This is a genomic window from Roseivirga seohaensis subsp. aquiponti, from assembly GCF_001267955.1.
GTDB lineage: Bacteria > Bacteroidota > Bacteroidia > Cytophagales > Cyclobacteriaceae > Roseivirga > Roseivirga seohaensis.
Map to the genome: position 1 here is coordinate 115,344 of NZ_JSVA01000018.1, position 115,343 is coordinate 230,686.

Consider the following 115,343-nt stretch of genomic DNA (forward strand, 5'->3'; position numbering starts at 1 on the left):
TAGAATTCCATTTCTGATTCGATCAGAGGATGGACAGCTATGCACTAAACTTTACAATTAATTTTCAGCAATACAAAAGGAAGCTTTGTATACAAAGTACCTGTTTCATTTACTCCAGGCCAATTTTGGACTAGAGGATGGAGAAATATGCCCTTTTGGAATTGCTATTAACTGAATAAAAAATATAGAAATGAATAAGATTAAATATATACTTCTAGTGTCAATTTTTACCCTTACAATGTCTTGCGGAGAAGATGATACTCCGCAAGCCGAGCGTTTAGGTGAGTTCGTTGTCGAGTTTGATAATATTGTAGGAACTAAGCAAATGTCTCTTAAGACAGCAGGTTCAACAGACTATAATTTTGAAAACAATCAAGGCCAAACCTTCAACCTATCTACATTTCGGTACTACATCAGCAAAATCAAGTTATCGGGCCCGAACGGAGAGGTTTATGAAGATGAAATGAAAGTAGATGCTAATGCAGCAAATGTAAAAGGCTACTACTTGATTCAGGAAAGTGAACCAAGTTCTTCAGAAATTTCTTTGAAAAATGTTCCTTATGGAGAATATGATAAAATCACTTTTACAGTAGGGATTGAGGAAGATGGAGTTGTAGAAGGTGCAGCAGGTGGAGTACTTGACCCCGCAGAAGGCGCATGGTTCTGGAATTGGAATTCAGGCTACGTAGGCTTCGGGATTGAAGGCGCTTCTTCTGCCTCTGGTGATGCTAACAAAGGTTTTAGTATTCACATTGGTGGCTGGAAAGACATTGCCCCTGCAGCAGGAGAGACTCAAAGATTCTTTAACAATGTTAAAACGATTACACTCAATTTAGGGGTGAATGCCAAAGTTTCTGCGACTCAAAAACCACAAGCGCATATTGTTACCGATGCGTTGAAAGTACTAGGCGATATCAATTTTCAAGATACATACGGAGTTCACTCGCCTTTGGCTGGTAAACCTTTTGCAGAGAATATAACTACAGCTTTTGCAGTAGATCATGTGCATTAATAAGGTTAAAATGATTATAGCACACCCTGTTCTATGGGTGTGCTTATTTTGCTTAACGGCCTGCTCAAGTGAGGGTGATACTCCCAGAGACTTGACTTATGAGTTTAAAAAACCAGCAAATTTTCCGGAGCCAACATATACTTTCGATAATAATACAATAACCAAAGAGGGCTTTTTGTTAGGAAGAAAGCTGTTTTTTGATCCTAAACTATCAAGAGACGGTAGTGTTTCTTGCAATAATTGTCATCAACAGTCGAAGGCGTTTGCTGATTCGGAGCAACACCCAGTAAGTGTTGGGATTGACGATTTGTTAGGGATTAGGAATGCTCCATCACTGACTAATTTGGCTTTTTTTAAAGAGTTTTTTTGGGATGGAGGCGTAACGCACTTAGACTTTGTGCCCATTAATGCCATTGAGTCTGAAGTAGAAATGGATGAAGACTTGGCGAATTTGGTACGGAAACTCAAAAATGACTCGGAATATCCTGAGTTGTTTCTTCAAGCCTTCGGAACCGAAGAAGTTACTTCACCCTATATACTCCATGCCCTATCTCAATTTACCCTGATGATGGTGTCTTCAAATTCAGCCTATGATAAGTATGTGAGAAATGAAGGTCAAATACTATCTGAAACGGAAATGGCAGGGTTGCAGCTCTTTAAACAAAAGTGTAGCAGTTGTCACTCGGGTGAATTATTCACTGATTTCACTTATAGAAACAACGGATTGGACAGTGAGTTTGATGATACCGGACGCGCTAGAATTACAGAGGGTATACAGGATGAGGGTAAATTTCGAGTGCCGAGTTTAAGGAATGTTGAATTGACTTCTCCTTATATGCATGATGGTAGGTTTAAGACCCTAGAAGCTGTTCTTGATCATTATAGTGAGGGGGTAGTGATTTCTCCCACTTTGGATGAAGAATTGAAAGGAAATACCTCATTGGGTATTTCCATGAATGAAGATGAGAAAAGCAAAATCATTGCTTTTCTAAGAACACTAACCGACCGAGAGTTTATCTCGGATTCAAAATTTCATAATAAATAAAATGAGAAGAATTTTAATAATAATGCTGTTGGGTGTCTCTACAAGAGTACTCATGGCCTGCGATATATGTGGTTGTAGTTTAGGAGGTTTATCCTATGGTATTCTGAATCAACATTATCAGGACTTCCTTGGCTTACGGTATGGCCATGCGAAGTTTAATGCTTTTATAGATCATAATAGTCAATATTTGGAGCCTGAATTTTCAGAAGATACTTACCAACGTATGGAAATATTGGGGAGAATAGGTTTGACAGAAAGGCTCAGCTTGAATCTACAATTACCCTATTTGTCAAATGATATGGACGGGAGCCATCAGAAGGTAAAGTCTTCTGGCTTAGGAGACCCTACTATGATGTTATATTTCAGTCCTAAATTGAAAATGCCGAAGGAAGAGAGTCTTTGGAGCAATGTGATCCAAATTGGACTAGGTTTAAAATTACCCTTTGGAGAGCATCAGAAGGAAGATAATGGTGTAATTATCAATCGGAATTTTCAGATGGGTTCTGGAAGCCTCGATTATATTTTCAGCACTAATTATACGCTGAACTACTCAACTTGGGCGGTTAATTTAGAGTCATCTTATAAGCTGAATGGAAAGAACAGTGATGATTATAAAATCGGAAACCAATTCAATTATAGTGTCTACTTGCTAAAATACCTGACTATTAAAGATAAGCTAGTATTGCCTTTTGCAGGTGTTTATCACGAAAGTGCAGCAAGACATAAAGAAGGTAACTATGAAGAATTTAATACAGGTGGTAGGGCTCTCTTTGCAACAATAGGAACGCAGGTTACTTTGAATAGAATTACCCTAAACTTTCAGTATCAATCTCCTTTGAATCAGAACTATAATTCGGAGTCCATTGCGCAGATTCAATCTAACGACAGATTTAGTGTTGGGCTCTTATTTAGCTTTCTTCCTAAAGTGAAGCTTGGATAGGGGACGATTAAATTAGAAAAAAGTTTAACTGTGGTATAAGCGTACAAATGTGTACGGTTATGAACGAATAACGGGCTATATTCTTTGATGCGATTTGCGTTAACGTGCTGATGTTTAGTTAGTTGTGTAAGTTGGCATAAGCGTTGTCATAAGGAGGTAGGTCAGCTGCTTTGGTCGGCAGCAATGTTAAACTCAAAAACAACAAGGTCATGAACTCAATAAACAACACAATCGACATTTTAAGGAGAAGAATTCCTTTAATGATTTGCCTTTTGATAGGTATTAGCTCAACATCAATAGCTTCTGAAATTGCTGATGAAAAATTAACAAGAGAAGAAGCTATTGAATTGATTTCTGAAGTAAAACATGATTTGAACTTAGGTAAAGATTGCGAATTAGAATTCGTAATTGACGATGAAGGTAATGTTAAGCCTTCTCCGATTAAGATCATCAAGATTTACGATAAGGACAACGAATTGCTTTTAGAAGCTCCAATTCATACGGTTGAACAAATGAGCAATAAGGAATTAAGAAGGTTAGTAAATTCAAGTGATTTTCTAATCGCGTCTTATAACACCTTTTATTATCGATTAGATTTATAATCGATAGAATCAATCGTAAAGTAAACAGGCCACTTCATTTGATGTGGCCTGTTTTTGTTTCATTTAGTGTGTTTACGACTAGCAGTACTCTTCGAAAACGTCAGCCAAATGGCCGCCAATCATATCAGCTGTTCTGCCTTCAATGTGATGTCTTTCAACAAAGTGTACCAATTCGCCATCTTTGAAAAGCGCAACAGATGGAGAAGAAGGAGGGTAAGGCATATGGAATTCTCTTACTTTAGCCGTTGCCTCGATGTCGCCACCAGCAAAAACTGTCATAAGGTGGTCCGGTTTTTTATCAGCTAGTTTTAAAGCCATTTTAACACCTGGTCTTGCTGTTCCAGCCGCGCAACCACAAACTGAATTGATTACTACCAAAGAAGTACCTTTTTGGTTTTTTAAATGATCTTCAACAGCCTCAGCAGTCTTTAGTTCCGTAAAACCCGCTTCAGTCAATTCTTGTCTGAAAGGGACGAGTAAATGTTCAGGATACATATTTCTTAATTTTATTTCGTTTCTAAATTTTAAAAAGCCTTCTGGCCAATCTTACATAAAACCAAGTTCTAGCTTGGCTGCTTCCGACATCATGTCTTGTGTAAATGGCGGGTCGAATGTCAATTCAACTTCAACATCGTTAACACCTTCAATAGCCTGAATTTTTTGTTTTACCTCTTCAGGTATTACTTCTGCTGCAGGGCAAGAAGGAGAAGTCAATGTCATCAGTACGTAAACATTATTCACTGGGAAAACATTGATTTCATAAATCAAACCCAACTCATATACGTCTACCGGTATTTCAGGGTCGTACACTGTTTTTATTGCAGCTACAACTTGGTCTCTTAAGTTATCTTCCATAATTCAACGTCAAATTATCAAATCTCAAAAAGCAAAACTCAAATTTCAATTGTGATGCCTGAGATTTGTCTTTTGTTTTTTGAATTTTATTCGGCCTTCGCAGAATAAGCTAATCCGTATATTTTCATTTGTTTCATCATAGCGCCCAAACCGTTAGATCGTTGCGTTCCGATGAATCTATTTAAACCAATTTTGTCTACAAAGTAAAGATCCGCATCAACGATCTCTTGTGGCGTTCGACCCGAAAGTATTCTAACTAGAATACTAACTAAGCCTTTTGTAATGGCAGTGTTACTGTCTGCATCAAAATAAATTTTACCTTCTTTTGCTTTAGAGTTTAGCCAAACTTTAGATTGGCAACCTTTAACAATGTTGTCTTCGGTTTTGAGTGCTTCTGCCATTTCTGGTAACTGCTGCCCCAATTCCATAATGTATTCAATGGTCATTTCCATGTCGGAATCCAACATAGAAAACTCTTCGATGATCTCGTTTTGAATATCGTTTATGGTTTCGCTCATTTCTTGAATTTGCTGATTGTGCTTTTCAAAGCTTCAATAAACGCGTCTATTTCTTCAATCGTGTTGTAAACAGAGAATGAAGCACGAACAGTTCCTTCTATGCAATAGTGGTCCATCAAAGGTTGAGTACAGTGGTGGCCTGTTCTTACGGCAACACCTTTAGCATCGAGCCACATGCCTAAATCAAAGTGGTGAATTCCTTCTACTTCGAAAGAAAGTACACTTACTTTTTCCTTGGCTGTACCAATAAGTTTCACACCTTCTATTTGGGTGATTTTATCAGTAGCATAAGCCAAAAGTTCGTTCTCGTAAGCGGCAATGTTCTCTTTACCCAATTCATTAATAAAGAGAATGGCTTCGTTGAAGGCGATCACATTCGCAATATCTGGAGTACCCGCTTCAAATTTGTAAGGAATATCGTTGTAAGTGGTTTTACCAAAACTCACTTCTTTAATCATTTCTCCACCGCCTTGGTAAGGAGGGGTTTTTTCGAGGATATCGCGCTTACCGTACAGCACGCCCAAACCTGTTGGCCCGTACATTTTGTGAGCAGAGAAAGCATAGAAATCGGCATTTAATGCTTGCACATCAACAGCGAGGTGAGAGGAGGCTTGTGCGCCATCTACCAATACTTTGGCGCCAACGGCATGCGCTTTGTCTACAATATGTTTTACTGGGTTGATGGTGCCTAATGAATTGGAAGCATGATTAAATGCGACCATCTTGGTTTTTTCAGTAATCAACTCATCAAGTGCTTCTATAATAATTTCACCAGCTTCGTTAATGGGCATTACCTTAAGTTCTGCTCCGCGCTCTTCGCAAATCATTTGCCAAGGCACAATGTTGGAGTGATGCTCTAAGGTTGAAATCAATACTTCGTCTCCTGGGTTCAAAAACTTTCTCCCCCAACTTGAAGCGACTAGATTTATGCTTTCAGAAGTACCTTTTGTGAAAATGATCTCTTCGGGCTCGTTGGCATTGATGAATTTTTGTACGGAAACACGTGTATTTTCAAATGCTTCTGTAGCACGAGCGGCCAAGGCATGCGCTCCTCTATGGATGTTCGCATTGTCATGCTCGTAATACTTCACCAAAGCATCAATTACCCTTTTTGGTTTTTGATTTGTGGCGGCATTATCGAAGTAAATCAAGGGTTTACCATTAACTTCTTGATGAAGAACGGGAAATTGAGCCCTGATTTTCTGAATGTCCAATGTGTGTTTTTCCAAAGTCTGAGCCATGGTTTATTTTTCCAACCTCTTTTCTATAATTGCAGCGAGATATTCTTTTATCGCTTCGTTTTCAACGGTTTCTAGCACATCGTTCGCGAAGGCCTTTAATAAAATAGCGCGTGCTTTATCTTTCTGAATTCCTCTTGCTTGTAGGTAGAAGAGTGCGTCCATATCCAATTGGCCAGTAGTACAGCCGTGCGAACAAGAAACATCATCGGCCCAAATTTCTAATTGAGGCTTGGTGTTTACAGTCGCCTTGTCAGAAATCAGGATGTTTTTATTCGACTGGAATGCATTGGTTTTTTGTGCGTCAGGGCGAACAAAGATTTTTCCATTGAAAACACCTTTTGAGCTACCATCCATTATGCCTTTATACAATTCGTTTGAATAGCAATTTGGCATCATATGGTCAGCAACGGTATGGTTATCTACATGCGTTTTTCCGTCTAATAAATAGAGTCCATTCATGTAGGTTTCAATGCCTTCGGCCTGAAGTTTAATGTTCAGGTTATTACGAATCATTGCGCCATTTAGCGAGAAGGTAAAGGCTTTGAAATTACTGTTTGCTCCCTGTGAAGCGTGAATGTTTGAAATGTGATAAGCTTGCTCTGTGTCGTTTTCAATTTTGAAAAAACGAAGGTGTGCACTATCGCTTACGCTGATTTCATTCACCGAAGTTGTAAAGCTTTTGTGTTCACCAACGGTATCGAATTTCTCAATAATGGTGGCTTGAGAAAACTTACCTGCCACTACAATATTTCTGATGTGGTATGAAAGTTCTGCTGTTGAGCTATCACCAATAAAGTAAAGTACAATTGGTTTTTCGATTATCGCTTTGTCCGCGATCTCAATCGTAACCCCATGCTGACTGAAAGCAGTGTTTAAGGCTACAAACGCGTCTTCTGCGAAGTTTGCTTTAGTACCAAAATTCGCCTGAGCCAACGCTGAATTGGCTTTGAAACCTTCCGCAAGTGATTCAACTTTTAAGCCTTCTACTTGAATGTTGTCAGAAAGCTCACTTGAATAAATCCCGTTTAAGAATACGATTTTATGCGCATCCAATCCTTCGATTTGAGTAGCTGAAATTTGAGCTTCAGTTAAACCAAAATCAGCATTTGTTCCATTCAGTTCAAAGTTCTTTTCAACGGCTCTGGTAAAGTTGGTGAACTTATATTCCTCGTTTTTTGGACCAGGAAAACCAGAGTTCATCAAGCTCGAGAACGCCTCTTTTCTTACGGCATGCGCTGCCGATTTACTTTGACCATTCAAGCTTTTTTCAAACGCCTCAAATTGAGTTTCAAGCGAATTTAAAATCGATTGTCCTGCAATTTTTTCCATAAAATATCTGCTTAAGCGGTTGCGTCTGCTTCTTCCTTAATCCAATCGTAACCTCTGGCTTCTAGCTCTAAGGCCAACTCTTTAGTGCCTGATTTTACAATTCTTCCATTATAAAGAACGTGTACAAAATCAGGAACGATGTAATCCAAAAGTCTTTGGTAGTGAGTTACCACAATTGTAGCGTTGTCTTTGTTTTTCAGGGTGTTAACACCATGTGCTACAATTTTGAGTGCATCAATATCAAGACCTGAATCGGTTTCATCAAGAATGGCCAGCTTTGGTTCAAGCATTGCCATTTGGAAAATCTCGTTGCGTTTCTTTTCACCGCCTGAGAAACCTTCATTTAAAGAACGGCTCAATAAAGCTTGGTCGATTTCAACCAGCTTCATTTTCTCCTTCATCAATTTTAAGAAAGAAACCGCATCGAGTGCTTTTTCTCCGTGATGCTCTCTGATTTGGTTTACAGCCGTTTTCATAAAGTTAGTGGTGCTCACTCCTGGTATCTCGATTGGGTACTGAAATGCCAAGAAAACACCTTCTCTAGCACGAACATCAGCTTCCATTTCAAGCAAATCTTTGCCTAAAAACTCTATCGATCCGCCAGTTACTTCGTAATCTTCTCTTCCTGCAAGCACAGAAGCCAAAGTACTTTTTCCAGAACCATTTGGTCCCATTATCGCGTGCACTTCGCCTGGTTTGATTTCTAGGTTGATTCCTTTCAGGATTTCCTTTTCCTCAATTCTGGCTTGTAAATTTTTTATTGATAACATCTTAACTCTTTAATGTTTAGTGTTTAGCGTTTAATGTTCAAAGTTTAATGCTCAAGGTTTGTCGAAGCATATACTGCTATAGGTTCTTCGATGATAAATTTTGTGCCTTTAAACTCTGTCTTGTTCAGGTACTTTAAAATAGAGATTAGCCAACAGACCCTTCAAGCGTTAGGGCAAGAAGTTTTTGCGCCTCTACGGCAAACTCCATTGGCAATTGCTTAAGTACTTCTTTGGCGTATCCGTTTACGATAAGCGCCACAGCAGTTTCTGCGTCAATTCCTCTTTGCTGACAATAGAAGATTTGATCTTCTCCAATTTTAGAAGTAGTCGCTTCATGCTCTACTTGTGCCGATTGATTTTCGATGTCGATATAAGGGAATGTATGCGCTCCACATTTATCGCCCATCAAAAGCGAATCGCATTGCGAGAAGTTTCGGGCGTTGGTTGCACGTTTCATTACGTGTACTTGGCCTCGGTAACTGTTTTGCGACTTGCCCGCAGAAATACCTTTTGATACGATTCTCGACTTGGTGTTCTTACCAATGTGAATCATTTTGGTGCCTGTATCGGCTTGTTGGTAATTATTGGTTACGGCTACGGAATAGAATTCACCAATTGAATAATCACCTTTCAGAATACATGAAGGGTATTTCCAAGTAACAGCCGAACCTGTTTCTACTTGCGTCCAAGAGATTTTAGAATGATCACCTTCGCAAATACCACGTTTGGTTACGAAGTTGTAAATACCACCTTTACCTTCTTTATTCCCTGGGTACCAGTTCTGAACAGTTGAGTATTTTACCTCTGCATTTTTGGCTGCTTTGATTTCTACCACGGCAGCGTGCAATTGGTTTTCGTCACGCATAGGAGCGGTACAACCTTCGAGGTAACTTACATAAGATCCTTCTTCGGCTACAATGAGTGTTCTTTCAAACTGACCTGTATTGGCGGCATTGATTCTGAAATAAGTAGAAAGCTCCATAGGGCATCTTACCCCTTTTGGAATAAAGCAGAATGAGCCATCAGAGAATACCGCTGCGTTTAGTGCTGCATAGTAATTGTCGTTGGCTGGCACTACAGAACCCATGTGCTTTTTAATCAGCTCAGGGTGTTCGCGCACTGCTTCTGAAAATGAGCAAAAGATAATACCTAATTCACCTAAAGTTTCTTTGAAAGTAGTGGCTACCGAAACTGAATCGATAACAGCATCTACAGCAACGCCAGTAAGTCTTTTTTGCTCTGTAAGCGAAATTCCAAGCCTTTCAAAAGTAGCGATCATTTCCGGATCAACTTCATCCAAGGAATTAACCTTCTTTTTCTTCTTTGGTGCTGAATAATATATGAGGTCTTGAAAGTCTACTTTTGGGTAGTGAACATTGGCCCATTCTGGTTCTTTCATTTTCTGCCATGCATGAAAAGCTTCAAGCCTCCATTCTAGCATCCATTGCGGTTCTTCCTTTTTTGCAGAAATAAACCGAATGATATCATCGTTCAAACCTTTGGGAGCTTCATCTGCTTCAAAGTCTACTGTCCATCCGAACTCGTATTCTTTGGAGGTGAACTCTTCTAATATCTGATCGTCTTTGCTCATTCCTAGTTATTTAGAATCGTTTTAAATACAAAGGTACAACTTATAGATTAAAGGATTGGTTTCCTTAATTCCTTTTTTCAATAAACTATTACTAAAAGCTATTATGAGTTTAGAAATCCCTTGAATCAACTATCCAACTGAATGCTTCTGGTTAAAGTTTCTTCAAGTATGATAAAGGTTTCTGTACGTTCAATGCCGTCTACTTTCTGAATTTTATCGTGGAGAATATCCTTCAAGTGATCGGTTCCTTTGGCATAAATTCTTACAAACATGGAGTAATTCCCAGTAGTGTAGTGAATGCTAGTAATCTCATGTATTTTTTTTAATTGTGTGGCTACTTTTTCGTACAGCGAACTTTTAGAAAGGAAGACCCCTAAAAAGGCAGAGACATTATAGCCAAGCTTAGCAAGGTTTAAATCGAGTGAAGCGCCTTTTACTACACCCATTTTTTCAAGCTTGCTCATTCTTACATGTACGGTTCCGCTAGAAACAAATGCTTGTTTGGCTACTTCCGTATAGGGCTTTTTTGCGTTATGCTGAAGAATAGAGAGGATTTTCAAATCCACATTATCGATTTCGTAATTATCGGCCATGATTTTTGGTTAAAATTATTGATTCAATAATAAATGTATTGATTAAATAATTTATCTCTAAATATTCGGTCATTACATTGCTGATATTTTAATGAATCAACTGTTTCTGTTACCTTTGAAACAGTTTCAAAAGAGAAGCTATACACTGTAGGGTGATGAAACAGGCAGCCATGCCCTCCTTTCTCGAGGGTGGAGAAAAAGAAATAAATCTGAACTACCTGACGACTAATCTCTCCGTGAAGGTTCGACTCCTTCCCCTACAGCCATTCACATTGAATACTAGTTTGGAAACGTATTCTTTTGTTTTTTCTTAGATTGAAAGGAGGCTTGTTTGTTGGCCTCCTTTCTGTTTTTATAGGTGATGTTACCTAGTTTCTGTTATGAATGTATGGAACGTAATGTAGTCTTCCTTATCGTTTTGTTTCATAATGTTTAGCCCTTGTCTTGAAACGAAAATCATTCGAGGGTTATAATCGGCTAAACTAAAAGTGTACTCTGCTTTTGGCTTGAATCCTTCATTATACACCATAATGGAGTAATCAGGGCTCTTGTGCCCTTGTTTGACCTCACTGATTGTTCTTGGTAAAGAAGCTAACCTGTAATAGACTTTTCTATAGGGGTCGAAAATAATTGCTTCGTACCTTCCGGCAGTTAAAAGAAAGTCATAATACCGGTCTGAATAATATTCGTCCATAGTGAGAGGCTTACCGTAAGGTTTCAATTCTCCAAGTTTTGGGTTTTTGAGTATTGTATAGCTTGGTTCTAAGTTTTCATTAAGGATCATCACGCGATCATCAAGTGCAAAACTTACTATAATATCTCCATTGTCATTCATTGTGTTGCTGGACTCAAAAAATTCACGTGATCCTACCATTATTCTATCTGGGAATTGGTCGTAAATCTCCAGGTTTTTTGGAATGTGTTTTTGACCTTCTTCTTTATGGGATTTGTCAAGCATTAAAATAGGAGGTTCACCATCGTTATACATAGAAATGGAGCCGATCAAAAGAATGCTACTCTTATTAATAATCATGTTGGAAAAGGTGTTTCCATCGAAAGTCGGGTATTTCGGCTCGTCTCTGCTGGTAATTACATTCCATTTATCTAGAATTTCAGCTTTCGAGTTGATGAGGAAAACCTTTGCTTGCATTGCTGAATAGATCATTATGGAATCCATGGAAATCATTTTGAAATTGCCAGGCACACCGTCCATTCCAACAAGTGCATTGGGACCCGTGTTGGACATGTTGATTGTCTTGATCGTTTTTCCTAAAGTGATCGAAAATATTTTTATGGATTGATCTGGTCTGTTGAACTTGGCTAAGTATTCTTTACCGCCTTCAGTGAAGTAGTCAATATTGTCTTCTGTTTTGTAGGCAGTTTTGGCGTCAAGATGTAATACTAAACTATCTGTAACTAACAGTGGAGCAAGTGAGGGGGGTGTTCCTTCCGATCTTGGTGATTGGCAACCCATGATAATTGTCATGATCAAGCATGAACAGAGAAGTACTCGTAGAATTTTCAGAAGGTAATAGTTTTGGTTCATATGTGTTGAACAATTTGATAGAAAGTAATAGGCTTAAAACAGTGTAGTGATAAAACAGCTTCATTGTAAGTGTAAAAACACGAATTTAATAAGGTTTAAAAGTTATGTTTTTCTGTTGAATAATTAAATATTAATACTCGGTTTATTTTACATCACATTAACTTAATTAATTTAGGTTCTAGATGTGGTTTATGTCAGAAAATGGGCATTGGTTAGTTTCTACCAAAATTGGAGTTGAGCTTTTGTGAGCAATAAATCATTTCTCTTATATTTGATGATAGCCAAATTTTAATTCATGAGTACTTTCCCCTGGATTGCGAATTACCCAAAGGGTGTTCCCGCAGAAATTGAAGATCAACGTCCTAAAAGCCTTCTAGAACTTTATCAAAACGCCTTTAATCAGTTTGGTAGCCGCGAGGCTTTCGAGAACATGGGCGGAGTGCTTACTTTTCAGGAGGTAGATCAGCTTTCTACCAACTTTGCGGCCTATTTGCAAAATGAGTTGGACATGGTAAAGGGGGATAGAATCGCTATTCAAATGCCCAATTGTTTACAATATCCGGTAGTGCTTATTGGTGCCATTAAAGCTGGTTGTATTGTGGTCAACACAAATCCGCTGTATACCCATCGTGAAATGGAGCATCAGTTTAATGATGCTGGTATAAAAACCATTGTAATCATGGCTAATTTTGCCAAAAGTTTGGAAGAGGCAATGCCAAACCTTTCTACGGTTGAAAACATTATCGTTACCGAATTGGGCGATATGCTTGGAGGTCTGAAAGGTAAGATTGTCAATTTTGTGGTGAAGCACATTAAGAAGATGGTGCCTGCGTATAAACTTCCCAATCCGATTTCTTTCAAGAGTGCTATGGCCAAAGGCGCTCGAATGAAATACACTCAGCCTGAGATAAAAGGAGACGACACAGCTTTTCTTCAATATACAGGAGGTACCACTGGCGTATCGAAAGGTGCAATTTTATCTCATGACAATGTGGTTGCCCATACTTTGATTATTACACACGTTTTTAAACCCCTTTTAAAGGATGGGCAAAAAGATGTAATGATTACGGCCATCCCGCTCTATCATATTTTCGCCCTAAATGTGAACTGCACATTTATGATGCATATTGGAGCTAAAAACGTATTGATCACGAATCCGCGTGATATGCCTGGCTTTATTAAGGAACTGAAGAAACATCCGTTTACCTTATTTACAGGTGTGAATACGCTGTTCAACGGACTGCTGAATCAACCTAATTTTAAGGAAATCGACTTTTCTCATTTCAAAGTGTCTATTGGAGGTGGAATGGCAGTTCAAGACTTTGTAGCCAAGAAATGGGAGGAAGTCACAGGGACTCCTTTGGTGCAAGGTTATGGCTTGAGTGAAACCTCTCCGGTTATTTGTGTAAATCCACTAGATGGAACCCATAAAATGGGGACAATTGGTTTGCCTGTGCCTTCTACCGAATTGGCCATTTTCGATGATGACGGAAACCGCTTAGCGCAAGGCGAAACAGGAGAAATTTGTGTTAAAGGGCCGCAGGTGATGTCGGGTTATTGGAACAAAGACAACGAAGGGGTATTCTTTGAAGGAGGTTATTTCAGAACTGGAGACATCGGTATAATGGACGAAGAAGGTTTCTTCAAAATTGTAGATCGTAAAAAGGATATGATTAACGTTTCTGGGTTCAATGTATATCCAAACGATGTTGAAAACGCCATTGCCGACCATCCAAAAGTGTTAGAAGTAGCGGTTATTGGCGTTCCAGACCCACATTCAACAGAATGTGTAAAGGCCTTTATCGTAAAATCTGATCCGTCACTTACCGAAGAAGAGTTACGCGACTATTGTCATGAAAACCTAACAGGCTACAAGCGTCCGAAACATTATGAGTTCAGAACTGAACTACCTAAAACCAATGTGGGTAAAATTTTAAGAAGAAAGTTGAAGGAGGAAGAGGAGGCGAAGGGGTAGTGGCTTATTTTCAACAAGAAGGCTAATAAATAATGCTATTGAGGAAAGAAGAATTCTATAATTGGGCCTACCCTGACCTTAATAATAACAAAACTAGAGCGGATGTTGCTGAGTTCTTGGTTGCGAAAGTCTTAGGTTTAGACCGTGTTCAAAAACGTGATTGGCAATCTTATGATATGATTACTGAAAAAGGCTTAAAAATTGAAGTGAAAGCCTCAGCATACATTCAGTCATGGAAACAATCTAAACCTTCACAAATACGGTTTGATATAGCGCCAAAGGTATTTTGGAATGAGGAGACCGGTAGTTACTCCCAAACAAAACAAAGGAATGCTGATGTTTATGTTTTTTGTCTGCTCAAAGAGATGGAGAATATTAATCCATTAAATACAAGTCAGTGGGAGTTTTATGTATGTAAGACTTATTTACTAGATCAAGTATATGGAGCTCAAAAGAGCGTAGGATTAAAGTCTTTAAGAGAAATTACAACCTCCGTTGAATATCAAGATTTGATAGGGATTGTAAGCCGTTAAGGTCTTTCAGCTTGCCAGATAAATAAAAAACCCCACTGATTTACTCAGATGGGGTTTTTAAGTGATCCCTTCAGGAATCGAACCTGAAACCTACTGCTTAGAAGGCAGTTGCTCTATCCAATTGAGCTAAGGGACCGTCATCCGCTTTTCAAAAGCGAGTGCAAATATATGAAAATCGATTTTCTTTTGGCAAGTTGAACCTTGAATTTATTTACGTTTAATGCTGTTTAATTTTTTACGATGAAATATAGAGCGCTAAAAAATACAGAATTACAAATCAGTGAAATCGCATTTGGTTGTATGTCAATGGATTTGAGTCGAAAGGATAATGATGAGTTGATCCACGCTGCCATTGATGGCGGAATAAATTATTTTGACACTGCCGACCTTTATGACCAAGGGAAGAACGAAGAAGCCCTTGGGCGAGCATTAAAAGGAAAAAGATCGGAGGTGATTGTGGCAACAAAAGTAGGTAATCAACTAAGAGCGGATGGCAGCGGTTGGGATTGGAATCCTTCCAAAGACTACATTCTGAAAGCTGTTGATCAGAGTTTGAGGAGGCTTCAAACGGATTGCATTGATTTATATCAGTTGCATGGCGGAACTATAGAAGACTCGATCAGCGAAGTGATAGAAGCTTTTGAACAATTGAAGGCCGAAGGTAAAATCAGAAATTACGGCATCTCTTCCATTCGCCCCAATGTAATTCGGGAATATGTGTCCAATTCAACTATTGTCAGCGTAATGATGCAATACAGTTTACTCGACAGAAGGCCCGAAGAGGAAATGCTGAACCTTTTGGAAAGTAATAAGGTGGGCGTGATGGCACGTGGTGGTCTAGCAAAAGGGTTATTGGCAGGTAAAGGACCGGAAGCTTTCCTTAATTATAAGTTGCGAGAAATCGAATTGCTGGTCAACGAAATGAAGAAGTTTACGGATGACAAAACCAAACTGTCGCATGTGGCTTTGCAATGGGTATTGAGTCACTCTGCTGTAACCAGTGCCGTGGTGGGAATTCGAACTAAAGAACAGCTCAAAGAAGCTTTGACTTATATTGAATCGACTGCTATTGAAAAAGCTAAGTTCGATGAATTAGGAAAGGTATTGCCGCCAGCTCAGTACCAAGCGCATCGATAAGTGTAAAATGTCCCAAATTCAGCAGGTCATTCGTTTAGTAAATGTTAGTTTTAGTTGAAATATCAAACCATTGATTCATGAACATCAGCCCCTCCAATTTCTCTTTTTTGAAAAAATTATCAGAAAACAATAACCGCGAATGGTTTACGGCCAATAAAAAGGAATACGAACAAGCGCATGAAAATGCGATTTCTGTAGCCGATGCTTTGTTGTCTGGGCTTTCGGAACATGATCAAATCACTACACCCACAGGTAAAAAGAGCTTGATGCGTATTTATAGAGATGTACGTTTTTCGAAAGATAAAAGCCCTTATAATCCACGTTGGGCTGGGAGTTTCAATCGATCCAAACCAGCCTTGAGAGGTGGTTATTACTTCCATTTACAGCCAGGCGGGAACACTGTAGTGGGCGGAGGTTTCTATCAGCCCAATGCCGATGATATCAAACTTATTCGTGATCACATTGCTATGGATGACGAACCTTTAAGGAAAGTAATATCCGATCCTAAGTTCATAAAGACCTTTGGAGGCTTGCAGGGTGAGCAATTGAAAACCGCACCAAAAGGCTTTGAGAAAGATCATCCTTCCATAGATTTATTAAGGTATAAATCCATGTACGTGTTCAAAAGCTTCTCTGATAAGGAAGTAACTTCCCCCGACTTTGTGGAAAACGCCCTGTCTGTATTTTTGGCCTTGCGTCCTTTTTTCGATGTAATGACAGAGTACCTCACGACTGATTTAAACGGAATTTCTCTTATCGAAAATCAAGCATAAACTTTAAGCGGAAAAACGGGTAGTAAGTAGCATGGCAAGAAAAGTGATTTTTGAATTTTTAGAACAGCTCAGTGCAAACAATTCTAAAGAGTGGATGGACGCCAACAGGGCTTGGTATGAAGAAGCCAAAAGCGAAGTAGTCAATCTGTTCGAGCCTATTTTAGCTTCGCTGAAGGAAATCGACCCAAGAATTGTGCAGCCTTCGGCCAGAAAAGCCATTAGTAGAATCAATAACAACCTGATGTTTCATCCCGAAAGGCCTACTTATAAAAATCACTTCGGAGTAGTGTTTGGGCATGGGAAGGGCTTGGCCGATTTCTATGTACACTTGGGTACGGACGAAACCTTAATGGCGGGCGGAATTTGGCATCCAGACAGTGAAAGGCTCAAGAAAATAAGAACTGAAATTGATTACGAAGGACACAAGCTGATGAAAACCTTAAATGCCGAACCCTTTAAAAGTTGGTTTCATTTCTATACAGAAGGAGCACTAAAAACTGCACCAAAGGGCTATTCGCAAGACCATGAGTTTATTGAGTTGCTAAGGCTGAAAAGTATTGCAGCCATGCGGCCAATTTCAAGGAAAGACATTCTTTCTGATGGTTTTCATGACATGGTAATTGAATCTTATGCGGCCATTTTACCCATGATCGACTTTTTGAACGTTGCTTTATTGGATGATTAGTTTTCGACTTTAGGGGCTTTGACATTAGCTGCGATTTGATTTTTTTCATAGCTTCACCCTCTTCAAAACAACCCTGATATGAAAAAACAACTCATCACATTTTTAATGTTGGTTTCGGTAGGGCTTTTCGCCCAAAATGCACCAAACTGGCTTCGTTATCCGGTCATCTCTCCAGATGGCACAACAATAGTTTTTACCTACAAAGGTGATCTTTATAAAGTAAGTACCAATGGAGGCGATGCCACTCAACTTACTTTTCACGAATCGCATGATTATATGCCAGTGTTCAGCAAAGATGGAAAAACCATCGCCTTTGCTTCGGACCGTTATGGCAACTTCGATGTATTCACTATGGACATCCGTGGAGGAGAAGCAAATCGCATTACCTTCCATTCAAATGATGAGCAGCCTTTCTCTTTTTCTGCCGATAACAAATCGGTTTTGTTCGGAGCGTTAAGACAAGATTTGGCCGAACACAGACAGTATCCTCATGGTTCTCAGTCTGAATTATACTCGGTTCCAGTAACTGGAGGGCGTGTAGACCAAGTTTTTACTTTTCCAGCAGAGTATGTGCAGGTAAATAAAAGCGGAAGCCAGATGGTTTACCACGATAAAAAAGGAGGCGAAAATGAATTTCGTAAGCATCAAAAATCTGCTATTGCCCGTGATATTTGGGTATATGATAAAAAAGCTGATTCACACAAAATGATTACTTCTTATGAAGGAGAAGACCGCCAGCCGATTTATAGCCAAGACGAGAAAAGCCTTTACTTTTTAAGCGAAGAAAGTGGCAATTTCAATGTGCACAAGCTTTCGCTAGACAACCCTTCTGCAAGAACTCAACTAACGAATTTCAAAACTCACCCGGTTCGTTTCCTAAGCATGGGCGGAGACATTTTAAGCTTTGCCTACGATGGCGAATTATACACCATGAAAGAAGGGCAACAACCAAAAAAGCTTTCTGTGAATATTGTTACCCAAAGCAAAGCCAATACCGATAAGTTCGTTTCTATTAATGGTGGTGTGGGAGAAATGGCAATTTCGCCTAACGGAAAAGAGATTGCGTTCACTGCCCGTGGCGAAGTGTTTGTAACTTCAGTAGACGGTTCTCTCACCAAAAGAATTACCAATACACCAGAGCAAGAAAGCTTCGTAACTTTTTCACCTGATGGAAAATCAGTGGTGTATGCCAGCGAAAGAGATGGGCGTTGGAGCATCTTCAAAACCACAAGAATTCGCGAAAATGAAGAGCCATTTTTCTTCGCTTCAACCTTATTGAAAGAAGAGCCTTTGGTGCAAAATAAGCTCGATAATTACCTTCCTAATTTTTCACCCGATGGAAAAAAACTAGCTTTTATTGAAGGAAGAAGAACTTTAAAGGTGTTGGATTTGGCTTCGAACAATACAACTACTTTGATGACCCCAGAAGATTTGTATCACATGGGTGATGGAGACCAGTCTTTCAGTTGGAGTCCCGACAGCAAATGGATTTTGTTCGATTGGGGAAAAACATTGAGCAATAGCGAAATTCTTCTATTAGCAGCCGATGGTTCTAAACGAGAAAACCTTACTGAAAGTGGTTATGGAGACAGTAATCCTAAATGGGTGAATGATGGTAAACAAATGATTTGGTTCAGTAACCGTGATGGTTTGAAGAGTTATGCCACCAGTGGTTCATCTCAACGCGATGTATACAGTATGTTTTTCGATCAAGACGCTTGGGATAAGTATAACCTAAGCAAAGAAGATTACGACTTGATGAAAGAAATCGAAAAAGCAACGAAAAAAGATGAGGCTGAAGACAAGGAAAAAGACAAAGATAAGAAAGATGAGAAAGAGAAAGAAAAGGTGAAAGACCTCACTTTCGACTGGGATGACATGAAAGACCATAAGGTGAGAATGACCATTCACTCTTCAAGTTTGGGAGATGCCGTACTTTCTAAAGATGGTGATAAACTGTATTACTTGGCGCGTTTTGAAAAAGGAATGAACCTTTGGAGTACGGATTTAAGAACCCGCGAAACAAAAATGGCAATGAAACTCGATGCAGGTTTTGGCAGCCTTACTTGGGATAAAGACAGAAAGAATCTTTACCTATTAAGTGGCGGTAGAATTTCTAAAATTGACCCAGAAAGTGGAAAGCGCGAAGGAGTGGATATAAAAGGAGAAATGAATTACGATGCCGTTGCAGAGCGTCAGTATATGTTTGACCATGTATACATTAGAACTAAGAATGTTTTTTACGAACCAACTTTCCACGGTATTGATTGGGAGCTGATGAGAAAAGAATATTCTAAATATTTGCCTTCAATAGGTAACTCATATGAATTCTCTGAATTGCTTTCAGAAATGCTCGGAGAACTAAATGTGTCGCACTCTGGCGCCAGATACAGCACAAGTATTCCAAATGCCGATGCCACTGCTTCGCTTGGTATTTTTATGGATTACAAACACAAAGGCGATGGTATTTTAATTACTGAAGTAATTAATGGAGGGCCGCTTGACAAAGCGAACCTCAATGTAACTAAAGGCATGATCATCGAAAAAATTGATGGAGAAACCATTGCTCAGAATGTAGATGTAGCCAAATACTTAAACCGTAAAGCGGATCAATTCACTTTGTTAGAAATCTATGATCCTGCAACTAAAAAGAGACAGCAAATTACCATGAAGCCTATTTCTTTAGGGGCTGAAAGAGGTTTGCTGTATGATCGTTGGGTGAAAATCAATGAGAAAGAAGTAGAAGAGAAGAGTAATGGTCAATTGGGTTATGTACACATTCCAGGTATGAGCGATGGTCCGTACCGCAGTATTTACGAAGATATGATGGGCAAATTCTCAGATCGTAAAGCAGTTGTAGTCGATACACGATTTAATGGTGGAGGAGATTTGGTGGCAGATTTAGCTATGTTCTTCACAGGCGAACCATTTATTACCTATGCTACCGAAGCTAAAGTGGTAGGCGGAGAACCAACTTCTCGTTGGACAAAACCAACGTTGGCCATGTTCAATGAAAGCATGTACTCTGACGGTCACTGCTTTGCCAGCGGCTATACAGATCTTAAAATTGGTAAAACGGTGGGTATGCCAGTGCCTGGTACCTGTAGTTTTGCTGGTTGGGAAGGTTTGCCTAATGGGGGTACATGGGGAGTTGTTCCTATAAGTGCTAAAAATAAGGCAGGCGAGTGGATGGAGAACAATCAAACAGAGCCTCAGTTTAAAGTGAAATTAATGCCAGGTGTTGTAGACAAAGGAAGAGATCAGCAGTTGGAAAAAGCCATTGAAGAATTGATGAAAGAGATCAGGTAAACTAATACTTGATCGTAAGCAAAGGCCTCTGTGAGTTAAATTGCTCATAGAGGTTTTTTTATTTCCACTCTTTCTTTAAAACCTTTAGTTGATTTAATCTATCTATTACCTCGGCAACACGACATTCTTTCCATTTTTTGGGCGCTTTTCTCTTTGATTTTGGTGTTCTTTGCGCTTCAAATTTTTTAAAGAAGAATGGTTGAGTTGAAAATAGGTGGGGTGCCAGAACATTTTAATATGCCTTGGCAACTATTGCTTGCCTCTGGAATACTTGAGAAATCTGGAATTACACCATCTTGGACCGATTATCACGGAGGTACTGGCCTTCTAGCGCAAGCTTTACACGATGGCGATTTAGATATTGGGATCTTGCTTACGGAAGGGGCTGTTCAGGGAATTGATAAAGGGAAAGCCTTCAAGATTTTCAGTTTCTATGTTGATTCTTCTTTAACCTGGGGAATTCACGTACCGGCTACTTCTGACTTTAAGAATGTTGCTGATATTGAAGGAAAACGCTACGCTATTAGTCGTTTTGGCTCAGGTTCTCATTTGATGGCAATTATTGATGCAAAAGCCCGAGGCTGGTCTACGGAGGATATGAAATTCGAAGTGATCGATAATTTGGCGGGTGCGCGTGAGTCATTCAAATATGGCGATTCAGATGTTTTCTTTTGGGAGAAATTCACGACTAAATCTTTGGTAGATAGTGGAGAGTTTAGAAGAGTAGGAGAACGAAAAACACCTTTCAGCTGCTTTGTAATCTGTGTGTCGGATAAAGCCTTTCAAGAAAAGAAAGAAGCTGTTTTAACTACTATCAACGCTTTGTTTCAACAGGTAAATCAATTTATAGCCAGTGCAGATAAAGTTAAACTGATCAGCGATTTCTATAACTTAAAGTCAGAAGATGTAGAGGCGTGGCTGAAAGATGTAAGCTGGGCACCTCGTCCGCATCTTAATCCTGCAATGCTACAAACCACCATCGATACTCTAGGAGTTCTCAATTTGGTGAGCGAACACTTGAAGGTAGAACAATTGGTAGGCTCAATTGAAGAACTGGAGAAGTAGACATTGGTAGCCAAAGGCTTGTACTGATTTAAACCATTTTCTCTTTGGAGTGGAATCTCATTTTGTTCAAAAGCTTGTTCATTACTGTAGCTTCAGCTTCGGTAATGTTGCACATTATATCATCAAGCTGGTTCTTGTTTTGGTTAATTTCGTTTAAAAGGGCTTGACCTTTTTCGTGAATAAATGCCTGAATCAACCTGCCATCATGCGTGCAAGGTCTTTTCCAAGCCAAACCTTTGTCGCATAGCCTGTCTATTAAACGCGAAGTATCAGAATTACTAATAATCATTCGTTCTCTAATCTGCTTGGTGCTTATGGGGTCGGGGTGTTGCTCGCCCAAAATGGTCAATACATTGTATTGCTGTTGAGTAATATCGTATTGTTTTAAAAACTCGGTGGTCAAATCGCTGAGCCAATAAGCAGAGTATAATAAGTTTGCACGCAACTGCTCCTTAATGCTTTTGGGGTTTTGAGCGTCTGTTTGCGTATTCATTTCTATAAAATTGTCGGTTAGCTTACTAATGAGGCCTAATGTTACAACATTGACTGATAAATCAAAATTTGATTTGAGTTAAATAGAAGAAGCATTAAAAATACATAGGCCATCTAACGCACAAGGTTGCCCCCTGATTGTTAGATGGCTATGTTCAACAATCACCAAAAACTTTATCTATAATTATTGCAGTAATTATGCTTCTACAGCTTCTTCAATTGGTTTTGCTGCGGGGAAATCAATGGCTATTTCTGTAATATTGTTCACATAGTTGGTTACAGTGTTATCAGCTACCAAAAGCACTAAATCCATAAGCGCAGCATTGTTAAAACCTTGAGCAAAGAAGTTTTCTACAGTTTCACTAGACGGACGGCCGTGCTTAAGGGTAATTTCTCTGGCTAAAGCCACAATTGCGTTTAATCGCGCATTCTCACTTTTTCCAGCCCTCAAATTCAAAGTTTCTTCTTCGCTAAAGCCGTTCATTTTTCCTATGGCGGTGTGTGCGGCTTGGCAATATGAACATCCGTTGGCTTGGGCTACAGCAAGCGCTGCTGCTTCTCTTTCTTTTGCGTTAAATGATCCTTTCGCTTGGGCACCTTGAAAAGTAAGATAAGAATCTAATGCGTTTGCAGAATAGCCTATGGTGGCATAAATGTTAGGCACCATTCCTATTTTCTGTTTTACGCCATCAAAAATGGCTTGTGCTGCTGGAGCTACTTGTTCTCTTGTTGGTACTTCAAATTTTCTCATTGTATTTTTTGTTTTAGTGTTTTTCAAATTCAAATAGCTAACTAATGTTGTAACATCAAAGTTTCAACATTAAAATAAAAATATTTGAATATTTTGAAATGGTCTATTTAACAGTCTGATAATGAGAGATTAGTGTTGGGTTTATTTTTCAATAAACTTTTAAATCTATAGGCTATACTTTAAGAAACTGGTTTTTGAGAAGGTAAAAGAAGTGGTTTTACTAGGTTAGTCCTTACTCCCCAACCAAGCATGTCCTACTTTGAAAGAGTAATACTCTGTTACTTCACCGTCTTCTGATTTACTAACTGTTTTTCGGTGATGCTTTTTTAATTGTTTTTCAAAGGCTTTTTTCTCTGTTAAGAAATCTACTTCATCGTAATAGTCTTCAGGTTTGCCTAGATCATTACTGCTCAAATGCATTTCGTCTAGGCGGCATTCCCAATTAAAGCCATCAGGAAGGTTTTTGATTTGACGATCAGCCCGTGCTGTGTATTCTTGATTGGGTTTAAAGAATGTACCGTCATAGAAATGGAGGAAATCACCAATTGCACAGACCACCTGAGAGTTGGCAAAATACGGGTCGATAAGCCATATTTTGAGGTAATAAGGTTCTCCTAGAGTGTCCAGCTGCTTTTTCCATTCAGTATAGATTTCGATCAAACCAGCAAGTATTTTTTGGCGGGTTTTGCCTTTAGGTTGAGGGTATTCGCTATTCAACAAGGAATAGTCGCAATAGGGGCTGACCCAAATTTTTGTATGATCGCGCTGACTGCTTTTTAAGGATTCAATATCGAGTTTAAGATTTTCGTTCTTCCAAGTCTCAATGTCTTTCCATATACGATGGTGCCCTCTAAGTTTCTTAATTCTCATGCTCGGTCTATTGCGAAGTATTTCCTCAAAAAAATGAGTGATAAGATAGTTATACTTTTTTGCACTCGCGCGCAAGAGGCTAAAAACTAACAGAGATTAATTCTTCACTATGCGTAGAAAGCCTAAAAGCCTTTTCTGAATGTTGGGTAAACTTGCTCTTTTTTGAGTTAAGTCGACTTAGCTATTCTGAAACTTTAAAGTGAACCTACTTTCCTCTAATTAAGTCGGGTTAGTGGCTCCGAGATTTCGGAGTGATCCTACTTTCTCCTAATTGAGTCGGGTAGCGGCTCCGAGATTTCGGAGTGAACCCACTTTTCTTAATTAAGTCGGGGTAGCGGCTCCGAGGTTTCGGAGTGAACCCGCTTTTCTTAATTAATTCGGGGTAGCGGGATTTGAACCCACGACCTCTCGCCCCCCAGACGAGCACGCTACCGGACTGCGCCATACCCCGATTAAGCTGCAATTATAATAATTTATACGATTATGAAATGTAATAAAATGGGAATTTTAGCGGGTGTAATTTCTAACCAAATATATAAGGCCGAGTGCTAAATAAAATCCACCAAACCAAAGAAAAGTACTGTCGGTTTCGCAACAGCTAAAGTAGAAATATGCTAGGGGTGTAAAGTAGCACAGGGCAGTAAGTAAGAATAATGGCACGGCTATTTTATGTGCTGGTTGTGCCTTCAGTTCAAATGTTTTTTCTTCCAAAACGCTAATAAAAAAGTAACCGCTTTCCTAAACTCAAGTGTTTGGCAAAAGGTTAGTTCCTTTTTACGAAAGGGGAATCTGCTTGTTTTTTGGTTGTAATGTACTTTGAGAATAAGTGGAAAATTGATAGCCGATAGTCGTGAAGCTTTATTCGGTTTTTTTAAACATGAGGCTAGTCTTTATGTTAGAAAAACATGCAGCTGTTTCATTGGAATTTAGGTGCAAATATTAACACGTTGTTTATGCATCATTGTTGCATTTAGCGTAGTAAGTGGCTATGTTTGCATCGATGTTGCAATTATGTCTTTTTTTTCGAAGAAAACTGGTATTGTTGGTATTCCAGTTCCTTATGCTTTCTGTAGGTTTTGGTCAAACAGGACAGGTTAAAGGACTTGTGTTGGATGAAAATGACAATCCATTAGTAGGTGCTTCTGTGGTCATAAGCCCAGATAGCCTGATCACCCAAACAGGGTCTAAAGGTCAGTTTTTCTTCTCTGGAATACCTTTTGGTGAACATGTCTTGAGGATTGCATTCGTGGGGTATAAGCATCAAGTGAATTCTATATCATTAATAGTTAATGAACCCCAAGATCTAACTATCAAACTGACACCAGACCTTAAAACGCTTGATGATGTAGTAATTCTGGGCGATAGTTACTTGACAACAAGAAAAAGGGAGTCTTCACTTGACTTAGAGATTGTGAATACCGAGTTTATTCGCCAGAATCTAGGAGGAAGCCTGATGCAATCCCTTGAGAGGCTTCCTGGCATAAGTACAATCGGCATAGGTTCGGGTCAATCAAAGCCACTTATACGTGGTCTTGGATTTAACAGGGTGGTAGTGTTGGATAAGGGCGTTAAACACGAGGGTCAACAATGGGGGGCAGACCACGGTTTAGAACTGGATCAGTTTGCAACAGGCGAGGTGGAGTTACTGAAAGGGCCGGCCTCATTTGCCTATGGTTCCGATGCTATTGGTGGAGCAATTAATGTACTACCACCAGCTCCTCCATCAGAAATCAATTCATTAGGAGGTAGCCTCAACCTTATTGGTAAATCAAACAATGGATTGATAGGCACTTCACTTAATCTGTTTGGACGTAAGCAAGAACTTTTTTTCGGAGCTCGTTACTCTTACCAACGCTATGGCGATTACCGCGTTCCCACGGACGTAGTTTATGTATATGATTATGCAGTGAATTTAGATGATAACTACTTGCGTAACTCTGCGGGTAAAGAGTCGGGGTTAAATTTGGAGGCTGGTTATGTTGTGAGAAAGTTTAAAAATACAATCTACCTGAGCCATGTCTATAACAAGAGTGGTTTTTTTGCTAATGCCCATGGGCTTGAGCCGAGGAGAGTGGATACTGAACTCCATGATAATTCAAATCGTGATATTCAAATGCCTCGTCAGCAAGTTAATCATTATAAAGTGATTAACCGAAGCGTATACGAGACAGGCAATCACAAACTTGAGGCCGACTTGGGGTATCAGCATAATTTTCGGCAAGAATTCAGCCCCTATGTCAATCATGGGTTTATGCCAGCAAACTATCCTGCCGAATCAGCTATTCCTTCTAATCTAGAGCGAGAGTTTAACAAGTCAACTTATACCTTGAATCTAAGGGATCAAATCAGCCTTCTTAATCATACGATTAACCTGGGCGTCAGCTTAGAACATCAGGATAACACTATCGATGGCTGGGGTTTTTTGGTGCCCGCATACAAGCAATTGACGAACGGGGTGTTTGTGCATGACGAAATTGATCTGAACAAACGACTTTTGGTTAGTGCTGCATTGCGATATGATTATGGCAGAATTAGTATAAATGAATATTTGGACTGGTTTGACTCGGTGGTGACGAACTCGGAAGGTGAGGAGGTGTCACAGAGAGTACAGCGAGCGAAGGACATGGTACGCGAATTTAGTAATCTGGCATGGTCTCTCGGACTCAATTATAACATGGAAAACCTACTGCTTAAGATTAATTTTGGTAAGGGATTTCGGATGCCGATCGCAAAGGAGCTGGCCGCTAACGGAGTAAACTATCATTATTTCAGTTATGAAAAAGGAAACCCTGACCTATCGCCCGAACAGTCCTACCAACTCGATTTGGGTATCAATTGGCTGAAATCCGATTGGTCTATTCAGGTAAGTCCCTTTTTGAATTATTTTCCAAACTATATATTCTTAAATCCTACACCAGATCATGATTATTATTATGGGGCTGGAAATCAGGTGTTTGAGTATTCTCAGAGCAAAGTGATTCGGTATGGGGGAGAAGTAAAGTTGAGTCTTAACCTCACAGAAGAGGTTAGTACCGAGCTTTTCGGTGAATACGTGTTTTCTCAACAATTATCGGGAGACAAAAAGGGCTTTACTTTGCCTTTTTCCCCACCGCCATCAGCATTACTAAACTTCACATGGTCTCCAATTCTGAATAAAACTTTCAAGGCTCCCTATTTCTCATTGGACTATAGAATTGTAGGGAAGCAAAACAATATTGTGCCTCCTGAGAAGAAAACATTTGGTTATCAGGTTTTTAATTTTAGGGCAGGAACGAATTTAGAGCTTTATAAGCAAGAACTACAACTCAACTTTCAAGTACAAAATGTTATGAACACGCACTATATGAATCATACTAGTTTCTATAGGCTCATCAACCTTCCTGAAATGGGAAGAAACTTCATTCTGTCTGTAAGTCTGTCTCTTTAACTACTGATATGCATGGCGCAATTCAAGTATGAAAAACACTAATCAAACATAAAACCAATAAAACTAAAATCATGAAATTTATGAAGAGTTCATCGCTTAAATTACTTAACCCAAAGAGCTTGAGGTTTCTTCTGCTATCAGGGTTCATTTTATCAGTATTTTTTTCCTGTGAAAATGACGATCCAGAACTAGTATTACCTACTGTTGATAATGTAGAAGTTGGTTTGAACAACAATGAAATTGGCGTGATGGGGCGTGATTTTCATTTGAATGTAGAAGTTCTTGCAGGCAGTAAGATTGATTTGGTACATGTTTATATAGTTCCTGTTGATGCAGAAACCTATGAGAAATTTTGGAGTTTTGGTGTGACTTGGGATGAATACAAAGGGCTAAAAAACGCAACTGTGCATAAGCATTTCGATATACCTGAGGATGCTGTAGAGGGATATTATGATTTTGTAATTAAGGTAGTAGATGAGAATGGGGCAATACTAGAGGAAAAAAGAAATATCACTATTTATAAAGCCGAAAACTTACCAGTCGATCCTCAGATTCAAGAATTTTCTGTTTCAGCACGTGGCGATAGTTTTAGGGTCTTGTATATTCATTCTCGAGGAGGGTATCGCGATCCAATAACTCAAGAGTATGGTAACTATAACGTTAATATTGATAAGGAAGAGACACTTTCTGCAGTAGCAACTATTAGTAGTTTAAAGGATGATGGAAAAATATATATATTATTAATTAATAAAAAACATAATCATAGACCAGAATCTATTAGTAGCATTGATTTTACTAAGGCTATAGTTCTAGACGTTTTCGAGCATACCAATATGGAGCAAAAAGATAGATGGACAAATTTTGATTATTTGCGTCCTAATTTCCCTAATATTTCAGTGCTTCCTATAGGTGCTTCAGTTGACAATAACTTGCCGAACCCTATTGATATTTCAGGAATTAAAGCATGGGAATCGGGTACCTATTATGTCGGCTTTATTTACGAAAACACCACTCATAACATGAATTTGTTTCATTATATAGAGGTTGCAATAGAAGGATTTTAGCATACTAGTTAAAAGCAGATTAGGCCTTACTAGAAAGTTTGTTAAGTAGTAATTGACTGGTAAACAGGAGTTTATTATAGGGATGATTTACGAAAACACGACTTATTATATGAACCTTTTCTATAGAAGAAGCTATTTTTACTGTAGTTATCGATGATTGATAAGATTACAGTTAATAAAAAACTCTAATTGTCTTAACCAAGATGTTCACATATTCACTATGTAGCGTCTTGGTTTTTAAAAACACCAAACATAAAAATGAAAAAGCACCTTATAGCAATACTTGGGATTCTCTTTATTTCAGCTTGTTCGGATGATGACTCACCGACAATTGACACTGAATATCCTGAGATTATTTTGTTTCAGGACTCTTTTCCCAATCAATGTAGCGTTCTGTCAATAGGACAAACTCATACCTTTAAATTAACTTTTAAAGATAATAGGGAATTGGGAGGCTATAGTCTTGATATACACCATAACTTTGATCACCATAGCCATAGTACAGAGGTAGCATCATGTAATCTTGAGAATAAGAAAACACCAGTAAATGCATTACTTTTTATCAAGACGTACTCGATTCCAGACGGTCTACAAACGTATGAAGCTACTGGAGAAATTACAATACCCTCGGATGTGGATTCAGGCGATTATCATTTCTTAATCCGCCTTACCGATAAAGAAGGCTGGCAGACACTAAAGGGAATAAGCATTAAAGTGGGTTAAGCCAATACTTGGCGGCAAAGTTAGTACGCCTACTTGATCTGCGTATACATTTCGGGTTTTTGCTCTTTCTCAAGCCGAAAAAAAATATCACTCTTCATTTTAAAAAGCAAACCCCGAAGCTAGAGGCCTCGGGGTTTAGTTTAGCTGTTCTGAGCAGGAAAACTAGTTTCCTCCTTTTTCTTTGGCTTTATCAAAAGCACTTTGGGTGTTCTTTCTTGGGAAGGAATTATTTTCCGTGTTTACATCGGCTAACTCCTTGTTCGGATCAAACATAATACTGGCCACTTCTTTGTCTTTAGCAAAAATATGAGACACTTGGCTTTCGCTAAGTCTCCAGATTTCTGCAGGAATTTTCTCGATTTCTTTAGTGCCGTCTTTGTATGTCCACTCAATTACCAATGGAGTAATTAATCCTCCTGTGTTTTTAAAGGTTACTTGGTATAAGTTTTTTCCTGCTAATCGTTTTCTGATGGCATCGTTCGGAATCTCGCTTCGGTATTCGCCTCTCACGCGGCTGTCGGTCAGTTCAATTTCTTGAGGTTTAGCATAGAAAGGGTTGTCGGCATTTTGCTCGTTGCCCAATGTTCCAGCTTGCGCATTCACTGTTTTTTCAATCTGTTGGTTTTCACCTTTGATTTTGAACCATTTTACATCGCTTACATCTACTTCTACATTGTCTGTAGTGTAGAACCAGCCTTTCCAGAACCAGTCCAAGTCTACCCCAGAGGCATCTTCCATAGTACGGAAAAAGTCAGCGGGTTTTGGATGCTTGAAGGCCCATCGTTCGGAATATTCTTTGAAAGCGGCATCGAATAACTCTGGTCCCATTACAGTTTCTCTTAACACTACCAAGGCAGCAGAAGGCTTTGAATATGCCTCTGGCCCCAATTGAAGCGACTGCTCAGGGTTGGTCATAATAGGGCGCATGAAATCCTTACTACCTTTCATATAAGGTACAATAGCAGCCGGAGAATTAGAGGTGTATGGTAAGTAATCATAGTATTCATGCATAGTTCTATATTCCAAGAAAGAGTTTAATCCTTCATCCATCCAAGCCCATTGTCTTTCGTCTGAATTTACAATCATAGGGAAGAAGTTGTGTCCTACCTCGTGAACAATTACAGAAACCATATTTGTAGTGATGAAGTCATCATAGGTTCCATCAGGTCGTGGACGACCAAAGTTGAAGCAAATCATAGGATACTCCATACCAATGCTAGCTGCATGTACCGAAATGGCTTTTGGGTAGGGGTATTCAATGGACATGTCGGAATATGAAATCAAGGTATTTACAACTGCTTTAGTCGATTCTTTTTCCCAAAGCGGGTTTCCTTCTTTAGGGTAGTAAGACATCGCCAAAGGCGTATTATTTTTCAGTTTAACAGCTTGGGCATCCCAGATGAATTTTCTAGAGCTGGCAAAAGCAAAATCTCTTACATTTTCTGCTTTGAAGGTCCAAGTAGATTGGGTAGAAGCTCTTTTCTTTTCCTTGGCTTCCGCTTCTTTTTGCGTGGTAATGATTACAGGTTTGTCAAAACTCTTTTTGGCTTGTTCAAAACGCTGTAATTCTGTTTTTGTCAATACATCAGAGGGGTTTTGTAAAGTACCCGTAGCTGCTACAATGTGGTCGGAAGGAACTGTGATAGATACCTCGAAATCGCCAAAAGTAAGCGCAAATTCTCCCGAACCTAAAAATTGCTTGTGTTGCCATCCATTAACATCGTCATACACTGCCATTCTTGGGTAGAACTGAGCAATGGTGTATAAATAGTTGTCGTCTTCCACAAAATGTTCGTAGCCAGACCGGCCACCAAGCTGAGCTCTATCATTTATGTTATACCACCAAGCAGTCTTAAAACTAAATGATTCGCCAGTTTTTAATGGCGTAGGTAAGGTGATTTTCATCATGGTGTCATTGATTAAATATGTCAATGGCTTACCATTGGTATCGGTTACTTTTTCTAGTTTGAAACCGCCATCAAAACCCGCGTCAATCATAGAGGCAGCTCTACTAGTGCCCAAGCTAGACGTATTGTCTCTTAGCTGCCCAAAGCCGTTGGTGAGCGCTCCGGTATTGTCAGCTTTTCTCACATTTTGGTCTAGCTGAACCCAAATGTATTTTAAAGTCGAAGGTGAATTGTTCGTGTAGGTTACCGTTTCAGAACCAGAGATTTTCTGGTTTTTGTCGTCTAATGTTACAGCGATTTTATAATCGGCTTTTTGCTGCCAATAGGCTGGCCCAGGTTCTCCCGACCCAGTGCGGTATTCGTTAGGTGTAGGGAGGGTTGTGCCTAGCTGTTCGAATTTTGCTCCCCAATTTTGTTGGGCAAAGCTCATGAGCGGAAAGAGGCACATCAATAATAAGATTTTCTTTCTCATGGGTTAAAGGTTTTATGCATCGAAAATTAACGATTTGTGATTCAATTGTAACAATTTATTAATAATGATTTTCAATTTCTGCTAAGTAAAAAATGAAGTTTTACAGCATGAAAACTAAACTAACAAGCTTAAAATTAACTGCAATTGCTTTGTTCCTGACCATCAATGGTTTTGCCCAAGATGCCAGCCGAACTAAAGTATTAACCACTATTGCTATCGGTTCGTGCAGTCGCCAAGAGGCGCCACAGTATTTATGGCCCGAAGTGCTAAAAAATAACCCCGACCTATGGATTTGGTTAGGCGATAATATCTATGGTGATACCCAAGATATGGCACTCTTGAAAGAAAAGTATGAAGTACAAAAATCAAATGCTGACTATCAGAAGATGCTGAAGCAGATGGATATTATTGGCATTTGGGACGACCATGATTATGGGGTGAACGATGGCGGTAAAGAGTTTGTGAAACGGAAAGAAAGCCGCGACCTAATGTTTGAATTTTTAGATGTAGAGCGTAATAACCCAGCTTGGAAAAGGGAAGGTGGCTACCAATCGTACGAATATGGAGTAGAAGGTAAAAAAGTAAAAATTATGCTTTTAGATGCGCGTTATTTCAGAGATGAATTGAACCGTGTTGACAGAAAGTATGTACCAAACTTAGAAGGAGATATTTTAGGTGAAGACCAATGGAAATGGCTTGAAAATGAACTGACCAATAGCGATGCCGATATTCATATTTTGGCAGGAGGAATACAATTATTACCAGAGGAGCACCCTTACGAAAAGTGGAATAATTTCCCGAAGGCAAAGCAAAGGCTATTGAAGCTTATCGGTACTGTTCAGCCAAAAAATACTTTCTATCTAAGCGGAGATCGCCATATTTCGGAAATTTCAAAAACAGTGATTCCTGGCTATGGTGCATTTTATGATTTCACCTCAAGTGGTTTAACCCATAGTTCGGAAGGAAATACAACTGAACCCAACGGATTTAGAGTGAGTAAACTGGTAGATAAAAAGAGCTTTGGGCTCATTAAAATCGACTGGTCAAAAACTAAACCTCAAGTGACTTTTGAAATGCGAGGCTTAGAAAATGTTTTAATCGATACTCATAAAGTAGATTGGGGAAAATAAATTTGAAGCGCCCTGTTTTTTTATTATAAGCAGGGCGTTTTACTACCTTGTCCGTTTCAGAATCTCATTTTTAATTTCCTTTGCGTAATTTGATTCAAATTCTATTTATGAAAACTTCTGTATTACTTCTTTTTTGTGTTGTCTTAGGTTGTGCTAAAGTTCAAGAACCTCTCGATATTCAAGGGCACAGGGGCGCTAGAGGCTTAATGCCTGAAAATTCTATTCCAGCATTTATGCGGGCTTTAGACGAAGGGGTAACTACTTTAGAACTGGATGTGGTGATTACCAAAGACAAACAAGTAGTGGTTTCGCACGACCCATATATGCTTTCTTCAATTTGCGATAAACCCAATGGAGAACCCGTTACTAAGGAAGAAGAACCAAAGCTGAATATTTATGAGATGGATTACGCAGAAGTAGTGGGCTATGATTGCGGATCGAGAGGAAATGCTCGTTTTCCAGAACAAGTGAAAACTGAAACCGCAAAACCTTTATTGGCCGATGTAATTTCAATGGTAGAAGATCACTTAAGGGAAAATAAGAAACCCAAAGTGAGCTATAATATTGAAATCAAGAGCCTAGAAAGTGAATATAATGTCAGTCAACCAGAAGTAGATGAGTTTTCTGAGTTAGTTTTAAGTGTAATTAGAGAAAGGCTTACCAACGATCGCTTTACCATTCAATCATTCGATTTTAATGTGCTCAAGCATTTACATAAGTCGAACCCAGAGGTTCGTTTGGTGGCTTTGGTAGAAAACGCAAAAGGAGTGGAGGTCAATCTGGAAGCACTAGGGTTTATTCCAGAAGTTTACAGCCCATATTATATTCTCTTGAAGAAAGAAGACATTGATTTGATTCATGAAAAGGGAATGAAAGTAATTCCTTGGACCGTGAATGACCGAAAAGATATGGAGCAATTGGTGGCAGATGGCGTAGACGGAATTATTACCGATTACCCTGATAGAGCGAAAGGGCTGGACAATAAAGGAACCTAATTTTTAACACAGAGATTTGCCTTCGATCACATTCTTATCAAAAGCCTGCGCATAACATTTTGATGTTGGGTATATCTAATTATTTTTGGGCTGCCCAATTTCGTACATGCAACTATTTGAAGTTACCGACAGCCATTCCGAAAAAGAATTCATTCAATTGCCTGTAAGGCTTTATAGAAATGAAAAAAACTGGATTAGACCTCTTGATAAGGACATCAAGGCCGTTTTCGACCCCAGTAAAAACAAAAACTATAGAAATGGTGAAGCCATTCGCTGGATTTTAAAGAATGATAAAGGAGAAGTCATTGGCAGGCTGGCAGCGTTCATTATCAAAAAGGTAGCCGAAGCACAAGAGCAGCCTACAGGTGGAATTGGCTTTTTTGAATGCATCGATGATCAAGCTGCGGCATTTATGCTTTTTGATGCAGGCAAAAAATGGCTTGAAGAACGAGGAATGGAAGCCATGGATGGGCCAATCAATTTTGGCGACCGTAACAATTGGTGGGGTCTTTTAGTCGATGGGTTTTCAGAGCCTAACTATCAAATGCCGTATAATTTCCTCTACTACAAAGATCTTTTCGAGGCTTACGGTTTTAAAGAATACTTCAAACAGTTTACCTACAAACGACCGGTGGGCAGCCAAGTAGAACTTGACGATCGTTTTTACGCAAAGGCTCAAAGTAGCCTAGATAACCCCGACTACGAATTCAGACATATTAGAAAGGATGAATTCAAAATTGCTCACAAGTACTTCTTAAAGGTTTATAATGAAGCTTGGACAGGTCACAATGGAGTAAAACCCATGACCGAGGCGCAAGCACACAATATCTTTAAGCAGCTAAAACCAATTACTGATGTTAAAATTGTATGGTTTGCTTTTTATAAAGGAGAACCTGTCGCTTTTTTCATTTCCATTCCAGAATTGAACCAGCTTTATAAACACCTAAATGGCCAATGGAATTTATGGTCGAAAATTAAGTTCATGTATATGCTCAAAACAGGTGTATGCAAAAAGGCTTTGGGGATTGTATTTGGAGTAGTACCAACCCATCAGCGGAAAGGCGTTGAAGGAGGTTTGGTGGTTTCATTTGTAAAAACCTTAGCTTGGAAAAAAGGGTTTCAGTACGAAAATATAGAAATGAACTGGATTGGTGATTTCAATCCAAAAATGATGCGCGTGGCAGAACAAATCGGTGCCGAAATTGCAAAAACGCACATTACCTACCGAAAATTATTTGACGAAACGAAGGAGTTTAAAAGAGCTTCCTTTATATAATAATAGTATATGAAAAAGAAGTACGATGTATATGGCATTGGAAATGCCTTGGTTGACCTTGAGTTCAAGATTGATGAACAATTCTTAACCGAACATAAGGTTGAAAAAGGCTTAATGACCTTAGTAGACGAAGAAACTCAGTTCAGATTGATTAACTCAATGATGCAAACCGATACAGTACGTAAATCGGGAGGGTCTGCGGCTAATTCTATGATTGCCATCAGTCAGTTTGGAGGAAAATCGTTCTATTCATGCAAAGTGGCCAACGATGAATTTGGTGATTTCTACATGAAAGATATGCGTGAGGCAGGCGTAGATACCAACCTCGACAAGCAAGAAAGAGAAGATGGAGTTACAGGAAAATGTTTGGTAATGATTACGCCAGATGCCGACAGAACCATGAATACTTTCTTGGGGGCTACATCGAATTTTTCGGTAAAAGAACTGGACGAAAATGCCATTAAAGATTCACAATATATTTACCTTGAAGGTTATCTGACCACTTCTCCAAATGGAGTAGAGGCCATGATGAAGGCCAAGAAAATAGCCGAAGATTACCGTGTAAAAACCTCGATTACACTTTCAGACCCTTCTATCGCCAAATTTTTCAAAGCCCAGTTTACTGAAGTAATTGGTGCTTCGGTAGATTTGATTTTCTGCAACGAAGAAGAAGCCAAAACTTACACTGGCAAAGACAACCTAGAAGAAGCCCGTCAGGCCATGAAGAAAGACGCCAGAAGGTTTGTGATTACTCAAGGGAAAAACGGAGCCATGATTTTCGATGGCGATACTTTTATCGATATAGAAGCATATGATGTAAAAGCCATCGATACCAATGGAGCAGGAGATATGTACGCTGGGGCTTTTCTGTACGGTATTACCAACGGAATGTCGTATGCTGAAGCCGGAAAATTAGCCAGTTTGGCCAGTTCAAGAATAGTGAGCCAATATGGCCCAAGATTAAAAACTCCAGAGGTACATGAAGTTTTAAGGCGCTTAAAATAACCCACCCTTTTTACTCCCCATCCAGCGGAATATCTTTCCGCTGGCCATTCGCATTAGAAGAACAGAAATATTTTGGCTTAATTTGAAGTCAAAACAAACCCTATATACTTATGCTTAGAAAAATCAGTCTGATTCTGGTGTTTTGTGCAGTGGCTACTTATGTGTCTCAAGCCCAAAATATCGAATTTGAAGAGTATGACATGGACAATGGACTTCATGTAATTCTTCATCAAGATAATTCCACCCCTATCGTTACTGTATCAGTACTTTATCATGTAGGCTCTAAAAATGAGCCCAAAGGAAGAACTGGCTTTGCTCACTTCTTTGAACACTTAATGTTTGAAGGTTCGCCTAACCTTAAAAGAGGAGAATACTTTAAAATTATTGAAGCGGCCGGAGGAAGTTTAAACGCAAATACATCGAACGATAGAACGTATTATTTCGAAACCTTACCCTCAAACCAGTTAGAGCTTGGCTTGTATATGGAGTCTGAAAGAATGCTTCATGCAAAGATTGATTCTGCTGGAATTGCTACACAAAAGGAAGTTGTTAAAGAGGAAAAACGACTTAGAGTAGACAATCAACCTTACGGCTCTGTGATTTCTGTAATGCTTAAAAATGCTTATCGAGGCACAAACTATGAATGGGCGCCAATTGGCTCATTTGAAGATATCGATGCCGCCACCGATCAAGATTTTGTAGACTTCTATGAAACGTTTTATGTGCCGAATAACGCTACACTTTCAATTGCTGGCGATATTGATATAGCTGAGGCAAAGAAGTTGATAGAAAAATACTTTGGAGAAATTAAGAAGGGAACGAGAAAAATTCCTAGACCTAAAATTACAGCTCCAAAATTAGAAGGCACAGTAGAGGAGACCGTGTTCGATAATATTCAAGTACCCGCTTTGGTGCAGGGCTACCGAATGCCAGCACAAGGAACAGAAGATTATTATGCGCTTCAAATGCTTACCACATTACTTTCTGGCGGGCAGAGTTCAAGATTCCAGAAAGAAATTGTAGATAATAAAGGTATGGCTTTGGCTGTTCAGTCTATTCCCTTAGGTCTTGAAAGTGGAGGCTTGTTTATCAATTTTGCCATTCCAAACCAAGGAGTTGCCATTGAAGATTTGGAAGCCGAAGTTGATGCCATGATCGAGCAGACTAAGAGCGAACTGATTCCAGAAAGAGAGTTTCAAAAAGTGAAAAATCAAGTGGAAAACAATTTTATTTCTGGATACGGTTCTGTACAGTCAATTGCAGAGAGTTTGGCCAATTACCATGTGTATTTCGGAAATACTGATTTAATCAATACAGAAATAGAGCGCTATAAAAAGGTGACTAGAGAAGATTTACAGCGTGTAGCTAAAAAATATCTTGTACCAGAAAATAAAGTAGTGTTAACCTACCGACCAAAATCTGAACAAGAAAAACCCGAGGAATCAAAAATCAAAAAAGAAGGAGGGAATAGAGAATGAAGAAGCTATTAATTATGGCACTTGCGTTGATCTCTGTCAACACATTCGCCCAAGTAGATAGGTCGAAAAGACCAGAACCTGCAGCCGCAAGAGAAATTAAGATTGGAGACTACGAGAGCTTTACATTGAAAAATGGACTTAAGGTAATTGTGGTGGAGAACGACAAGCTCCCTACCGTTGCTTGGACGCTTTCGCTAAACACAGGACCAATTACCGAGGGAGATAAATCTGGCTTAGCAGGAATGTTTGGTCAAGTGATGAGAGCGGGAACAACCTCTAAAAGTAAAGAGGTGTTAGATGAAGAAATTGACTTTATGGGAGCTAGCGTAAATGCTGGAGCCACTTCTATGTCGGCTTTTTCACTTTCTAAATACAAAGAAGATGTATTGAAATTAATGACGGATATTCTTTACAATCCAGCTTTTCCTGAAGATGAGTTAGAGAAAGTAAAGAAACAAACCATAACGGGTTTGGCTTCTGCTAAAGATGATCCAAATTCAATTTCTAGTATCATTAGTTCAATTGTGAACTACGGCAAAGAGCACACATATGGTGAAATGACTACAGAGGAAACTGTAGCCAACATTACTATTGAAGATGTTCGAAATCACTACAAAAAGTATTTCAAACCTAATATTGCTTATTTGGTGGTTGTGGGTGATATATCAAAGAAGGATGCTCAGAAGCTTGCGAAGAAGTATTTCTCTGACTGGAAAGAAGGTGACTTCACTCCTGAGAATTTTGTACAACCCGCTTCAGTAACAAAAACCAACGTTAATATTGTAAATAAAGCTTCTGCGGTGCAATCGGTGATTAACATTACTTATCCAATTGACAATAAGCCTGGGACTACCGATGTAACGAAGTTGAGCGTGCTTAACCAGATACTAGGCGGAAGTGCATCTGCACGTTTGTTTACAAATTTAAGAGAAGACAAAGGCTATACCTATGGTGCTTACTCGAGTATTGGTTCTAGCAGATATAGTGCTACTTTCTCTGCCAATGCAAGCGTTAGAAATGAAGTGACTGACAGCGCTTTGGTTGAATTCTTTAATGAAATGAACCGTATTCGTACTGAATTGGTGACCCAAGAAGAATTGGATTTAGCTAAAAACTCCTTGAGAGGTTCATTTGCAAGGTCTTTAGAAAGTAGAAGTACTGTTGCTCAATTTGCTTTGAATACTCAGCTGAATAACCTTCCCGAAGATTACTATGCAACTTACCTGAAACGTTTGGATGCTATCACGGCCAAGGATATTCAAGAAGTAGCAATGAAATATATTCGCCCTGATAAAGCCAATGTTATTGTGGTAGGAAAAGCAGAAGAAATTGCTCCAAAATTGAAGCAGTTTGGCCCAATTACCTATTACGATGTTGACGGTAATGTAGTCGACCCTGAAGCTCAGAAGGCCGCAGTTGGATCGGTAGATGCGAAGGCTATCATTGATAAGTATGTAGAAGCCATTGGAGGAGCTGAAAAACTTGAGTCCGTTAAAGATGTAAAGGCTGTAATTACTACCTCTGTTCAGGGGCAAACTTTAACAATTACCACAATGCAGAAAGGTAATACAATGAGCAAGCAATCTACCGGAATTAGTGGAATGACCCTTCAGGAATCTATTGTAAATAATGGAGAAGTAAAGGTTACCGTTCAAGGACAAACTCAAGAAATACCTGCTGGTCCGCAATTAGACGGAATGAAGGAAGGTGCAATTATGTTCCCTGAATTATTTTATTTCAAGGCGGGCTACAATTTAGAAATGACTGGGCTAGAAACCGTAAACGGTAAAGAAACCTATGTGATGACAATCAAATCACCTTCTGGCGCAACTAGCAAAAAGTATTTTAGCAAAGAAACAGGTTTAGTGGTGAAAGAAGAATCTATTGCTGGAACTCAAGAAATAATGGAATATCAGGAAGTTGGAGGTATTAAATTTCCTAAAAAAATTAAACTGGCCATTCCAGGTCTTGGAACAATTGAAGCCGATATGAAAGTAGAAGTGAATACAGGAATCCAAGACTCCGAATTCGCGATTAAGTAATTTCATATATACCAATTAGAATTCAACAAGAAGCCATCTGTCGTCTGACGGATGGCTTTTTTCGTTATTTTGCATCAATGTCAAAGCCCGAAATCAACAATACACTCGATCACCTTTTTCGGCAAGAGTATACAAAAATGGTGTCGCTTTTCACTAATCGATATTCATCGGCTTTGATTGATCAGATTGAAGATGCTGTTCAGGAATCACTACTAAAAGCAGCCAAATTATGGAATTCTCAGCCTGTGCCAGAAAACCCTTCAGCATGGCTGTATCGGGTAGCAAACAATCAGTTGATCGACCAACTCAGAAGGCAGAATAAGTCTGTGGCTTACGGGGCGCATAATGAAAGTGAGGAGGAAGCTACTTCTGAGTTTGAGCTCGAAGAAGGAGAATTGGTTGATGGTCAGTTGAGAATGATTTTCGCCTGCTGTCACCCTTCCATTAAACTTCAAGAACAATTGATGCTGAGTTTAAAGCTACTTTGCGGGCTCAGTGTGAAGGAAATTGCCAGAGCACTTTTAAAGAAGGAGGATGCAGCCAAGAAGGCCATTACTAGAGCCAAACAGAAATTTAAGGCAGAAGTAGGAGAACTTTCAGTTCCAGAAGGAGATGCCATAAATGAAAGACTTGAAGTAGTCCTTCAAGTAATTTATCTTTTGTTTAATGAAGGCTATAAAGCTACAGAGGGTGATGAGTTGATTCGTTATGAGCTATGTGAAGAGGCCATTCGATTGGCTTTTATCCTTACCAATGCCAAAGATTGCCATACCAGCGAACTGAATGCCTTGATTGCCATGATGCTTTTTAAAGCAGCGCGGTTTCCGGCTAGAATAGGGAAAGATGGATCCTTGTTGACATTAGAACATCAAGACCGAACTCTGTACCGAGACGATTATATTCAATGGGGCTGGAAGTTTATGCAAGAATCCAGCAAAGCAGAAAATACTTCTGTTTATCAATTAGAAGCAGCAATTGCAAGCTATTATACCGTTGCGGCCAGTTATGAAAAGACCAACTGGAAAGTGATTTTTAAACTGTATGATGGGTTAGTAAAACTGAAACCTTCGCCCGTAGTGAAAATGAGCAGGGTGTTTGTGATGAGTAAAGTGCTTGGTGCTCAAAAGGCCTTAGACGCCATGACTGATATTGAAAGTGAATTTTCAGAAGTTCAATCTTTCCAAGCCTTAAAAGCTGAACTGTATGCCGAAGTTGGAAATTTTGAGAAGGCTATTTTTCATCTAAAAAAGGCTATAAACCAAGCACAGAATAATACGGAAAAGAAATTTTTAGAGGCAAAGTTGCTCAATTGGGCGGCCATTCAATCTGTTTAGCATATTCATTCTTAATTTTTTATTCAGCGTTGCTCCGTGGGGGATTAAACAAGTATAATTGCGTAAACGTAATTCTGAATGTTTGTTTACCTTAGCGTAAAACTACTCTGGTATCAATTTTGGGAGGGTGGTATTGATTGAAATCTAAGCTTATGCGTTTCCTATTCCTGTCTGTTATTCTTTTGTGTTTGTTTTCATTTGAACCTATAAATGCTCAAAATGTGAGTTACATTGAAGAAATTCAAGCGTATCGAAAAGAGCAAAACGCAGAGTTTCTAAACCCAAGTAAATCGCCTTTGACAGCCCAAGAACGAAAGGAATTCAAGGGGCATGATTTTTTTTCTATTGATGAAGATTATAGGGTACAAGCTAGATTTGAACCTACTCCAGATTCAAAGCCATTTCCGCTAAATACTAGCAAAGGAACAACGCAGTTGTATAAGCGCATCGGAATTCTTCATTTCGAGTTAAAAGGTAAACCTTATACTTTAGAGGCTTACCTCCAAATTCAGAGGTTCACCATTCCAGGGCAAAAAACCTATGTATTTCTTCCTTTGATAGATGCAACTACTGGTGAAAGCACTTATGATGCTGGGCGTTATTTACACTATGAAGGTATTCCTGAAGGAACAGATTGGGTTATCGACTTTAATAAACTCTATAATCCATATTGCGCTTATAGCGATAAATACGAATGTCCGATGGTGCCCGAACCAAATCATTTACCCATTGCTGTGGAGGCTGGGGTAAAGGGGTATTAGTTCTCTACTGACTCGAACTCAGGGCAATCTAGCCTAATTTCTGTATCAATAAGTTCTTTTTGGAGGAATGTGCAAAAATGGTTGCTTTCTGTTTTGCTATAAAACTTACAACCAAAGCATGTTCTCTGAACACTCAAAACACCATTTTTATTAAGTTGAAATATCAGTTTAGTTAGCGTAGCGTAAAGCGTGTTGAGGTTCTGTTCTTCTTGATGACTTAGAATTCTTTCTAACGGTTGAGAATAACTGTCCAAGGCTTGAATAAGTGCCTGCCCATCTGCCGAAAGAAGCAAGGTATAGCTTCGGCTATCAACAGATGACGGTTCTTTTTCAATATAGCCCTTACTGCTTAGGGCTTTGACGGCATCGCTGATGGTCGGTTTTGTTAGGTTGAACTCTTTGGCTAAATGGCTTACGTTGCTAAGCTCTGATTTGTGATGTGCAACAAAAAGTAGCACCTGAATTTGAATAGGGCTTAGCCCATACAGTTTGGCCTTGTCCCATAGTAAAGTCTTAAAAGCTTCTGAAATTCTTTCAAGGGCAATAACAATGTTATGGTTCAACTCTTTACTCATAGAAAGACTGGCATGGCAATTTATGTAACACCAACAAAGTTAGTCATCCTAATTAGTTGAGAAAGCTACTCATCACAATTTTCCATTTCTAAAATTGAAAAGCCTACAGTTTCTATTTCATGCTTTAAGGCATCTGTTGGGTACTCTATATGGCAAAAAGTACACTCCTTAGAAGTTAATTTTTCTGTGTCAAAAGACTTGGTGTCTAAATAAGCTTGTCCAAATTGAAATACTTTTTCAGCGTCTTGTAGAGTACTGTCAACAAGGATATCAAAGTGCATGGTCATTCCATCTGCACGTTTCACATAGGTGTCCCAAACTGCTATTTTCATTTGTATGTGTTTTATGATGAGTTAAATAAAGCTAGGAGTATTTTTAAATAAGGACTCCTAACTTTAAAGATCAAATTTTAGCCTTTAACATCGGCCATAGATGCTCCAAAATTGAGATGTAGAACATTGCCATTTGGAGTAAGTAAAGCTGGAACTGATTTAACTCCAGCTTTCTCAGCTTCGTCTATTCTGTTTTTGGCTTCACCTAAATGAACGATCTCTACTTGCGATTTCCCAATGAGATCGACAATGTCTTGCTCTGCGCTAATACATACAGGGCAGCCAGCGTGATAGAAAATTGATTTTGACATGGTTTGATAAAATTTTGTGAATGACAATATTGTCGGCTCAAATATAGTAAGGAATCCTAACTAATTAAATCATTCTCATTATTTTTATACACCAAGGCTTTGAAGCTACAGGCTTATAGTTTGTTTTTAAAGGCAGAAATTTTCTCTTCTAATTCAGTTTTTAATACTTCGTTCGAGATCTTCCCCTCAGAGAAATTTTGATTGAAAGAAGGGAGTGAAAAGGTTTCGATGATTTCGGCACCGCAGCGAGGTAAGAGGATTTTTCCCGAGCTCATGGCATTTCCAGCACCGTATCCGCCTGGGGAAGTGCTCATCAATAACATAGGTTTGTCTCCAAAAATATTAATGTCTATTCTGCTGCACCAATCAATGGTGTTTTTGAATACTGCTGTATAGTTTCTGTTGTGTTCTGCCAAAGAGCAAATAATAGCATCGGCTTGTTCCATTGCCGCTCTGAACTTATAAGTTGTGTCAGGATATCCTTTTTCTTTTTCTCGGTCTACCGAAAACATAGGCATTTCAAAATCATTAAGATCCAATAACATGATTTCAAAATCTTCGAAATACGTAAGTGCAAATTCTACTAATTGCTTATTGATGGATGTACTGCTATTACTGCCTGCAAACGCGACTATTTTCTTCATACTGTTTAAAGCTGTATTTAATGTGAGTTGTTTTGAAGCCTTAATTTTCTAGGGCTTTTTCTATTCTTCTGTCGGGAATAAACCAAGCAGCAGCAAGTAGAATGTAAATGGCGCAGCTTACTATAGGTTGAAAAAACGCAATAGCAACGGCAGTTGTATAAATGAGCATTGATAACTTGGTTTTGCGATCTTTTTGATACGCTTTACCCACTTTAGATTCGGTGCCCTCATTTTTTACCACTTTTTGCCCTAATATATACCAGGCTACACTAGCCATCAATAAAACAACGCCATAAAGCGCTACTGGTATTTCCGCAAAGTGATTTTGCCCCATCCAGCCTGTAGCGAAAGGGAGTAGAGATAGCCAAAACAACAGGTGGAGGTTTGCCCAGAGTACTTTTCCACTTACCCTTTCAACGGCTTGCCATAAATGATGGTGATTGTTCCAATAAATACCGATATAGACAAAACTGAGCACGTAAGTTAAGAATGTAGGCAATACGTGGTTTAAACTTTCTAAATCAGCGCCTTCTGGTACTTCCATTTCCAATACAAAAATGGTGATGATAATGGCCATTACGCCATCGCTAAAGGCTTCAAGTCGGTTGGTGGTCATATGCTTATAGTTTTCTGCTTTATATTGAGCAGAACAATATACACGCTTACTTTAACTTGTCCAGCATTTCGTTGGCAATGGGATCCGAATAAATGCCATAACTGTTCACTAAAATTCCTTTACGTTGATGGTCTTCCGATGAAATGGCATAAAGCACAGCTTGATCTGAGGGGTCTTCATCGACATCAAACCTAAAAGATTTATCAACTTGAAATTGATCATGGAGAATTTCATAATCGTCTTCCCCGCAAATCAGACAGTTGTATTTAAGGTTGAAATCTTCGGTATAGCCTTGTTTACGCAAAGCATTTATTCCTTCTGTTAATGTTTCGTAGGCTTCCATGTTTTAATCGTTTAATAAAGGTTTGCTTTACAATGATTAAAGTTACCACTCTATGAGCTTAAGCGCAATGGGGTTTATAGAGAATAAGATATTATTCTTTTTCCATTTGCGAACTGATAAAAGGAATTCTTGGAGAAAGGAAATAGCCTGTTAAACTGGCAAATAGAATGGGGATGAAATAACCAAAACCAGTGAGGGTAGCCAAAAGAATGGTGGTACTCATTGGTGTACGGGTAACACATGCGTTAATGGCAGCCATACAACTAATAATCGTCAAAGTAAGACTAAGGCCTGGAAACAACTGGTGTATAATGAGGCCCAATGTGGCTCCTACAAAGAATAAAGGAATAATGAATCCGCCTCTCCAACCTGAAGTCACAGTAACTGCTATAGCTATTATTTTAAACACTAAAATGGCTACTAATAATTTGAGTGAAAGGTTTTCCGTCAAGAGTAGATTGATTTCGTGATGCCCAAAATACCGGGTCAGAGGTAAATAGAAGGAGATAACCCCAAGTAAAAGTCCTCCGATTAAAGTTTTGATGTATATCGGTAATCTTCTTTTTTCAAAAAGTGATTTAAAGAATTTTGTGCAATAGATAAAGCCCCAACCCACCGCTGTAGCCACTATTGCAAAGAGTACTGCATAGGCGAAATCAAAAACACCTGAGTACTCATAAGCCGATAAATTCCAAGTGCTACCAAGTCCTAATTGAATTACCAAAGCAAAAACTACATAACTAAAGCAACTGGCCACCAAAGCTGGAATAATAGCCTTATAGTATTCAACCGCATGTTTGTGGTGGAGAATCTCTAATGAAAACAAACTTCCACCCAATGGCGCCCCAAATAGGGCTGTAAAACTCGAGGCCATTCCGGCAATACTGAGTGACCTAAGTTCTTCTCCCTTTAAACGAAACACCTTGCCAAGCCAACTGCCAGTAGAACCTGTTACTTGCACTAATGGTGCTTCTGGGCCAAGGCTTCCGCCAGAAGCGACACACAAAAGTGATGATAATATCATGGAGGGGTTATTCTTGGGGTCTAGCTTTCCTTTATTAAACCGAATATTGTTAACGATCAAATGAATTTCTCCAGGGTCGCCAATAAAATGAATGACTAAACCAGCTAATAAACCACAGGTGGCCATTACGGGAATTACCAACCAACCTTCAAAAAGTGAGATTTCATGGGTGAGGAACTCCAGCGTAATCCAGTATAATCCAGCAATCAAACCTCCTATAAGGCCAAGAAAAGCCCAGAGTAAGAAAGTACGGCTAAATACAAAAGGATTAAACCGAATAGGTTGATCCAGTATATTTAGATAAGTAACAAGCTTTCGTTTTCTCTTTAGTTTCACTTTTACCGCTCTATAAAGATGATGCTCGCAAATTAATTGGTTTAGTTTTCAATGAGGTCATTTGATTTTAGTTTTTCCCGTGATGTGTCAAAAATCTTAATTTTCAATAATTATTGAAAGTTAAATAAATTGTATTACATTTGAGCATGCATTACGATGAAGGAAAAGAGAAATTTATTCAAGCTTGGGGTACTCTGGGATCTGCTTGGGGAATAAACAAAGCCATGGGGCAAATTCATGCTTTATTATTAATTTCTGAAGAAGCGCTTTCTACAGAAGAGGTTATGGAACAACTTCAAATTTCTAGAGGGAATGCCAATATGAATATCAGGGCCTTGATGGATTGGGGGATTGTGTCTAAAGCATATAAGCCAGGAGAACGTAAAGAGTATTTCACTACAGGTAAGGATGTGCTAGAGCTAGCACGCCAAGTGTCTAGAGAGCGTAGAAGACGCGAGATTGAGCCAGTGATGCGTGTGTTGGAAGAAATGCAGCAAGTAGAAGGAGATACCTCTGAGGTTGCCCATTTCAAAACTGTGACCAAAGACTTGGAAGGTTTTACCAAGCAAATGGATGGCGCGCTAGATAAGTTTATACGCTCAGATAAGAACTGGTTCTTTCAGGTTTTGATGAGGTTAATGAAATGAGGAACTCAGAACTTGTAGTTATTATACTTGATATAATGTTCTTGTTTATGGTAGGACTCTTGATTGATGGTTATTTTTTGAAGACAGGCGAAAGTGGTCTTAACAATTCCATTCTTGGGCTAATGTTTTTGACAGGCTTTAGCATTATGATGGTTGCCTACTCTGTTTATCTTTCCTTAAAATGGGAGCTTAAACCTGAGTGGTTTAAAAGGAATATGAAGATCTATTGGGTTACTACTTTAACCTATCTTATAGCTTTCTTTGTACCAATTTGGCTATCTGATGTTGTTTACATCATTGTAATAGGCATTATAATAGGTATGATTCAATTGGTTAATATCAATTGGTATACCTTCAAACGATAAAAAAATTTAACCAATATCTTTCATAAATTATTGAAACTATGAAAAATATAAAATTCTATAACATTTGGAAAGATCGAAGTTTTCGTGTTTCCATAATCTTAAGCTTTGTTTTTTTAACGGTTGGCTTTGCCTTTCTTCACTTTGGTTGGGCAGTTTATGGTTGGGCTATTTTTGTGTTTTTTCCTATTGTATTAGGAGCAGCAATTGGGGTTCTTCCTAATAGAAAAACATCCATACCTGGCTTTATAATCACCTTCATTGTATTTCTGTTTAGTCTAATCTTCTTTGGTCTAGAAGGAGTTCTGTGTGTAGTAATGTGTTTACCAATTTTAGCACCTTTCTTTTTTCTTGGAGCTATTATTAGCCATTTGATAAAACGGTTTAAGGAAATTAAAGGTGAGGTCAATTTACGAGTTACTGTTATTCCGCTAGTTCTTTTCCTCTTGGCTGTTCCAATTGAAAACTCACTAAGCGATAACAAAAGGGAAGTGATAGAAGTAAGTACCGAGATCATTTTGCCCTATACGCCCAATCAGGTTTTCGATGCCATTAAGTCTGTCGATACACTTATTGCTGAAAAACCATTTTTAATGAAGCTCGATTTACCAGTGCCTCATAAATGTATTCTGGAAAAGGAAGAAGTGGGAGCCTTGCGCATTTGCTATTTCGAAGGAGGTAGAATTATAGAAAGAGTTACGGAATTCAAAAGGGGAGAAGTCTTAAGAATGGATGTGATTGATTATGAACTTACTGGGAGAAACTGGTTGGGTTTCGAAGAGGCCATTTATCTTTTTGAGCAAATAGGGCTTGACAGCTGCAAGATGACCAGAATTACAACTTACACATCGGAACTCTACCCAAGGGTTTACTGGGAGCCTTTGGAGAGAATAGGAATTCAGCAAGAACATGAGTTCGTGTTTTCTAATCTCGAAAGAGACTTGAGTAATCTTCAAAATACAATGAACAGTGATTTCTAATATTAAACAGAGCATTATGAAAAGGATCGTAATTACTGGAGGAACAGGTTTTTTGGGAATTAGCCTAGCCAAATTTTTAAAAGAGAAAGGATTTCAGCCAATTTTAGTAGCCCGCCATAAACCTGATTTAGACTTTGACTTTGTGCAATGGGATGGTGTTACTCTCGGTGATTGGTGTGAAGTTTTAGAAGGTGCAAGTGCCATTGTAAACTTAGCAGGCAGGTCTGTTGATTGCATTAAAACACCCGACCATTGTGACGAAATATTACGCTCACGTGTAGACTCTACAAAAGTGATTGGTGAGGCATTAAAATCGGTCAAGAATCCTCCAAAGGTTTGGGTTCAAATGTCTACTGCTCACATCTATGGAGATTCTGTTTCTCAAGTTTGCGATGAAAACTCTTCAACAGGTTATGGTTTGGCACCATTTGTTGGGAAGGCTTGGGAGAAAACGTTTTTAACTGCTTTACCTAATAACACAAGAGGTGTCAGGTTACGGACAAGCTTTGTGATTGGGCGAAACGGAGGTGCTTTAACCAGCTTGAAAAGTATCGTCAACCTTGGTTTAGGGGGCAAAGTTGGAAACGGAAAACAAGGGATGAGCTGGATTCACGAGTTTGATTTGAACAACCTGATATACGAGGTAATTACAAATGACAAATACAATGGTTTTTACATTGCAAGCGCTCCAAACCCAGTATCAAATCAGAAGTTCATGAAAGAGTTGAGAAAGAAAATGAATCCCTTCATTGGACTTTCATTGCCTCCATTCATGATAAAATTTGGAGCCAAATACATTTTTAAAACTGACCCTGAGTTGGCGATTTATGGTAGGTATGTGAAGTCGAGGAGATTGAAAGATGAAGGATTTGCTTTTAAATACCCTGACTTGAGTCAGGCACTTGAAAACTTATTTAGCAGCGAAGAAAATTAAGGCTATGGGACAGTATAAAGTATATTTTTCAATCTCAATCATTATAGGTGTTTTGGCAATTTATAATGCGTCATTGTTTTTATTTTACTCTGATTACGAGGGTTTACTGTACCTAATGCTATTACAATTGCCTTTGGGTCTTATGCAGTTGACATCAGCTTTACACTATGTTACAAGTCTTAAAACCTATCCGAATTGGTTTCAAAACTTTATAAGCACCTATTGGTGGCATATCTTCGCTTATTTCGTTGGGTTATATATATTGTTTAGGTTTTTTGAATATGAAAATTTAGTAATACAAATCTGGCTTTTTGCAGTGCCTTGGCCTATCGTTATATTTCAGTTTTGCTACGTTTACAGATTATTTCGATACGAATCGAAAAATGATTTTCAGTAATAAAAAAAGCGTCCCCCAATCCTAAAATCGAAGAACGCCTGATGTGATTATTGTAAAACGGATTATTGTATGTTACAACTGCCGTTAAAATCTGAGGCGTCAAAAATAGTTTTGGCGCTACCTTTTAAATTGCCTTGTACTACCTCGATGGTGAGCTGGTTACTTCCAGAACGTTTGGGAGAACAGTATTCTAATAAATAGTAACTGTTTGCTTTACCGTTTATTAAATCACCTATCTCTTTGAATTTATCTAGTAACTCGCCAATGTTTACGGCAGAAACAAAGCTTGTTTTTCCTATCTCTTTTAAAACAGGCTCGTCAATTTCGCCACCAAGTCCAATGGTGTAGAACGAAATAGAAGGGTCTGCTTTTCTCACAGCTTCTAAGGCTTGGCCTTTGGTAGATCGGTTGGCTTGGTCGGTTCCGTCAGTAAAAATCACTACCGAATTCGACCCAAATTTATCTAACTCTTGCGACTGACCGAGTCGTTGTGTTGCAATACCTACACTTTGAATCACAGCACCATACAGGTTGGTAGAATTGTCGGAACTCATTGAGGCGTTAATATTGTCAATGGCATTTTTCAAAGTGGTTGTATTAGAAGTGATGGGCTGTAGCTGCTTAATGTTCTGAGAACCATCAAACCACCATATCTCTACTTTTACGGCTCCTGCAGAAACTTCACCTTCAGAAGGTACTACTTCATCAATAAAGCTTTTTGCTGCCGACTTAAGGGGAGCCAAATTCTGACTACTTAATATACTTCCACTCAAATCGAGCAAGAGCATAATGTTGTAGTCTAAAACTTTTTCGTTCGGTTGTATTTTTCGAACTGCCTCAAATTCTGAAATCAAACTTCCATTTTCATAAATATTAAAGTCGGATTCTTTTAAACCTGCCTTTCCTTTTCCTGCGCCATCTTGTACTTTGAAAAATACAGATACATTGGAAGGTAAGTTGGTAAACTGATTTTCAATAGTTACTTGAAGTTGTGGAGTGGTGTCGTTGTCTCCGCTACAACTTTGTATAAGCATAAATATAAGTGCAGTCATTAAAACTGCCGTAAAACGTATTTGAGTCATGTTGTCTCTAGGTTGGTACTTCACACTCAACCATGAAACTTATGTCAATATTGTGTGGTTAACAGCATAATTGATTTAATTTTGAACTTTAATAAAACCACGCAATATGAGAGTTACAACTACGTTCAAGGATGATTATGAATTTCAGTCGGTTAACGAAGAGGGCAATGTTTTAGATATTGACATGTATTCTGCCGACAAGAAAAAACACATGTCGCCTACCCAATTGTTGTTATCAGGTTTAGCAGCTTGCGCTTCGGTTGACTTGGTTCAAATGTTGAAAAAACGTAAGAAAACAGTAAATGGCCTTACTGTAGTTGCCGATGGTACCCGTAGAGATGAGCACCCGAGAGCATTCACTCATATTACCCTCACTTTTACAGTTGATTCTCCTGACGTGACTGAGGAAGAGTTTGAAAAAATGGGTCATTTAGCCGCAACAAAATATTGCTCTGTTGCCGGTACCTTAAACTCAGAAGTAGATCACAAGTTTATAGTGAACAGAGCCTAATTATTCCTGTGAGAGTTGTAAAGGAAATACCCAATAGCAAATGTAAAATCACCGTTTTTTCATGGAATGGAAAATTCCTCATTAAATTGGAAAACGGTGGTTTTGAACAAACCTTTAAGGTAAGCGAGCTTGATGTACTCGAGCAAGAACTTGATGAAATACTAAACGAAACTTTTATTTCAGAAGCCATCGAGCGATTTGATGATATGGCAAAATCGCTTCGTAAAGCCATTCCGTAAAGCGGAACTGTTATTTTTTTGGATGGTATTGTGTAAGTAGTTCTGTATTTTTGTTATTCTTGTTCTTGAACATTTGCTTTTGCTAAACATTACATGATTTATCTTCTACTCTTTTTAGCCATAATTTTAGCACTTGTTCTAGCCTATCTTTTATTTCGAACCAAAAAGAAGACGGCTCTATTGGTTCAAGAATTAAATGAATTAAAAGAGAAGTATGATGAGAATCAATTTCAGCTCGACTTTTTCTTAGACCACACTTCTGACTTTCTTTTTAAATTCGACACCGATGGAATAGTTACCTATTCATCCATGAACGTGGTGAGAGTAATGGGGCGAAATCCTAATATAAGACTCGCCCATTATAGCACTAGTTATACCGATAACCCCATAAATGCTAAAGCGCGTGAGAGGATTGATGGATTTCTTGCGGGAAAATACGATTCTGTACCCCCTTATTTTGTAGAGGTTAACGATTCTAAGGGCGACCCTCATATGTTGGAGGTGTTTCATAAGCCTATATATAATGATCAAGGAGAATTGGTTTCTGTAACAGGAATTGCCAAAAACATTACTGGTATTTACAATGCAGAATTAGAAATCAAGAAGTTTGAAAAAGAACAGATGTTGATTTTGGATGCGATTCCTGACACCATGTTCACTTTTGATAAACGAGGTTTCTTCTTGAATTATCATGCTAAAAATGAGATGGGAGTAATCCTTTCAGCTGAAAAGAGAATAGGAGATAATATAGTCGATATTTTTCCTGAAAGTATAATTTCATTGATGACTGCGGGCTTAAAGAAAGCACTTGAAACCGATCAAATGCAAACGGTTGAGTTCAAACTATTGGTAAATAAGAAAGATCATTTTTGTGAGGGCAGGTTTATTAAACTTACCGAAGATAGGATTCTTTTGATGATGCGTGATATCACCGCACAAAAGCAACTGGAAGAAGGTTTGAAATTGGCCAAAGAAGCTGCTGAAAACGCGAATCAGGCTAAGAGTACATTTCTGGCAACCATGAGTCATGAAATAAGAACACCAATGAATGGTGTAATTGGTATGACAAACCTTTTGAATGAAACCTTGCTCAATCCTGAACAGAGAGATTATGTGGAAACTATAAAGGTAAGTGGTGAAACATTGCTTCGAATTCTAAACGATATTCTTGATTATTCTAGAATTGAATCGGGGAAAGTTACTTTAGAAGATTCAGTTTTTGGATTGAAAAGGGTTGTGGAGGAATCTTTAAACCTTGTGGCTTATGAGGCCAAAGGTAAGAAAGTAGGTTTGAATCTAATTATAGATGAAAATGTGCCAGAGTTTTTCTTTGCTGATAGAAATAGACTAGGGCAAATACTTGTTAATTTACTCTCAAACGCAGTAAAGTTTACAGAAAGAGGCTTTGTCTCGGTTAGAATATCTTTGATTGAAATAAAGGGAGACACAGCCAATATAGAGTTCAAAATTCAAGATACCGGCATAGGTGTTGCAAAAGAGGAAATCAAAAACCTCTTTAAAGAATTTACCCAAGTAGAGTCTTCTAATTCCAGACGATTTGGAGGCAGCGGTTTAGGTTTAGCTATCGTTAAGAATTTACTAAAATTATATAACGGAAAGGTTTCTGTTCAAAGTGAGCTTGGCGTTGGTTCCTTATTCAGTTTTAACGTGCATTTAAAACTAGCTGTAGAAGAATTGGTAGAAGGAGAAATAAATAAAACAGCCAGGTCGAGTCGTTATGAACTTAGTAAGCTAGCAGGGGTTCTTTCTGGTAAATACCCGCTCAAGATCCTTTTAGCCGAAGATAATAAGATCAATAGCAAACTCATATGCCTCATATTAGAGCGTATGGGGTATATACCAACCTTAGCAAAAACAGGATTAGAAGCCCTGTCAAAAATGCAAGAAGAGACCTATGATGTGATTTTAATGGATGTTCAAATGCCAGTGATGGATGGGTTAGACGCCACAAAACAAATTAAAGCACTCAACTTAGACACACCTCCCTATATCATCGGTATTTCAGCCAGTGCTTTCGATGAAGATGTTCAAAAAGCCCTTGAAAGCGGCATGGATGATTATCTGATAAAGCCTGTCAAGTTTGATGCTCTGCGCGAAAAACTTATCGAAGTAGGGCAGAGGCGTTTTCCTTTTGTGTCTTGAGTTTCGTTCATAGCTTTACAGCATGAATTATTTTGTTACAGCCATAAGTACTGATAGTGGTAAAACCTTGGTTTCCTCAATTTTAGTAGAGGCCTTGAAAGCCGATTATTGGAAGCCTGTGCAAGCAGGAAAACCATTAGATACAGAAACGGTTAAAGAATTGGTCAGCAATGAGATCACAAGGTTTCATCCTGAAACCCATATATTTAAGCTGCCAGCTTCGCCACATGCTGCTGCAAAATTCGAACATCTGGCCATACAACTAGACGACTTTGTGCTTCCTGAAACTACCAATGATATTGTAATTGAAGGAGCAGGAGGTGTTTTAGTACCTATTAATCAAGAGCATTATGTGATCGATATTGCCCGAGAATTATCTGCTCCAGTAATTCTAGTGGTCAACCTTTATTTGGGCTGTATTAACCATACTTTACTTACGGTAGATTATTTAAAGCGAAATAAAATCCCGGTGTTAGGAATAGTTTTTAACGGAGAGTCAAACTTTGAAAGCGAAAATATTATTGAAGAAAAATCTGGTTATAAGGTGCTGCTAAGACTTCCAAAACTCAGCTTGATCAATAAAGAAATAATAAAATACTGGGCTGACGAACTAATGCTGAATTGGTATGAGTGATTGGATTAAAAGAGATGCTGAAGCGATTTGGCATCCGTTTACGCCATTAAGGGGAATGGAAAGCCCATTTATGGTAGAAAGCGCAGAAGGAGTACACTTATATACGAGTGATGGTGCAAAAATCATTGACGCAATATCCTCTTGGTGGGTCAATTTACATGGGCATAGTCATCCTCATATTTCCAAAGCCATTGCTGCCCAAGCTTCAAAATTAGAACATGTAATTTTTGCAGGTTTTACCCACGAACCTGCCATTCGATTAGCGGAGCGTTTATTAGAAATACTTCCCAAAAATCAATCGAAAGTATTTTATTCCGATAACGGAAGTACCGCTACAGAAGTAGCTATAAAAATGGCTTTTCAGTATTTCTATAATCAAGGGATTAGCAAAAGGAAAATTATAGCCATTGATGGTGCATATCATGGCGACACCTTTGGTGCTATGTCGGTAGGAGAAAGAGGGCCGTTTACCGAACCGTTCGATCCGTATTTGTTCGATGTTAGCTTTGTTGATTTTCCAGAAGAAGGAAAAGAAGAAAAGGTTTATCAGCAATTCAAAACCTTGGTTGAAAAAGGCGATGTGGCTGCCTTTATTTTTGAGCCTATTATTCAAGGTGCATCGGGTATGCGCATGTACAGCAAAGCCTTACTCGATAAGATGATTGCTTTGGCGCATCATCATGAAGTAATTTGTATTGCCGATGAAGTAATGACAGGTTTTGGAAGAACAGGGAAATTATTTGCATCCGATTGGCTCACTAATAAACCAGATATATTCTGTTTATCGAAAGGCCTAACGGGCGGGGCAATGGCCATGGGGGTTACCACTTGCACAGAGAAAATTCAAGCAGCCTATCGTTCAAATGACTTAATGAAAACCTTCTTTCACGGTCATTCATTTACGGCCAACCCAATGACCTGCGCAGCGGCAAATGCATCATTGGATTTACTACTTAACCAAGAAAGTGAAGAGAATAGAAAGCGATTAAATAATCGTCATCTTTCATTTTTGAAAGTAATAGAAAAACATTCTATGGTACGAAATGCCCGAGTTTTGGGAACAATTCTGGCCTTTGAAATGAACACAGAAAAGGATACCTCTTATTTTAATGAGGCGCGCCATTATCTTTATCCCTACTTCATTAGCAAAGGAGTTTTGCTTCGCCCCTTGGGAAATGTGCTCTATTTGATTCCTCCTTATGTAATTAAAGATGAAGACTTAGATTACGTTTATCAAACTATTTTAGAATTCTTAAATCATCCACCTAAACCAGAGAGTACAAAAGGTTAGAAAACAGCTAAAACAACTTAGAAAGAAGGCTTTTAAGTAAAACGGACTTCTACTTTTAGTTGGGTGCAGAACTGAAATTTTCTATTGTGCCAAAAAGCTAGGTTTTGATACCGAGTATTGATTTTATTTTTAACTTTATGCGATTAAAGTACCCATAGTAATAAACCCAGTTTTTATGAAGTTTATCGTTTCTTCAGCAGAATTGCTAAAGCGCCTTTCCAATATCAATGGAGTAATCACTACTAATCCAGTGGTGCCAATCCTTGAAAACTTTTTATTCGAAATTAAAGATGGGCTCTTGACCATCACAGCTTCTGATCTTCAAACCTCTATGATTACAGAGATTGATGTAGAAGCAAAAGAAAATGGAAGCATTGCGGTTCCTGCTCGTATCTTAATGGATACCTTAAAGAACTTACCAGAGCAACCTGTAACGTTTACTATCGACAATGAAACTTACAGTGTTGAAATCAACTCTGATAATGGTAGGTATAAATTGGCTGGTGAAAACGCTACAGACTTTCCTAAAGTACCAGAGGTAACTAACGCTTACCAAGTAGACATGTCTACAGAGGTGTTGAGTAGTGCAATCAATAATACAATCTTTGCTACCAGCAACGATGAATTACGACCAGCAATGACCGGGGTTTATGTAAAGCTGGCAGAAACTAATACTACTTTTGTAGCGACAGACGGTCACCGTTTGGTACGATACAGAAGGGTAGATGTGGCTTCTGATACTGGAATGTCGATCATCATTCCTCGTAAAGCCTTGAACTTGTTGAAGTCTACTTTGCCTTCAGAAAATTCGAATGTAGTGGTGGAATACAATGCATCTAATGCCTACTTCCACTTCAATGCAATAAAAATGATTTGTCGTTTGATCGATGAACGTTTCCCTGATTACGAAAACGTAATTCCTTCAGACAACCCAATCGAAATGAAAATCAACAAAAGTGAGCTTTTAGGTTCGTTGAAAAGGATTTCGATTTATGCCAACAAAACTACACACCAAATTAGATTGAAAATTACAGGTAGCGAACTTACCGTTTCTGCTGAAGATTTAGATTTCTCTAATGAAGCAAAAGAAACTTTGGCTTGCGAGCATGAGGGAGAAGATATCGAGATTGGGTTCAATGCTAAATTCTTAGTAGAAATGTTGAGTAACCTGCATTCTAAAGAAGTTACGCTTCAAATGTCAGCGCCTAACCGGGCCGGACTTTTAATACCTGGTGATAAGGATGAAAGTGAAGATATTCTAATGCTGGTAATGCCAGTAATGTTGAATAACTACTAATTTAACATTGAGCAAAAAACAATGAAAGGAGCTTTAAGCTCCTTTTTTAATTTCAATTCTAAATTTTGGTAACTTCGTCAATTAAAACTGAAAAGTGCTATCTAAAAAAACCCAATACGCGTTCCATGCTTTAACCTACTTGGCCGAAAATCAAGATAAAGGACCTGTGCTTATTTCTGAAATTTCAGAAGAAAGGAAAATCTCATTGAAATTCTTAGAGAACATTCTTTTGGAGTTGAAAAAATCTGGAATTCTAGGCAGTAAGAAAGGAAAGGGTGGAGGTTACTACCTTATTAAACCACCAGAAGAAATAGGTTTGGCAAAGATAATCCGTATGCTCGATGGCCCCATTGCACTGCTCCCATGTGTAAGCTTAAACTATTATGAAAAGTGTGAAAACTGCCAAGAAGAAATTTGCGGCCTTAATGTGGTGATGAGCGAGGTACGGGATAATACGCTTAAAGTGTTGGAAAACAAGTCTTTAAAAGACGTTCTGCGAGAGTACTAAAAAAATTTTACTTAACAGTCTATTAAAATGGTAGGGAATACATACTTTTGTATCCTCAATGTTTCAATAAAAAGGAACCACTATGTTTTTAGACTCAGTCGTAAAAGGAAGAATCGAGAAAGAGGAGCAGCGTGATAGCAATCTTAAAAGCATTTTAAAAACTATCAGCTGGCGAATCGTTGGCACGGTGGATACCATCATGATTTCTTATTTCATTACAGGAGAGGCTGGTCTGGCTCTTTCAATCGGTTCGGTTGAAGTGTTTAGCAAAATAGTGCTCTACTACTTCCATGAACGAGTTTGGTCTTCTGTTAAACTCAAAAAGTAGCGAGATGAAAGAAAAGGTAGAAGAATATAATAGTCGATTTTCCGGTCTTTCAATAGGAGAGGTAATTGACTCGCTCACACAAGAATTCCCCGCTCAGGTTAAGTTTTCAAGTGCTTTTGGGCAAGAAGATCAAGTCATTGCCGACATCATATTTCGTAAGCAGTTGGCGGTAGAAGTTTTTACTTTGGATACGGGGCGATTGTTTCCTGAGACCTATGACTTAATGGAAAAGACAAGGGTGCGCTATAAGCAGGAAATAACAACCTACTTCCCAAAGTCAGAAGATGTTGAGTCACTAGTGAGTGAGAAAGGTTTTTTCAGCTTTTACGAATCGGTTGAGAATAGAAAAGAATGCTGCTACATAAGAAAGGTAGCACCCTTAAAGCGGGCATTGAGAAACACCAAAGTTTGGATTACGGGCTTGAGAGCTGCTCAATCAGATAATCGTCAAAATTTAGAATTGTTTGAGTGGGATGAAGGCAATCAGGTGATAAAATATAACCCCATTTTAAATTGGAGTTATGAAGCCATATTAACCTATTTGGATGAGTATAAAGTACCCTATAACACGCTGCACAATAAAGGTTTTATAAGCATTGGTTGCCAGCCTTGCACTCGGGCAATAAGCACTGATGAACCTGCAAGAGCTGGCCGATGGTGGTGGGAGAATTCGCAAAAAGAGTGTGGTTTACATGCAGTTACAATCAAGAAATAAATACTGATATGAATGTTTTTGACGGGCAATTTCCACGTGAGTTGGAAGATGAGTCCATTTACATAATGAGAGAAGTGGCAGCTCAGTTTGAGCGTCCTGTTTTATTGTTTTCTGGAGGAAAGGATTCTATCACCTTAGTGCGATTGGCTCAAAAGGCGTTTTATCCTGCTAAAATTCCTTTTCCATTATTGCATGTAGATACTGGTCATAATTTTCCGGAAACCATTGCTTTTCGTGATGCGCTGGTGGAGGAGCTTGGGCTCGAGTTGCATGTGCGTTATGTGCAAGATTCTATAGATAAGCAATTGGCGGTAGAAGAATCGGGTAAATATGCCAGCAGAAACTCCCTTCAAACGGTGACTTTGTTAGCTGCTATTGAGGAGTTTAAGTTCGATGCCTGCATTGGTGGGGCAAGGCGTGACGAAGAAAAGGCTAGGGCCAAGGAGCGAGTGTTCTCTGTGAGGGATGATTTCGGTCAATGGGACGCTAAAAAGCAACGACCTGAACTTTTCGATATGCTCAATGGTAGAATAAATGTAGGCGAAAACGTTCGAGTATTTCCTATCTCTAATTGGACAGAGATTGATGTATGGAATTATATCAGAGAAGAAGAACTTGAAATCCCCTCCATTTATTATGCGCATCAGCGCGAAGTTTTTCAGCGAGATGGTATGATTTGGCCAAACTCTACTTTTATCAATAAAGATGAAAGCGAAATAATTGAAACCCGCACAGTACGCTTTAGAACTGTTGGCGATATGACCTGTACGGCCGCAGTAGAATCTGACGCAGATCGAATTGAAAGGGTGATAGAAGAAATTTTAAGCGCCACTATTTCCGAACGAGGCGCTAGAATTGATGATAAACGTTCGGAAGCAGCCATGGAAAAGAGAAAGCAGTATGGATATTTCTAACAAACAAGTTTTACGCATAGCTACAGCAGGAAGCGTAGATGATGGCAAAAGCACACTGATTGGAAGGTTGCTTTTCGATACTAAATCCATTACCTCAGATAAACTGCTGGCCATTGAAGAAAGTAGCCGTAGAAAAGGGCTTGATTATACTGACCTTTCCTTGCTGACAGATGGTTTGGTGGCAGAAAGAGAACAGGGAATTACCATTGATGTAGCCCATATTTATTTCGCTACAAAAACCAGAAAGTATATCATTGCTGATACTCCCGGACATATTGAATATACCCGAAACATGGTGACAGGAGCAAGTAACGCTGATGTTTCTTTGATTTTGATAGATGCAAGAAATGGTTTAGTGGAACAGACCAGAAGGCACCTTTACATTGCTCATCTTTTGCGAGTGCCTAAAGTAGTGGTCTGTGTTAATAAAATGGATTTGGTTGATTACGACCAAGCACTTTTTGAAAGTATAGTGAATGAAGTGAAAGCCTTGGTAGATAAAGCATCATTAACTGGTTTCGATATTTCGTTCCTTCCTATCAGTTCACTTTACGGTGAAAACATAATTACAGATAGTGAGCACATGTCTTGGTATTTAGGCGATTCATTGATTGAGACACTAGAATCAGTTGAGGTAAAATCTCATCAAACAGATTTACCAACTAGATTTCCTATTCAGTATGTAATTAGACCCAAAACTAATGAACATCACGATTATAGAGGCTACGCTGGTAAAGTAGCGAGTGGTACGTTAAAAGTAGGAGATAAGGTAACGGTTTTGCCATCTGGGGCAGTGTCAGAAATTAAATCTATTCAAAAGTATAAAACAGAACTGAAAGAGGCCGTAGCTGGTGAATCAGTAAGTATTCTATTGAAAGACGATGTAGGAGCGAGCCGTGGCGACATGTTGGTGAAGGAAGGCGGCTTAAATTTTGGGAATGAAGTAGTTTCTGAGATTTGCTGGATGGATAATACCCCATTGGTTGTAGGTAAAACCTATAAGATACAACATGGAGTAAGTGAATCAAGAGTAAAGATTTTGGGGCTAAATCATAAGGTAAAGACAGAGAGTTTGTTGGTGGAAACAAATATTTCTGATTTTCAATTAAATGATATTGGAGAAGTAGTTCTTAGATCTTCTAAACCTATTTTAGCTGATTCATATAAAGAGAATCGTAATAATGGGGCCTTTATTTTAATTGATGAATTTACCAATAATACGGTAGGAGTAGGGTTTGTGGCTTAATTAGTTAGGGTTTCTTTGATTGAACCAAAATAATGCATGAGCCAGAACTGAAATAATTAGTATTAGTTTTTTCAGAGTAAAGGAAACTTTGGTTTTGGTGGCCCTAGGTCTTTGTCAAACTCGCAATTTTGGAGAGTTTACTGCTGAAAAACACCTAAAATTAGTAGTAAACTCTGTATGTAATTCTAAACTTAAACATAAGATAAAAGCTAGTTACTTTAGCTTTTCTTTAATATTGAGGTCTACAATATCAATAGCAATATTGTTTGCTTCTTCTAAGAGTCGGTTCAGTTCGATTTCGTTTTCGATCAGGTTAAGAATTAAATTTTTAAACTCTATACTTTTAATTCGTTCATAGTTCACCACTTTCTGTAAACCAAAGTCAACATCCTTAATAAGAAAGTCATTGTAGTATTTCTCCTTCATACTTGTATGGTATTGGGCAACTTCTTTTAAGGCTACATATTTATTTTTTAGGGTGAGTAAACTGTTTTTAAGGTCAGAATTAGAAGTGGTGTAATTGGTGTTGATATAATAATTGAGACCCTCAAATTGGAGGTTGGGTTTATATGTTTTGTTAATTGCGAAAAGGTATTTGGAAATTTCTTGATTTTCTAAATCATCCTCGGCATAAAGGTATCCGCCCGAATAAAGAATTTGAGCCAACTGATTTTCATTTTCAATTAACTCTAGTCGCTCATCTATTAACTTATCAAATTCAGTAATATTCAGTTCTAACTCTGTACGTACCTTTTCAATAGCAGCTTTCTCAAGCTTTAAGTCTTTTGAATCTTCATAGAGTACATTTAGTTGGTAGGCTACAGTAATTCCAAAAATTACAATAAAAATTTCAATGGTATAGGTAATTACATCAGCTTTTTTGATTTTCGCAAGCCTGCGAGAAGTCCCAAATTTCATTCTGTTACGTAGTTTGACATTGAATATAAAGCAATTGACAAAGAAAGTGGTCTTAGAACACTTAAGAAATCATACTTTCTAAAATTACCCCAACATAATAAGCGAGAATAGCTGCTGAACCGCCTAAGAAAAGCGTTTCTAACACACCTCGTATTCGGCTGGTAGAAGTAACATAGCTTTTTGCGTAGCCAATGGCACCAAATGCTACAAAGGTGAGAATGGAAGAATAAAGGAATAAATCGGCATCGAGGCCCCTTGTGTAGTCAATTACATACACAATGAGCGGAATAAAGCCCATCAGTAAAAATGAAATAAAAGTGACCAAGCCCATCTGAAAAGGCGATTTGGTCTCTTCCATCATCTCAAGCTCCTCTTTCATCATTACATCTACCCAGCGGTCTTTATCTTCGGTGATTTTGTCAACCACTTGTTCTAAAAGTTCGCCTTCAAAGCCTTTTGCTTGATAGATTTCCCTGATTTCTTCGCGTTCTTTTTCTGGCAGGTGATCCACCTCCCAGTATTCAATGGCTTTATGTTTATCGTAATTCTGTTTTTCAGATTTGGTGGAAAGATAGCTGCCAACAGACATGGCAAAACCATCGGCAAAGAGGTTTGCAAAACCTAAAATGATTACAACAGCGCTATCAAGGTTAGCACCGGCAGCACCTGCCACAACAGCAAAGGTGGTTACGCTTCCGTCAATTCCTCCATAAATGAATTCACCAATGTATTCTTGGAATTTTGAGAAGAAGGATGTTTTTCCGTGTAAATGGGCTTCGTGATGTTTCTTGCTCATGCTGCTTGAGTTATAGGTTTTAACCTGAATATTTACTCAATATAGCACGATTGCTTTTTTTAAACCCTATTGTCTTTGAATCTTAGCGCCTAAAGCATTTAACCTTTCATCAATATGTTGGTAGCCTCTGTCAATTTGCTCAACATTATCAATTACACTGGTGCCTTCGGCAGAAAGCGCTGCAATAAGCAAGGCCTGTCCCGCACGAATATCAGGAGAAGTCATTCGAATCCCTTTGAGTTTTTGCTGGCGGTTTAAGCCAATAACAGTGGCCCTGTGTGGGTCGCAAAGAATAATTTGTGCTCCCATATCAATCAGCTTATCGACAAAGAACAAGCGGCTTTCAAACATTTTCTGGTGTACCAAAACTGTTCCTTTGGCTTGAGTAGCCATCACCAAAATAATGCTCAAAAGGTCGGGAGTTAATCCTGGCCAAATGGCATCGGCAATGGTCATGATAGAGCCATCAATAAAGGTTTCAATTTCATAATGGTCTTGCCCCGGAATAAAAATATCGTCACCTCTAAACTCCATTTGAACCCCCATTTTTCTGAAGGTGTCTGGAATTAAACCAAGCTGATCAATTCGGCAATCTTTAATAGTGATTTCCGATTGTGTCATGGCAGCCATACCAATAAAACTACCTATTTCAATCATGTCAGGCAGCATCGTATGCTCTGTTCCTCCAAGCGAATCAACGCCTTCAATATGTAACAGATTAGAGCCTACACCTGTGATTTTAGCACCCATTCTATTCAGCATGGCACAAAGCTGCTGCAAGTAAGGCTCGCAGGCCGCATTGTAAATGGTGGTTTTTCCATTGGCCATTGCGGCTGCCATTAGGATGTTGGCCGTACCTGTAACCGAAGCTTCCTCTAAAAGCATGTAAGCGCCTTTTAGTTGCGAAGCATCAATGTGGTACATACCCGTTTCGGCTTCGTAAAGAAAGCGTGCGCCTAATTTTTGAAAACCAATAAAGTGGGTATCGAGTCTTCTGCGACCAATTTTATCTCCTCCTGGTTTCGAAATTTTTGCCTTACCAAAACGCGCTAATAGAGGTCCTAAAATCATTACCGAACCACGTAGCGATGATGCTTTGGTCCGGAACTCTTCAGTTTCTAAATAATCGATGTTTACATTTTTTGCACAAAAGCGGTAACTCTCTCCCCCTAAGAATTGCACTTCTACACCCATGGCGCCAAGCAATTCGATTAGTTTGTTTACATCACGAATATCAGGGACTTTGTGAAGTGTAACGGGTTCTGGAGTGATTAAAACAGCACACAAGATTTGTAATGCTTCGTTTTTAGCACCTTGTGGAGTGATTTCTCCACTCAATTTGGTACCGCCTTCAATTACAAAAGATGCCATTAATTATGCACGTCTACGTTTTGTGTAATTCTTTTTTCTGTTTTGGTTAGACGAACCAGAGGATGGTCTTCTTTCTCTAACACTGGTATTGAATAAACCTTCTTCTTTGATTTTTTCAATATTTACTTTCAATTGCCCCTTCGACATTCTGTGAATGTGTTGAGCAATTACTTCGTCTTCAATATTGTCTTTGTTCCAGTTAGAAAAGAAGCTTTTCATTAAGCGGCCAATGTGAATTATCGCATTTTCACGAGATTCTTCATCTTCCATTTCCACTGCCAACTTCACCATTGTTTCTAAGTTTCTACCATAATGCCGGAACTTGATTTCATCGGTTTTGTATTCCATACGCTGAGGCTTTTTTCCAATTGATTCTTTCTCTGGCATTGGAAAAGGAGATTCAACGTCTAAATCAAAGCGTGACATGATGTATAAATCATCCCATACTTTTTGATCGTATTCGGCATTTTCGCGAAGCAAATTAGGGTTAATCTGACGCATAAGGTCAGTGAGCGTTTGCGCATATTGATTGCGCTTTTCTTTGTCTTCTACGGTTTTGATATATTCAACCAGTTTCTGTACGTTTCTGCCGTACTCCTTCTGGATTACATCTTCTCTTTGGGTATTATATTCTAAACTCATGTTTTCAGTTTTCACTACGAAATTAACAATTATTCTGGAAGAAGAAGGTCTATTTAATGCTAGATATGAATCGGTTTGAGTGCCGTTTTATAAACTTGATCCTTCTTTCGGACTAATATATTTTCAACGCGTATGGCGTTGGCTTGTTATGGCTGTAAGTTAATTCTTTTTTATTCTACAATCCTAAGCTTCGCGAAGCTCAATAACAGGGTTTTTTCACCGAAGTTCTCAAATATCACCCTAGCTTTTTTATTCGAACCTTCGATATCCATTTTATGTACTTTTCCGAAACCGAATTTAGGATGCTCCACTTTCATTCCTTCTTTCAGGTTTGAAATATCACTTGGGGTAAAATTATCTGAAGGTTTATGGTACGATAAAGGTTTTTTAGGCGCGGTATTTCTATTTGCAATTAAGTTTCGGGCGTAGTTTGAACCTACCTGTGGTGCGTTTCTATTAGGGGTAGGGCTAAAACTTGAAGGTTTTTGTTCGCGACTTCCGTATTTGGTGTTAACCTTGATGTAACTCGGGTCTACTTCCTCAATAAATCGGCTGGGCTCGCAATTGAGCAGACGGCCATAACGATAGCGTGATAGCGCATAGGAGAAATAGAGGTTTTCCTTTGCTCGAGTAATGGCCACGTAGAATAGACGCCTCTCTTCTTCCAAATCGGCTCTGCTACTCATCATCATTTGGGAAGGGAACAGGTCTTCTTCCATGCCCACAATGAACACATTCTTAAACTCAAGCCCCTTGGCAGAGTGTATGGTCATTAGAGTTACTACATCGGTCTCTTGATTTTCCTTGTCATTGTCGGTTAACAAGGCGATGTCTTGCATGAAGTTATTCAGCGATTTATCCTCAACTTCTGGCGTATCGACAAACTCTTTGATGGCATTCAGTAATTCCTGAACGTTTTCATAGCGGTTCAAGCCCTCTATGGTTTTGTCTTCATAAAGTTCTTTTAACAGGCCAGAATTTTTGGCAATATGACTGGCCGTTTCAAAGGCATCTTTGGTTTCAACATAAATCATAAAACTCTTGATGAGCGTTACAAAGTCGTTGATGGCGTTGGCGGCTCGACCGGGTAGAAAGGAATTTATATTGGTGAGTACTTCCCAAAGTGGAATATCATGCTCGAAAGCCGCTACAACAATCTTTTCTACAGAAGTTGGCCCAATACCTCGTTTCGGTAAATTGATAATTCTTCGGAAAGATTGTTCATCGTTTGGGTTGATGGCAAACCTTAAATAGCCCATCAAGTCCTTAATTTCCTTTCTTTGATAGAACGAGAGCCCACCATAAATGCGATAGGCAATTCCTGATTTCCTCAGTGCTTCTTCAATGGAGCGCGATTGGCTATTGGTTCGGTACAGAATAGCGAAATCCTCGTTTTTGTAATTGCGATTGGCCTTTTGCTCGAAAATCTCTGAGGCTACAAACCGTCCTTCCTCATTGTCTGAAACCGATTTAATTAATTCAATTTGATTGCCATCGTTGTTAGCCGTCCAGACGGTCTTTTTCAATTGGCTTTTATTTCTTCCAATTACTGAATTTGCCGCGTTTACAATGTTTTGAGTAGAACGGTAATTTTGTTCTAGTTTAATAACCTTGAGGTCTGGAAAATCTTTCTCGAAATTCAGAATATTTTCGATGTCCGCTCCGCGAAAAGCATAGATACTTTGTGCATCGTCTCCCACCACAGCAATATTTCTATTTACTGCAGAAAGCTTTTTTGTAATCAAATATTGAGAAACGTTCGTGTCTTGAAACTCATCTACCAGTACATATTGAAACCTATGTTGGTATTTGTTCAATACGTCTAAATGATCTCTGAACAATACGTTGGTATTGAACAGCAGGTCGTCAAAGTCCATAGCATCTGCTTTTTTACAGCGCAAACTATAGGCTTTGTACAGTCGACCCATTTCTGGTTTCATGGCCGAATCATCATCGGCTTTATAGATGGGGTTTGTGGTGTATTCCTGCCAAGAGATTAACCTGTTTTTGGCACTAGAAATTCTACTGAGTACCGTGTTGGGCTTATAAACTTTATCGTCTAACCCGTATTCTTTAACAATATTTTTAATGAGCGATTTAGAATCGTCTGTATCGTAAATGGTGAAATTACTTGGGTAGCCTAACTTACCAGCTTCTGCCCTAAGAATTCTGGCAAACACCGAGTGAAAAGTGCCCATCCATAGATTTCTGGCATTAGAACCCACAACGCTCTCAATCCTTTCACGCATTTCTTTTGCGGCCTTATTGGTAAAAGTGAGGGAAAGGATATTGAAAGGATCAACTCCTTTATCCTGCATTAGGTAAGCGATACGGTAAGTAAGTACCCTAGTTTTTCCGGAACCCGCACCAGCAATAATCATGGTAGGGCCTTCCGTATTCACTACTCCTTCGTATTGGGGTTCATTAAGGGAAGAGAGGTAATCCATTCTGCACAGTTTTCAACCTGCAATTTAAGCTTTGATTCTAGTTTTTCGACACTAAACCGTAGAAGTATTCCTCGTAATTCAGAATTGTATTCTCCATACTGAAAGTCTCGAAGGCGGTGGTTAACCCATTTTCGATAAACTTATCTCTGGTGGGTTGATCGGAGAGAAGCTGCTTTATTTTAGAGGATAGTTCAGTAATGTTTCCGTTTTCGAAGAGAAAACCGTTGTAATCGTTTTGAACTACATCGGCTATACCTCCAAAGTTGGTGGCGATTACGGGGCATTTCATGGCCATGGCTTCAATCAACACCAAACCGAAGCCGTCCATGGTGGAAGCAAGAATGTTAATATCGAACAAACGGTAGAGGTTGAGTACTTCTTTTCCAGAAACATCGCCCAAGCAAATCACTTCATTCTTTAGGCCAAACTGCTCGATATAAGGCTGTAGCTGACTTTGTTCTATTCCTGCAAAAACGAGTTTAATACTTGGGTCGTTGAGTTGGGTAACGGCTTCAATAATTTGAGGCTGCTCTTTAAAGCGAGAAACACAACCGATTACTTTTTCTGTTGCTTTGATCTTAAGCTGTTGTCTGAATTTCTCTACGGTTTCCTCATTCCATTGCGTTAGTCGCTCTGCGGGAATGCCGTTATGAATTACTTTTAAATGATTTTTGGGATAGCCCTTTTCTGCGAAAATGGTTTTCAAGCCTTCGCTAATCACCACAATTCCAGCAGTGTTTTTTACGTAAAACCATTTCTGTAACCAACCGCCAGCGCTCAATGGGTTTTGTCTTCGGGTATGAACAATTTCTACCTTAAGCTTATACCTGAGTTTGGCAAAAATGGCCGTGTAGCGGTCGTAACTCGATTGGGCGTTAATCACTTGAATGCGATGTTTTTTCACTGTATCCCGAATCTGCCGCCAGTTTTCAATGTCGAACTTTCCTTGGAAAGTCATTGGGATTCGCTGCACTTTACTGCCTTCCAGCAAATCCCAAATGAGCATGTCTTGCCTGCAGCCCACAAAAACCTCGTGCCCCTTTTCGGCCAGCCCTTTTGCTAAATAGGCAATGGAATTGGTAGAACCTGCCAAACCACCTTGGTAGGTAATAAAAAGAAGCCTGAGTTTGTCTTTCGGCATGTTTTAAATAAGTGCTTTGCGGATTAACCTTTCCAGTTGGCCGGATCTTGTCTCCACTTTTCTAAAGAAGCCAAGTCATCTTGGTTTACATAACCAAGTTCTTTCGCCTTTTCAAGCATTACAGAATAGTTACTCAAGCAGTGAAGCTTGATGCCCGCTTTTGCAAAATTTTCGTCTGCTAAAGGGAAACCATAAGTGAAAATGGCCACCATTCCAAGTACTTCATAGCCAGCAGCTTTTAGTGCTTCTGCCGCTTTTAAAGAACTTCCTCCGGTAGAAACAAGATCTTCTACAATCACTACCTTTTGACCCGGTGCGACTTTACCTTCAATAAGGTTTTCCATGCCATGTCCTTTTGGGGAAGAACGAACATAAATGAAGGGAAGGTCCAGTTCGTCTGCAAGTAAAGCGCCTTGAGGAATACCAGCAGTAGCTACACCTGCAATAGATTGCGCTTCTGGGTAGAGTGATTTACATGCTTCGGCCAGTGCCTTTTTAATGTAAGTTCTTGTGGCAGGAAAAGAAAGCGACATGCGGTTATCGCAGTAAATTGGAGATTTCCATCCTGAGCTCCAGGTAAACGGTTGAGACTTATTAAGTTGAATTGCTTTTATTTCTAATAAGTCGGAAGCAACTCTTAGTGCTGTATCTTTAGGGGTGCCTGATTTTTCCATGGCACGAATTTAAGGGATTTTTTTTCTGAAATTTATAAACCCAACAGAGGTATTGTTCTTAAAAAATATTTCATATTAGCAAAAATTAGTGCTCACAATAGATGAGAATATACATCAAAGATAAGCCCCTTCGAATCAAACGCCCGGAGGAAGTTAAGGATCATTCTAAATTCGACCTTGTAATCAATGTGGATGATATTATTCTGAATGAGAAAGCATTTAGGGGTAATATGTTGATCACCAATGCTTCTCAGGGAATGATAAAATCGTTACTTTTTATTTTGCACCATAGCAAATTAAAGGGCTTTAAGTCTGTAACCCTTATTACTCCAGAATACGAAGAAACCGTCAATTTAATCAAAGCGAAGTTTAAGATCATTAAAGCGGCTGGTGGGGTAGTAGAGAAGGACAATAAAGTGCTAATGATTCACCGCCTCGGCATGTGGGATTTCCCAAAAGGTAAAATCGAAGGGAAGGAAAGCGTTCAAGAGGGCGCGAAGAGAGAAGTAGAGGAAGAGTGTAATGTTAAGGTGCAAGTGAAGGAGCAGATATGTGTTACTTGGCATACTTATGTGCGTGGTGGAAAGGATATTCTAAAGAAAACCAGTTGGTTTTTGATGGGTAACCTTGACGACTCTAAAATGAAACCTCAAGCAGACGAAGATATTGATGAAGTGAAATGGATGAACTCTAACGAGGTAAACGTGGCACTTTACCACACCTATCGTTCAATCCAACACGTTTATAAAAAGTATAAGAAAAAGAGAAAGAAGAAAGCTGTTTAAAGCTCGTAAGGCAGAAACTCTTGAACATCGCCTCCATAACGATGCACTTCTCTGATAATGGTAGAACTGACCGATGATAGCTCGGGTGAAGTAATTAAAAATACCGTTTCGAGTTCATCGTTTAGATGCCTATTTACCTGAGAAATACTATTTTCGTACTCAAAATCTGTTGTATTCCGTAACCCTCTTATTAGGTATTTAGCGCCCATTTTATTTGCAAGGGTGGCTGTAAGCTCATTATACACAACTACTTTTACCCTTGGAACATTGACAAACGTGGTTTCAATTTTTTTCACCATAAAATCAATATCGAAATATCGATTTTGCTTGGCGGTATTATAGCCAATCGCAATGACCACTTCATCAAACAGCCCTAAAGACCTCATTACAATATCATGATGTCCTTTTGTGAAAGGATCGAATGAACCTGGGAAAATAGCGATGCGCTTCATAGCAGCGGGTATTGGTTATGAATTGGTGCCTGAGAAGCTTCCGAAAATTTCTATGTGTTCGTAAAGCTCAATTTCATCAAACTGATGACTCATTTTAAATTGAGTAGATCTTTTACCCAAGCTAAGGTTTTTAAAGTATTTTTTCAGCAGCGGTTCTAAGCTTTTTATTCTGTCTTTAACACCCCATAGCGTTATTGGGGTGTCCTGGCCTTCTTGACTAAATTGCTGAATTGACATCAAAATTAATTTAGGCAGCTGCTTTAGGTCACCAATTTTGAATTGGTTATAAATCATCAACTTTTGCCCATTAAAACCAGCTAACATTAAAGTATCAGAATTACAATTGAGGTATAGGGCTGGTTTGGCAACTTTAAGCAATTGGTTCTCAATGCTGTTTAAAAAGGTAGAGCCTTCATGGAAAACATGGATACTGGCCTTTTTATATTTAGAGAAGAACCAATCTTGGATAGCAGCAGGGTAACCAAAAACATAAGTGGCTGCCAGTGATTTGTGTTGCTGTATTGCGTAATTGTCTAAATCAGGATTGCTATCAGTATTCAGACGTATGTAATTGTATGCTGAATCTTCATCGAATAAGAAACTCGGAACCAAACAGAACTGATTATTCCTGATATGAATATGTATGGTAGGCCAAAAACCAGCAGGTACTAACTCATGCTGATCGTGTAGCTTATCGAGAAAATCAAGCGGGGAAGATGAAATAAGGTGATTTTCGAAAAGCAGAAGCTTCTGCTTTTGCTCATCAAATACTGTGATTTGACAGTCGTGCTCACCAATAAAAAACGAAAGACGACATTGATCAATGTGATCAATGTCCATTCTTTCGTCTTTAATTTTTATGAGTTCTTGGTTTTTAAAAGTACTCACTATAATGATTTACTACCAGTTACCTGAAGTGGTGATTTCAGTTCTAGAACCGAAACGTAAAGGTCTTCTGTTTTTAATTTCGTTATCCTCTGTTCTCGTTCTGTCGAAAGGATAAGTGTCAACTACCTCAATGTAATCTACATTAACACCTGAACGAACGGAATCTTTGGCGTAAAGCGAAAAGAACTTGTCTGGTGCATGTGGTAACCTTGGTAGGTTCATTGGGTTGAAGTTTGGCATTTTAAACAATGAATCTTTCACGGTTCTAAAACCTAATGTGTCATAAGTAAAGGTAGAAATTTCTTCACCGTAGGCTTTTGTTTCAATTGTCTCCGTTCTTTGAATCAACCAGATTTTTCCACTATCTACATAAGAAATTAATTTCTCCCAAGTATCGGCATAGTCACCGTAAGTCACTTGATAAGCAACTTGAGCATCACGAATGAGTTCAAGTTTGGCTTTCACCGAATTTTCTACTCTTTCAATCTCTTTTGCTTTCTGAATGGTTGAGTTAATACTGTCATAAAGGAAGTAGCCAAATGCGATGGCTCCAATGAATATGACTACAGTAAGGATTTTAGTTAGGCTCATTTTTTAAGGTTGATCTTTTTGCGAAAATAACTATTTTATTAGGTAACTGAAATAAATCGAACTGCTATTTTATGCAATTCTAACGAAATTTGAAATAGCCAGTCTGATTTAAAAGGCTTTCGAAACTAGTAATATTTTGAATAAGATGGTGCAAGGGAGCGTTAGGGATTTGTTTTATTTTTTCAAAGGGTTTAAAATCGGTTTGAGCGATAACCTGAGAATAGGCTTCTATTTGAATTTCAGGGCTTTTTTCAACTTTTTATATTAGTTCACGGTTGAAAATATTTTTTTTTCGATTTGAATATTCAATCGGCTATTCGGGTTCTGAATTGAGCTTTGTTGAATTTTCAAACGAGGCTTATGTCCAAGAATTTCAAGTACTAATTGCTTGAAGTGTTGAGAGCATTCATCAACTGTGCTTTTAGAAGTTCCGATTCACTTGGCCTTGGAGCATCCTTATTTACTAGTCGCCCATTAGTATCGTAAATCATGTAACGTGGAATAAACTGAATTTCTAAATCGTCCATTTGCAATGAATTATCGGCATTCATAATTCGATAGTTGGTACTTCCTTCTAACTCTAACTTTTTTAATGCCTTTTGCCATGGTTCTTCTGTACGGTCGGTAGAAAGGTAGAGGTAGACGATATTATCGTTGTTCATTTCTTTCTGGAACTTCTTAGAATTAGGCATTTCAGCAATACAAGGGGCGCACCAGCTGGCCCAATAATCTACATAGATCACTTTTCCTTTGTTGGCCGAAATAAATTCATTCAGGGTTCCAGTCTTTCCGCTGTTATCTACTAATTGAACATCGTCATCAATTTCAAACTTGACATTATACTTCTTTACAAAGTCATTAAATAGCACATTGTCTTGATAATCATTTTTGAATTTGGTGAGGTACTTAAGCCTTGTTTCAATGTTGAAATCCCCAGTCTCAGAAAGTATTTTGTCTAAGTTTTTATACTGAAGAAGTTTTCTTTCTGTGGGACTAAACGCTTTAGATGCTTGAATGGAATCGTATGAGGTGGCGTAGTCTCTTATACTGCTAGCACTACCTCTACCTCTCATTTCAAGCTTCGGAAGAGGGTAGAGTCGCTTGGCTTTGGTTTCTATGAAACTTTGGTAAACCCCTGAAACGAGAAGAGAATCATTTCTAACGGCAAGCACGGGGTGATTTCTTTCTAAGTCTTTGAGTATTTGACGTAAATACTCGAAGTTTTCTTCCTCAGGGACATACCTTAATTCGGTCACTTTATTGGTGAGCTTCCAATACAAGTCACTTAGCATGGCATTATGATGCTGATCAGTGATTAAACCTTGTTCTTTGAAGGAATTGATTCGTTTAATTTCTTCCGTTAACTCTTGATTCAATACTTTCCCCATCTTGATTCTGTATTTTTTCTCGAACTCTTGAGCGCTAATGGTCTTGTCTTCACCTCTTGAGTATAGTCTAAAGCCCAGTAGAGAGTGATTAAATATAATCATAGCAGGTAAGTCGTCTTGGTATATAGAATCCCGCTGGTTTAAGCTAAAGTTTGTGACTTCCGTGTTTTCTTTTCGGTTAATGATTTCTGCAATTGGTTTTGTGCCCTCATAATTAAAGATAACCGTATCTCCTTTCCTGAAATAATAGGTGAGTTCATCCAAGGCTTTATAGGTAAGCTTGACTTCAAGCAAATCACGCTTCGTGCTTATGGTCACTGTATCCGAAGGAGAGTTGACTTCAAAACGATAGCGTGTGGGTATTAAAGCATCATTGATAGTTTGGATTTGGTAACCATTACCTGAAGCAAGGTTTCCAACAGGTTGATCATAAAATGAAGGAAAAGTGTATCTAGCATGCGATTGAGGGTTTTTGAAAATCAAAACCACCTGCCCTGGCAATTGAGGCTGGTCTATGAGTTTTTCTTTATTGTCTCTACAGGCCAAAGTGGATATTAAGATCAGTAAAACGAGGTGCTTATTCATAACATGTGGTTTATTCTATAAATGTATAGAAATATCACATTTATAAACTAATTATTTAGTTATTTGTTTTTCAAATAACCAGTCCTACTTAAAAGACTCTCAAAGTTGCTTATTTTTTGAATCGCGTAATGCAAATGTGCTGTTGGGAGCTGTTGTATTTCTGGTAGAGATTTAAACTCGACCTGTGTGATGATTTGTGCATTGGCCTCCATTTCTGGGTCAGTGCCCTTTTTGAGATTTCCACCCGTTATTCTTACTTCAAAAAATAATTCAATGCCGTGTAGCGGTGGGTCGAGGTATTCATGCACAAAAAGGAATCTCTCCACATCAATGTCTAAATGGGTTTCTTCCATAAATTCACGCTTCAAAGCTTCATGGGCACTTTCTCCATATTCCATACCTCCGCCCGGTGGCGCCCATAAAGAGCCACCTTTTCCCAAAGCGGTATGGTGAACCATCAAAAGACCTTCATCGGTAATGCAGATGCCACAGACCCGAACCCGAAGTTTTTCGCCATAATTAGATTTGATTTTGGATTCCAGTGAGTCCATAAGTAGGAGATACGATATATTTGTTCAAAATTGAAAAGATGATAAAGGTATTGAATCCCAACTTCAAATCAAGAATAGAGAAGTTTTTGGAACGACAGTATTTTATGAAGCTAGTAGGCTTTGATTTGAATGTGATTGAAGCGGGCACTACGGAAGGTTGGTTGACTTTGACACAGGAACATCAGCAGCAAACAGGTTTGGTGCATGGAGGCGTTACAGCTACCGTGGCCGATATTGTTGCGGGCTTTGCGGCTTATACGGTGGTGCCAGAAGATCACCACGTAGTGACGGGAGAGATTAAAATCTCCTATTTTTCTAAAGGCAAAGGAGACCGACTTCATGCTATTGGTAAAGTGATTAAACAAGGCAGAAAACTGAATTTCTGCGAGGCCGAAGTATGGTGTTTAGATGGTGAGAAAAGAACCTTAATCGCCAAAGCCACTACCACCATGGCTACTATTTTCCCTGAAGATATTTCACGCGCTAAAAATTAAGCATTGGCAAAACCTTCTGAAATATTATTGAGCAAATTCCCTTTTGAGCCCACTTCTGGTCAAAAGGAGCTTTTTCGCATGTTCGATACATTTCTACTGGACAAAGATTTAGTAAAGCCTACCCTAACCATTCGGGGTTATGCTGGAACTGGGAAAACCACAGTCATTGGTGCGGTGGTAAATATGCTTCCCTTTTTCAATATGAAGTATGTTTTGATGGCGCCCACAGGCCGTGCAGCCAAAGTGATGTCTTCTTATTCCAAACGCACGGCTTTTACGATCCACAAAAAGATCTTTCAGCAAACAGAAGAGCCGGGGGGAAGTCTACGGTTTTCGCGACAGAAGAATTACCACACGAATACACTCTTTATTGTGGATGAAGCTTCAATGCTCTCAGATCAATCGGATTACGGCACAAAAGGGCTCTTGACCGAGTTGATGGACTACGTGTTTGAAAAGGAAGGGAACAGACTTTTGCTGATTGGTGATGTGGCGCAGCTTCCGCCAGTAGGCAGTGCCGAAAGCCCAGCTTTGGAAGCCTCATACCTTAAACACAACTTCAAAACCGATAACTTTTCCATAGAGCTTACCGAAGTAATGCGGCAGGAGGAATCATCTGGGATACTTTATAATGCTACGCAACTCAGGAAAGAACTTAGCAAAGAGAAGTTTGATATTAAGTTTACCACAGGTCAGTTTAAAGATATTTTTAAAATGACGGGTGAAAGGTTGGAAGATGGTCTCCGCTATGCCTACGATAAGTATGGAACCGAGAATACGGTGATTGTTTGTCGGTCGAATAAAAATGCGGTGCAGTACAATCAGTACATCCGTAGGGCCATTCAATATAGGGAAGACGAATTGGAGGCTGGAGATATATTGATGATTGTTCGGAACAACTATCACTATTTACCAGAGAATACGCCTGGTGGTTTTTTGGCCAATGGCGACTTTGTAGAGGTGATGAAAATAGTTCGGTTTGAAGATGTTTACGGATTGCGTTTTGCTACCCTGAACCTGCGATTACTCGATTACCCAGATCATGAGCCTTTCGAAGCCAAAGTAATTTTAGACACCCTCTATACGCCAGAAGCTTCGCTGCCAAGTGCAGATCAAAAGAAGCTTTACGAGCAAGTGGTGGAAGATTATGCGGATGTGGAATCGAAAGGCGAACGGATAAAATTGATTAAGAAAGATCCTTATCTGAATGCCCTACAAGTGAAATTCGCTTATGCGCTTACCTGCCATAAATCTCAAGGCGGTCAATGGGAGGCGGTTTTCGTAGACCAAGGTTACCTCAATGAAGAAATGATCGATCAGGATTATTTGCGTTGGCTATATACAGCCGTTACCCGTGCCTCAAAAGAGCTTTTCCTTGTTAATTTTCATCAGAAATTCTTCTGATTACTTCTTTAACCGCAATACTTATTTAGTCTTTTTGGTGAATCAATTCACTGATAGTTATGACTTTTGGTGAATCAATTCACCAAAAGTCATTATATTTGGGTATGACCTAGTGAAATGACTTATGATTAAACGTGCATTAGAGGAGAAAATTAGAGGCAAAATAGGGCGAGGAAAAGCCATTGTTTTAATTGGTCCAAGGCAAGTGGGTAAAACTACACTAATTAATCAGGTTTTAAATGGTGAAGACTTTCTGTTCTTGGATTGTGACGATCCAACAGTGAGAAATATTATTTCAACTGCGGGAACCGAAGAACTCAAAAGATTAATTGGTACTCACAAATTTATTTTCATTGATGAAGCCCAACGAGTTAAAGAAATAGGGTTGAAACTCAAAATCATTGTAGATCAAATCAAACCACATCAATTATTTGTGAGTGGGTCTTCTGCATTTGAACTTAATAATGAATTGCATGAACCGCTTACAGGAAGGAAATGGGAGTATGAATTGTTTCCAATTTCGTGGAGCGAATTTGAAGATAATGTAGGTTACCTTAAATCAGAGCAACAATTGCCGCTGAGACTGATCTATGGTATGTATCCAGATGTTATCAATAATCCAGATGAAGAAGTTGAAGTGCTTAAAGAGCTTGTTAATAGTTATTTGTACAGAGATCTTCTTGCTTTTGGTGGTATAAAGAAGCCTGAAGTTTTGGAACGCCTATTACGCGCTTTGGCTTTTCAAATGGGTAATGAGTTTAGCTACAATGAACTAGCAAACCTTTTGGGTATTGATAAAAATACGGTGAATTCATACATGGATGTCCTTGAAAAAGGATTTGTTATTTATCGTTTGTCCTCATTCAGTAAAAACCTCCGAAATGAGATTAAGATGAACCGTAAGGTTTATTTCTACGATAATGGAATTCGGAATATGATCATCGGTGATTTTAAAAATCTTGATAATCGGAATGATGTTGGTGCTTTGTGGGAGAATTTTCTAATTACGGAAAGAATAAAACTAAACAGGTACTTTCAGCCTACAGCGCATTCGTACTTCTGGCGAACAAAACAAAAGCAAGAAGTAGATTATGTTGAAGAGCTTAACGGTGATGTTAATGGCTATGAAATAAAGTGGAACCCAAAGGCTAAAATAAGCTCAATTCCAAAATTCACAGAGACTTATAACAGTAGTATCTCCAAATTGAGCAGAGATAACTTTAGATCTTTTTTAAAACTGTAATTAAAGACTATTCTTAACCCCCAAAATCAAAAACACCCAACCCAAAATAAAGCCCAAACCTCCAATTGGAGTGATGGCACCCAGCCATGTAACATTGGTCAACGAAAGGGTGTATAATGACCCACTGAATATGAATATGCCCACCACAAAGCAGATGGCAGCATAGCCAAAGTAATTGTTTTGGTAGTTGATCATGAGCATGCCTAAAAGAAAGAGTGCTAAAGTGTGGTAAAACTGATATTTCACGCCAGTTTCAAAAGTATCCATTCGGTTGTTGGCAGTTAATGTACTTTCCAAACCATGCGCACCAAAAGCGCCAATGGCTACTGATAACATTCCAAATATTCCAGCTAAAATTAAAACGGTTTTTGCGCTCATTTCTAATTGTAATTTCTTCCTCCAAAAATAGCAGACCCAATCCTTACCATAGTGCTTCCTGCTTCGCAAGCCACTTGGTAATCATTAGTCATACCCATTGATAATTCCTTCATTTCTAAATTTTCAGAATGAATTTCATTTTTGATTTGATCAAAAAGTGCTTTCAGACCAGTAAATTCTTTCTTCACCCTTTGCATGTCATCAGTATTGGTGGCCATACCCATGAGTCCAACAACTTTGATGTGTTTTAAATCTTGAAAAGCTTCAGATTTTATGAAGTCAAGCAATTCTTCTTCTGAAAAACCAAATTTACTTTCTTCCTTAGCAATAAACACTTGCAGTAAACAAGGAATTACTCGGTCATTTTTTGCGGATTGCTTATCTATTTCCTTTAAAAGTCTCTCGCTGTCTACCGCATGAATAAGGTGAACAAAAGGTGCAATGTACTTTACTTTATTTCGCTGTAAGTGGCCAATCATGTGCCATTGAATATCTTTCGGCAGCGCTTCGGCTTTTTCTGTAAGTTCCTGAACCTTATTTTCACCAAATGCCCGTTGCCCTGTTTCGTAAGCTTGTAACAAATCCTCTTTGGGTTTAGTCTTACTTACGGCAATCAATTGAGCACCGAATGGTTTTAGAATTTCGCGGTATTTTTTTATGTTGTTTTCTACACTCATTTGAGTTGCCTTAATTTCAGTAGTACTTTTGTTTATATTTGAAACGCTCAGTAAGTTCCAAAGTTAGAATAAATTCGCTTTGAAAGGGGCTTACCGACCACACGAAAATTGATTGAATGGCCATATTAGGGACTATACTTAAAAAAGGAATAAAGCTTAGGGAAACGCTTGAACAAGATTATACATCGCCCTACGAGCTTCAAAAAAAGGAATTGTCGAAACTGCTTATCAGCGCAAGAAACACGCAATTTGGTAGAGAATATGATTTTGTAAGTGTGCTGGAGTCTTTCAGAAATCATGGAGGGCACGATTTTCTAGAAAAATTTAAAGCCAATGTTCCCGTTTGCGATTATGAAAAAATGAATGCCGACTGGTGGCATAAAATAAGGGAAGGAGAAGAGGATGTTTGCTGGCCAGGAAAAACCAAGTTTTTCGCTTTAAGTTCTGGAACATCAGGTGCAGCTTCAAAATATATTCCTGTTACAAAGGATATGATTCGCCAGATCAGAAGAACGGGAACAAGGCATATATATACACTTTCTAAGTATGATTTACCCGATAAATTCTTCCAGTCAGGAATGCTCATGTTGGGTGGAAGTACCTCGCTCAATTTCTCAGGAAACTATTATTATGGTGACTTGAGCGGTATCACTACTGGCCAATTACCACTTTGGGTACAAGGCTTTTCGCGCCCTACACCTAAGATTAAAAAGAACAAAGATTGGGCAGCTAAACTCGATGAAATCGTAGAGTCGGCTCCCAAGTGGAATATCGGCATGATCGTGGGCGTGCCCGCATGGATGCAAATTCTTTTAGAGAGAATTATTGAAAGATACCATGTAAAGGATATTCATGAAATTTGGCCGAATCTACAAGCTTTTGTTCATGGTGGTGTATCGTTTGAGCCTTACAAAAAGGGGTTTGAAAAGCTATTGGGTAAGCCTGTTCATTATATAGAAACTTATTTAGCTTCTGAGGGATTCTTAGCTTTTCAGTCTGAACCCAATAAAAAATCAATGAGACTGGTGCTCAATAATGGTATTTTCTATGAATTTGTGCCTTTTAACGATAAGAACTTTAGCCCTGATGGAGTGCTTGTAGATAATCCAGAAACCGTAATGATTGATGGAGTAGAAGAGGGGAAAGATTATGCTTTGTTAATTTCTACATGTGCAGGCGCTTGGCGATACCAAATTGGCGATACTGTTAAAATTGTAGACAAAAGGAACTCTGAAATTATCATTACAGGTCGAACAAAGCACTTCTTAAGTCTTTGTGGCGAACATCTTTCCGTAGATAATATGAATCATGCCATTGAAGTGGCTGCAGAAGAAATGAATATTAGTGTTAAGGAGTTTACCGTTACGGGAGTTCCTGATGGCACATTATTCTCTCATAAATGGTATGTAGGTACCGATGATGAAGTAGATAGCACCGCGCTCTGCGAACGAATCGATGCGCAGCTAAAAGTGGTCAATGACGACTATGCCGTAGAACGAAAGCATGCACTAAAGAACGTAACCTTGGAAATTCTTCCAACATCTGTTTTTTATGATTGGATGCGCTCAGAAGGTAAAGAAGGTGGGCAATCTAAATTTCCGAGAGTACTTAAAGGAAAACATCTTAGTAGTTGGATAGATTTTCTTAGTAAACAACCTAAGAAGTTCTGATGCATCCTGTTCTCAATGGTTTACTATTTGGTTTATTGCTCTGTGTACTTATTGGTCCGGTGTTCTTCGCCCTTATCCAAAATAGTATAGAAAAAGGGTTTTGGTCTGGGTTCTTCATGGCCATAGGTGTGGCCCTTAGCGATATCTTTTATATTGTCATCACCTACTTCGGGGTTTCTCAACTTGTAGAAAGTGAAAACTTTAAAATGTGGCTGGGAGGAGTAGGAGGAGTCATTATGCTGGTGTTTGGACTTTTCTATTTGTTTAAATCAGTACCTAAAACCACTGTTATGAAGAATACCAATGGCAGTAAAGATGGTTTCAAACAAATATTAAAGGGCTTCTTTTTGAATGGTGTGAATCCTTTCGTGCTCTTCTTTTGGATCGGGATTATGAGTAAAGTATCAATCGATTTTGAATACACTTCAAATCAAGCCTTTGGTTTTTTTGCTGCCTTAGTGGGTACAGTGTTTATTGTAGATGTATTAAAATCGCATTTCGCTACTAAGCTTAGAGAAATTGTAACGGCTCGTTTTATGAGAATAATGAACCGTACTGTAGGCGTAGCTTTAATTCTTTTTGCCCTTCGTTTGCTTAATTTCTTGCTCGAAGGTTTTGGAATAGAACTCTTTGCGTAGCCATGAAAAAATCACTCATTCTTACCTTGTTCTTAGTTTTCATCACCTTTCAGGCGCTTGGTCAGTCATCTGACCTGACAGCATTTAATGCCGACCGACTGGAATTGAATAAAGTGGGGATGATTGTTTTGGGAAGTTGGGCTGTTGGGAATTTTGCTACCAATGCGGCTTTACTAAGAAACCCAAGCTCTAAAGAACAAGGCCATTTTTATAGGATGAACATCTATTGGAATGTAGTGAATTTAGCGTTGGCCGTTCCTGGCTTACGCAATTCCCTAATTACCGACCCTAGCTCAATCAGTTTAACGGAATCCATTGGTGATTACCACCAAATGGGTAAAGTGCTTTTGATTAATGCTGGACTAGATGTAGCCTATATTACTGGTGGTTTTCTAATGAAAGAAATGGCCAAAACACGACCAAACAAACAGGACTTACTGAATGGGTATGGTAAGTCTTTAATCCTGCAAGGTGGATTTCTCTTCGCTTTTGATGTAGTGATGTATGGCTTATTACAATCTAAGAGTGAAAGCCTAAATAAAATATTAGAAACAGTAACCGTAAATGCTGACGGATTTAGTCTGGCTTTTAGGTTTTAAAAAAGGGTTAATCCTCCAACACGTTACTCACAAAAGTACTTTTAGAGAGCATAAATAGAATAAAGAAAACCAATCCCCATTTGGCATAAATAGGATAGAAGTCCGTAGTATTCTTGTAACGGGTTTCTTTGATTTCAGCTTTCTCGTATTGGTCAATTAAGCTGAAAACGTTTGAAAGTGCTTCGTTATCAGAAGCGCGATAGAACTGACCATCACCAATCTCGGCAATCTTTCTAAGCGTGGTTTCATCCAGCGTATTTTCGATATAGTTGGGTCTGCCAAAGAAGTCTTTTCCGTAAGGCACTTTTCCGTCTTTGCCAATACCAATGGTGTAGATTTTAATACCATAAGCAGCGGCCAATTCAGCGGCAGTAATTGGGTCAATATTTCCGGCAGTGTTATCTCCATCACTCAATAAAATCATCACTTTAGAAGCCGCAGATGATTCCGTCATTCGGTTGGTTCCTGTTGCAATGGCACTACCAATGGCCGTTCCTCTGTTCTCGATTTTACCAAAGTCTACTTCGGTATCGATAAAACTACCTAATAATTCATAATCAGTAGTCAATGGAGAAAGTGAATAGGCATCACCCGAAAAAATCACCAATCCAATTCTGTCCTGAAACCTGCCATTGATAAAATCACGTGCGGTTTGTTTAGCAGCCTCAAGTCGGTTGGGCTTAAAATCTTCAATCTGCATTGATTCTGAGGTATCAATAATGAGTACAATATCAATCCCTTCTGTCCATTGCTCTACTTGTTCGTTTGTTCGTTGTGGACGAGCAAGGGCTACGATTAACATGGCCAAAGCCAGTGCGGTAAATAGGTTAGGAATTACCCTTAAATAGCTTGTCCAGCTACGTTCTATGTCTTGTTTAGGAAGGGCAACAGGGAGTTTCTGCTTTATTTTAGTTCCGATTAACCATTTAAGAAGAAAAAGAATGAGCACTAATGGTAGGGCATAAAGAAAAATCGGAAATGCCCAATCAAAGGATTTGAAACCCTCAGGAGTAAACCACTCCAGAGAAAGCCAGCTATATTTCGATTCGTCAAGCATTTTTAATTACTTCTGAAATGTGATTGTATCGGTCTTGAGTATAGTCTTTCAAAAACTCAAAATCATTTTGTAAAGCAGAAACGGTAGCCTTACTGTATATGTTTTTATCAATAGATTTGAGCGTTTCATCCAAGCTAGAACTTTGCATTAGTAATACAATTTCTTTGGTAGTTAGCTTAGTAAAAGGCAGGTTTTCTAAACCTTCCATGTAGCTCTTCCAGTATTTTAGTGTTTTCTCTATGTTGGCTTTGGTAGTGTCATTGCTCAACGCATCAATCTGTTGGTCAAAACCAGCATTGAATTTTTCAAGGCCTTTTTTCAACCTATAAAGCTTAATCTTTTTCCTAATGTCTTTGCCCCAAACTACTAACACAATGATGGCCAAAACACCTAGCACCACTAAAGCGATAATGAAATAAGGGTAGTTGAATTGCAGAGAAACGGGTCTGTAATAAGAGTTTTCTTCCATATTCACACTGTCGGGCATTTGCGTAACTACCTGATCGAGAATGATGGAATCCATTAAACTAAAATTCGGAATACTATCGCTTTCTGTAATTAAGAAAACAGGAAGGGAAAGCCTTTGAACCGTGTCGATTTCAAAAGTAGTGAGGTAATAAACCGCACTATCAATACTATTAATGTCGTCAGATTGGGTGTTGAAATACTCTTTACTTACCAGCTCAAACGGAGCAAAGTTGTAGAGCGAATCAGGAAATATAACAGACCTGTTTTTCTTGTCTTTATAACTGAAAATAAAAGGAACCGGCTCACCGATTTTCACACTGTCTTTCAAGAAAAAACCAACCGGTTTTGTTTCCTGAGCGTGAATTGCCTGACTTCCAGAAAAAAATAAGGCGACTAGAATGGTAAGTTTAACGATCTTAATCACGTTTCATTGATTTATTTCGCAGTTTGAAAAGTTTGATGAGTTGTGGGATATAATAATCCTTGGTATTGATTTCTACATAATTGATTTGGTGCTTTCTGCAAAATAACTGTAAGTCATCTTTATTGGTAGAGTATCGTTTTTCTAGTTTATTTCTAAAGTCTTTTGACGAAGTATTTACCCACACAGTTTTTCGACTCTCTTTGTCGTAAACAGGAATTATCCCCAAGTTAGGTAAATTAGTTTCTCGGTCGTCTTTTAAGTGAATCACCACAAGGTCATGTTTGTTGGCCAAAGTCCTCAGGTTCTTTTCGTAATCGGTATCAATAAAATCCGAAATCAAAATCACCACACTTTTTTTGTTGATGGCTTCAAGCGCTAAACCAATCGCTTTACTGATATTCGTTTTTCCAGATTTTGGTTTTAGGTTATAGAGTTCATGAATAATAGCATAACCGTGTTTGCTGCCTTTTCCTGACTTTACAAATTTTTCTTTTTGATCTGAAAAACAAATAAGCCCCACTCGATTTTGTTCTTTAATAGCCGAAAGCGTTAAAACCGAAGCAATTTCTTTTCCTACATCAACTTTTTGCGCACCTGGGTTTCCTATTTCTTGCGAACCACTTACATCTAGCAAGAAGAAAACTGTCTGTTCTTTTTCTTCTTTAAATGTTTTCACAAAGGTTCCGTGTCCCTTAGCCGAACTGTTCCAGTCGATGTTTCTTACATCATCACCATAATGGTATTCGCGCACTCCATCAAACTCCAATCCCGATCCTTTAAAAATGGAATGGAAGTCTCCTTGCATCCGAGAATTGATGGCTTTTCTGATTTGTATTTCGTACTTCCTAAGCTTGGAAATTATGTGCTCCATATCTAAAAGGCCAAAAATAGAATTAAATCGGTTTTATTCAGTGTCAACTATCTTAAATTTGGTTAAGAAGCATTCCGCTACCGTGCAGAATACGTTACCTTTGACAAATTCGTTTGAAAATCGAAGTTGAAAATAAAATTGAGAATTGAGTGTGAAAAAGCTTTTTTTGTTGGCGGTTTGTTGCTTGTTTTTTACCTGCGGTAGTAAAGAGGAGTTGCCAGAAGGATTATTGTCTGAATCTGAGATGATCGACATCATGGTAGATATTAGAGTAGCTGAAGGTAAAGTGACTCACTTGTTGCTTCCGGCAGACTCCGCAAAAAAGGTATTTAAGATATTGGAAAAGAGGATTTTCGAAGAACACAATGTAGATACAGTAGCCTACAAAAAAAGCTATCAGTACTATTTACTTCATCCAGAAAAGGCTTCTGTCATCTTCTCTACCACACTAGATAGCCTCAGTGTTATGAAAGAAAGAGATACAAACCTGAGATAAGAATAAGCCCCATTTACCGAATGCTTTACCCACAAAATTTAGAAGAAAAGTTAGGTTTTGATAAAATCAGAGCCGTTTTGCTCGAAAAGTGCGAGAGCAACTTAGGCGCCCAATTCGTTTCAAAAATAAAATACGCCACAGATCGCAATTCCATAGATAAGTGGTTAGAACAAACCCACGAGTTTACGAGAATCATTCAAAGTGGAGAACTTTTTCCAAACGCTAATTATATAGATGTTTCTTCACACCTTAAAAAGGTGCAGATGGAAAACTCATTTCTTTTAGAGGAAGAGTTTTTCGATTTATTGCTCGTTTTTAAAACTGCCGACCAATGTTTGAGCTTTTTTAGCCAAAAACGAGAAGATTACCCTGAACTGGTTCAGCTTACTCATCCTTTGCTTTGGAACGATGAATTGCTCTGGTCGATCGACCGAAAGTTTGACGAACGCGGCAGATTAAAAGATAATGCTTCGGCTTTATTGGCCGACATTCGAAAGGGAATTAATGCCGAACAGCAAAGGCTTAGAAAAGTACTTGATGGAATTTTAAGAAGAGCGCAAAAGGATGGCTTTACACCTGATGACGTCTCTATTACCATACGCGAGGGTAGAATGGTGATTCCGGTTTTAGCGGAATACAAAAGAAGAGTGCGAGGCTTTGTGCATGGCGAATCTGCTACAGGACAAACGGTTTATCTAGAACCTAGCGAAGTGCTCGAAATCAACAATGAAGTACGTGAATTGCAGTACGCAGAAAAGCGCGAAGTCATTCGAATTTTAACGGCTCTCACCGATGAGGTTCGTCCAGAATTGGAAAACCTTTCAGGAATAATGAAGTTCTTGGGCATCATCGATTTTATTAGAGCCAAAGCCCGTTTTGCAATAGATATTGATGCCATAAAACCACTTTGGAACGAAACGAAGGGCTTTGCTTGGCAAGAAGCGAGACATCCGTCACTTTACCTTTCCTTTAAAAAGTTAGGAAAGAAAGTAGTGCCGCTCAATATTTCGCTCGATGCTGAAAAGCGAATTTTGGTAATTTCTGGACCAAATGCAGGAGGAAAAAGTGTTTGCCTGAAAACCGTGGGTTTATTGCAGTACATGTTCCAATGTGGCTTACTAGTTTCGGTGAATGAAACTTCACGCTTTACCATTTACAGAGATCTCTTTATTGATATTGGCGATGAACAGTCCATCGAAAATGATTTAAGTACATACAGTTCGCATTTGGTGAACATGAAAAACCTTTTGGGTCATGTAAACAAAGGCAGCTTGTTTTTGATTGATGAATTTGGAACTGGTACCGAACCGCAGTTTGGTGGCGCCATTGCCGAGGCCATTTTGGATGAACTTCGCAGTTCGAAGGGCATGGGTGTAATTACTACGCACTATGGCAACCTAAAGGAATATGCCGATAAGCAACAGGGTTTGGTAAATGGGGCAATGAAGTATGACCTGAAGAATCTTCAACCCATTTATCAACTAGAAATTGGGAAACCCGGAAGTTCTTTCGCCTTAGAAATTGCCCGAAAAATTGGCCTTTCAAATCAAACCATAGAATACGCCAAATCTAAAGTAGGGGTAAAACAGGTTTCTGTAGATCAGCTTTTAGGTCAGCTAGAAAGTCAGCAATACGAAGTTGAAAAGGCTGAAAAAAGAGTGAAGGCCAAAGAGAAGGAATTGGATGAGCTAACGACTCAATATGCCGAGTTAAAATCTCACTTGGAAAACCAAGAGAAGAAAATTCTAAACAATGCGAAGCGCGAAGCCAAAGTGCTATTAGATAGTGCTAATAAGGAAGTAGAGCGTGTAATTCGCGAAATCAAAGAAGCTCAAGCAGATAAAGAAAGGGTAAAGCAAGCCCGTGAAAGTTTAGAGGCAGCCAAGAAGAAAACTAAAATTACTTCGCAAGAAAAAGAAGTAGTTCAAACAGAATCTGGCGCCATTGAAGTGGGGAGTTATGTCCGTATTAAGGGGCAAGAAACCACTGGTAAAGTAATTTCGATCAAAGGTAAGGATGTAGAGTTGAGCATAGGGGCATTAACCTCTATGGTGAAACTGAATCGTTTAGAGAAAATTACCCGCAAAGAAACCCGTGAAAAAGCCAATTCACTTTCAGTTAAGGGCGGTGTTTCCCTCAACGATAAAATGGCCAATTTCTCTCGGAAGTTAGATATCCGTGGCTATCGTGCCGAAGAAGTAATTCCCAAACTTGAGCAATATATGGACGAAGCCATATTGCTGGGCTTTAACGAACTCCATATTCTACACGGAAAAGGTAATGGTGTTTTAAGGCAAATTGTGAGAACGCACCTTTCGTCTTACAAAGAAATTGCTCAAATGAAAGATGAACACGTAGACCGTGGTGGCGCTGGAATTACTGTGGTTACTATGCGTTAGTCATTGGTTGAATGGTCATTAGTCATTGGGGGTAGTCCATAAACTCAATTCATCGCCATTGCGAGAAATAGACTTCGCGGTAGCGAAAGGCTATGACGAAGCAATCTCACTTTTTAAATTACAGAAACTGCTGGCTGGAGACTGCTTCGTTGCAATCCAATTCTAGCGCATGGTTTGCGTCTGCGCCAACGCTGAAGCTAAGGCGTAAGCGTTCGCAGTGACGGTTATTTTTGGCGTCATTGCGAACCTGCTACAGTTCTTCGAAGTGATGGTGTTTACGTGAAGCAATCTCACTTTTTCAAATTACAGAAACCGCTTCGTTGCAACCCATTGCTATCGCATGGCTTTCGTCTGCGCTAACGCTGAAGCTAAAGCGTAAGCGTTCGCAGTGACGATTCTAATTTATGCTTTGCGTTTCTTCGCGTCCTTTGCGGTGAGTATCCCTAAACCAACTTTAACATCGCATCATAATCAATTGACATGTGCGAACTATGATGAACAGCCTTGCCATTTTTGATAACAATGGCTTGCGGAGATTCATGTTGTACACCAAATTGTTCGGCTACAGCATTAGAAACTTCTCTAAACCGAATTAGGTCTAAATAATAGATTTTCAGCTGATTACCTTCTTCTGTCCAGTTGCGCTCCAAACGGTTTAGCGCCATGCTGCTAATGCTGCAACGGGTGCTGTGTTTATAAATCACAACCGTTTGATTTTTACTCTCTTCAATGATTTCAGAAAGCTGATTTAAACGCTCCAATCTATTCCATGGCACTTCAACAGTGTCTTCCTTCTTCTTATTCCAAAACATAGAGTCTAGTAATTTATCAAGTCATTCAACTTCTCTACAAGTCTTTGTTTTGGTAAAAAGTTCTCTTCTAAGTGTTTTCCGAAAGGAACAGGGGTATCTAAACTGCCCACTCTAGCTACAGGGGCATCTAAATATTGGAAACAGTTCTCACCAATCCAAGCGGCTATTTCGGCACCAATTCCGCCTGTAAGCGTGTCTTCGTGCAGTACAATTACTTTATTGGTTTTCTTCACGGTAGCTTCCACTGCTTCTTTATCCCAGGGCAATAAAGTTCTTAAGTCTAAAATTTCAATTGAAGCCTCCGAAGTGGCAGCCAGTTCTTTCGCCCAGTGCACGCCCATGCCGTAAGTAATGATGGAAATATCATCACCTTCTTTGGCAATGCTTGCTTTCCCCACTTCAACCGTGTAATAATCGTCTGGAATATTCTCGATTACCGAACGGTACATGGCTTTGTGCTCGAAGAATAAATAAGGATTCGGGTCTTCAATGGCTGCTGCCAAAAGTCCTTTTGCGTCTCTTGGATTAGAAGGGTAAACGATTTTTAAACCAGGCGTGTGGAAGAACCAAGCTTCGTTGGATTGCGAGTGAAATGGTCCAGCACCAACGCCAGCACCCGTAGGCATACGCACTACAACATCTGCATTTTGCCCCCAGCGGTAATGGCTTTTCGCTAAGTTGTTTACAATTTGGTTGAAACCGCAGGTAACAAAATCGGCAAACTGCATTTCAACCATAGCCTTATAACCATTAATACAAAGCCCGAGCCCAGTACCAATAATGGCCGACTCGCACAAAGGCGTATTACGAACCCTTCCGCTTCCGAATTTCTCTAAAAAACCGTCAGTAATTTTGAAAACGCCACCATACTCAGCAATGTCTTGTCCCATCAACACAAGGTTGTCAAAGCGTTCCATGCTTTGCTTTAAGCCGTCCGAAATCGCATCTACAAATCGTTTTTCTGAGGTTGCATCTGTTTTAGGTTCAATCACTTCCTGAACAAATGGCGCGTGCATATCGTCAATTTCCATTTGAGTGGCAGGAGGTAATTCTTCTGCATAAGCCAACTCTAAACCTTCTTCAATGTCGGCTTTGATTTTGGCCCTGATCTCTTTTTCCGCTTTTGCGGTCAGTATTTTTTCCTTCTTTAGAAAGGACTCATAATTTTCAACAGGGTCTTTCTTCGCCCATTCTTCCATCAAAGCTTTCGGAACGTATTTAGTACCGCTGGCTTCTTCGTGGCCACGCATTCTGAATGTCATGCATTCCACAATCACTGGCTTAGGGTCTTTTCTAACCTCTTCTGCCAATTGTTTTATGGTAGAATGTACTTCAAGCAAGTTGTTGCCATCTACTTTTACGGCTTTAATACCGTAGCCCGGGCCTTTGTCTATAAAATTTTTGAACCTGAACTGCTGTTCGCTAGGGGTTGAAAGGCCATAACCGTTGTTTTCAATCACAAAAATTACAGGCAAGTCCCAAACTGCTGCTACGTTTAGTGCTTCGTGGAAATCACCTTCCGAACTTGCACCGTCTCCTGTAAAGACTAAAGTGGCTTTTTTGCTTTCTTTAAGTTTGTCGGCTAAGGCAATTCCATCAGCCAAGGCCATTTGTGGGCCTAAATGTGAGATCATTCCCACAATGTTAAATTCTTTTGTTCCGAAGTGGAAGGAGCGATCTCTACCTTTTGTAAAACCGCTTAACTTACCTTGAAACTGTGCGAAAAGGCGACTGTACGGAATGTTTCTGCCTGTAAAAACGCCAAGATTTCGATGCATAGGCAAGATGTATTCTTCTTGGTCGATGGCATTCACGGCTCCAACAGAAACCGCCTCTTGTCCAATTCCAGAAAACCATTTAGAAATTCTTCCCTGACGGAGCAGAATGAGCATTTTTTCTTCGATCATGCGTGGTCTAAGAATTTGCTCGTAGAGGTGTAAAAGTTCTTGGTTGGAGTAACCTTCTCGTTTAAAAATCATAGTTGTTTTGAGTGCAGTGCGAAGCAAAATTAAAGTAAACCCTCAATTGCCGAAATTAATGTGCATTATTTTTATTTTTGCCAGCCTACCCAATTGTATATGATCCAATTTGAACAATTTGAACTAAAAAACGGCCTTCAGGTCATTTTTCACCAAGACCTTACTTCACCTATGGTGGTGGTAAATGTACTTTACAATGTGGGGTCGAGAGATGAAGATGAAAAGCGCACCGGATTTGCTCATCTTTTTGAGCATTTAATGTTTGGTGGCTCACTAAACGTACCCAATTATGACGAGCCATTACAGAAAGTTGGGGGCGAGAACAATGCGTTCACAAGCCCAGACATTACAAACTACTACATAACGCTTCCGGCCGAAAACATGGAAACTGCATTTTGGTTGGAATCGGACAGAATGCTAAGCCTTTCTTTCGACCCAAAAGTATTGGAAGTACAGCGTTCTGTGGTGATCGAAGAATTTAAGCAACGGTACTTGAATCAACCTTATGGCGATGCTTGGTTGAAATTGAGACCGTTGGTGTATAAAGAACATCCTTACAAATGGGCGACCATTGGGAAGGAAATTGAGCACATTGAAAAGGCCACCATGGATGATGTGAAGGATTTCTTCCATCGTTTTTACAAGCCCAATAATGCAGTTTTAGTGGTGGCTGGAAATACTACTTTGGATGAAGTAAAACGACTGAGCGAAAAGTGGTTTGGTGAAATTCCAAAAGGTGAAACCAATGTACGAAATTTACCTCAAGAGCCTGTTCAAACTGAATATAGAGAGTTAGAAGTAGAAGCGCCTGTGCCGGCAGACTCTCTGTATATGGCCTTTCATATGGAAGGTAGAGCGGATGAAAAATATTACGCTACTGATTTATTGAGCGATATTTTAGGGCGCGGTAAGTCGTCATTATTGCACGATCAATTGGTAGAGAAACAAAGGTTGTTCAGTTCGATTGGGGCTTATGTAATGGGTTCTAGTGACCCTGGCTTACTCGTGATCAATGGGCAATTGAGTGCTGGTGTTTCGCTGGCTGAGGCTGAAAAAGCAGTGTGGGATTTGATTGAAGATTTTAAAAACACTTCGATTGAAGCCGCTACTTTGCAGAAGGTGAAAAACAAAGCAGAGTCGACCATTGTTTTTGGCGAAGTTGAATTACTGAACCGAGCCATGAATTTGGCGCATGCTTGGACTTTAGGCGATCCCGACATGGTAAACCATGAAGGTGAGAAAATTCAGGCCGTTACGGTAGAAGATATTAAGGAGCAGGCCAATAAAATATTGGTGAAAACAAACGCTTCGGTATTAAGGTATAAAGCAAAAAAAGAAATATGAAAATCAGAGTAGGTTTTGGATACGATGTACATCGTTTAGAAGAGGGGAAAGACTTTTGGTTGGGCGGAATCAAGGTGCCTCATACACATGGCGCTGTGGGGCATTCAGATGCAGATGTACTGATTCATGTGATTTGCGATGCGCTTTTAGGAGCAGCCAATCTGCGAGATATAGGTTTTCATTTTTCGGACAAAGATCCAAAATTCAAGGGGATTGACAGTAAAATTTTACTGAAGGAAGTAGTAGCGCTTGTGGAGGCCAAAGGTTTTTCTATCGGGAATATTGACAGCACTATTTGTTTAGAATTGCCGAAAGTGAATCCGCATATTCCTGAAATGAAAAAATGCCTTTCAGAAGTAATGGGAATTGAGGAAGAAGATATTTCTATCAAAGCTACTACCACTGAAAGGCTTGGTTTTGTAGGCAAGGCTGAAGGTGTGGCAGCTTATGCTACCGTGCTGATTCAAAAGTAAATGGCTGAAGTAAAAATTATAGTTACCGAAGATGGTTCGCATTCGCTGTACCATGCTGAACTGAACGAAACCTATCATTCTTTTCACGGAGCGGTGCAAGAGTCGCGTTATGTGTTTCTTAAAGAAGGGCTCGATTTTCTTCGTACTAATTTCGCTTTAGATAAAATTCGAGTGCTTGAGGTTGGCTTTGGTACTGGGCTCAACGCTATTCTTACCTCTGAATGGGCGGTGGCAAATAAGGTGAGAGTTGAATACACCACGTTAGAGCCTTTCCCCTTAAAAAGTGAAGTGTATGAAGCGTTGAACTACCACGAATTTTTTGAGGATAAAACCGTGAAGGAACGGTTTTTAGCGCTTCATAATGCCGCTTGGGAACAGGCGTTTCAGCAAAACGAATTTTTCAACATACTAAAATCAGAAGCCAAACTTCAAGACTTTAACAGCAATTCATTTTTTGATATCATTTTTTTCGATGCCTTCGCGCCAAGCAAACAATCCGAAATGTGGGATTTAGAGGTGATCGAAAAAACGGCTTCACTGCTCGACTCAAATGGTGTTTTTGTTACCTATTGTGCAAAAGGACAGCTGAAAAGGGATTTAAAAGCAGTTGGACTAGCCGTTGAAACCCTTCCTGGCCCTCCGGGTAAGAAGGAAATGGTTAGAGGTGTAAAACGCTAAGGCTAAAGTAGCTTTAAATTTGTACCCAAGTTCCTATTGCATTTTGATAAATCGTATATTGAAGCAGTTTTTAATTCTTGATGATGAAAGCAAACCAATACAAACTACTCAGTTATAATCTTTTTGTTGTTCTATTTTTCTTGGCTAGTTGCAAATCAGCCGAAAAGAAAAACACCCCTGAGTTTACAGTGAAAAATGCTCGTGAATTTTCTCTGAATACTGAAGGGGTAAAGGAAGTGGCGCCTTCTAATATGATCAAAGATGCTATTAGGTTAAAAGGTGAGATTGAGTCAGTTAAAAGTACTTCCGATCGGGGAAATACTTATGTTTTCAAAGTTGAGGAAATTGTAAAATACGGAGCAACTTTCGCTACTGTTGCTCCAGCAGTGGGTGAAAAAATAAGTCTCGAAACTCCAGCCGATGTTCAATTTAGCAAAGGCGATAAAGTGTTGATAGACGTGTTAACTCCAATTACCAAAACAAAAGAAATGCTTAGTGCCACAATGGTTCAAAATTAAGAAACCATGAAAAACTTCTGGAAAGCCGGACTCCTAGTAGTTGTATTGTCTGTAGTTGCCTTCTTTATTTTTAAGAATGATGATCAATGGCATACTGCAGAGTACCGCCAATCATTGGTGTTTGAGTCAATCCCAGATTCGCTTCAAGTGGAGGATGAAGAAGCTGAGTTCGAGAATCCAATCAAAAGGCTTGAATTTGAATATGAAATGCTTGCCAATCCTATCACCGGCAAAATACCTTCAGGCATAAGAGAAAAGGAGCTAAGTTTTGCCAAAACACAAAAACGTTTCTTGGATTTAAATATTCGGATGCAAGCAAGTGGTACCAGCCAAAGTCAGGCAACTCCATTTGTGAGTAGAGGGCCATTTAATATAGGTGGTAGAACTCGCGCACTGGGAATAGATATTTCAAATGAAAATGTGATTTTGGCAGGTGGAGTTTCGGGTGGTTTGTGGCGATCGGCAGATGCAGGCCAAACATGGAACAGAACTTCAACCGTAATGCAACTACCGGCAGTTTCGGCTTTGGTTCAAGATCAACGTTCAGGAAACACCGATACTTGGTTTTACTCTGCAGGGGAGTTTTTCGGAAATTCGGCTTCCATTACAGGAGCTTTTTATTTGGGCGATGGCATTTTCAAATCCACAGATGGTGGGTTGTCATGGACGGTAATTCCTTCTACAACTCAAAACGACAACACCAACCTCGGTGATTTCGGTCTGATAGGGGAAATAATAATAGATAATTCTAATACAGCAGTTCGTGAAATGTACGCGGCTCGATTGGGTAATATAGTGAGAACTACTGATGATTTTGCCACTTATACCACAGTATTAGGCGCTAATAATACTGGCTTTTCTTATACTGACGTAGCTATTTCTACCACAGGAATGCTCATAGCAACCATTGCCAATAATGTGAATAATGGCCCAAATGCGCAAGAGGGGATTTATAAATCTGAAGACGGACTAACTTGGATTAATATCAATCCGCCATCTGGTTTGCCGAGTTCATACGAAAGAATCGAAGTAGCTTTCGACCCGCAAAATGAAGATGTTTTTTATGCTGTAGGTACTAGCTTCTTACTTAAACATACTATTAGCACCGGAGAGTGGGTGAACCTGACGGGTAATTTGGGAGTCTCAACAGATTCGGGACAAGGACACAATACCCAAGGCGGTTATAACCTGATAATGAAAGTTCATCCTTCAAGCTCAGATACGATTTTTATTGGCGGAACAAATCTTTTGCGTAGTGCTTCTGGTTTTAAATTGAGTTCTGATAGAGTGAATATTGGTGGTTATCGTGAAGATAACAATTCGAACAGCTTCCCGAAGTACAATAACCATCATCCAGATATTCACTCATTAGTATTTTACCCTTCAGACCCTAATAAAATGCTTTCTGGTTCAGATGGTGGAGTTCACCTTACACTGAATAATAGTGCGGTAGGTACTAGTAGTCCAGTAATATGGCAGTCTTTAAACAATGGCTACCTCACTACACAAATTTATGCCATTGACTCATATAAGTTTAATAGAGGAGAAGAGCTACTGATTGCAGGAATGCAGGATAACGGTACTTGGGGGGCAAATGAAAGCCTATCAAACACTAATTGGGTTGAGATTTTTGGTGGCGATGGTTCATATAATGGTATTACTTATAATTCATTATATGTTTCTGCTCAAGAAGGTCAGCTAAGGAGGTTCGAACTAAACTCTGAAAGCAACAGCTATGAATTTAAAGGAGATATTTCTCCAACTACTAGTGAAGATGACTTTTTATTTATCAACCCCTTCATTTATGACCCTGTAAATCAGGATAGAATGTATGTGGGGGCGAAGGGTAGGGTGTTCTACACCAACGATATACGCCAAAATCCCGGAGATGGTGATTGGATAGAAATATCAATGGGGGCATCTAGAGTGAATGACTTTGTTTCGGCACTAGCCGCTTCTATCGAACCTGAAGGAGTGCTTTATTTCGGTACTAGAAATGGAAAGATATTTAAAGTGGCTGATGTAAATACTGATTTAACAGCTGTAGAAATTACTAGATCAAATTTACCAAATGGAGTAATTACAAGTCTAACTGTCGATCCGGCTGATGCAAATAAAGTATTTGCCACTTTCGGAAATTACGGGATTATCAGTGTTTGGATGAGTAATGACGGGGGGGAAACATGGAGTTCAATTTCTGGAAATTTAGAAGAAAATGCCAACGGTTCAGGTAGCGGCCCTTCGGTACGCTACATCGATATTTTGCCAAATGGAGCTTCACCGATTTATTTTGTAGGAACATCCTTAGGACTTTATAAAACATCTGTTTTAGACGGTGACAACACTGTTTGGACACAAGAGGGTACAGACGTTATTGGTAACTCAATTGTAAGTATGATTAAAGTTAGCCCATTAGATGGACGTGTATTAGCAGCTACTCACGGCAATGGTGTTTTTCAAGCCAGTTACGATGTGGCCTTTTCTCCAAATATTAATTATTCAATCGATTACTCAACTCAAGAAGCAATACTCAGAGGGCCTGTTTCATATACCACCGGAGCGGGGTTTGCTTATCAATGGATTAAGGATGATCAGGACATTTCTGGAGCAACAAGTTCTGAGTTACAGGTAACAACTTCTGGGGTTTATAAACTTAGGGTGAGTGATCAGTTGGGGCCTGTTGCTATGTCGAATGCGATTAATATTAGCTTAGATAAAACAGCACCAGTGGTAAACTCCATTCTTAGACTAAACCCAGTGCAGGAGCAGATAGAAACTACAGAAGTGAGTTTTCAAATCACTTTCGATGAACCAGTGCAAGGCTTGTCAACTTCATCATTTGAATTGGCAGGAACGGCATCGGCCAGCATCGCATCTGTTACTTCAGTGTCTGCTAAAGTTTACAATATTCAGGTAGACAATATCAGTGGAACAGGGCTTTTGGATTTGAATATCAAATCAGAATCTGGAATTACCGATTTGTTTCAAAATGCGTTTGCAGGTTCAATTTTAAGTGAAGAGACTTATACTATTCTTGATTTAACAGAACCTAGAGCAAGCATAGCAAGATCGCAACCTACGTCTGAAGAAACCAACAGAACAGAGGTTGTATTTGCAGTAGACTTTAATGAACCTGTGAAGAATGTAGGAGCAGAAGATTTTGAGTTGTCCTCTAGTTCTATTTCTGCAAATATCGATCGCGTTACTTCAAGTTCATCTTCTAGCTATTTGGTGTTTGTAAATGGTTATTCTGACGATGGACTGATAAACCTAGATTTCAAAGCAACTACTGATATTCAAGATGAAGCCGATAATGCTTTAGATGCAAACCTGATTTCTGAAGAGACTTATACGATCAACTCCGCATTGGCACCAACCGCTACAATTAAGCGCAATGCACCAACAGTGGGGGCAATCAATCGTCCAGATGTGGTCTTCGTGGTCGAATTCTCAGAAGATGTAAGCAATGTTGATATTACTGATTTTGAATTGAGTTCTACAAGTATTCAGGCCACCATAGCAGAAGTAACAGAAGATTCACCGAGCAAATATTTTGTTAAGGTAAATCAGTTTTCAACAGAAGGTTTAATAGACCTCGATTTTATTAGCGCTACAGGAATTGAAAATAATGGAGGAAACATATTTGCCGGAGGTATTACAGAAGAAGAAACTTATACAGTCGATTTTTCAGTGGGACCAAGCGCAAGTATTGCAAGAAAATCTCCTTTGTTAGAAACTACTAATCTGGCAGAGGTAACCTTTGAAATTACTTTTTCTGAAGGAGTGACAAATGTTGATTTAAGCGACTTCGAACTGTCATCAACATCGGTAACAGCAGTAATTCAAGGTGTGTTTTCAAGCGTTTCGAATACCAGTTACTTAGTTGTAATTGAACAAATTGAATCTGACGGCTTAGTGGATTTAGATATTAAATCTTCGCACAATATTGAAAATGCTGATGGCAATCGATTTAATGGGAGTTTTGCGCTAGATGAAACCTACACCATCGAAAATATTATTACCGGAATTGACGATGTGCTGATAAATGATTTGAACATTACAGTACAGGAGAACCCCTCTTCAGGTGTTTTTAGAATTAAGTTGAATGCAGATATTCCTTTAGGCTTCAGTTATTCTATTACAGACAGCCAAGGATCTGAGATTTTGGAAGGGAAAAGAGAGAGCTACTTCATGGATGAAGTGATGATGTTGGATCTGAGCACTGTGTCAAACGGTATATACATGTTAAGAGTGGAAACTAAATATGGATTTATTAGTGCAAAACTCTTGAAACAACAGCGATAAAATATATCTTTAGTATTCATCAGAAAAACCGTTTTTCGGAATTACTTCTATTAGGAAGTGCGATAATCCACTAGGGGTTCAAAAAACGTAGATCAAAACAGAAATACCTTAAACTACACTTATATGAAAAAGACTAGATTGCGAAACTTGGCCGTTGTGGGGGCGATCGTAGTGCTGTTTTTAATGTACTTCGAGTATCAATCATTTAGGTCTTTCAAAGTAAATACCGAGCCTCAATTTACCATTGCTCAGAACGAAGGTTTAAATGAGGAGGCCGAAGCTGAATCAGAAAATCCTCAGAAAAGATTGGCTTACGAAATGGATATGCTCAAAGATCCATCCACAGGCAAAATACCTTTCGATATACGTCATAAAGAATTATCCTATGTTCGAGAGTTGAATCAAATTGAAAGAAATAATATCAGGTCTTCTGCTGCAGACATTTCTCAAACTAGTGCATCTCCATTTGTTAATTATGGGCCATTCAATATTGGAGGAAGAACCAGAGCTTTAGCCATTGATGTTACTGACGAAGATATTCTTATTGCGGGAGGAATTTCTGGTGGTGTTTGGAGAAGTACGGATCAAGGTACTACATGGACTCGTACTACAAATTTCGACCAAATCCCTTCCGTTACTACTATTGTTCAAGATAAAAGAACAGGCAAAACTACAAACTGGTACTATGCTACGGGTGAGAATATTGGAAACTCAGTTTCAGAAACTGGGGCATTTTACTTAGGAGATGGTATTTATAAATCTACCAACGGAGGAGTTTCATGGAGTTTACTTGCAGGTACAGCCACAAATTCTGTTACTACCTTAGGTAAGTTTAGCTTAGTGAATAAAATCGCTATTGATTACTCAAACCAATCAGAAACAGAAATTTATGTAGCTGGCCTTAGTAAAATTTACAGAACGGTAGACGATTTTCAAACAGTAACAACAGTTCTTGGCATTCCTAATACAGGATTTAACTCTGCTGATATAGCCATAGCAACTGATGGAACCATCGTTGCTAGTATTCCTAATAAGTCGAGCAATGGAACAAATCCAGAAGAAGGGATTTTCATCTCTCCAGATGGTATTACTTGGACATCCATAGCTCTGCCTGCAGGCTGGCCATCTAGTTTCAGAAGAGTAGAACTAGCTTTTGATCCGCATGATGAAAATTTCTTTTATGCCCTAGGCGAAACTTTTCTTTACAAATACGATAGAAGCACTTCGACTTGGACTACCCTAACAGATAATATTAATGTAAATGAGGAGTCCGTTCAAGGTTTTGACGCACAAGGCGGATATAACCTTGAAGTAGCTGTTCACCCAGGAAATCAAAATACAGTTTATGTAGGCGGAACAAACCTGTTAAGGTCTCCCAATGGTTTCACTACAGCAACTGATAGGAAGCATATTGGTGGGTATACAGGCACTGGAACTGCTGGTCCCTACGCAAATCATCACCCAGATATTCATACACTTTCATTTTTACCTTCTGACGCTAAAAAAATGTTTACCGGATCAGACGGTGGAATACATAAAACGAATGATAATACTGCAAGCACAGTGGTTTGGAGTTCGCTTAATAATGGTTACGTCACTTCTCAGTTTTATACGGTAGACCTTTATCGCGGTGATCGTGGTGATAATCAAATTATAGGAGGTATGCAGGATAACGGAACTTGGGCGCTTTTTCAAAATGATCCTACAAGTTCATGGATACAAGCGTATGGCGGTGATGGAGCTTTTTCTGCAATAAGCTATAATGCTTTGTATGCTTCTGCTCAAGAAGGACAAATGGGAAGATTTGAGCTTGTAGATAATACTTATCAAGCATCAGAAGATATTTCCCCAAGTGATGACGATGAAGAGTTTCTATTCATTAATCCATTTATTGTTGATAGGGTTAATCAAGATCGTATGTATGTAGCGGCAAAGGGCAAAATTTATTACACCTATGATATTAGAGAAAACCCTGGAAAAGGAGAATGGGAAGAGATTAACGGTACTGGTATTACTAGCCAACCAGTTTCTGCTTTAGCTACTTCAGTACAACCTGAAGGTGTGCTTTATTTCGGAACAACTACCGGAAGGCTTCAGAAAATTTCCAATACAAAAGAAATTACAACTGTCGAGAATATCTCAGCAAGCAATTTACCTCAGAACGCTTCGATTACTAGTATAGCTGTAGATCCGAGAGATGCAAATCGAGTGTTTGTTACATTTGGAAATTACGGAATAATAAGTGTTTGGATGTCGGAAGACGGAGGCCAAACTTGGTCTTCTATTTCTGGGAATTTGGAAGAAAACGCTAACGGCAGTGGAAATGGTTCATCTGTTCGTTCAATCGAAATTTTGCCAAATGGCACTTCTGGAGAAAAGGTGTTTGTAGGTACTTCTACCGGCCTGTATATGACTAGTAGTTTAAATGGAGCAAGCACGGTATGGACGCAGCAAGCTCCTAATATTATAGGAAACAGCATTGTAAACATGGTGAAAGTAAGACCGATAGACGGCAAGGTAATCGCAGCAACACATGGTAGCGGAGTATTTGTGGGGTATTATGATACCGGTTTTAATCCTGAAATCAATTATTCTATTGAAGGAGAAAGTAGAGCTGTAATCAGAGCGAATCAGTCCTTTAATCAGGGCCAAGGATTTGCATTTAAGTGGTTTAAAGATGGTGTAGAGATTACGGGCCAAACGGGTGCTGAACTAGTAGTAACTGCCACAGGTACATATAAATGTCAAGTTACAGATCAATTAGGGCCAGTAGCTTTTACAAATGAGGTATCTTTTGATTTTGATGTAGTAGCGGGTATTGATGATGAGCCTCTCAATGAGAATGTTCAGGTGAGTCCAAATCCATCAAACAGTATATTTAATATTAACTTAGATGCGGCCTACGCCACAGGCTTCAATTATTCTATTTATAATAGTAATGGAATTCAGGTAGTTACAGGTAAAAAAGAATTTTATAATACAGAAGAGAGATTCCAAGTAAACTTGGGTTCAATGCCCGATGGTTTGTATATCTTAAATGTAGATAATGATAAGCGTAGAGATGTAATTAAGTTATTAAAGCAATCGAACTAAGTAAAGCTAAAATAAACATTGAAACGGCTGTGATTGAGAAATTACAGCCGTTTTTTGTTTTAGAACGAATATATTTTGTGATGCGAAATGCAATAATCTAACGGAATATCATGCGGTTCTGAATAAGGAATATGATCTAAAGGAGGACTGATTGCCAAGCCGACCTTGACCAGTTTTTCACTCGCTTGCGCGAAGAATTTATCATAAAAACCACCACCATAACCAATTCTAAAGCCCTTTCGGTCAAAGCTAATTAAGGGTACGAATACTACATCAAGGTCAGTTATATCAAAGTGATTTTCGCCATCAGGTTCAGTCACCCCAAAACTCCCTTTAAGCAGTTTGGTGAAGGTGGTGAATGCAAGGTGCTCTAATTGCTTCGTTTTTCTATTTACCCTTGGTAGTACAACTTGATACTCAGGCTGGCCAATGAGTTTTTCGAAAAGTGGAAAGGTGTTGACTTCACGCTGCTTTATAAGCGGAAGGAAAAGGTGGATATTTTTGAACTGCTGGTCTGAAATGAGTTTCAATGCTTGTTCACAAACCAGTGCCGATCGGAGTGCATGTTCTTCTTGCGTAAGTGTTTTACGCTTGGCTAAGAACATTTCTCTGAGCACTTGTTTAGTCATGAGCAGCCATCAAGTGAAACTGGTAATCGAAGGCATCTAGGCTGTCTAAACAATTCTGAATAAATGCAGGGTCGCTAAGGTAGAAATTGAGGAAGTTGTCCTTCCGTTCTTGTGGGCTTCCGCCAGGGAACAAACTTTCCTTAATGGCCGAAATACGATTTACTAAAACCTCCTGATTTCGCTTTTCTGCTTTCAGCAGTTTCTTCTCAATTTTTTGAATAGAATTCTCTGCCCTTTTTTGCTCAGCTGCCACTAATTTTTCTAGCGTGATATCAATGGGCTTGGCAACACTTAAAACCTCTTCAAAAATAGATTTCAGCTGCTCTAACTCTTGATTTAAACTCAGTTGATTCGTTGTATTCTCCTTTACTTTTTCTTGAATCAAGATTTCTTCTGGTTTGAAAATGTCTTCAAAACTTAATCCCGATTTTTCAATTTTTCGCTGAATGTTAGGGGTAACCACACCAGCAAAATTTCGCGGCATCAGCATCGGGAAAGGCGTTTCGAAATGCGTGAAAACCTCTTTCAATTGAAGCCAATAGACTAATTCAGAAGGGCCACCGACATAAGCTAAATTCGGCAAAATCATTTCCTGATAAAGCGGTCTTAAAACCACATTCGGACTGAAACGTTCTGGATGCTTCTCTATCTCTGCTCGTAATTCATTTTCGGTAAACCGAATATCTGTATCAAGTACATGAAATTCTCCACCTTCTTTTACTATGCGTGAACGTATGTTTCCTTTTAGGTAAAAGAAGTTGATCTCTCTTGGGAATACTTGCGTTTTATAACCTCCTTTATCTAGCTGTGCCGAAGTTTCGGTAACACAGTCATTCGCAGAATGCTTGAAGATATCATCAAACATTACAGGTTTCAGTATATTTTTAAGTTCAGCATTGTCTGCGTCTACTACGACTAAGCCCTCGTTGCCAAAAAGTGCATTTACATAATGTCTTCCTGCTTCGACAAGAGTACTTCTTTTTAAATAAGCTTCTTTGAAAAAATCAGGGAGACTAATGATCTCATCAAAAATGGGCTTGAGCGATTTTGGGTCAAAGCGACCAACCGCTCCTGTTTGGTCTGTTTTCCAACTGAACTTCTTGCCATTAAAACGGAAGTAGCTGATTTCTTCAAAGTCATGATCTTCAGAAGCCATCCAATAAACAGGCACGAAATCGTAAGCTGGATATTGCTTCTTCAATGCTTTACAGGCATTGATTACGGTCACTATTTTATAGATGAAATAAAGTGGGCCCGTGAAAATATTCAGCTGATGACCTGTAGTGACAGTAAAAGTGGTTCCAGCTTTTAGAAGCTCGATGTTTTTTGCTGTTGCTTGGCTTAACTCAAAACCATCGTATTGCTTTTTCAGCACTTCCGACAGAACCACTCGATTCTCATTACTGAAGTGTTTCTCTTCAATCTGAAGCTTGAAATTTTCAATGCTTGGCAAACGATTATAGAAGCTGGTTAAGGCTTCTTTTCCTTCTATATAATCTAAAAAAGACTTTGAAAAGCTGTTCGTTTTATTGAAAGGTATTTTGCTCAATAGTACTTGCGATAGTTCCGAAACAGCCATAGTCGTTTGTTACAAAGGGTTTTGATTGTTAGATCAGCCTCGACAGCAATTCAATCTAATGCAGCATAAACATGAAAAGTGCTTAAACTGGTTCACCATAAAGATCGAATTCTGTAGCATCTGTGATTTTAATATTCGCGAAATCGCCAATTCTTAAGTGATGTTTTTTCGCATCGATGATTACTTCGTTATCTACTTCTGGCGAATCGTGCTCCGTTCTTCCATAGTAGTTTCCGCTTTCTTTTCTATCGATTAGCGTTTTGAAAGTCTTACCAATTTTTTCTTGGTTGATTTCGTTGGAAATTTCTTCCTGTATGCCCATTACGATATTAGCCCTTTCTTGTTTCACCTCATCGGGCACATCGTCAACATAAGAATAGGCGTGTGTGTTTTCTTCATGCGAATAGTTGAAAATACCCAATCTATCGAAACGCATTTTCTTCACAAAGTCGACCATGTCATTGAAGTCTTCTTCTGTTTCGCCTGGGTGACCCGCAATTAAAGTAGTTCGGATAGCAATACCCGGAACTTTAGCTCTGATTTCTTCGATTAGTGCTTCAGTTTTTTCACGGGTAGTCCCTCTACGCATCAATTTCAGCATTTTAGTAGAACCGTGCTGAAGAGGAATATCTATATAACTGCAAATGTTATCGCGCTCCGCCATTACTTTTAACGCATCCATTGGAAAGCCAGTAGGGAAGGCGTAGTGCAAACGAATCCATTCAATGCCTTCCACATCAGAAAGACGCTCAAGCAATTCGGCAAGGTTTCGTTTTTTGTAGATATCTAATCCGTAGTAAGTGGAATCCTGAGCAATAAGAAGCAATTCTTTGGTGCCGTTTCTGGCCAAGTTTTTTGCTTCTAAAACCAATTCTTCAATAGGGCGTGATTTATGACCACCTCGCATCAACGGAATGGCGCAGAAGGAGCAGGGTCTGTCGCAGCCTTCCGATATTTTTAAATAAGCGTAATGATTTGAAGTGGTTATGATTCTTTCGCCTACCAATTCGTGCTTATAATCTGCTTTAAATTTCTTGAGTAGGGCAGGAAGCTCCATGGTACCGAAGAAGGCGTCTACTTGAGGAATTTCAGTTTCTAGATCATCTTTGTAGCGCTGAGAAAGGCAACCTGTTACGTAAAGTTTATCAATTTCGCCATCGTCTTTGGCATCTGCGTAACGCAAAATGGTATCGATGGACTCTTGCTTGGCATTATCGATAAAGCCGCAAGTATTTACGATAACAATATTAGCATTGTCTTTTTTAGACTCGTGAGTTGTTTTGATTCCGTTGCCTCTCAATTGAGTGAGCATCACTTCTGAATCCACTAAGTTTTTTGAGCAACCTAGTGTTACAATGTTCACTTTGTCCTTCTTCAGTCCCTTCGTTTTCATTCCTTATTGTATTAATGCGCAAAGGTAATGAATTCTAAAGGCTTGGTAATTTATTTTCTCTTCTTCCTAAAGGTAATCGGAACAACTTCGTCAGTCGGCATTCCAATTTGGTAAAGCTCCCAGTCGGGGTCGTATTTGCTTAATATTTGACGAATGCAGTCTACGCGATCTTCACTAGGGTTTTCGCAGTCGGCCCAGTGGAATACTTCTACTCTGTAATTGTAGGATTTTTTCTCACCGTTGATTCTTACTTCTACTTCAATGTCTTGTTCCCCAGTGATTTGAGGAATGTTAATGGCTATAGCTCCCATAATCTATGTACGTTAATGAACAAATGTTTTCTATCCGCTTATATTTTAACAAGGGTAGTGCCAAGAAGTTAAGTTTTTTAAAATCAATTAGTTATGAATTATGTCCTTTAGTTAGTGCTCGAATTAGTTCAGTCAAACGTTCGTGAACGTTCACGTTTTGGCTCTACTCAAAAAACAGATGAAGCGATCCCTTTTCCTTGTTATTGTAGATAACGGGTTCTAGGTGAAATGCTCTTTTGATGTTTTCTGAATTGAGTACTTCGTACTTGGTGCCACTTGCCAACATTTTTCCATTTTGAATCAGGTGGATCACATCACCGAATTGGGCTGCCAAATTGAGGTCGTGTACCACTCCAACGACTACCAAATCCTTCTCCTTCAATAGCTCTCTGAGTTTGTGCATAAACTGAAACTGATAATGAATGTCGAGAAAGGTGAGTGGCTCGTCTAGTAGCAAATACCGCCCTTGGTTGGGAATAGGGTGCCAGATTTGAGTAAGCACCCGAGCGAAATGTACCCGCTGCCGTTCACCACCGCTTAGTGTGAGGTAATCCCGTTCGGCCATGTACATTACATCAAAAAACTCCAAAGCGGCTTTGCAGGCATCTCTATCTATTTGTCGCGGAGCATCAGTAAAATGAGGGTAGCGTCCCATCATCACCACTTCCCACACTTTCAAAGGGAAGGCCAAGTCGATGTTTTGAGAGAGTACCGCCCTCATTTGCGCCAGCTTTTTATCGCTAAGCGCTTTGCTGTCTACATGGTTATAGCTAACGGTTCCTTGGTAACTTGTAAGTTGCCGACTGATTACCTTCATCAAGGTGGATTTTCCAGCACCATTTGGCCCAATGATTAGATTAAGCTTTCCAGCTTCAAACTGAACCGATACCTTGTCGAGCAGTACTTTCTCTCCAACTTTAAATGTGATTTCTTTCGCTTCGAGCATAATCAGAAATAGTATTGTTTTTTTCTAAGGAGAATGATGAATACGGGTACTCCTACCAGTGACGTGACGATTCCAATGGGCAATTCAGCGGGAGCCAATAATAAGCGAGAGGCTAAATCAGCCAAGCTGAGCAGTATTCCTCCCATAAATGCACTTCCTAATAAGAGAAAGCGGTTGTCGGAGCCTTTCATTAAACGAAGTAGGTGAGGCACCACCAAACCTACAAAGCCAATTACCCCGGTAAACGAAGTGGCTACAGCTACCAAAAGTACATTCAAGGCAATTACTCCAATCTGTAATTTCTTCAAATTGACCCCAAGGAAAATGGCCTCATCTTCTCCCATCATTAAGGCATTCAGTTGCTTTGCATAACGCAAGGCAAAGAATAGGCAAACCACCATAATTGTACCTACTATAGAAACGGAAACCCAGTTGGCACCTGAAAGTGTCCCGAGATTCCAGAAAATAATGGATCGGGCTTGTGGGTCGCGGGCCAAGTAGGAGAGGAAGCCCACACCGCTCAAAAACAGTGCGTTAATCGCAATGCCGGTAAGCAATAGTGCCACCACCGAACTTTTGCCTGTCGATCGATTTTGCGACAAAAGGAAAACGGCTACCGTGGAAAGTGTTCCTCCAATACAAGCCGCAATCGGCAAAGTCCATTCGCCTACATGAACTTTAATTACTGATCCTAAAACGAAGTACAATGAAGCACCAAAAGCTGCTCCGCTAGAAGTGCCTATTAATCCAGGCTCCACAATTGGATTTCGGAACAAGGCCTGCATCAATACTCCAGCGATGGCCAGACTGGCACCTACAAAAACCCCCATTAACGCACGAGGAAGCCTGATTTGCATGAAGATTCTTTCGTTGAGGTTCATGGCTTCTCCACTAATCAGTTTCGTGAATGAAGTTTGAATTTCTGTCCATGAGATATTAATGGCGCCCAATTTCATAGAAAAGAAAAAGGTAACCAGCAGTACAACTGCAAGAATGGGGAACCAAGCCTTGTATTGATTATTGAACTTGCTCATTTCTATGAATTAGTTCTTGAAGTTTGAGAATTACTTCGCCTGTACGTGGGCCGAAGTACACCATGTCGTGCTCTTCAACTCTATAAATTCGGTTATTCTTGGCGGCATTTGTTGTACTTACACCAGGAAGAGATTTTAATTGTTCTTCGGTACCTAGTCGGTCGTAACCAAAGTCGGTAAGCAGAATAACATCTGGGTTTGACTTGGCAATCACTTCTGCTGAAAGCTGCATCATTCCCCGGTCTCCATTGATAGGGATTGTACCACCTGCCATTTCAATCAAATTGGCCGTAGTACTATTTTCCGTCATGGTGAGGTACACATTCGTAGCTCTACCATAATGAATCACCACCACTTTGGGTTTTGTAGTGTATTGCGCCAGGGCATTTTCGGCTGAAAGCAAATCCTTGTCAAGTTTGGCATTGAGCGAATCGGCTTCTTTTTCCCTGCCGAAATATTTCCCCATTTCCGTGACCAATGCTTTGGCTCTTGGAATGTTGTCTCCTTTGGTTTTAAAAACCATCATCGGGATTTGAAGCTTTTCCATTTGTTGCATCACTTGTTCTGGCCCGACATTATTGTCATGAATAATCATGGTTGGTTCCATAGAAAGAATGCCTTCCGTGCTCAAAGCCCTGTGATAGCCGACTGTAGGCAGTGCCTTAATTTCGGGCGGATAAGTACTCGATAAGTCTACAGCAACTAGATTTTGTTGTGCATTTAATTCGAAAATGATTTCGTTGTATTGTTTTGAAAGACATACAATTCTTTTCGAATTGGATTGCTTTTCATCTTTGTTTGAAAACCTACCGCAGCCAGTAAGCACCAAAGCCATTAGCAATAATGTATATAGTTTTTTCATCGTATTTAAGGTTGAAGAAAGAGGCTGAAGGTCACCCTGCTCCGAAGTATCGGAGTATTTCAGGCCCCGTCATTTAAACTTCTGCAGTTTTAATTATAGGATGCCGAAAACAAGTTCGGCATGACTAAACTTCAGCCTATTTCAATGGTTAAAAGATGTATTTTAGTTGAATTCCGCCAAAGTAATTGGCCTTTTTAGGGGCGGGTATGTAGGCGTCATTTAACTGGTTGACGAATATCATGTAGTAATATTTCTCACCTAAAATGTTGTTCACCCCAAAGTACAGGTCAATATCAAAGTGACTTGAAAGCTTACTGTGGTAACCCACTTTGGCGTTCCATAACCTATAACCTGCAGATTGGTTAGCGCCATCAGATGTAATAGGCATACCGTCTCTGTATTGGAAATTCAAATTTCCATACAAACCATTTTGTGCATAGGCATCAATACCTACATTGGCCACTACTGGCGAAACACCAGCTACATCGTTTCCATCATATTCAGCAGTGGTTGGTACACCGCCACTTAGTGACTGGTAGCTGAAGTTTTTGTAAGTGAAGTCAGAATAAGTAAGGTTGGCAAACGAACCCACTTTGCTAAAGAAGCCAGTACTAGACTTATAAAGCTCATAATTGGCAGCAATCTCCAAACCTTTGTTTATCTGGCCACCACCATTGGCAATGTAGGTGTAGGCAGTAGTATTGGCATCTAAAGGCACGGCCACAGAAGTCATTTTGTTTTTAAATTCTGTGCTGAACAGCGCCAATTGGTAATTGAATCGGCTGTCGAGTAAAGAACCTTTTGTTCCAATTTCGAACTGATCGCCTTCTTCAGGTTTCAAACCAGTATTCAATTCACCAGTAGCGGAAATTACAATGTTTCCACTTACAGGTGCCTTGTAGCCTTTGCTATATGAAGCATAAGCTGAAAGCTGACTGTTGAACACTTTGTTGAGAGCGAAATGAGGAGACGCCATGTTTTTATAAGTCACCTGATACCTCTCACCTGCTTTATCGTTGACTGCGTCATAGGTTCGATTCATTAAATCAATGTCCATGGTGCTAAAGCCTAAGCCCGCAGTAAATGAAATATCACTAGGAAGTGAAAGTGTCCATTCGGTAAAATAAGAACCTGTGCTGGTTGTAGTCGCTTGATTACTTCTCATCGCACCAATGACATTGTAACCATTGGGGTCGTCTTGATTGGTAACCATTCCATAACCAAGGCTAAGCGCTTGTTGACGTTGCGCCTCAATGCCGGCAATACCACTTAAAGTGGCTCCGTTCAAATCAAAATTCATGTTCAATGTAGACCTGAAGCCATAATTGAAAGGGCTTTTGTCCGTCCAGCCACCAGCAGAACTTGCGTTATTCGTGATTCCAGAACCAAAAACGGCAGTAGTATTTTTTACTTGATTCGAGAATTTGTAAGTGTGGCTTACACCCGCTCTAAAACCAACAACTTCAGAGTGCGCGTCATTTTTGATGTATCGGGCATTTCCTGAAAAATCTCCGGTTTCAAATTGACTGATCGTAAGTTCTCCTGCACGTTGATCGTAACTGTTAGTATAGGCCAAGTAGGTTGAAATCTTCTGCTTTTCGTTGGGTGTGAAATCACCAATAAAGTTAAAGAAGTTCTTGTCCGACTTGTTATGTGGCATAAACCCATCAGAATGCTGACGGCCGTAATTAACTAAAATGGAAGATCGATCGGCACCTAATTGCACTTGAGTAGTGAAACGACTTAATCCGTAATTTCCTACCAAAGCGCTTTGGCTAATGGAATTCTGACCACTTTCAGCCTTCTTGGTTTCAAGGTTTACTGCTCCAGCAATGGCCAAACCATAAAGAGAGCCTGCAGGGCCTTTGATTACCTCTACATTTCCGATAGAACCAAAGTCGATGTCGTCCATCACCGTAATACCTTCCGCATCGGTTACAGGAATTCCATTAAGGTAAACTTTATAACCTTGACCATCGAAGTTATTATTGGCACCACGGAAACCAACACCGCTTCCGTATCCACGAATATTAAATTGTTGGCCAGAAGATACTGCTCTTCTTGTCATGTAAACTCCCGGTACGTTGGCATTGATGGCATCATCCATAAACAAACCCGTGCCTCTTTGCATCTCAAGTCCACCTAACTTGGTGATGGCGGTTGGAAGATACAATAGTGAGCGGTTAGGGTTTGAAGTAGCGGTGATTTCTACTTCATCAAGCAATTGGTTGGCAGGCGTGAGCTTAATCGTTATGTCTTGATCACAATTTTCAATTCTGACGGTGTAGCTTCTATAGCCTACATAGGTTACAGTAATTTCTGTTGAACCATTGCATTGAATTGAAAACGCTCCATTGCTATCTGTTGAAGTTCCACTGCTGCCAGTAATTCTAATATTTGCACCAGCAAGTGGTTGATTGTCTGAAGCATCCATGACTCTTCCTGATATTCGACCCGACTGAGCCATAATAGAGAAGCCAATAAGAAGCCCCAAAAAAGTATAGTATATCTTTTTCATTTCTTTTTTATTAAAGTTTGAGCACAATGAAACAGGCTGAAAACATGACCTATGGATTTACATGGGTCTGTCTTTCAGAACAGCATTGTGTATAAAAATTGGAATAGAGTAAATCACCCCAAATGCAACATGCATAGGGGATGGGTAAGAATGTGTCTTACCTTATTTATATAAAGAAATGTTGGGTCTCTGGGGGTGGGGATTCGACCTCAGAATAGATCAGAGGAATACTTAAGTTTTTTTCGAAAGGACTAATGGGCAAAGCTGCTTGAAGTGCCGCTCTGGAGAATGAAAACTCCGCGGGGAAGTACTTATCTATTGACCGAGCTATCCGCCTTTTTTTTGACGGTGCTTTTTGCTTTTGTTTAGAAGACTGAATTACCTTTGATAGCCAACTGTCGACTTCATCGTGTTTGCAAATTATGGTATAGCCAGTGTTGGTTTTTTTGATAGAAGAAACATCATACATTTCTCCATCCATTTTAAATTCCCTCCCTTTTTCAGTCCAATCCAAGAGATTATACTCTTGTTCGGTTAGGTTCAGTGTTGTACCGTTCTGATAATTTCCTTGGCGTACCCTCAATTGAAAAGATGCGCGGTGGAAAAGGGCATAGTAGGGAGCAAGGTTGCCTAAGGTGGCAAGTCCGTAGAGGGGTAAAAGAAATATTAAGGTAAGACGTTTTAGCAAATTATAGGTGCTTAATACTATGCAGTATCAGCCTAAATCAGTTAACAGTCAAACAAAAACACACTTTAAGTAATAAAGAGTGAAGGACGGTGTTTTGAGGTGTTAAGAAACAATAACCAGCTTACTTCTTGAAAAGGGAATCTACGAACTCAGCTTTGTTAAATACTTGAAGGTCGCCTACTTGTTCACCTACGCCAATGTATTTTACAGGGATTTTGAATTGGTCTGAAATTCCAATTACTACTCCACCTTTGGCTGTGCCATCTAGTTTAGTGATCGCTAGGGCTGAAACTTCTGTTGCTTTGGTGAATTCCTTCGCCTGCATAAATGCGTTTTGACCAGTAGAACCATCAAGTACCAATAAGATTTCATGCGGAGCTTCTGGAATGAATTTTTGCATTACCCGTTTGATCTTGGTAAGCTCATTCATCAAATTAACTTTGGTGTGTAGTCTACCAGCGGTATCTACAATAACCAAATCAGCACCCATTTCAACTCCTTTTTTTACTGCATCAAAAGCTACCGCAGAAGGATCGGTATTCATGCCATGAGCAATTACGGGTACATCAATGCGTTGCCCCCAAAGTTTAAGCTGATCTACAGCGGCAGCCCTAAAAGTATCGGCAGCGCCTAAAACTACAGATTTACCCTGTTTTTTGAACTGGGCAGCCAACTTTCCAATAGTAGTTGTTTTTCCTACGCCATTTACACCCACTACAAGGATAATGTGTGGCTTATGATTGGATGGAATAGTAAACTCCGTAAGATCTTCAGAGTTGTTTTCAGAAAGAAGCTCTGCAATTTCTTCTCGAAGTATTCTGTCGAGTTCAGTTGTGTTGAGGTATTTGTCTTTAGCAACACGCTCCTCAATGCGTTGAATAATTTTGATGGTGGTTTCAACACCAACATCTGATGTGATTAGAATTTCTTCTAATTCATCCAGTATTTCATCATCAACTTTTGATTTACCGGCTACAGCACGACTTAGCTTGGAAAAGAAACCGTCTTTGGTTTTTTCAAGCCCCTTATCGAGCGATTCTTTTTTTTCTTTTGAGAAGATTCCAAATAAGCCCATAACTGTACGTAAAATTAACAATAAAAAAGTCCCTCTTGAGGGACTTTGATATATTTATTAAAAGTGCAATTTCTTACTTGTCAGCAAGCACTGTTTTTACCATATCCTCAGTAACAATCTCTTCTTTAAAGGTATATGCACCTGTTTTTGGAGATTTTACTGCTTTAATTACTTTGGCGTATTTTACACCACCTTGTACTTTCAGGGTTGCAACTACTTTCTTAGCCATTATTACTTAATTTCTTTGTGAATAGTGTATTTCTTCAAAATTGGGTTGTATTTCTTCAACTCCAATCTCTCGGTGGTGTTTTTTCTGTTCTTAGTAGTGATGTATCTAGACGTACCGTGCATTCCACTTGTCTTATGCTCAGTGCATTCCATGATCACTTGAACTCTATTGCCTTTCTTAGCCATTTCTTTATGCTTCTAAAATTCGGATTGCAAATATAGCTAACTGTTTTTTATAATAAAACCCATGGTGCTGAAATATTTTAAGCTTATGGATACTAATTTGGTCCGTGAATTTAACACCTTCTACAGTGCGGGATTTAATAAAACGGATTTCCTTTACTTATATCTCCCATCGGTGATCCAGTCTAGGCTAATTCGAACGAAAACATTTTCTTTATAGTTATCTTTTTCAAAGAACAAGCCAACACTTCCGTCCTTTAATATTGAAAGCGAAGAATAAGCTGATTTTCCAGCATAAACTGTTTTTGGTGCTGTCCAAGTTTTCCCATCATCATAGCTGGCGCGTATCGAAAGGTTTTCTCTGGAGCTCGAATTATTGAGGTTCGCAAACAGCAATATATTTCTGTCGATTCCATTGCTTGTAACAGGGTATTGAATGATGCTGGCGTTGCATGATGGGTCTATCAATTCTGCTTCTGCTTTGGATGCCCATGTTTTGCCTTTGTCATTGGAAATATGAACGAATCTAGTGCCAAGGTTATTGACTCGACTATTGATCATCCATGAACCATCATTGAGTTCCACAATTTTAGATTCATCTGCGGGATGAATTGGACTGTCAATTAAATACCAGTTCTCACCATGGTCATCACTTCCGAATACATGAAGGCCATTGGCTAGGTTGACAAGTGTGTGAAGCAATGTTCCGTTACGGGTTTGAATTCCCCTTCCTGAGGTAATAAACTTAAAATCATTCTTCCATTCTGATTTTGTTATTTGTGAGGTAATGTCGACAGGTGAGGACCATGACGCTCCATTATCGCTGCTTTTTGTCATTTTCAGATAATACACATCCTTTTCTGAATTGAGGTCCATATAATTGAAAAACATGATTATATCTCCGGTAATCTGGTCTAAAATAAAGGAAGGGTCAGAGGCTGATTTTCCCAAAGGGTAATCGACAATAGATTCTATTTTAGACCAAGTTTTTCCATTGTCCTTACTTCTTCTTATCACAATGTTGATGTCATTACTCCATTTCAGATCGCCACAAGAGGGGATACGTTCATCAATGGCCGCAATGAGATCTCCGTTTTTTGCAGTGATCAGAGCAGGGATTCTATAACATGACACAGCTTCATTCATATCAGAACTGAAAAGATTAATGAATTCGAGTCCATTATTTTGTGCCTGCATAGAGAGAGGAACTAAAAATAGGAAAGTAAGGAGTTTAAACTTCATATTGTGATTAATCAGTATAGGCAATTTAATGTAACATAATATAAACAATATAGGCCAGCAAAGCCGGCCTATATTACTAAAAAAAAAAGTGCTTTTACTTGTTTCCTTTGAGGGCTGGTAAGGTGAATTGCGCCAATGGGCTACTTTGCTTCATCAAAGCCTCAATGTCTTCTGATTTTCTTGGTGCATAGCCAGAAAGTAATTCAGAACCATCTTTGGTAATAAGAATATCGTCCTCAATTCTAACCGCGATACCCCACCATTTTGGGTCGCATTTACTTCCTTTAGGGATATATATGCCTGGCTCTACTGTAATCACCATGTTTTCTTGAAGCGGACCTCTTGGGCCTTTGTCGTGAACATCTAGGCCAATGTGGTGAGAAAGTCCGTGCGGATAATAAGGGTGTCGAGTAGTTTCGCTTTCAATGATTCCTAAATCGGCTAAACCTTTGCTGATTATTTTTGAAGCCAAAGCTCCCATCTCAGCCATTGAAACCCCTGGTTTGGCCATTTGAATGGCTTGTTCTTGAGCTTCGTACACCAAGTCATAGATGGCTTTTTCTTCTTTCGAGAACTTACCGTCAATTGGAATGGTTCGGGTAACGTCAGCAGTATAGCCATGGTACTCCGCACCTAAATCCATCAAAATCATCTGATCACTTTGGATGTCTATTTCTGTATTTTCAATGTAATGAAGAATACAGCCATTATTTCCCGCGCCTACAATCGAAGGGTAGCCCTCGTATTCAGAACCGTATTTTTTGAACACAAACTCATGGATACCTTGTACTTCGGCTTCGGTCATTCCTGGGTGCATGGCTTTCATTACTTCTGCTTGACCCACGGCCGATATAAACACTGCTTTTCGTAATAGGTCTAGCTCATCTTTGGTTTTAATACCACGCAGCTCACCCATAATGGTGTTGAGACCTCTCAAATCTAAGTTGTTCTTTTTAGGCTCGGCACCAAGATTGTTGGCTTCTACACCATAACCTACTTTACTTTTGAATTGCTGAATCAGGCTAAATAAATCACTTTCATCACGAGCGTTGTCTCGTACATCGTTCTGAAATTCGTAGAATAGAATTTTATCGAATTTCTCGAAGTCTACATCGTAAGCCTTAAATTCTGTATTATTAAAGGAGTTTAATATCCCTAGCTTTTCTTGGGCGCCTGCAGAACCAAGCCTTCGGCCTGTCCATTGTTCAGCTTGTGCATTTCTGGTTTGAACAAAGAAAATTTCATTATACTGATTTCCAGTTTTATCAGTTTGCATGTTTTTGAAAACCAATAAAACAGCATGAGGCTCTTTGTATCCTGTTAGATAGTATAAGTCTGGGTCTTGATGATAGATGAAGTCCACATCATTCGCGCGGTTGCGTACCGGGTTTGCAAAGAAAACTGCTACAGAGTTGTCGGGCAGCTTTGCTCGCAATGCATCTCTTCTTCCTTTGTGGAAGTCAGCGCTTAAATAGTCTTTTCTTACATTCTCTTGAGCCTGTAAAAAGAAAAATCCTGAGAACATAAACGTCATCAGGATTGCTAAAGTCTTAATAGAAAACTTCATAGTAGTATAATAACGTTTTAGAACGCTATTATACTAAAACGTTACCGTTTTCTCTTGCTTTTTTTAGTACAGCGGTAATGCCATTTTTATTAATGGTTCTTAAAGCTGATGTAGATACTTTTAAAGTAACCCATTTGTCTTCTTCAGGAAGGTAGAATCTCTTTTTCTGAAGATTCGGGTAGAATTTTCTCTTTGTTTTATTATTAGCGTGAGAAACGTTGTTTCCTGTACGTGCTCTCTTTCCGGTGATGTCACAAACTCTTGCCATGGGTAAATATAATTTAGTCGCTTTTGAAAACGGAATGCAAATATCGTAATTATTTGGAAAGACACCAACCTGAGTTAATATATTTTACTTAAAAGTTTGGTGAGGTAGGTTGTATAGGTAGTTATAGAATTCTAGTCGAGGTGTTTACTTACTGCTCTTTATTCTGTCGAACGCTAATGGCTTGTATTTCAGCCAAAATTTTATCGGTCTTCTTTTGTAGTTCTTCTCCTCCATCTATTCTAATAACCTTGCAATCGAGTAATTCAATCCAATTATTGTGAATTTTTAGAGACCGGCCATTAAAATTTGGGTTTTCATATTGTTTTGCCCATTCTAAAAAAGCTCGAGAGTCCTCTTGTGTTTTTTTGTCTGTTAATAGCTTCATGCCGTAGCGCTCAACCTCTCTTTTTTGTAGTCGCTCCATTCTTGTTTTGGGGTTAATCTGAACAAAGACAACTAAGTTGAATAATGTTTGCCATTCTTTTCCCCAACTAACCATTGAACCACTGATGATGACGTTTTTGTGTCTTTCAAAATCTGTTTTTAGCTTATCATTTCTTTTAGGTAAGGTTATTTTTTCCTGAAATGGAGGGTCTGTCTTTTTCCAGTAATAGTCGTCAACGTCTAGGTGAGTAAAACCAGCGATCTTCTCAATTTCTTTTCCTAGTGTAGTTGTACCTGAGCCTGAGGCACCAAATATCAGAATCTTCATTTTACAATAATTATTCTTTTTAGTGCTGGAGAAAGAGTAAACCTTTAATAAGTAGTGTACCGATCTTTTTTCTCGCCATAAATGTCAGAAACAGTGACAAGTATACCTGTTTCTTCTACGCTACCGAAGTCAGGGTTTTCGGCTGTTCCGAACGATTTCATGGAAGGAGATAAAGACATGTAGTTTTTAATTAGTGGAGGAACACGCTCGCCTCTGGCTTTGGTGTAAGAGTTTAAAGTAATCATTCCACTCTTAAAATCTTTTCCCTCAAATAGTTCTTCTAATTTACTAATGTCCGTAGCGGGTAGAAGTCGGTTTTTAGGAGTTACCAATCCATCTTTGTCTGGAAAAAAACGCTCCATAAAATACAGCACAGCGTCTCGCGCTTCTATATTATAGTTCGGATACATGGTAACTTTTCCAAAAAAGTATTTCATGTTGGGGTGGCTCAGAATTATGGCACCAAGGCCATCCCAAAGGTTATCGAGGGCGAAAATTCCTTTTCTAGGATCTACGTTTGGCTGATGTTTTGGCTGAATCCATGATCGGCCAAGCTCTATGGCATAAGGCAGGTAGTCTTTTACGAATTGGTCGGAGAAAGAAAAGTAGTGTGCCGTTGAAATAGCAATGTGGTTTGGGTCTGAAAGATCTAAAGTGCTACAATCTATAAAGCGGTATCCTCCAATGATTTCTTCCTCTTCTGGTGAGTATACAATTAGTTGTTGGTAACAATTTTCACAGAGGTCATATTGATCAATATCTACCTCTTTACCAGTTCCCCCGCCAGCGCTAGCAAAGGATATTTCTCGCAAACGACCTATTTCACGCATTGTGTTGGGTGCGTTGTGGGCGTTAACAAAGTAAATCTCATTGCCCCCTTTTTGGGTGTTGCGTATAAAACGCTCTGCAGTGAGTTCTGACTTCAAAAGCTTTCTATCAACTGAGTCAATAACGTAGTCTAAATTCTTGTCCAAATTGAGTGAGTTTCAGTTATTGGAGTTTATACACTTTTTCTTTCATCCATTCTGCCCAGTCTTGATCTGACTTTGATCGATCAAAAGTTGTAGGGTCAATGGGTTTTCCAAAAACAATATTAAAAGTACTATTCTTTTGTTTCATCATCTCATCAACTAAATAAAACATTTCTAAATTGGCCTTAATACCTAAGCCTTTCCGGAAGTTAG

The 115,343-nt window shown here is 39.1% G+C and carries 110 protein-coding genes and 2 tRNA genes (1 of these 112 only partly in view); 52 read left to right on the top strand and 60 right to left on the bottom strand.

Annotated features, from left to right (window positions below):
- Nucleotides 1-190 precede the first annotated feature (190 nt).
- The 4 genes from OB69_RS15540 (at nt 191) to OB69_RS15555 (ending at nt 3,599) form a co-directional block, all read left to right on the top strand.
- Nucleotides 191-1,012 carry an MbnP family protein gene (locus tag OB69_RS15540; protein ID WP_053224669.1) on the top strand — a complete coding sequence of 274 codons (822 nt, stop codon included), beginning with the start codon at nt 191-193 and terminating at the stop codon, nt 1,010-1,012.
- A gap of 10 nt (nt 1,013-1,022) precedes the next feature.
- A complete protein-coding gene (locus OB69_RS15545) occupies nt 1,023-2,057 on the top strand; it encodes a cytochrome-c peroxidase (RefSeq protein ID WP_245620836.1) in 1,035 nt (344 codons plus the stop codon).
- A 1-nt stretch (nt 2,058) separates the two neighbouring features.
- Nucleotides 2,059-2,997, top strand: coding sequence for a transporter family protein (locus OB69_RS15550; protein WP_053224671.1), 939 nt, complete (start codon nt 2,059-2,061; stop codon nt 2,995-2,997).
- 209 nt (nt 2,998-3,206) lie between these two features.
- Nucleotides 3,207-3,599 carry a hypothetical protein gene (locus OB69_RS15555; protein WP_053224672.1) on the top strand — a complete coding sequence of 131 codons (393 nt, stop codon included), beginning with the start codon at nt 3,207-3,209 and terminating at the stop codon, nt 3,597-3,599.
- 78 nt (nt 3,600-3,677) lie between these two features.
- On the opposite strand, the gene OB69_RS15560 is transcribed toward OB69_RS15555, so the two are convergent.
- The 9 genes from OB69_RS15560 to OB69_RS15600 form a co-directional block, all read right to left on the bottom strand.
- Nucleotides 3,678-4,094, bottom strand: coding sequence for a BrxA/BrxB family bacilliredoxin (locus OB69_RS15560; protein WP_053224673.1), 417 nt, complete (start codon nt 4,092-4,094; stop codon nt 3,678-3,680).
- 51 nt (nt 4,095-4,145) lie between these two features.
- The gene (locus OB69_RS15565) at nt 4,146-4,454 is read right to left on the bottom strand and encodes an SUF system Fe-S cluster assembly protein (RefSeq protein WP_053224674.1); all 309 of its coding nucleotides are present in this window, start codon (nt 4,452-4,454) and stop codon (nt 4,146-4,148) included.
- 86 nt (nt 4,455-4,540) lie between these two features.
- Nucleotides 4,541-4,972 (bottom strand): SufE family protein, encoded by a 432-nt coding sequence (locus OB69_RS15570; RefSeq protein ID WP_053224675.1) that lies wholly within the window; start codon nt 4,970-4,972, stop codon nt 4,541-4,543.
- Entirely contained in the window at nt 4,969-6,213 is a 1,245-nt protein-coding gene (locus OB69_RS15575) for an aminotransferase class V-fold PLP-dependent enzyme (RefSeq protein WP_053224676.1), read from the bottom strand. The genes OB69_RS15570 and OB69_RS15575 overlap by 4 nt, the downstream gene beginning before the upstream one ends.
- 3 nt (nt 6,214-6,216) lie before the next feature.
- Nucleotides 6,217-7,542 (bottom strand): Fe-S cluster assembly protein SufD, encoded by a 1,326-nt coding sequence (gene sufD / locus OB69_RS15580; protein ID WP_053224677.1) that lies wholly within the window; start codon nt 7,540-7,542, stop codon nt 6,217-6,219.
- A gap of 11 nt (nt 7,543-7,553) precedes the next feature.
- Nucleotides 7,554-8,312, bottom strand: a complete 759-nt coding sequence (sufC, locus tag OB69_RS15585) for a Fe-S cluster assembly ATPase SufC (protein WP_053224678.1) — start codon at nt 8,310-8,312, stop codon at nt 7,554-7,556.
- Between the two features lie 145 nt (nt 8,313-8,457).
- Entirely contained in the window at nt 8,458-9,903 is a 1,446-nt protein-coding gene (sufB, locus tag OB69_RS15590; protein ID WP_053224679.1) for a Fe-S cluster assembly protein SufB, read from the bottom strand.
- 125 nt (nt 9,904-10,028) lie between these two features.
- Nucleotides 10,029-10,496, bottom strand: a complete 468-nt coding sequence (locus OB69_RS15595; RefSeq protein ID WP_053224680.1) for an Lrp/AsnC ligand binding domain-containing protein — start codon at nt 10,494-10,496, stop codon at nt 10,029-10,031.
- A gap of 364 nt (nt 10,497-10,860) precedes the next feature.
- The gene (locus tag OB69_RS15600) at nt 10,861-11,970 is read right to left on the bottom strand and encodes a DUF4221 family protein (protein ID WP_221404886.1); all 1,110 of its coding nucleotides are present in this window, start codon (nt 11,968-11,970) and stop codon (nt 10,861-10,863) included.
- Nucleotides 11,971-12,337: 367 nt separating this feature from the next.
- Here OB69_RS15600 and OB69_RS15605 point away from each other — a divergent pair, with 367 nt between their 5' ends.
- Both OB69_RS15605 and OB69_RS15610 read left to right on the top strand, forming a co-directional pair.
- A complete protein-coding gene (locus OB69_RS15605) occupies nt 12,338-14,017 on the top strand; it encodes an AMP-binding protein (RefSeq protein ID WP_053224682.1) in 1,680 nt (559 codons plus the stop codon).
- Between the two features lie 38 nt (nt 14,018-14,055).
- Nucleotides 14,056-14,550 carry a hypothetical protein gene (locus tag OB69_RS15610; RefSeq protein WP_157608606.1) on the top strand — a complete coding sequence of 165 codons (495 nt, stop codon included), beginning with the start codon at nt 14,056-14,058 and terminating at the stop codon, nt 14,548-14,550.
- 62 nt (nt 14,551-14,612) lie between these two features.
- Here OB69_RS15610 and OB69_RS15615 read toward each other — a convergent pair.
- Nucleotides 14,613-14,686, bottom strand: a tRNA-Arg gene (locus tag OB69_RS15615).
- Nucleotides 14,687-14,790: 104 nt separating this feature from the next.
- Here OB69_RS15615 and OB69_RS15620 point away from each other — a divergent pair.
- From OB69_RS15620 to OB69_RS15640, 5 genes are all read left to right on the top strand, one after another.
- The gene (locus OB69_RS15620; protein WP_053224684.1) at nt 14,791-15,687 is read left to right on the top strand and encodes an aldo/keto reductase; all 897 of its coding nucleotides are present in this window, start codon (nt 14,791-14,793) and stop codon (nt 15,685-15,687) included.
- A gap of 77 nt (nt 15,688-15,764) precedes the next feature.
- Nucleotides 15,765-16,460: a DUF2461 domain-containing protein gene (locus tag OB69_RS15625; RefSeq protein ID WP_053224685.1), complete on the top strand. Its 696-nt coding sequence runs from the start codon at nt 15,765-15,767 to the stop codon at nt 16,458-16,460.
- A 31-nt stretch (nt 16,461-16,491) separates the two neighbouring features.
- Nucleotides 16,492-17,145 carry a DUF2461 domain-containing protein gene (locus OB69_RS15630; protein WP_053224686.1) on the top strand — a complete coding sequence of 218 codons (654 nt, stop codon included), beginning with the start codon at nt 16,492-16,494 and terminating at the stop codon, nt 17,143-17,145.
- Between the two features lie 78 nt (nt 17,146-17,223).
- A complete protein-coding gene (locus OB69_RS15635) occupies nt 17,224-20,454 on the top strand; it encodes a S41 family peptidase (protein WP_053224687.1) in 3,231 nt (1,076 codons plus the stop codon).
- A 237-nt stretch (nt 20,455-20,691) separates the two neighbouring features.
- Nucleotides 20,692-21,519, top strand: coding sequence for an ABC transporter substrate-binding protein (locus OB69_RS15640; protein WP_221404887.1), 828 nt, complete (start codon nt 20,692-20,694; stop codon nt 21,517-21,519).
- A 28-nt stretch (nt 21,520-21,547) separates the two neighbouring features.
- Here the strand turns inward: OB69_RS15640 and OB69_RS15645 are convergent, their stop codons facing one another.
- The 4 genes from OB69_RS15645 to OB69_RS15660 form a co-directional block, all read right to left on the bottom strand.
- On the bottom strand, nt 21,548-22,012 hold the full coding sequence (locus OB69_RS15645) for a MarR family winged helix-turn-helix transcriptional regulator (RefSeq protein ID WP_053224689.1): 465 nt from the start codon (nt 22,010-22,012) through the stop codon (nt 21,548-21,550).
- 195 nt (nt 22,013-22,207) lie between these two features.
- Nucleotides 22,208-22,762, bottom strand: a complete 555-nt coding sequence (locus OB69_RS15650) for a carboxymuconolactone decarboxylase family protein (RefSeq protein ID WP_053224690.1) — start codon at nt 22,760-22,762, stop codon at nt 22,208-22,210.
- Nucleotides 22,763-22,987: 225 nt separating this feature from the next.
- On the bottom strand, nt 22,988-23,632 hold the full coding sequence (locus OB69_RS15655) for a hypothetical protein (RefSeq protein WP_053224691.1): 645 nt from the start codon (nt 23,630-23,632) through the stop codon (nt 22,988-22,990).
- Between the two features lie 377 nt (nt 23,633-24,009).
- A tRNA-Pro gene (locus OB69_RS15660) sits at nt 24,010-24,083 on the bottom strand.
- A 588-nt stretch (nt 24,084-24,671) separates the two neighbouring features.
- On the opposite strand from OB69_RS15660, the gene OB69_RS15665 reads away from it, so the two are divergent.
- The 3 genes from OB69_RS15665 to OB69_RS15675 all read left to right on the top strand — a co-directional run bounded on the left by OB69_RS15665 (nt 24,672) and on the right by OB69_RS15675 (nt 28,846).
- Nucleotides 24,672-27,059 carry a TonB-dependent receptor gene (locus OB69_RS15665; RefSeq protein WP_245620838.1) on the top strand — a complete coding sequence of 796 codons (2,388 nt, stop codon included), beginning with the start codon at nt 24,672-24,674 and terminating at the stop codon, nt 27,057-27,059.
- A gap of 71 nt (nt 27,060-27,130) precedes the next feature.
- The gene (locus OB69_RS15670; RefSeq protein ID WP_053224692.1) at nt 27,131-28,123 is read left to right on the top strand and encodes a DUF4625 domain-containing protein; all 993 of its coding nucleotides are present in this window, start codon (nt 27,131-27,133) and stop codon (nt 28,121-28,123) included.
- A gap of 258 nt (nt 28,124-28,381) precedes the next feature.
- Nucleotides 28,382-28,846, top strand: a complete 465-nt coding sequence (locus OB69_RS15675) for a DUF4625 domain-containing protein (protein ID WP_053224693.1) — start codon at nt 28,382-28,384, stop codon at nt 28,844-28,846.
- A gap of 162 nt (nt 28,847-29,008) precedes the next feature.
- Here the strand turns inward: OB69_RS15675 and OB69_RS15680 are convergent, their stop codons facing one another.
- Nucleotides 29,009-31,225, bottom strand: a complete 2,217-nt coding sequence (locus OB69_RS15680; RefSeq protein WP_053224694.1) for a M1 family metallopeptidase — start codon at nt 31,223-31,225, stop codon at nt 29,009-29,011.
- 107 nt (nt 31,226-31,332) lie between these two features.
- On the opposite strand from OB69_RS15680, the gene OB69_RS15685 reads away from it, so the two are divergent.
- The 8 genes from OB69_RS15685 to OB69_RS15720 all read left to right on the top strand — a co-directional run bounded on the left by OB69_RS15685 (nt 31,333) and on the right by OB69_RS15720 (nt 41,246).
- Entirely contained in the window at nt 31,333-32,355 is a 1,023-nt protein-coding gene (locus tag OB69_RS15685) for an alkaline phosphatase D family protein (protein ID WP_185096916.1), read from the top strand.
- Between the two features lie 107 nt (nt 32,356-32,462).
- A complete protein-coding gene (locus tag OB69_RS15690; protein WP_053224696.1) occupies nt 32,463-33,350 on the top strand; it encodes a glycerophosphodiester phosphodiesterase family protein in 888 nt (295 codons plus the stop codon).
- Nucleotides 33,351-33,456: 106 nt separating this feature from the next.
- Nucleotides 33,457-34,626 (top strand): hypothetical protein, encoded by a 1,170-nt coding sequence (locus OB69_RS15695; RefSeq protein ID WP_053224697.1) that lies wholly within the window; start codon nt 33,457-33,459, stop codon nt 34,624-34,626.
- Between the two features lie 9 nt (nt 34,627-34,635).
- Nucleotides 34,636-35,631: an adenosine kinase gene (locus OB69_RS15700; protein ID WP_053224698.1), complete on the top strand. Its 996-nt coding sequence runs from the start codon at nt 34,636-34,638 to the stop codon at nt 35,629-35,631.
- A 110-nt stretch (nt 35,632-35,741) separates the two neighbouring features.
- A complete protein-coding gene (locus OB69_RS15705; RefSeq protein WP_053224699.1) occupies nt 35,742-37,109 on the top strand; it encodes a M16 family metallopeptidase in 1,368 nt (455 codons plus the stop codon).
- Nucleotides 37,106-39,151: a M16 family metallopeptidase gene (locus OB69_RS15710; RefSeq protein WP_053224700.1), complete on the top strand. Its 2,046-nt coding sequence runs from the start codon at nt 37,106-37,108 to the stop codon at nt 39,149-39,151. Before OB69_RS15705 ends, OB69_RS15710 begins: the two co-directional genes overlap by 4 nt.
- A gap of 77 nt (nt 39,152-39,228) precedes the next feature.
- A complete protein-coding gene (locus OB69_RS15715; protein WP_053224701.1) occupies nt 39,229-40,485 on the top strand; it encodes an RNA polymerase sigma factor in 1,257 nt (418 codons plus the stop codon).
- Nucleotides 40,486-40,706: 221 nt separating this feature from the next.
- The gene (locus OB69_RS15720) at nt 40,707-41,246 is read left to right on the top strand and encodes a DUF1684 domain-containing protein (RefSeq protein ID WP_221404888.1); all 540 of its coding nucleotides are present in this window, start codon (nt 40,707-40,709) and stop codon (nt 41,244-41,246) included.
- Here OB69_RS15720 and OB69_RS15725 read toward each other — a convergent pair.
- The 7 genes from OB69_RS15725 to OB69_RS15755 all read right to left on the bottom strand — a co-directional run bounded on the left by OB69_RS15725 (nt 41,243) and on the right by OB69_RS15755 (nt 45,427).
- A complete protein-coding gene (locus tag OB69_RS15725; RefSeq protein ID WP_053224703.1) occupies nt 41,243-41,821 on the bottom strand; it encodes a MarR family winged helix-turn-helix transcriptional regulator in 579 nt (192 codons plus the stop codon). The two genes, OB69_RS15720 and OB69_RS15725, sit on opposite strands and share 4 nt — an antisense overlap.
- Nucleotides 41,822-41,886: 65 nt before the next feature.
- Entirely contained in the window at nt 41,887-42,153 is a 267-nt protein-coding gene (locus tag OB69_RS15730) for a DUF2024 family protein (RefSeq protein WP_053224704.1), read from the bottom strand.
- Nucleotides 42,154-42,230: 77 nt separating this feature from the next.
- Nucleotides 42,231-42,464 carry a thioredoxin gene (locus OB69_RS15735; protein WP_053224705.1) on the bottom strand — a complete coding sequence of 78 codons (234 nt, stop codon included), beginning with the start codon at nt 42,462-42,464 and terminating at the stop codon, nt 42,231-42,233.
- Nucleotides 42,465-42,577: 113 nt separating this feature from the next.
- Complete coding sequence (locus OB69_RS15740) at nt 42,578-43,108, bottom strand: NADPH-dependent FMN reductase (RefSeq protein ID WP_053224706.1); 531 nt, start codon at nt 43,106-43,108, stop codon at nt 42,578-42,580.
- Nucleotides 43,109-43,148: 40 nt separating this feature from the next.
- Nucleotides 43,149-43,724 carry a TMEM175 family protein gene (locus OB69_RS15745; protein WP_053224707.1) on the bottom strand — a complete coding sequence of 192 codons (576 nt, stop codon included), beginning with the start codon at nt 43,722-43,724 and terminating at the stop codon, nt 43,149-43,151.
- Nucleotides 43,725-43,770: 46 nt separating this feature from the next.
- The gene (locus tag OB69_RS15750) at nt 43,771-44,067 is read right to left on the bottom strand and encodes a hypothetical protein (RefSeq protein WP_053224708.1); all 297 of its coding nucleotides are present in this window, start codon (nt 44,065-44,067) and stop codon (nt 43,771-43,773) included.
- A gap of 91 nt (nt 44,068-44,158) precedes the next feature.
- Nucleotides 44,159-45,427 (bottom strand): chloride channel protein, encoded by a 1,269-nt coding sequence (locus tag OB69_RS15755; protein WP_053224709.1) that lies wholly within the window; start codon nt 45,425-45,427, stop codon nt 44,159-44,161.
- 146 nt (nt 45,428-45,573) lie between these two features.
- On the opposite strand from OB69_RS15755, the gene OB69_RS15760 reads away from it, so the two are divergent.
- The 4 genes from OB69_RS15760 to OB69_RS15775 are packed head-to-tail and all read left to right on the top strand — an operon-like array spanning nt 45,574 to nt 48,350.
- On the top strand, nt 45,574-46,074 hold the full coding sequence (locus OB69_RS15760; protein ID WP_053224710.1) for a GbsR/MarR family transcriptional regulator: 501 nt from the start codon (nt 45,574-45,576) through the stop codon (nt 46,072-46,074).
- Nucleotides 46,071-46,439 carry a hypothetical protein gene (locus OB69_RS15765; RefSeq protein ID WP_053224711.1) on the top strand — a complete coding sequence of 123 codons (369 nt, stop codon included), beginning with the start codon at nt 46,071-46,073 and terminating at the stop codon, nt 46,437-46,439. The genes OB69_RS15760 and OB69_RS15765 overlap by 4 nt, the downstream gene beginning before the upstream one ends.
- Nucleotides 46,440-46,477: 38 nt before the next feature.
- On the top strand, nt 46,478-47,416 hold the full coding sequence (locus tag OB69_RS15770) for an SRPBCC family protein (RefSeq protein ID WP_053224712.1): 939 nt from the start codon (nt 46,478-46,480) through the stop codon (nt 47,414-47,416).
- 16 nt (nt 47,417-47,432) lie between these two features.
- Nucleotides 47,433-48,350, top strand: a complete 918-nt coding sequence (locus OB69_RS15775; RefSeq protein ID WP_053224808.1) for a TIGR01777 family oxidoreductase — start codon at nt 47,433-47,435, stop codon at nt 48,348-48,350.
- Between the two features lie 459 nt (nt 48,351-48,809).
- Here the strand turns inward: OB69_RS15775 and OB69_RS15785 are convergent, their stop codons facing one another.
- Entirely contained in the window at nt 48,810-49,781 is a 972-nt protein-coding gene (locus OB69_RS15785) for a VWA domain-containing protein (protein ID WP_053224714.1), read from the bottom strand.
- Nucleotides 49,782-49,935: 154 nt separating this feature from the next.
- Here OB69_RS15785 and OB69_RS15790 point away from each other — a divergent pair, with 154 nt between their 5' ends.
- The 11 genes from OB69_RS15790 (at nt 49,936) to OB69_RS15840 (ending at nt 59,675) form a co-directional block, all read left to right on the top strand.
- Nucleotides 49,936-50,340, top strand: a complete 405-nt coding sequence (locus OB69_RS15790; protein WP_053224715.1) for an OsmC family protein — start codon at nt 49,936-49,938, stop codon at nt 50,338-50,340.
- Between the two features lie 8 nt (nt 50,341-50,348).
- The gene (locus OB69_RS15795) at nt 50,349-50,579 is read left to right on the top strand and encodes a hypothetical protein (RefSeq protein WP_053224716.1); all 231 of its coding nucleotides are present in this window, start codon (nt 50,349-50,351) and stop codon (nt 50,577-50,579) included.
- A 93-nt stretch (nt 50,580-50,672) separates the two neighbouring features.
- Entirely contained in the window at nt 50,673-52,742 is a 2,070-nt protein-coding gene (locus tag OB69_RS15800) for a PAS domain-containing hybrid sensor histidine kinase/response regulator (RefSeq protein WP_053224717.1), read from the top strand.
- A 22-nt stretch (nt 52,743-52,764) separates the two neighbouring features.
- Entirely contained in the window at nt 52,765-53,376 is a 612-nt protein-coding gene (bioD, locus tag OB69_RS15805; RefSeq protein ID WP_053224718.1) for a dethiobiotin synthase, read from the top strand.
- On the top strand, nt 53,369-54,667 hold the full coding sequence (bioA, locus tag OB69_RS15810; protein ID WP_053224719.1) for an adenosylmethionine--8-amino-7-oxononanoate transaminase: 1,299 nt from the start codon (nt 53,369-53,371) through the stop codon (nt 54,665-54,667). The genes bioD and bioA overlap by 8 nt, the downstream gene beginning before the upstream one ends.
- A gap of 175 nt (nt 54,668-54,842) precedes the next feature.
- Nucleotides 54,843-55,964, top strand: coding sequence for a DNA polymerase III subunit beta (gene dnaN / locus OB69_RS15815; protein ID WP_053224720.1), 1,122 nt, complete (start codon nt 54,843-54,845; stop codon nt 55,962-55,964).
- A gap of 94 nt (nt 55,965-56,058) precedes the next feature.
- Nucleotides 56,059-56,472: an RrF2 family transcriptional regulator gene (locus tag OB69_RS15820; protein ID WP_053224721.1), complete on the top strand. Its 414-nt coding sequence runs from the start codon at nt 56,059-56,061 to the stop codon at nt 56,470-56,472.
- An 82-nt stretch (nt 56,473-56,554) separates the two neighbouring features.
- Entirely contained in the window at nt 56,555-56,800 is a 246-nt protein-coding gene (locus OB69_RS15825; protein WP_053224722.1) for a DUF2061 domain-containing protein, read from the top strand.
- Between the two features lie 4 nt (nt 56,801-56,804).
- Entirely contained in the window at nt 56,805-57,515 is a 711-nt protein-coding gene (locus OB69_RS15830) for a phosphoadenylyl-sulfate reductase (RefSeq protein WP_053224723.1), read from the top strand.
- A gap of 8 nt (nt 57,516-57,523) precedes the next feature.
- On the top strand, nt 57,524-58,429 hold the full coding sequence (cysD, locus tag OB69_RS15835) for a sulfate adenylyltransferase subunit CysD (protein ID WP_053224724.1): 906 nt from the start codon (nt 57,524-57,526) through the stop codon (nt 58,427-58,429).
- Nucleotides 58,416-59,675, top strand: a complete 1,260-nt coding sequence (locus OB69_RS15840) for a sulfate adenylyltransferase subunit 1 (protein ID WP_053224725.1) — start codon at nt 58,416-58,418, stop codon at nt 59,673-59,675. Before cysD ends, OB69_RS15840 begins: the two co-directional genes overlap by 14 nt.
- A 213-nt stretch (nt 59,676-59,888) precedes the next feature.
- Here the strand turns inward: OB69_RS15840 and OB69_RS15845 are convergent, their stop codons facing one another.
- The 7 genes from OB69_RS15845 to pyrE all read right to left on the bottom strand — a co-directional run bounded on the left by OB69_RS15845 (nt 59,889) and on the right by pyrE (nt 67,664).
- The gene (locus OB69_RS15845; RefSeq protein ID WP_053224726.1) at nt 59,889-60,593 is read right to left on the bottom strand and encodes a hypothetical protein; all 705 of its coding nucleotides are present in this window, start codon (nt 60,591-60,593) and stop codon (nt 59,889-59,891) included.
- Between the two features lie 61 nt (nt 60,594-60,654).
- Nucleotides 60,655-61,389 (bottom strand): VIT1/CCC1 transporter family protein, encoded by a 735-nt coding sequence (locus OB69_RS15850; RefSeq protein WP_053224727.1) that lies wholly within the window; start codon nt 61,387-61,389, stop codon nt 60,655-60,657.
- A gap of 66 nt (nt 61,390-61,455) precedes the next feature.
- Nucleotides 61,456-62,760, bottom strand: coding sequence for a UDP-N-acetylglucosamine 1-carboxyvinyltransferase (gene murA / locus OB69_RS15855; protein ID WP_053224728.1), 1,305 nt, complete (start codon nt 62,758-62,760; stop codon nt 61,456-61,458).
- 3 nt (nt 62,761-62,763) lie between these two features.
- Nucleotides 62,764-63,402: a DUF4290 domain-containing protein gene (locus tag OB69_RS15860; protein ID WP_071387043.1), complete on the bottom strand. Its 639-nt coding sequence runs from the start codon at nt 63,400-63,402 to the stop codon at nt 62,764-62,766.
- Nucleotides 63,403-63,572: 170 nt separating this feature from the next.
- Entirely contained in the window at nt 63,573-65,849 is a 2,277-nt protein-coding gene (locus tag OB69_RS15865; RefSeq protein ID WP_053224730.1) for an ATP-dependent helicase, read from the bottom strand.
- A gap of 37 nt (nt 65,850-65,886) precedes the next feature.
- A complete protein-coding gene (locus OB69_RS15870; protein ID WP_053224731.1) occupies nt 65,887-66,990 on the bottom strand; it encodes a glycosyltransferase family 4 protein in 1,104 nt (367 codons plus the stop codon).
- A 23-nt stretch (nt 66,991-67,013) separates the two neighbouring features.
- On the bottom strand, nt 67,014-67,664 hold the full coding sequence (gene pyrE / locus OB69_RS15875) for an orotate phosphoribosyltransferase (protein WP_053224732.1): 651 nt from the start codon (nt 67,662-67,664) through the stop codon (nt 67,014-67,016).
- A 101-nt stretch (nt 67,665-67,765) separates the two neighbouring features.
- On the opposite strand from pyrE, the gene OB69_RS15880 reads away from it, so the two are divergent.
- Nucleotides 67,766-68,449, top strand: coding sequence for an NUDIX hydrolase (locus OB69_RS15880; RefSeq protein ID WP_053224733.1), 684 nt, complete (start codon nt 67,766-67,768; stop codon nt 68,447-68,449).
- On the opposite strand, the gene coaD is transcribed toward OB69_RS15880, so the two are convergent.
- From coaD to OB69_RS15905, 5 genes are all read right to left on the bottom strand, one after another.
- Nucleotides 68,446-68,901, bottom strand: coding sequence for a pantetheine-phosphate adenylyltransferase (gene coaD, locus OB69_RS15885; RefSeq protein WP_053224734.1), 456 nt, complete (start codon nt 68,899-68,901; stop codon nt 68,446-68,448). The two genes, OB69_RS15880 and coaD, sit on opposite strands and share 4 nt — an antisense overlap.
- A gap of 15 nt (nt 68,902-68,916) precedes the next feature.
- Nucleotides 68,917-69,789 (bottom strand): DUF3822 family protein, encoded by an 873-nt coding sequence (locus OB69_RS15890; protein WP_053224735.1) that lies wholly within the window; start codon nt 69,787-69,789, stop codon nt 68,917-68,919.
- Between the two features lie 12 nt (nt 69,790-69,801).
- Nucleotides 69,802-70,380, bottom strand: a complete 579-nt coding sequence (locus OB69_RS15895; protein WP_053224736.1) for a hypothetical protein — start codon at nt 70,378-70,380, stop codon at nt 69,802-69,804.
- A gap of 380 nt (nt 70,381-70,760) precedes the next feature.
- Nucleotides 70,761-72,353, bottom strand: a complete 1,593-nt coding sequence (locus tag OB69_RS15900; RefSeq protein ID WP_053224737.1) for a TlpA family protein disulfide reductase — start codon at nt 72,351-72,353, stop codon at nt 70,761-70,763.
- A gap of 59 nt (nt 72,354-72,412) precedes the next feature.
- Nucleotides 72,413-72,904: an NUDIX domain-containing protein gene (locus tag OB69_RS15905; RefSeq protein WP_053224738.1), complete on the bottom strand. Its 492-nt coding sequence runs from the start codon at nt 72,902-72,904 to the stop codon at nt 72,413-72,415.
- Between the two features lie 38 nt (nt 72,905-72,942).
- On the opposite strand from OB69_RS15905, the gene OB69_RS15910 reads away from it, so the two are divergent.
- From OB69_RS15910 to OB69_RS15920, 3 genes are all read left to right on the top strand, one after another.
- The gene (locus tag OB69_RS15910) at nt 72,943-73,398 is read left to right on the top strand and encodes a PaaI family thioesterase (RefSeq protein WP_053224739.1); all 456 of its coding nucleotides are present in this window, start codon (nt 72,943-72,945) and stop codon (nt 73,396-73,398) included.
- 3 nt (nt 73,399-73,401) lie between these two features.
- On the top strand, nt 73,402-74,802 hold the full coding sequence (locus OB69_RS15915; protein WP_053224740.1) for an ATP-dependent DNA helicase: 1,401 nt from the start codon (nt 73,402-73,404) through the stop codon (nt 74,800-74,802).
- A 124-nt stretch (nt 74,803-74,926) separates the two neighbouring features.
- Nucleotides 74,927-76,045, top strand: a complete 1,119-nt coding sequence (locus OB69_RS15920; protein ID WP_053224741.1) for an ATP-binding protein — start codon at nt 74,927-74,929, stop codon at nt 76,043-76,045.
- Here the strand turns inward: OB69_RS15920 and OB69_RS15925 are convergent, their stop codons facing one another.
- Both OB69_RS15925 and OB69_RS15930 read right to left on the bottom strand, forming a co-directional pair.
- The gene (locus OB69_RS15925; protein ID WP_053224742.1) at nt 76,046-76,423 is read right to left on the bottom strand and encodes a DUF423 domain-containing protein; all 378 of its coding nucleotides are present in this window, start codon (nt 76,421-76,423) and stop codon (nt 76,046-76,048) included. It lies immediately after the preceding gene.
- A 2-nt stretch (nt 76,424-76,425) separates the two neighbouring features.
- Entirely contained in the window at nt 76,426-77,100 is a 675-nt protein-coding gene (locus tag OB69_RS15930; protein ID WP_053224743.1) for a YggS family pyridoxal phosphate-dependent enzyme, read from the bottom strand.
- Nucleotides 77,101-77,216: 116 nt separating this feature from the next.
- Here OB69_RS15930 and OB69_RS15935 point away from each other — a divergent pair, with 116 nt between their 5' ends.
- The 3 genes from OB69_RS15935 to OB69_RS15945 are packed head-to-tail and all read left to right on the top strand — an operon-like array spanning nt 77,217 to nt 80,007.
- The gene (locus tag OB69_RS15935) at nt 77,217-78,770 is read left to right on the top strand and encodes a GH3 family domain-containing protein (protein WP_053224744.1); all 1,554 of its coding nucleotides are present in this window, start codon (nt 77,217-77,219) and stop codon (nt 78,768-78,770) included.
- The gene (locus OB69_RS15940; protein ID WP_053224745.1) at nt 78,770-79,408 is read left to right on the top strand and encodes a LysE family translocator; all 639 of its coding nucleotides are present in this window, start codon (nt 78,770-78,772) and stop codon (nt 79,406-79,408) included. The genes OB69_RS15935 and OB69_RS15940 overlap by 1 nt, the downstream gene beginning before the upstream one ends.
- 2 nt (nt 79,409-79,410) lie before the next feature.
- Nucleotides 79,411-80,007: a DUF6992 family protein gene (locus OB69_RS15945; protein ID WP_053224746.1), complete on the top strand. Its 597-nt coding sequence runs from the start codon at nt 79,411-79,413 to the stop codon at nt 80,005-80,007.
- A gap of 7 nt (nt 80,008-80,014) precedes the next feature.
- On the opposite strand, the gene OB69_RS15950 is transcribed toward OB69_RS15945, so the two are convergent.
- From OB69_RS15950 to OB69_RS15960, 3 genes are read right to left on the bottom strand one after another with little or no spacing between them, the layout of a single operon-like run.
- Nucleotides 80,015-81,064 (bottom strand): vWA domain-containing protein, encoded by a 1,050-nt coding sequence (locus OB69_RS15950; protein WP_053224747.1) that lies wholly within the window; start codon nt 81,062-81,064, stop codon nt 80,015-80,017.
- Nucleotides 81,057-81,956 carry a hypothetical protein gene (locus OB69_RS15955; protein ID WP_053224748.1) on the bottom strand — a complete coding sequence of 300 codons (900 nt, stop codon included), beginning with the start codon at nt 81,954-81,956 and terminating at the stop codon, nt 81,057-81,059. The genes OB69_RS15950 and OB69_RS15955 overlap by 8 nt, the downstream gene beginning before the upstream one ends.
- On the bottom strand, nt 81,949-82,827 hold the full coding sequence (locus OB69_RS15960; protein ID WP_053224749.1) for a DUF58 domain-containing protein: 879 nt from the start codon (nt 82,825-82,827) through the stop codon (nt 81,949-81,951). Before OB69_RS15960 ends, OB69_RS15955 begins: the two co-directional genes overlap by 8 nt.
- A gap of 151 nt (nt 82,828-82,978) precedes the next feature.
- Here OB69_RS15960 and OB69_RS15965 point away from each other — a divergent pair, with 151 nt between their 5' ends.
- On the top strand, nt 82,979-83,323 hold the full coding sequence (locus tag OB69_RS15965) for a DUF4296 domain-containing protein (protein WP_053224750.1): 345 nt from the start codon (nt 82,979-82,981) through the stop codon (nt 83,321-83,323).
- A 20-nt stretch (nt 83,324-83,343) separates the two neighbouring features.
- Nucleotides 83,344-85,722, top strand: a complete 2,379-nt coding sequence (locus tag OB69_RS15970; RefSeq protein ID WP_053224751.1) for an endonuclease MutS2 — start codon at nt 83,344-83,346, stop codon at nt 85,720-85,722.
- 443 nt (nt 85,723-86,165) lie between these two features.
- Here the strand turns inward: OB69_RS15970 and ytxJ are convergent, their stop codons facing one another.
- Together ytxJ and OB69_RS15980 are read right to left on the bottom strand one after the other, a co-directional pair.
- Nucleotides 86,166-86,534: a bacillithiol system redox-active protein YtxJ gene (gene ytxJ, locus OB69_RS15975; RefSeq protein WP_157608608.1), complete on the bottom strand. Its 369-nt coding sequence runs from the start codon at nt 86,532-86,534 to the stop codon at nt 86,166-86,168.
- A gap of 5 nt (nt 86,535-86,539) precedes the next feature.
- On the bottom strand, nt 86,540-88,513 hold the full coding sequence (locus OB69_RS15980; RefSeq protein WP_053224752.1) for an alpha-ketoacid dehydrogenase subunit alpha/beta: 1,974 nt from the start codon (nt 88,511-88,513) through the stop codon (nt 86,540-86,542).
- A 99-nt stretch (nt 88,514-88,612) separates the two neighbouring features.
- Here OB69_RS15980 and OB69_RS15985 point away from each other — a divergent pair, with 99 nt between their 5' ends.
- The 6 genes from OB69_RS15985 to OB69_RS16010 all read left to right on the top strand — a co-directional run bounded on the left by OB69_RS15985 (nt 88,613) and on the right by OB69_RS16010 (nt 98,924).
- The gene (locus tag OB69_RS15985) at nt 88,613-89,857 is read left to right on the top strand and encodes a M16 family metallopeptidase (RefSeq protein WP_053224753.1); all 1,245 of its coding nucleotides are present in this window, start codon (nt 88,613-88,615) and stop codon (nt 89,855-89,857) included.
- Complete coding sequence (gene ispF / locus OB69_RS15990; protein WP_053224754.1) at nt 89,854-90,330, top strand: 2-C-methyl-D-erythritol 2,4-cyclodiphosphate synthase; 477 nt, start codon at nt 89,854-89,856, stop codon at nt 90,328-90,330. The genes OB69_RS15985 and ispF overlap by 4 nt, the downstream gene beginning before the upstream one ends.
- Nucleotides 90,331-91,008 (top strand): tRNA (5-methylaminomethyl-2-thiouridine)(34)-methyltransferase MnmD, encoded by a 678-nt coding sequence (gene mnmD, locus OB69_RS15995; RefSeq protein WP_053224755.1) that lies wholly within the window; start codon nt 90,331-90,333, stop codon nt 91,006-91,008.
- A gap of 80 nt (nt 91,009-91,088) precedes the next feature.
- The gene (locus OB69_RS16000; protein WP_053224756.1) at nt 91,089-91,526 is read left to right on the top strand and encodes a hypothetical protein; all 438 of its coding nucleotides are present in this window, start codon (nt 91,089-91,091) and stop codon (nt 91,524-91,526) included.
- 6 nt (nt 91,527-91,532) lie between these two features.
- Complete coding sequence (locus OB69_RS16005) at nt 91,533-95,831, top strand: T9SS type A sorting domain-containing protein (protein WP_053224757.1); 4,299 nt, start codon at nt 91,533-91,535, stop codon at nt 95,829-95,831.
- 123 nt (nt 95,832-95,954) lie between these two features.
- Nucleotides 95,955-98,924, top strand: coding sequence for a T9SS type A sorting domain-containing protein (locus OB69_RS16010; RefSeq protein WP_082338203.1), 2,970 nt, complete (start codon nt 95,955-95,957; stop codon nt 98,922-98,924).
- 59 nt (nt 98,925-98,983) lie between these two features.
- Here OB69_RS16010 and OB69_RS16015 read toward each other — a convergent pair whose 3' ends face one another.
- From OB69_RS16015 to OB69_RS16095, 18 genes are all read right to left on the bottom strand, one after another.
- Nucleotides 98,984-99,553 (bottom strand): 5-formyltetrahydrofolate cyclo-ligase, encoded by a 570-nt coding sequence (locus OB69_RS16015; RefSeq protein WP_053224759.1) that lies wholly within the window; start codon nt 99,551-99,553, stop codon nt 98,984-98,986.
- A complete protein-coding gene (gene bshC / locus OB69_RS16020) occupies nt 99,546-101,132 on the bottom strand; it encodes a bacillithiol biosynthesis cysteine-adding enzyme BshC (protein WP_053224760.1) in 1,587 nt (528 codons plus the stop codon). Before bshC ends, OB69_RS16015 begins: the two co-directional genes overlap by 8 nt.
- Nucleotides 101,133-101,214: 82 nt before the next feature.
- Nucleotides 101,215-102,525 carry a 30S ribosomal protein S12 methylthiotransferase RimO gene (gene rimO, locus OB69_RS16025; RefSeq protein WP_053224761.1) on the bottom strand — a complete coding sequence of 437 codons (1,311 nt, stop codon included), beginning with the start codon at nt 102,523-102,525 and terminating at the stop codon, nt 101,215-101,217.
- Nucleotides 102,526-102,575: 50 nt separating this feature from the next.
- On the bottom strand, nt 102,576-102,836 hold the full coding sequence (locus tag OB69_RS16030; RefSeq protein WP_053224762.1) for a hypothetical protein: 261 nt from the start codon (nt 102,834-102,836) through the stop codon (nt 102,576-102,578).
- Nucleotides 102,837-102,999: 163 nt separating this feature from the next.
- Entirely contained in the window at nt 103,000-103,782 is a 783-nt protein-coding gene (locus OB69_RS16035) for a heme ABC transporter ATP-binding protein (RefSeq protein ID WP_053224763.1), read from the bottom strand.
- A 2-nt stretch (nt 103,783-103,784) separates the two neighbouring features.
- Nucleotides 103,785-104,816, bottom strand: coding sequence for a FecCD family ABC transporter permease (locus OB69_RS16040; RefSeq protein ID WP_053224764.1), 1,032 nt, complete (start codon nt 104,814-104,816; stop codon nt 103,785-103,787).
- Nucleotides 104,800-105,678, bottom strand: coding sequence for a heme/hemin ABC transporter substrate-binding protein (locus OB69_RS16045; protein ID WP_053224765.1), 879 nt, complete (start codon nt 105,676-105,678; stop codon nt 104,800-104,802). The genes OB69_RS16040 and OB69_RS16045 overlap by 17 nt, the downstream gene beginning before the upstream one ends.
- 148 nt (nt 105,679-105,826) lie before the next feature.
- On the bottom strand, nt 105,827-108,196 hold the full coding sequence (locus tag OB69_RS16050) for a TonB-dependent receptor (protein ID WP_053224766.1): 2,370 nt from the start codon (nt 108,194-108,196) through the stop codon (nt 105,827-105,829).
- Between the two features lie 166 nt (nt 108,197-108,362).
- Nucleotides 108,363-108,884 carry a hypothetical protein gene (locus OB69_RS16055; RefSeq protein ID WP_053224767.1) on the bottom strand — a complete coding sequence of 174 codons (522 nt, stop codon included), beginning with the start codon at nt 108,882-108,884 and terminating at the stop codon, nt 108,363-108,365.
- A gap of 121 nt (nt 108,885-109,005) precedes the next feature.
- On the bottom strand, nt 109,006-109,959 hold the full coding sequence (gene ftsY, locus OB69_RS16060) for a signal recognition particle-docking protein FtsY (RefSeq protein ID WP_053224768.1): 954 nt from the start codon (nt 109,957-109,959) through the stop codon (nt 109,006-109,008).
- A gap of 73 nt (nt 109,960-110,032) precedes the next feature.
- Nucleotides 110,033-110,188 (bottom strand): DUF4295 domain-containing protein, encoded by a 156-nt coding sequence (locus OB69_RS18505; protein WP_082338205.1) that lies wholly within the window; start codon nt 110,186-110,188, stop codon nt 110,033-110,035.
- Between the two features lie 2 nt (nt 110,189-110,190).
- Nucleotides 110,191-110,373, bottom strand: a complete 183-nt coding sequence (rpmG, locus tag OB69_RS16065) for a 50S ribosomal protein L33 (RefSeq protein ID WP_053224769.1) — start codon at nt 110,371-110,373, stop codon at nt 110,191-110,193.
- Nucleotides 110,374-110,526: 153 nt separating this feature from the next.
- Entirely contained in the window at nt 110,527-111,612 is a 1,086-nt protein-coding gene (locus tag OB69_RS16070) for a sialidase family protein (RefSeq protein WP_071426802.1), read from the bottom strand.
- A 94-nt stretch (nt 111,613-111,706) separates the two neighbouring features.
- On the bottom strand, nt 111,707-113,179 hold the full coding sequence (locus tag OB69_RS16075; protein WP_053224771.1) for an aminopeptidase P N-terminal domain-containing protein: 1,473 nt from the start codon (nt 113,177-113,179) through the stop codon (nt 111,707-111,709).
- Between the two features lie 28 nt (nt 113,180-113,207).
- A complete protein-coding gene (rpmB, locus tag OB69_RS16080; protein ID WP_053224772.1) occupies nt 113,208-113,447 on the bottom strand; it encodes a 50S ribosomal protein L28 in 240 nt (79 codons plus the stop codon).
- Between the two features lie 148 nt (nt 113,448-113,595).
- On the bottom strand, nt 113,596-114,159 hold the full coding sequence (locus OB69_RS16085) for an AAA family ATPase (protein ID WP_053224773.1): 564 nt from the start codon (nt 114,157-114,159) through the stop codon (nt 113,596-113,598).
- Nucleotides 114,160-114,203: 44 nt separating this feature from the next.
- On the bottom strand, nt 114,204-115,133 hold the full coding sequence (locus tag OB69_RS16090; protein ID WP_053224774.1) for a GNAT family N-acetyltransferase: 930 nt from the start codon (nt 115,131-115,133) through the stop codon (nt 114,204-114,206).
- A 16-nt stretch (nt 115,134-115,149) separates the two neighbouring features.
- Nucleotides 115,150-115,343, bottom strand: the 3' portion of a protein-coding gene (locus tag OB69_RS16095; protein ID WP_053224775.1) for a 1-acyl-sn-glycerol-3-phosphate acyltransferase. 619 nt of this gene lie beyond the right edge of the window; only the last 194 of its 813 coding nucleotides appear in the window; the start codon falls outside the window, past its right edge — the gene reads right to left on this strand; the stop codon is at nt 115,150-115,152.

Coding starts and splice junctions, on each gene's coding strand:
- OB69_RS15540 (WP_053224669.1), top strand. CDS start 191: ATGAATAAGATTAAATATATACTTCTAGTGTCAATTTTTACCCTTACA.
- OB69_RS15545 (WP_245620836.1), top strand. CDS start 1,023: ATGATTATAGCACACCCTGTTCTATGGGTGTGCTTATTTTGCTTAACG.
- OB69_RS15550 (WP_053224671.1), top strand. CDS start 2,059: ATGAGAAGAATTTTAATAATAATGCTGTTGGGTGTCTCTACAAGAGTA.
- OB69_RS15555 (WP_053224672.1), top strand. CDS start 3,207: ATGAACTCAATAAACAACACAATCGACATTTTAAGGAGAAGAATTCCT.
- OB69_RS15560 (WP_053224673.1), bottom strand. CDS start 4,094: ATGTATCCTGAACATTTACTCGTCCCTTTCAGACAAGAATTGACTGAA.
- OB69_RS15565 (WP_053224674.1), bottom strand. CDS start 4,454: ATGGAAGATAACTTAAGAGACCAAGTTGTAGCTGCAATAAAAACAGTG.
- OB69_RS15570 (WP_053224675.1), bottom strand. CDS start 4,972: ATGAGCGAAACCATAAACGATATTCAAAACGAGATCATCGAAGAGTTT.
- OB69_RS15575 (WP_053224676.1), bottom strand. CDS start 6,213: ATGGCTCAGACTTTGGAAAAACACACATTGGACATTCAGAAAATCAGG.
- sufD (WP_053224677.1), bottom strand. CDS start 7,542: ATGGAAAAAATTGCAGGACAATCGATTTTAAATTCGCTTGAAACTCAA.
- sufC (WP_053224678.1), bottom strand. CDS start 8,312: ATGTTATCAATAAAAAATTTACAAGCCAGAATTGAGGAAAAGGAAATC.
- sufB (WP_053224679.1), bottom strand. CDS start 9,903: ATGAGCAAAGACGATCAGATATTAGAAGAGTTCACCTCCAAAGAATAC.
- OB69_RS15595 (WP_053224680.1), bottom strand. CDS start 10,496: ATGGCCGATAATTACGAAATCGATAATGTGGATTTGAAAATCCTCTCT.
- OB69_RS15600 (WP_221404886.1), bottom strand. CDS start 11,970: ATGGGTTGCCAATCACCAAGATCGGAAGGAACACCCCCCTCACTTGCT.
- OB69_RS15605 (WP_053224682.1), top strand. CDS start 12,338: ATGAGTACTTTCCCCTGGATTGCGAATTACCCAAAGGGTGTTCCCGCA.
- OB69_RS15620 (WP_053224684.1), top strand. CDS start 14,791: ATGAAATATAGAGCGCTAAAAAATACAGAATTACAAATCAGTGAAATC.
- OB69_RS15625 (WP_053224685.1), top strand. CDS start 15,765: ATGAACATCAGCCCCTCCAATTTCTCTTTTTTGAAAAAATTATCAGAA.
- OB69_RS15630 (WP_053224686.1), top strand. CDS start 16,492: ATGGCAAGAAAAGTGATTTTTGAATTTTTAGAACAGCTCAGTGCAAAC.
- OB69_RS15635 (WP_053224687.1), top strand. CDS start 17,224: ATGAAAAAACAACTCATCACATTTTTAATGTTGGTTTCGGTAGGGCTT.
- OB69_RS15640 (WP_221404887.1), top strand. CDS start 20,692: ATGCCTTGGCAACTATTGCTTGCCTCTGGAATACTTGAGAAATCTGGA.
- OB69_RS15645 (WP_053224689.1), bottom strand. CDS start 22,012: ATGAATACGCAAACAGACGCTCAAAACCCCAAAAGCATTAAGGAGCAG.
- OB69_RS15650 (WP_053224690.1), bottom strand. CDS start 22,762: ATGAGAAAATTTGAAGTACCAACAAGAGAACAAGTAGCTCCAGCAGCA.
- OB69_RS15655 (WP_053224691.1), bottom strand. CDS start 23,632: ATGAGAATTAAGAAACTTAGAGGGCACCATCGTATATGGAAAGACATT.
- OB69_RS15670 (WP_053224692.1), top strand. CDS start 27,131: ATGAAATTTATGAAGAGTTCATCGCTTAAATTACTTAACCCAAAGAGC.
- OB69_RS15675 (WP_053224693.1), top strand. CDS start 28,382: ATGAAAAAGCACCTTATAGCAATACTTGGGATTCTCTTTATTTCAGCT.
- OB69_RS15680 (WP_053224694.1), bottom strand. CDS start 31,225: ATGAGAAAGAAAATCTTATTATTGATGTGCCTCTTTCCGCTCATGAGC.
- OB69_RS15685 (WP_185096916.1), top strand. CDS start 31,333: ATGAAAACTAAACTAACAAGCTTAAAATTAACTGCAATTGCTTTGTTC.
- OB69_RS15690 (WP_053224696.1), top strand. CDS start 32,463: ATGAAAACTTCTGTATTACTTCTTTTTTGTGTTGTCTTAGGTTGTGCT.
- OB69_RS15695 (WP_053224697.1), top strand. CDS start 33,457: ATGCAACTATTTGAAGTTACCGACAGCCATTCCGAAAAAGAATTCATT.
- OB69_RS15700 (WP_053224698.1), top strand. CDS start 34,636: ATGAAAAAGAAGTACGATGTATATGGCATTGGAAATGCCTTGGTTGAC.
- OB69_RS15705 (WP_053224699.1), top strand. CDS start 35,742: ATGCTTAGAAAAATCAGTCTGATTCTGGTGTTTTGTGCAGTGGCTACT.
- OB69_RS15710 (WP_053224700.1), top strand. CDS start 37,106: ATGAAGAAGCTATTAATTATGGCACTTGCGTTGATCTCTGTCAACACA.
- OB69_RS15715 (WP_053224701.1), top strand. CDS start 39,229: ATGTCAAAGCCCGAAATCAACAATACACTCGATCACCTTTTTCGGCAA.
- OB69_RS15725 (WP_053224703.1), bottom strand. CDS start 41,821: ATGAGTAAAGAGTTGAACCATAACATTGTTATTGCCCTTGAAAGAATT.
- OB69_RS15730 (WP_053224704.1), bottom strand. CDS start 42,153: ATGAAAATAGCAGTTTGGGACACCTATGTGAAACGTGCAGATGGAATG.
- OB69_RS15735 (WP_053224705.1), bottom strand. CDS start 42,464: ATGTCAAAATCAATTTTCTATCACGCTGGCTGCCCTGTATGTATTAGC.
- OB69_RS15740 (WP_053224706.1), bottom strand. CDS start 43,108: ATGAAGAAAATAGTCGCGTTTGCAGGCAGTAATAGCAGTACATCCATC.
- OB69_RS15745 (WP_053224707.1), bottom strand. CDS start 43,724: ATGACCACCAACCGACTTGAAGCCTTTAGCGATGGCGTAATGGCCATT.
- OB69_RS15750 (WP_053224708.1), bottom strand. CDS start 44,067: ATGGAAGCCTACGAAACATTAACAGAAGGAATAAATGCTTTGCGTAAA.
- OB69_RS15760 (WP_053224710.1), top strand. CDS start 45,574: ATGCATTACGATGAAGGAAAAGAGAAATTTATTCAAGCTTGGGGTACT.
- OB69_RS15765 (WP_053224711.1), top strand. CDS start 46,071: ATGAGGAACTCAGAACTTGTAGTTATTATACTTGATATAATGTTCTTG.
- OB69_RS15770 (WP_053224712.1), top strand. CDS start 46,478: ATGAAAAATATAAAATTCTATAACATTTGGAAAGATCGAAGTTTTCGT.
- OB69_RS15775 (WP_053224808.1), top strand. CDS start 47,433: ATGAAAAGGATCGTAATTACTGGAGGAACAGGTTTTTTGGGAATTAGC.
- OB69_RS15785 (WP_053224714.1), bottom strand. CDS start 49,781: ATGCTTATACAAAGTTGTAGCGGAGACAACGACACCACTCCACAACTT.
- OB69_RS15790 (WP_053224715.1), top strand. CDS start 49,936: ATGAGAGTTACAACTACGTTCAAGGATGATTATGAATTTCAGTCGGTT.
- OB69_RS15800 (WP_053224717.1), top strand. CDS start 50,673: ATGATTTATCTTCTACTCTTTTTAGCCATAATTTTAGCACTTGTTCTA.
- bioD (WP_053224718.1), top strand. CDS start 52,765: ATGAATTATTTTGTTACAGCCATAAGTACTGATAGTGGTAAAACCTTG.
- bioA (WP_053224719.1), top strand. CDS start 53,369: ATGAGTGATTGGATTAAAAGAGATGCTGAAGCGATTTGGCATCCGTTT.
- dnaN (WP_053224720.1), top strand. CDS start 54,843: ATGAAGTTTATCGTTTCTTCAGCAGAATTGCTAAAGCGCCTTTCCAAT.
- OB69_RS15825 (WP_053224722.1), top strand. CDS start 56,555: ATGTTTTTAGACTCAGTCGTAAAAGGAAGAATCGAGAAAGAGGAGCAG.
- OB69_RS15830 (WP_053224723.1), top strand. CDS start 56,805: ATGAAAGAAAAGGTAGAAGAATATAATAGTCGATTTTCCGGTCTTTCA.
- cysD (WP_053224724.1), top strand. CDS start 57,524: ATGAATGTTTTTGACGGGCAATTTCCACGTGAGTTGGAAGATGAGTCC.
- OB69_RS15840 (WP_053224725.1), top strand. CDS start 58,416: ATGGATATTTCTAACAAACAAGTTTTACGCATAGCTACAGCAGGAAGC.
- OB69_RS15845 (WP_053224726.1), bottom strand. CDS start 60,593: ATGAAATTTGGGACTTCTCGCAGGCTTGCGAAAATCAAAAAAGCTGAT.
- OB69_RS15850 (WP_053224727.1), bottom strand. CDS start 61,389: ATGAGCAAGAAACATCACGAAGCCCATTTACACGGAAAAACATCCTTC.
- murA (WP_053224728.1), bottom strand. CDS start 62,760: ATGGCATCTTTTGTAATTGAAGGCGGTACCAAATTGAGTGGAGAAATC.
- OB69_RS15860 (WP_071387043.1), bottom strand. CDS start 63,402: ATGAGTTTAGAATATAATACCCAAAGAGAAGATGTAATCCAGAAGGAG.
- OB69_RS15865 (WP_053224730.1), bottom strand. CDS start 65,849: ATGGATTACCTCTCTTCCCTTAATGAACCCCAATACGAAGGAGTAGTG.
- OB69_RS15870 (WP_053224731.1), bottom strand. CDS start 66,990: ATGCCGAAAGACAAACTCAGGCTTCTTTTTATTACCTACCAAGGTGGT.
- pyrE (WP_053224732.1), bottom strand. CDS start 67,664: ATGGAAAAATCAGGCACCCCTAAAGATACAGCACTAAGAGTTGCTTCC.
- OB69_RS15880 (WP_053224733.1), top strand. CDS start 67,766: ATGAGAATATACATCAAAGATAAGCCCCTTCGAATCAAACGCCCGGAG.
- coaD (WP_053224734.1), bottom strand. CDS start 68,901: ATGAAGCGCATCGCTATTTTCCCAGGTTCATTCGATCCTTTCACAAAA.
- OB69_RS15895 (WP_053224736.1), bottom strand. CDS start 70,380: ATGAGCCTAACTAAAATCCTTACTGTAGTCATATTCATTGGAGCCATC.
- OB69_RS15900 (WP_053224737.1), bottom strand. CDS start 72,353: ATGAATAAGCACCTCGTTTTACTGATCTTAATATCCACTTTGGCCTGT.
- OB69_RS15905 (WP_053224738.1), bottom strand. CDS start 72,904: ATGGACTCACTGGAATCCAAAATCAAATCTAATTATGGCGAAAAACTT.
- OB69_RS15910 (WP_053224739.1), top strand. CDS start 72,943: ATGATAAAGGTATTGAATCCCAACTTCAAATCAAGAATAGAGAAGTTT.
- OB69_RS15920 (WP_053224741.1), top strand. CDS start 74,927: ATGATTAAACGTGCATTAGAGGAGAAAATTAGAGGCAAAATAGGGCGA.
- OB69_RS15925 (WP_053224742.1), bottom strand. CDS start 76,423: ATGAGCGCAAAAACCGTTTTAATTTTAGCTGGAATATTTGGAATGTTA.
- OB69_RS15930 (WP_053224743.1), bottom strand. CDS start 77,100: ATGAGTGTAGAAAACAACATAAAAAAATACCGCGAAATTCTAAAACCA.
- OB69_RS15935 (WP_053224744.1), top strand. CDS start 77,217: ATGGCCATATTAGGGACTATACTTAAAAAAGGAATAAAGCTTAGGGAA.
- OB69_RS15940 (WP_053224745.1), top strand. CDS start 78,770: ATGCATCCTGTTCTCAATGGTTTACTATTTGGTTTATTGCTCTGTGTA.
- OB69_RS15945 (WP_053224746.1), top strand. CDS start 79,411: ATGAAAAAATCACTCATTCTTACCTTGTTCTTAGTTTTCATCACCTTT.
- OB69_RS15950 (WP_053224747.1), bottom strand. CDS start 81,064: ATGCTTGACGAATCGAAATATAGCTGGCTTTCTCTGGAGTGGTTTACT.
- OB69_RS15960 (WP_053224749.1), bottom strand. CDS start 82,827: ATGGAGCACATAATTTCCAAGCTTAGGAAGTACGAAATACAAATCAGA.
- OB69_RS15970 (WP_053224751.1), top strand. CDS start 83,344: ATGCTTTACCCACAAAATTTAGAAGAAAAGTTAGGTTTTGATAAAATC.
- ytxJ (WP_157608608.1), bottom strand. CDS start 86,534: ATGTTTTGGAATAAGAAGAAGGAAGACACTGTTGAAGTGCCATGGAAT.
- OB69_RS15980 (WP_053224752.1), bottom strand. CDS start 88,513: ATGATTTTTAAACGAGAAGGTTACTCCAACCAAGAACTTTTACACCTC.
- OB69_RS15985 (WP_053224753.1), top strand. CDS start 88,613: ATGATCCAATTTGAACAATTTGAACTAAAAAACGGCCTTCAGGTCATT.
- ispF (WP_053224754.1), top strand. CDS start 89,854: ATGAAAATCAGAGTAGGTTTTGGATACGATGTACATCGTTTAGAAGAG.
- mnmD (WP_053224755.1), top strand. CDS start 90,331: ATGGCTGAAGTAAAAATTATAGTTACCGAAGATGGTTCGCATTCGCTG.
- OB69_RS16000 (WP_053224756.1), top strand. CDS start 91,089: ATGATGAAAGCAAACCAATACAAACTACTCAGTTATAATCTTTTTGTT.
- OB69_RS16005 (WP_053224757.1), top strand. CDS start 91,533: ATGAAAAACTTCTGGAAAGCCGGACTCCTAGTAGTTGTATTGTCTGTA.
- OB69_RS16010 (WP_082338203.1), top strand. CDS start 95,955: ATGAAAAAGACTAGATTGCGAAACTTGGCCGTTGTGGGGGCGATCGTA.
- OB69_RS16015 (WP_053224759.1), bottom strand. CDS start 99,553: ATGACTAAACAAGTGCTCAGAGAAATGTTCTTAGCCAAGCGTAAAACA.
- bshC (WP_053224760.1), bottom strand. CDS start 101,132: ATGGCTGTTTCGGAACTATCGCAAGTACTATTGAGCAAAATACCTTTC.
- rimO (WP_053224761.1), bottom strand. CDS start 102,525: ATGAAAACGAAGGGACTGAAGAAGGACAAAGTGAACATTGTAACACTA.
- OB69_RS16030 (WP_053224762.1), bottom strand. CDS start 102,836: ATGGGAGCTATAGCCATTAACATTCCTCAAATCACTGGGGAACAAGAC.
- OB69_RS16035 (WP_053224763.1), bottom strand. CDS start 103,782: ATGCTCGAAGCGAAAGAAATCACATTTAAAGTTGGAGAGAAAGTACTG.
- OB69_RS16040 (WP_053224764.1), bottom strand. CDS start 104,816: ATGAGCAAGTTCAATAATCAATACAAGGCTTGGTTCCCCATTCTTGCA.
- OB69_RS16045 (WP_053224765.1), bottom strand. CDS start 105,678: ATGAAAAAACTATATACATTATTGCTAATGGCTTTGGTGCTTACTGGC.
- OB69_RS16050 (WP_053224766.1), bottom strand. CDS start 108,196: ATGAAAAAGATATACTATACTTTTTTGGGGCTTCTTATTGGCTTCTCT.
- ftsY (WP_053224768.1), bottom strand. CDS start 109,959: ATGGGCTTATTTGGAATCTTCTCAAAAGAAAAAAAAGAATCGCTCGAT.
- OB69_RS18505 (WP_082338205.1), bottom strand. CDS start 110,188: ATGGCTAAGAAAGTAGTTGCAACCCTGAAAGTACAAGGTGGTGTAAAA.
- rpmG (WP_053224769.1), bottom strand. CDS start 110,373: ATGGCTAAGAAAGGCAATAGAGTTCAAGTGATCATGGAATGCACTGAG.
- OB69_RS16070 (WP_071426802.1), bottom strand. CDS start 111,612: ATGAAGTTTAAACTCCTTACTTTCCTATTTTTAGTTCCTCTCTCTATG.
- OB69_RS16075 (WP_053224771.1), bottom strand. CDS start 113,179: ATGAAGTTTTCTATTAAGACTTTAGCAATCCTGATGACGTTTATGTTC.
- rpmB (WP_053224772.1), bottom strand. CDS start 113,447: ATGGCAAGAGTTTGTGACATCACCGGAAAGAGAGCACGTACAGGAAAC.
- OB69_RS16085 (WP_053224773.1), bottom strand. CDS start 114,159: ATGAAGATTCTGATATTTGGTGCCTCAGGCTCAGGTACAACTACACTA.